Origin of the sequence: Paenibacillus sp. EKM10P, assembly GCF_011800655.1 — a bacterium.
Taxonomy (GTDB): domain Bacteria; phylum Bacillota; class Bacilli; order Paenibacillales; family Paenibacillaceae; genus Paenibacillus; species Paenibacillus polymyxa.
This window is the reverse complement of record NZ_JAALET010000003.1, coordinates 57,672-173,014: the sequence shown is the minus strand read 5'-3', so window position 1 is coordinate 173,014 and position 115,343 is coordinate 57,672. Positions and strand designations below refer to the sequence as shown.

The window sequence follows — 115,343 nt, the reverse complement described above, 5'->3', positions numbered from 1 at the left end:
TAGGAGGCAAAGCATGAGCCGAGATACGGTAGTTGCCAAACGGTATGCGAAAGCTTTGTATGAAGTAGCAGAGCAGGAGCAAACCATTATGGAAACCGAACAGGAGCTACGTGCTTTTGTAGAAGCTGTATCGGGGGATGCTGAAATCCGTAAATTCATTAATTCTCCTAACATTACGGAAGCAGTCAAGCTTCAGGTTCTGGCTAGCAATTTTGAAGGCAAGTTGTCTGCGTCGCTGATTAACACGATTAAGCTGCTGATTCAGCGCAGTAGAGCAGATTTGTTCGAATCTCTCCTGGCCGGATATCTCGATATTCAGGAGTACAAGCTGGGGATTGCCCATGCTAAGGTGTATTCGACTTATGCTTTAAGTGATCAGGAAAAAACAGCGGTAGCCGAGGAATTCGGAACCCGTGAACATAAAACAATCCGTGTGGAAAATATAGTGGACCCGAGTCTGCTGGGCGGATTGAAAGTGGTTATCGGCGATACACTGTACGACGGCAGTCTGGCCGGCAAGCTGGATCGTCTCGAGAAATCCTTTAACAGACGAGTATAGAAGATAGGGGTGAACACACTTGAGTATCAAACCTGAGGAAATCAGTTCATTGATTAAAAGTCAGATTGAACAATATAAAAATGATATCGAGGTCGTTGAAGTCGGCACTGTTGTTGAAGTCGGCGACGGTATTGCCCGCGTCTACGGACTGGAAAAAGTTATGGCCGGTGAATTGGTCGAATTCGACACTGGCGTATTGGGCTTGGCGCTCAATGTGGAAGAGAGCAATGTCGGTGTTGTTATTTTGGGTCAATTCTCCGACATTCGCGAAGGTGGTCAAGTAAAACGTACAGGTCAGATCATGCAAGTCCCTGTAGGCGAAGCAATGATCGGACGTGTAGTTAACCCGCTGGGACAACCGGTAGACGGTAAAGGACCGATTGCTACAACAGAATTCCGTCCGGTTGAAAGTCAGGCTCCAGGCGTTATGGCCCGTAAATCGGTACATGAGCCTATGCAGACAGGGATTAAAGCTATTGATGCGATGGTTCCGATTGGTCGTGGTCAACGTGAGCTGATTATCGGTGACCGTCAAACAGGTAAAACTTCTATCGCAATCGATGCTATTTTGAACCAAAAAGGCAACGGCATGAAATGTATTTATGTTGCTATTGGTCAAAAACAATCCACGGTTGCTCAAGTTGTTGAAACATTGCGTCGTCATGGTGCGCTGGAATACACGATTGTCGTTACGGCATCTGCTTCCGAACCATCACCATTGCTGTACATTGCTCCTTACTCTGGCTGTGCCATGGGTGAGTACTTTATGTACAAAGGCGAGCACGTCCTCGTTGTTTATGATGACTTGACTAAACAAGCGTCTGCTTACCGGGAACTTTCCCTGTTGCTGCGTCGTCCACCGGGTCGTGAAGCATATCCGGGTGACGTTTTCTACCTGCACTCTCGCTTGCTGGAACGTGCAGCGAAGCTGAATGATGAGTTGGGTGGCGGATCACTTACCGCATTGCCGTTCATCGAGACACAGGCTTCCGACGTTTCTGCGTATATTCCAACTAACGTTATTTCCATCACGGATGGACAGATCTTCCTGGAAGCTGACTTGTTCTATGCAGGGCAACGTCCGGCGATCAACGTAGGTATTTCCGTATCTCGTGTAGGTGGCTCCGCTCAGATTAAAGCGATGAAAAAGGTTGCAGGTTCCCTGCGTCTGGATCTCGCTCAATATCGTGAGCTTCAAGCGTTCTCCCAATTCGGGTCCGACTTGGATAAATCCACTAAAGCCCGTCTCGATCGCGGTGCACGCATGATGGAAATTTTGAAACAAGGTGTTAACCAACCGCTTGCTGTAGAGCAACAAGTAGTGAGCTTGTATACTGCTGTAAAAGGCTTCCTCGATGATATTCCTGTAGCGGATGTAAAACGTTTTGAAAAAGACTTCCTGTCTTTCATGGAGTCCGATCATCAGGATGTGCTTCAATCTATCCGCGACACGAAAGACTTGGTTGCTGATAATGAAGCAGCTTTGAAGGCAGCTATCGAGAAATTCAAAAAATCATTCGCCACGTCGGTTTAATACATTGGAATTTGCCTGTTTATGATGAAAGATGTCCTAAGGAAGCGTACCCTCTGGGTTGTGGCTTCCTTGGCATGTTTTACCCTCACTAACAGGCCCTTTAACATATGTCCGGCTGGATTTGAATCTTACGAAGTTAGCTTTGGCTTTGTCAAAGCTTGAAGGTGGTGAAATCATGGCAAAAGGTATGCGCGAGATTAAACGTCAGATTAAAAGTGTGCAGAGTACGAAGCAGATCACGAAAGCAATGGAAATGGTCGCTGCATCCAAGCTGAGAAAAGCTCAGGAAAAAGCGGAATCGGCTCGTCCTTACTCGGAAAAGCTTAAAGAAGTTGTGAGTAGCATTGCTTCTGGAGCGAATAACATCAAGCATCCAATGCTAGAGACGCGTCCAGTTAAAAAGACGGCTTATCTCATCATTACATCTGATCGTGGTCTGGCTGGTGGTTATAACGCCAATATTTTGCGACAGGTTACGCAGACGATTGCTGAACGTCACCGTTCACAGGATGAATTTATGATTTTCATCATTGGGCGAAAAGGACGGGATTATTTCAGACGTCGTGAATTTCCTATCGCTGAATCGGTAACAGATCTGTCAGATACACCTGCATTTGCAGATATCAAAACGATTGCTAGCAAGGCAGTACAAGGCTTTGAACTTAAAGAATTTGATGAGCTTTATCTATGCTATAACCGCTTTGTCAACGCATTGACTCAAATTCCAACAGTTGATCGTTTGTTACCGATGGCAACACCGGATTCTGCTACGACTTCATCCTCAATTAACTATGAGTATGAACCTTCACCAGAAGGTGTGCTTGAAGTATTGCTACCGCGTTACGCGGAAACGCTCATTTACGGCGCTTTGCTGGATGGTAAAGCAAGTGAGCTGGGAGCGAAGATGACGGCAATGGGATCAGCTACGAAGAATGCTACCAAGTTGATTGGAGAGCTTTCCTTAACCTATAACCGTGCTCGTCAAGCGGCTATTACCCAGGAAATTACGGAAATTGTCGCAGGGGCTAACGCTCAGTCTTAATGCGACTTCTTGCGACTGTTTTATAACAGGGTCTACACTATTATGATAAATTGCGGGCGCAAAACAAATCAGAATGGTTCGGATTTGCGGCTGTGCAAGCTTGTAGGAGGGAAACCAAAAGATGAACAAAGGACGCGTAGTGAGCATCATGGGTCCGGTTGTCGACGTTGAGTTTGAACGTGGGCAGCTTCCGGAAATTCTGAATGCCATTCATATTGGGACTGTGCTGGAGAGCGGAGTCAAAATTGATCTGACGCTCGAAGCTTCAAAACATCTAGGTGACAACCGTGTGCGTTGTATTGCCATGTCTTCCACAGATGGTTTGGTTCGTGGAGCTGAAGCAATAGATCTGGGAGCGCCTATCTCGGTACCTGTCGGCGAAGCTACTCTTGGACGTGTATTTAACGTGCTTGGAACGCCAATTGATAATGGTGCTGATATGAGTGAAACGGCTAGAAATCCGATTCACCGTCAAGCGCCTTCTTTCGAAGAACTGACAACTCAAGCAGAGATGCTCGAAACTGGTATTAAGGTTATCGACTTGCTGGCTCCTTATGCCAAAGGTGGTAAAGTCGGATTGTTTGGTGGTGCTGGTGTAGGTAAAACCGTAACCATTCAAGAATTGATTAACAATATCGCTCAGGAGCATGGTGGTATTTCTGTATTCGCAGGTGTAGGTGAACGTACACGTGAAGGAAATGACTTGTACCATGAAATGAGAGATTCCGGCGTTATCAACAAAACAGCGATGGTGTTTGGACAAATGAACGAGCCTCCGGGTGCGCGTTTGCGTGTTGCCCTCACAGGTCTGACGATGGCTGAGTATTTCCGTGATCAAGAAGGCCGTGACGTGTTGCTCTTTATTGATAACATTTTCCGCTTTACCCAAGCAGGTTCTGAGGTTTCTGCCCTGTTGGGACGTATGCCTTCCGCAGTAGGTTACCAGCCTACGCTGGCAACTGAGATGGGTCAATTGCAAGAACGGATTACTTCTACTAAAAAAGGTTCGGTTACTTCCATTCAGGCAATCTACGTGCCTGCGGATGACTACACTGACCCGGCTCCTGCTACGACGTTTGCCCATTTGGATGCTACAACAAACCTGGAACGTAAAATTTCCGAAATGGGTATTTACCCAGCGGTTGATCCACTCGCATCAAGCTCCCGTATTTTGGCTCCAGACGTTGTGGGTGAAGAGCATTATAATGTAGCGCAAGGGGTAAAACAAATTTTGGCCCGCTACAATGAGCTTCAGGATATTATTGCGATCCTGGGTATGGACGAGTTGAGTGAAGAAGATAAAATGCTGGTAGCACGTGCCCGTAAAATCCAGCGTTTCCTTTCACAACCTTTCCATGTTGCCGAAGCATTTAACGGCTTCCCGGGTAAATATGTGCCGGTTAAAGAAACTGTACGAAGCTTCAAAGAAATTTTGGAGGGCAAGTATGACCACCTTCCAGAAGCGGCCTTCCTTTTTGTAGGAGCCATCGAAGAAGCAGTTGAAAAAGCTAAAACGTTGTAAACATACAGGCAGAGAATAGCCGAGCCTTACGAAGTGAGCTGTCTGTGGACAGCTTCCAGGAGGGATTCAAGTGAGCACGTATTTACTAGAGATTGTGACGCCGGAGCGCCTGGTCTATACGGAACAGGTAAACAGCATCAGTGTTCGCGGCTCGGAAGGCGATCTTGGGATTTTACCAGGACACCTTCCCTTGGTCACTCCCTTGAAGATTGCACCGATACGTATTAAAATCGGTGGTCAAACTGAAGTGATCGCTGTCAATGGGGGCTTTGTTGAAGTCCGCAAAGATAAAGTGGTCATTTTGGCTGAGAGTGCGGAACGTTCCGAAGATATTGATGTGGAGCGTGCCCGTGCGGCAAGGGAGCGGGCAGAACTGCGGCTCCAGAGCAAGCAGGAACAGATAGATCATCATCGGGCAGAAGTCGCTCTGCAACGGGCGCTTAACCGATTGAATGCTACAAGTATCAGAACCAATAAGAATTAATATTGGATTTTGAGTGGAATTTTAAAAGGGTTCGGCATAGTATACGGATGGAATGACAAAGAGACCACTTCATAACTTCTGCCCAAGAATGCCTGCAGAAGGTAAGTGACGCCTTTGCTTCCTTCGATCACTGTGATCGAGCCCTTTTTTAGCTGTCTTTTCCAAAAATATAGTCCTATTTCTTGTTTGATGGCTAGGTATTTAGTACCTTTTAAATTCGCGAAACAGAAGTGATTATTCACATTTTGTCGAAATAAATGTACTGGAAACAGAAATAGCACTGGCATATTAGGCGCTCGCCGAGTATTATAAAGAAGTCTGTGACGCAGATGGGAGGAATTACGGATGAACGGGAAGCAGCAGTTGGCTGAACAGTTAAGTCAATCGGCGAGTATGACCGCGCTGATCTCCATGATCGTATCGCTCGTCTGTATAGCGTTAGCTTGGTGGGCTTTGCAAAGCTTAAAGCTGGATTTGTTAATCCGGCAACCCAAAGGACCGCAGGGCAGATTGCTGCACTTGTTTCTTGCTATAATTTTGGGACAGTTGGTTTCTGGTTTCTTGTTGAACTACATCTCTTGGAGCCAGATGCTCTAGAATTTGTTTTAACATGAAGTAGGCGGGTTATATGATTTTATGACTGTGGATGTTGCAGGAATTGTCGAATAACATCGTGCCATATTGTTAACAATGGTAAACAAAAGAACCATACATGTATAACTGGCTCAATCAGTTAGAACGCAATGGTCGTCAAGTACAAAAAAACGCTTGTATACTTGTTTAAATCAGTGGTATGATGGCAGTTAGGGTATTAGTAAAATCTTGTTTTTTTATGTAATGAAAAAGCAAGGCATGAAAATAGCGGAATATGTTCTTTTTTTCAAAAATGGAAAAGAGAAATGACGCGCGGAGGGAACCATAGATGAGCAAATTTATCGTCCGCGGTGGCAACAGATTGACCGGGAGTGTCAAAGTCAGCGGAGCCAAAAACTCAGTTCTGCCGATCATCGCCGCTTCTCTGTTAGGAGAAGAAGGAGAAAGTGTTATTATGGATGCACCTCCTCTAGACGATGTGATGACCATTAACAAAGTGCTGGAGTCCTTAGGAGCAGGCGTTACATACCAAGACGAGGTCATTCGTGTTGACGCGCGGAAGATAATTTCCTGTGAAGCCCCTTACGAGTGGGTTAGGAAAATGCGCGCATCATTTTTGGTTATGGGGCCATTGCTTACACGTTTGGGACGTACAAGAATCTCGCTTCCAGGCGGATGCGCAATTGGAACAAGACCTATTGATCAGCATTTGAAGGGGTTCGAAGCGTTGGGCGCCGAGATAAGCTTGGGCCAGGGCTTTATTGAAGCTAAAAGTAACGGTCGTCTGCGCGGAGCTAAAGTTTATTTGGATGTAGCCAGCGTAGGAGCAACCGAGAATATTATGATGGCCGCTACTCTTGCTGAGGGCGTAACTACCATTGAGAATGCTGCTAAGGAACCTGAGATCGTTGATCTCGCCAACTTCCTGAATGGCATGGGAGCCAAAGTACGCGGTGCAGGCACAGGCGTAATTCGTATAGAAGGCGTCGAGAAGCTGCATGGTGTAAAACATACGGTCATTCCCGACCGGGTAGAAGCAGGTACTTATATGGTTGCTGCTGCGATCACAGGCGGGAACGTATATGTAGAAGGCGCGATATCCGATCATTTGGGACCGGTTATATCCAAGATGGAAGAAATGGGTGTAACGATTCAACCCGATGAAAATGGTATTCGTGTCATTGCGGATAAGCCGCTAAAGGCCGTTGATGTTAAAACGCTGCCTTATCCTGGGTTTCCGACCGATATGCAGTCTCAGATGATGGCACTTCAACTTGCCGCTGAAGGAACGAGCATCATTACGGAAACTGTGTTTGAAAATCGTTTCATGCATGTGGATGAATTTCATCTCATGAATGCGGAAATTAAGGTCGAAGGTCGTTCGGCGATTGTAACTGGCAATGCTAAGCTGACGGGTGCGAAAGTAACCTCGACAGATTTGCGTGCAGGAGCTGCGTTAATTCTGACCGGACTTATTGCAGAAGGTACAACGGAGGTATCTGGCGTTCATCACATCGATCGTGGTTACGTTCATTTGGCTGAGAAACTGACTGGATTGGGAGCGGATATTTACAGAGTGACTGTAGATGAATCCAAACTTGATCATTCGGCCAGCACAGAGCGCGTTGTGGCAGAAGAAACGTCAGGGAATCTGTTCAAGAAGATTCAACCTTCCCTCGCCTAACCTTTAACGTATTGGCATAGGTATTAACTTGAACCATTAGAACCAAGTCCGAAAGGACTTGGTTTTTTTGTGTTTTTGCTGCCTGTCTTTTTCATTCTTTCAGTTCTCTCAAAACGGTTCTATCAAAGTGGACGACCTCATATGATTGAGAATATCTGCTGGAGTATATGTGTACTTTAGCCGGACACTTAACCCTTTGATGGAGGTTTCAGCTTATGAAAGATTCACAGGTTCGCATCCGTATACCAATACATCATCCTAAGGAACATCGCCAGGCCTCACTTGCGAAGGAAAGCTCTGGCTCTATAGCAACTTCGTTGCAGAAAAATAAGCTTATGCAGCAGCAGCCAGGCACAACAGGCGCATTGCCGCCTATCGCCAAGACCCATCGGCGTACCACAGCGTTGACTTCCACTATACACACTGTCGGTGCGATGCTTCCTGACACTGGAACAGCTCCCGGTAACACATACGATGCAAGCAGGCGGCAGGGACCGCAGCCGCATCTGCGGCCTGTAGCCGGGCGAGCCCCACGTTGGGGGAGCCGCCGCCCATGGCTGCCCTTTGCAGCCATGGCAGGGGTGCTGGTGCTTGCCATGGCTGTGCCCGCACTAATGGCATGGCCTCGACAGGCAGTGCAGCCTTTGCCGTCTGGGAGCCGCACAGCCGCACCCGCGCAGCCTAATACGGCGGCAAAGAGCGAGGCGCCCGTTACGCGCCTGCCAGGTTTCCCGCCGATGCCAGCCGTACCGGCTGCTCCAGCGCGCAGCGTGCCGGCTGCGGCAGAGCCGGACGTGCGGGTATACGTCACGTCTACTGGCCGGACGGAGACACTGCCTTTGGAGCAATACATTGTCGGCGTAGTAGCAGCTGAAATGCCGCCCAGCTTTGAGGAAGAGGCATTGAAGGCACAGGCCATTGCCGCGCGTACCTTCATTACCCGGCGTTTGTTGGCTGATGATACCAGTGGTGCCCCGGCGGGCGCAGATGTGACAGATACCGTTAAACACCAGGCTTACATCTCCAAAGCTAAACTTACTAGAGAATGGGAGCATTCTGGCAAATCCGCAGATCTGACTAAAATTCGTCAGGCTGTACGCGACACCAAGGATACAATCATGGTATATGATGGCAAACCCATTACAGCTTCTTTTTTTTCTACCAGCAACGGCTATACCGAAAATTCAGAGGATGTATGGGCGAAGGCCGTGCCCTATTTACGAAGTGTGTCCAGTCCATGGGACAAGCAGTTGGCTCCTCGTTTTACAGAAACCGTTACACTGAGTCGTCAGAGCGTGTTCGATAGATTAGGATTGAGTCGTGCTGCGGTCACTGCTTCTACTGGAGGGGGGAGTATGCCAGAGATTCGTATACTCTCCAAAACAGAAGGGCATCGCATCAAAAAGATTGAAGTGGGAGGTTCGGTCTTTACGGGACCGGAGATTCGTAACAAACTAGGGCTACGATCGGCTGAATTTACGTGGAAGACCGAAGGGGATCGGATTGCTATAACGACCTACGGTTATGGCCATGGCGTCGGTATGAGTCAGTGGGGAGCCAACGGAATGGCCAAGGAAGGCCATACGGCCACTCAGATTCTTCTTCACTATTATACTGGCATTTCTTTTGCGAATGCCTCTCGTATTCTAAGTTAGTAAATTTTTCGTAACTTTGAAGTATAAAAGAGTTGCGCCCGGTAACACTGGTTACTGAGGTGATGAGCAAATGAGTGAACAAAATAAAAACCAGAACCAAAATCATGAAGATACACCCAAAACCTTTCAGGGTGGAAGAGCTTCACGGCCGTCTTCGTGGAAAAAGCTGTTGTCCAAAAGGTGGGCATACCCGGCAGCCTACATTGCCGCAGCAGCCATTATACTAACCTTAGTGTGGGTCTATCAGGATGCTAGCCATAAGTCTTTCAAACCTGACCCAGCTAGTCCATCGGTACAAAGCACAAGCGCAGTGAGTACCGATGTTAACGAACAACAACCAGAAAGTGTGGAGGTTGTTGCTCAGTCGGAAAATATCGCATGGCCGGTGGCAGATGCTAGCGCAGTGCAGGTCGTTAAGCCTTTCTTTGACGAAAACGCGACGGCTGATGAGCAAGCGGCAGCTATGGTAGAGTACGATAAAACATTTACCGCTAACACCGGGATTGACCTTTCTCGGTCCGACGATCAAGCGTTTGAAGTGAGAGCTGCACTGAGTGGGAAAGTATCCCGTGTGGAACAACATCCGCTGGTAGGTAACGTCGTAGAAATCACGCATGATAATAATCTCAAAACAGTGTACCAAAGCTTGAGCGATCTGAAAGTAAAAGAAGGCGATCAAGTGAAACAAAATGATGTGATTGCTTCAGCAGGTCGCAATGAGCTCGAAAAGGATTTGAAAACACATCTGCATTTTGAAGTGTACCAGGATGACAAGCCGGTGAATCCAACAGGTCTGCTTCCTAAAAAATAAATGGGTCATAGCTTTGCATGCAAAGCGGGGAATTCATATTCCCTGCTTTTTTCTTGTGTAGTTTTAGCGCATAAGGTAAACATAAGCTACTTTTGCCAAATAAATAGGCCTTCCGAAGCATGTCTTACCACCAAACCGCGAATATATAGGCACGCTCCTCATATAATGTACCAAACTATCCACAGTAGGGAGGCGGGAGCGTGCACGATTACATCAAGGAACGGACCATCAAAATCGGTCGCTGTATCGTGGAAACAAGGAATACGGTCCGTACGATTGCCAAGGAATTTGGTGTCTCCAAGAGCACGGTGCATAAAGATCTGACCGAACGGCTGCCTGAAATTAACCCGGATCTTGCCGATCAGGTGAAGCACATTCTCGAATACCATAAATCCATCCGCCATCTGCGGGGGGGTGAAGCGACGAAAATTAAATACAAAAAAACGAGTGGGAAAAGAAGGGGAATTCTTGTTTCTGGCAAGTCCTAAAAATATATAGTGAATTGGCTGGCAAAGCCATTGAATCAACCCCCTGAAGTATGATATGTTAAAAGATGGTACAAGACGAAAAATGACATGTAACCGTAGGTTTATACATATATTTGCCGCTTCTTGTCGAATCTTAGCTTTTTAAAATATCACTTTGGGGGCCTTTTTAATATGTTCAGTAATGATATCGGTATCGACCTCGGTACGGCCAACGTGCTTATCCACGTCAAAGGTAAGGGGGTTGTTCTTGACGAACCTTCCGTTGTTGCGATAGAAAGCGATACAAAAAGAGTTCTGGCTGTCGGAGAAGAAGCGCGCCGTATGGTAGGACGTACTCCTGGTAATATCATAGCCATCCGTCCATTGCGTGATGGTGTCATCGCCGATTTTGAAGTAACAGAAGCGATGTTGAAATATTTTATTAATCGGGTAGGGGGAAAAAGCTGGTACAGCCACCCTCGTATTTTGATTTGTGCGCCGACGAACATTACCTCAGTGGAGCAAAAAGCGATTCGTGAAGCGGCGGAGCGTAGCGGGGCGAAAGAAGTATTTTTGGAGGAAGAGCCAAAAGCGGCTGCCATCGGGGCCGGAATGGATATCTTTGAGCCTAGCGGCAACATGGTCGTAGATATTGGTGGCGGAACAACAGACGTTGCAGTCCTCTCTATGGGAGATGTTGTAACAGCTTCTTCTATTAAAATGGCAGGGGACAAATTTGATACAGCCATCATGAAATATGTGAAAACGAAGTACAAGCTTCTCATCGGGGAACGTACGGCTGAGGATATCAAGATTGCTATCGGAACCGTGCATCCGAGCGGACGACGTGCTGAGATGGACATCCGTGGACGGGATATGGTATCCGGATTGCCCAAAACGTTAAGTATTTCCGCGGAAGAAGTGCAGGACGCGCTGAGAGATCCCGTGTCAGCGATTGTAGCTGCAGCTAAGTTTGTACTGGAGCAGACGCCACCGGAGCTATCAGCCGATATTATTGACCGTGGTGTCATTTTGACTGGCGGTGGTGCGTTGCTTAGCGGTTTGGACGAGCTGCTTGCTGAAGAATTGCGTGTTCCAGTGCTGGTTGCTGAAGATCCGATGCATTGTGTCGTTAAAGGTACAGGAATTATGCTGGATAATTTGGATCATGTGGTTAAGAAAAAGTTCTAATCTGCCGATAGTGACTATAAGAGACTCGTGTGCGGTCAGGCAGGTTGCCTAGCATTTTGGCTTTAGTGCCTCCATGCGAGCATATAATTGATGAGCAGAGTATAGGATTGGGGTGCACGATACATGTTGAGAGGTTTATATACTGCGGCTGCCGGAATGATGACACAACAACGACGTCATGACACTGTGACGCAAAATATTGCTAATATGAATACCACGGGATATAAACAGGAGAATAGCGTTCAACGCTCATTCCCCGAAATGCTTATTTCCATGACGGGGGGAAACCCTGATAACCCGGACCGTACGGTCGGCAAGCTCAATACTGGCGTTTTTGCTGAGGAAAGCCTCTCTCCTTACATTCAGGGAGCGTTGAAGGATAGTGGACAAACTACGGATTTTGCGTTACAGTCCAATATTAATGTGAACGACCCGGCTACTGGTCGACCTATGGCTTTTGATCAGGCGGGGAAATTCATCAATGCTAACGGTGAAGTCACCTATCGTCCAGAAGCGTTTTTTACGGTACGGGACAATAATGGTAATGTCCGCTATACACGTGATGGACATTTTCAAGTAAATGGAACGGGAGCATTGCTTTCGTCGACTGGTTCAGCAGTGTTGGATACGAATGGAAACCCAATTCAATTGACGGGGCCTGTCTCAGCGCTTAAAGTAAATGAACGGGGTCAATTGGTGGACAGCCAATCTAACCAGTTGCTCGGAACGACGCTTGGAATTAGTGTTATTGATCGGCCATACCAGCTCGTTCGTGAGGGCAACGGTAATTTCCGTCTGAATGATACGGATGGTGCTACGGCTAGAATGATGACCGCTAACGATACTGTATCTGTTCGCCAGGGCTATCTGGAAGTATCTAATGTAGATGCTGCTCAGTCGATGGTGGATATGATGGCTGCGTTAAGAGCGTATGAAGCAAATCAGAAGGTTATTCAATTTTATGATAAAAGCTTGGACAAGGCCGTTAACGAAGTAGGCCGTGTATAACAGGGGGTAAGTGATGAACAACTCCATGATTGGCGCAATGGTGTCTATGGCCAGTGTGCAGCAGCGTTTGGATTTAATTGCCGATAATATCGCCAATGTCAATACAGTTGGTTATAAGAGTAAACAGGGTTCCTTTGAAGATGTATTGGCTAATGTGCAGCAACAGCCTTCGACGTATCTCCAAAATGGACGGGCGATGCCGCTCGGCTATAATTTGGGCTACGGAGTCAAAACGGCCGCAATTATGAAAAATATGGAGCAAGGTCCGCTCAAGGAGACGGGACTTCCTACCGATCTGGCGATCCAGGGGAATGCTTTGTTTGAAATCCAAGGAAATGGGCAAAAAGCTTGGACGCGTGATGGCAGCTTTCATTTTATTCCTGATCCGAATGATAATGAGACGATGATGTTGACCACTGCCGAAGGTTATTCTGTGCTGGATAATAACGATGTTCCTGTGACTGCACCAGCGGGTTCCAAAGTAGCTATTAACTCCGATGGCGAATTGCTGATTCGTGCTAATGGAACTGGCGCTCCGACAGTTGGTCAGCGAATTAAGCTAATGGATGTACAGCGTCCAGAAGGTTTGCAACAGCGGGATGATAACCTGTTTGTGTTAGCAAATGGCGTGACAGAAGCAGACGTATTCGGTGCAGCAGGGGTGGCAGGTGCTGTTCCAACGGACGTATCTGTGCGTTCCGGTTATCTTGAGGAGTCTAATGTGGATTTAGCGGGCGAAATGACGGATATGATGCAAGTCCAGCGGATGTATCAAATGGCGGCACGGGCATTAACCTCTAGCGATACCATGATGAACCTGGCTAACAATTTGAGGGCTTAAGGATTTGGTGATGAAGGAAGAACAATCTGATTCCCGTCCGATGCCTGAAAAGACTAAATCCCGCTGGCGTACTGTTCGTTATTTCGTAGTTCCGTTGTTGCTTCTGTTCTCGCTGTTAGGCGGCCTAATTGCAGGATATGTAATTGTAGGTAAGCAAGGGCTGGCAGGCGTATTTGAATGGAAAACCTGGCAGCATGTCATTGATCTTATATTTGCGCCTTAGTTTACTTAAAAAAGTGGCTGTGGTGGGAAAAGACCGCTCCGCGAATGATTTGATCTTACGATCGCTGTTGCAACGGAATTTTCATATTATTAAAGCTATTTAGATGTAAAAATCCCGTTGCAAAGGCGAACACTTACGCTTCTCCAGATTCAAATCCTTCGTTCCGCTGCTACCCGCCATTGTCCACTTTTGTAAAGGTAAATCAACCCGCAATTGTGTGGGGAGTATAGAAAGCAAAACCCTGTGCCAGTGGCGCAGGGTTTTGTTATGTCGCCGACGGCAAGAGCCGCCAGCGTAGCACGCATGGATTGCGGCCAATGTAGGCCATTCGCAGAGCCCTCCGATTGTTTCTCTGCCCTTCACGACAAGCGAGTATTATTGAAGCGAGCTTTCTTTATGAGCCAAAAATAACTTGGCGGAGGGGATGGAATCGTTCTGAAGAAGCGATAGCGTTCGCCTTTATCCTCGGATTTTAACCCTTTCGGGTTTTATATAATGGAAAATCTGAGGATAACAGCGATCGGAAGAATGATCCATCCCCCGTAGCCTGCTCACCTTGACTCAATTGAAACTTCGCTTCACTCCATAATAGGAGCAACAAATATGGTACTTCCGCATAATTTTCTTTTTGCACCTGATGAATGTATAATGATGGGGAGTTTATAACACTGCGGGGTAAAACCAAGCACGAGCAAAAGGGCTTCTTCTCGCCTCTGGTTGCGTAATCGGCGGAAAAAGCCCCTTATCTCAACCTTCACTTCTGCAGTAGGTGAAGGATATCTAACATTGTTGCCGTGATGAGCTGTTTTTATACAGCGTTAGCGGGGTAATATTATGCTTGCAGTAACTCTGGCTGAACAGAGTGAAATCTGCAAGCGGGAGGAGTTATTAAGCTAAATGGACAAATTGCAATTGGATGTTAATCAAATTCAGGAGATTATTCCGCATCGACCGCCATTTTTGTTGGTGGACCGTATTATTGAACTGGAGGAAGGGAAGAGAGCAGTAGGCATTAAAAATGTAACGATGACTGAGCCTCATTTCATTGGACATTTTCCGGGTTATCCCGTTATGCCTGGTGTGTTGATCACTGAAGCGTTGGCTCAAGTCGGAGCAGTCGCATTACTGCACCTAGAGAGCAATCGCGGCAAAATCGGCTTTTTGGCAGGGTTGGACGGTTTCCGTTTCCGTGGGCAGGTAGTCCCTGGGGATACGCTGACACTTGAAGTGGAAATTACTCGTTCCAAAGGCGCTTTTGGCAAAGGGAAAGCTACGGCGAAAGTGGGCGACACGGTAGTAGCTGAGGGCGAGATTATGTTTGCTTTATCAGACCCACCACAATAGACAAGCCCTGCCGACATAAGCACGACGTCTGAACCGAGTGCATGTGTACATAGAGATCCTGTTTTGACAACCCAAAAATGGAGAGGGGAAATTCCGTATGACGCAGTTGAGTAAAAAAGCATTAGAAGGCATTGAGAGCTGGCTGCAAGACCCTTATATTGATGAAGAAACCAAACAGGAGTTGCGCGCATTGCAAGGCAACGACCAGGAACTAGAGGATCGTTTTTACAAAGAACTGGAATTCGGTACAGGCGGTCTGCGTGGAGTGATCGGGGCAGGCAGTAACCGGATGAATCGTTATGTGATTGGACGTGCGACTCAAGGACTCGCTCGCTATATTTTAGAGCAGCATGCTGGCAAAGAAGGAAAACCTTCAGTTGTCATTGCACATGATTCGCGTCATTTTTCGCCAGAGTTTGCTTTGGATGCAGCTTTGGTGTTGGCGGGCAATGGTATCGTAGCTAAGTTGTTCCCTTCCTTGCGTCCAACGCCACAGCTTTCGTTTAGTGTACGTCATTTGGGAGCCAGTGGAGGAATCGTTGTAACGGCGAGCCACAATCCTCCCGAGTATAATGGTTACAAGGTATACAATAATGAAGGTGGTCAGCTTGTTCCTGATCAGGCTGAAAAGGTGATTGGCTATATTCGTGAGGTTCCTTCTTTTGCTGACATCAAAAGTCTGACACGTGAAGAAGCAGAGGCGCAGGGATTGTTGGTTTGGCTTGGAGAAGAGGAAGATGAAGCGTTTGTAGATACGGTAGCCAGTGTGAGTGTGAACCGAGAACTGATTGCAGCTGGACCGGGCAAGAACTTCAAAGTTGTGTTTACACCTCTTCATGGCACTGGAAATATACCTGTTCGTCGTGTACTGGAAAAAATTGGTTTTGAACAGGTGCATATTGTGCCTGAACAAGAGCAGCCAGATGCAGAATTTTCGACCGTTAAGTCGCCTAATCCGGAAGAACGTGATGCGTTCAAGCTGGCCATTGCGCTGGGTGAGAAAATTGGTGCAGATCTGTTGATCGGAACAGACCCTGATGCTGACCGTATGGGGGCAGTTGTGAAAAACCGTGATGGCGAATATGTGGTCTTGTCCGGTAATCAGTCCGGCGCCATTATGGTTTACTACTTGCTGAATCAACTGAAAGAAACCGGCAAGCTTCCGAATAATGGTGCAGTTATCAAAACCATCGTAACTAGCGAAATGGGTGCAGTTATTGCTGAGCATTTTGGAGCAACAGTGTTTAACACGCTAACTGGCTTCAAGTATATTGGCGAGAAAATGAACCAGTTTGACCAAACTGGCGAGTATACCTACCTGTTTGGCTATGAAGAGAGCTACGGCTATCTGGCAGGAAATTATGCTCGTGACAAGGATGCTGTTTTGGCGGCCATGCTGATCGCTGAAGCTGCTGCTTATTACAGCACGCAAGGCAAGACGCTCTATGATGTTTTACAAGAGCTGTACGAGCAGTTTGGCTACTTCCTTGAGAAGCTGGAGTCTCGTACACTCAAGGGGAAGAATGGAGTGGAGCAAATTCAGGGCAAAATGACGGATTGGCGCAGCAACGCACCTCAAGAGATTGCAGGTGTGAAGGTAGACAAAGTACTGGACTACTCACAAGGCCTGGACGGACTTCCGCAGGAAAACGTACTCAAGTTTTTATTGGAGGACGGTTCATGGTTCTGCCTGCGTCCTTCGGGCACAGAGCCTAAAATCAAAGTATATTTTGCAGTACGTGGTTCCTCGCTGTCAGACGCGGAGCAAAGAATCGGTCAGCTGGTCGATGCTGTTATGGCTCGCGTAGACGCTTGAGAAAATTCCCTTTATAATAGAATAGGTTAAGGTAATTAGAATATGAAATGGTAATCGGTGACCTCTCACGGCAAAGGGCAGTACGCCGTGGAGGTCATTTCTCTGTATTGCAGAATAACCTGGAAGAGGCTTTGGAAAAATAGGCTTATTCCGGCAACGGAGGATTTTGCAAAATTCAATGAGTGACCTACCTAAAGGGCAGAATGGCAAGTGGGCAGCATTGAATTTTGCAAAATCCCGAATATTAAGGAGGTTCTTTGGTGTATCAGAAATGGCAGTATTGGAATACGGCTTCTCGAAAATGGTTGTGGATTCTGGTCGCTGTTGGCTTGCTGGCTTCCATTCCAGTCATCGCCGATCGTGTAAAGACAGAATCCTCGAGTAAAAAAGTAGAGATTGTATTCGATTATCGGGATTTGACGGAGGCGGCTTCGTATCAGGCTCATCCGCAGGACTATCTGAATGAGCAGCTTGACCGCTTACAACAGGCTGGTGTGAACAGCATGGCGATGTATGAAAGTACGCTGGATGATTTCCGTAAAGCGGGCCGTATTGTAACATATACGACTCAGAATGTTGCGGATCTAGAAAAACGTCTTTCACCTGCAAATGAGAATTATACGTACGTTGTTTTCGCTGACAAAGAAAATGCTGAGGCACTAAAGCCGTTAATTTTACGTACGTTTACAAGTCTGGGCATCAACGTAAAGCCATGGAGTTATCAGGGACAGGAGGGGCTTGTTGTGGAAACATCCCCCGAGGATGCGTATCTCAAGCCTATGCAGCCTGACCCGATTGCTATGAAGCAGCTTCGGAGCAAAGGATTTTTTATTGTTCCACGCATGAGTGACAGCCTTCCCTATAACCAGGAGTTGACGGAAGAGATGCTGGCTTCCTTTCAGCAAAATGGTGTAAAACGCATTTTGTTTGAAGGTGATTCAGTCAAAGGCTTTACTGATAATGAGAAAGAGCATAGCTTAGCGGCATTTGCTAAATTGCTGAACAAATACGATATTGGCCTAGCTGCTATTGAAAACTTAAAAAAACCGCAGGCAGGCTTCAATAAGCTCGCTTACGATATCCATTATAATGTTGTGCGTCTCTACTCATTGAGTGATAAAGATGCAACACTCGATGTGGAAACGTTGGCCGATCGTTTTGCACTGGCCACCAAGGATCGGAATATTCGCATGTTGTATCTGAATACCGCGCCTAGTCGTAGTGTTGCCGAGGCCAAGGTGAAAGACTCGGTTGACAACCTGATTCACAGCTTAGACAAACCGGGCAACGCTGTACAACGAATGGAGAAAAAAGGGTTTGAACTTGGACAAGCTGAACCGTTCCAAGTGGTCGATTCTTCCATTCAGCGCTATCTCAAAATGATCGTCGTACTGGGTGCACTAGCTTTCTTCTCCATAATGGTGTCCTATTTCGTTCCGGCATTGACTCTGCTTGCATTTGCACTGGGGTTGGTAGGCTCTGCTGGGCTTTATGTTTTGAACTCCAGCTTAATGGAACAAGGTTTGGCGCTGCTCGCAGCGATTAGCGGACCTACGGTTGCAATGATCATTGTAGTGCGTACGATCAGAATTAAACGTGAACAGGGGCCTGAACTTTCTGTAGGTCAACGTTTGAGTCAAACGCTTATACTATACGTACAGACATCGATCTTGTCGCTGGCTGCAGTGCCTTTTGTTATTGCACTGTTGAACAGCATTGCCTACAGTCTGGTGTTAAACCAATTTAGAGGTGTAAGCTTGCTTCACATTCTGCCGATCTTCTTGGCTGCGATTTATATTTTCTTTTATCGTGGCGTTTCTATACGGGAGGAAATCTCCAAACTGTTACGTACGCCGATTACTGTATTGTGGGTTATCGCATTGGCTGTTATCGCAGCGGCAGGCTACTACTATTTGACTCGTACTGGAAACGCAGGTACGGTGTCGAACACAGAGCTGGTTTTCCGTAATTTCCTTGAGAATGCGTTTGGTGTACGCCCGCGTAATAAGGAATTTTTAATGGCTCACCCATTGTTTATTGCAGGGATATTCTTGGCTTTGAAATATCGCAAAGCAATCTATTTGCTGATCATAGCTGCTATTGGTCAAGCCTCGATGGTGGATACCTTCGCTCACATTCACTCTCCGGCTGCACTCTCGCTTAGTCGCGGGCTGTTGGGATTGGGATTGGGTCTGGTGCTGGGAATCATCGCAATTGTCGTGTGGCAAGTGCTGGAAGGATGTTGGAAGAAATGGTCACCACAGCTAAAACGATAATAATCTCGGGTTATTACGGGTTTCGCAATAGTGGGGATGAAGCGGTGCTCAAGTCGATTCTGACTGCTTTAGAAGAGGAGAGTCGTCAGGCGGGGATTACGGTCAAGCCTGTTGTTCTATCTTCTGACCCTGCTTGGACACAGAAAATGTACGGAGTAGAAGCTGTTCCGCGTATGAGCCTAGGAGAAGTGCGGAGAGCGATTAAAAACAGCGATGGGCTAATTAGTGGCGGCGGGAGTCTGCTCCAGGATACTACAAGCCCTAAAAGCATTCCTTATTATCTAGCGATTCTGAAACTGGCTCAATGGGCTGGAAAGCCTACGTTTGTATACGCTCAGGGCATGGGCCCGGTACAGCGGAAGATATTTTATCCTATGATCCGATCTGTGTTTCAACGCTGTGAATATGTTTCCGTCAGAGATGAGCAATCTGCTGCTTTGCTGGGTACCATGAAACTGAAACGCCCGGTTGTTCATGTTGTTCCTGACCCTGTAATGGGGCTTCCTTTGCCCTCAGGTTCCGAGCTGCATAATGCAGCAACTGAGACTGATGAGGATAAACTCCCGGTCGTTGGTGTGTCTGTACGCTACTGGGATAAGGAACAACGTGATTTAACGGCTATTGCAGACGGCTTAAAAAGATTAGCCGCGGAACGCCGTGTTCACTTGCGTTTCTTGCCATTCCATTTACCTGACGACGTACAGGCTTCAAGGATGGTAATGGATTTGTTGGGGGATATTAGGGGGACGGGAAGCCTTGTCAGCATGTGTGAACAAGTTACCGATCCGCAACAGATGCTTTTGGAAGTCAGCAGATGTAGTTTGATGATCGGGATGAGGCTGCACAGCTTAATTTATGCAGCGTCCCATCAGGTGCCCCCGTTGGGGATATCTTACGATCCCAAAATTGATCATTTCCTCAGCCGTGTTGGTAGCCAGCCTGTAGGTACTACAGATGCACTGGATGGGCAAAAGTTGGCTAATGAGTCCATACGACTGCTGGATCAGCGCAGTCAATGGATTGAGAGCCAGGGGGCAGCAATTGCTTTGTTAAAAAGTGAGGCTCGCTTACCAGCACAACATATCGTTAATTACTTGTGTCGCAAAGGATGATGGATACAGTGACAGTTGATAAGGTTACGAGTGTGCCTACCGTCCCGATTTTCGGTGTTCAGGTATCAAGGCTTAATATGAAAGATACATTAAATGTATTAATTCAGGCGGTGAAGTCTCGCCGCCCCCATCAAGTGATCACTGCCAATCCGATTATGGTCATGGCTGCATTGGAAGATCCAGTGTATATGAATGTGATGAAACAGGCAGAGTTGATTGTTCCGGATGGAACTGGTGTGGTCTGGGCTGCAAACTATGTTGGGCATCCTGTACCCGAGAGGGTGGCGGGTTTTGACTTGTTACATGAATTGCTCGCAGCTGGAGAAAACTATCATTGGAAAGTTTACTTACTTGGATCGACGCCTGAAGTGATTCAGGCGACCGCTCAGCGGGTACATGAGCTTTATCCTGGAATTACGGTTTGTGGCAAGCGCGATGGTTTTTTTGGTCCTAACGAGGACGAAGCAGTGATTGCGGCTATTCGTGAAGCGAACCCTGATTTGTTGTTTGTAGCACGTGGAGCGGACACACAGGAACCTTGGATTGGTAAATACAAGGATAAACTTGGTGTGCCGGTGATGATGGGGGTCGGCGGTAGTTTTGATGTTATATCAGGCAAAACAAAACGCGCACCTAAACTGTTTCAAAAGCTACGAGCCGAGTGGTTATATAGACTTCTAAAAGAGCCCACTCGTTACAAAAGAATGCTTGCGTTGCCGAAATTCGCAGTGAAAGTGATGCGTGAAAAAGAAAACGTCACAAAAGTGTGATAAATAGCTTGAATCTGCCTTTAAAACCCGCTAATTTGCCAGAATATGAGGCTTGGTATTTATTTTTGATCAGAGTATAATTCAATGCGGTTACATCTGAAAAGGCATTGCTTTAAAATTGGGGGTCGAATGATCAAATGTTATTGATCTATATTATTGGTTTCATCATGGCACTGGGACTTGCGCTGTTACTGACACCGCTCGTCAAGAGATTTGCTGTGAAGGTTGGAGCCGTCGATGTGCCGAATGCCCGAAAAGTACATACCCGAATTATGCCGCGTCTTGGCGGTCTGGGGATTTTCTTGGCATTTCTGTTGTCCTTATTGGCGATGTTACCTTTTGTGCCTGACGGAATGCTGTCCTCGCGGGATATTAACTTTATTGCAGCCTTTCTGATTGGCGGTACGTTGATTACATTGATCGGTGCTCTCGATGATCGTCTTGATCTTAATGCGAAATTGAAATTTTTAGCTCAAATTGCCGTGGCGTGTATGGTCGTGTTTGCTTTTGATATTCGTGTGGATTTTGTAAATGTACCTTTTCAAGATGCATACTCTTCTTTAGAAAGCTGGATTTCCATTCCGCTTACGATTTTTTGGATCGTAGGTGTGACCAATGCCATCAATTTGATTGACGGTCTGGATGGACTGGCTGCAGGTGTCTCAGGAATTGCGATTGGAACGATCGCTGTGATGTCACTACTAATGGGCAATTACATGGTAGCCATGCTTTGCCTTGTACTGTTGGGCAGTATTATCGGATTTTTGTTTTTCAACTTTCATCCTGCAAAAATATTTATGGGTGATACAGGGTCCTTATTTTTAGGTTTCTCTCTGGCTATGCTTTCAATGCTTGGGTTCAAGCAAATTGCTATCGTATCATTTATTACGCCATTGATTATTATCGGTGTGCCTTTGTCAGATACATTCTTTGCTATTATTCGTCGCAAGTTGCAGAAAAAACCGATATTCTCACCGGATAAAGGTCATTTGCATCACTGCTTACGCGAACTAGGCTTCAGCCACAGACAGACGGTGTTGATTATCTACGGTATTGCTGTATTTTTCGGTATATTAGCCGTGATTCAATCGTCGGCTGCGCTTAATGAAGCCAACTGGGTCACCTTTGTCGTGATATGTATCATGATGTTCTTCCTACAGATCGGGGCAGAAGTTATTGGGCTCGTTGGCAAAACCAAACGTCCTGTTCTTAACACACTAATTCGGTTGTTGGCTAAGCCAGATTCCCAGACGCGATCGAAATTATAATTTTAATTTAAATGTAAGCCTTCAAGCTTAGCGGTATACCGCGGGTTTGAAGGCTTTTTTGATGTTTGCTGTAAAAAAACTCCCTCCTTTTTTGAGAATTTACTAATTTTTTGTATGTTTGCTACCGATAAAAAAAGTAATGAATGATTACGTACCCCAAGGTGCGACAGAATCAAAGGAGGACAATGATTTGAAACGATTGCTATCCATGTTGCTGACGGTTGGTCTCATCATTGGCTTGGTGCCGGCGGCCCTGGTAGGTACGGCTCATGCTGCGACAGGAACTTATTTCATTTTTCCAAATGAAAAATATGATGCGGATTCGGCCAGAATGGTAAACACCGACCGTGTTACAGTTAACGGTACGATTAACGGAGTGAATGGAAGTACTATATCTTATAGTGTATTCCAACTCTCCAAAAATGGAACAAACCTTACAGTAGTTAATAAAAATGAGAGTCAAAAGGGCGGAATTACGGTCAATGGCTCTACAATTCAAATTTCAGATATTAAACTGTTCCCTGGTTTGAACCGAATTACATTCCAAAGCAGTCAAAATTCAGCCGAAATGAAGGATTCCATTTACATTGAGTATCAGGATGGACCCAAGCTATATGATCTGTCTGCTACGCTGAATGGTGAAACTCAGCAGTTGCTAGAGAATCAAACTGCGGTGCTGACAGATGCGCGAAATAGCGGTACAGATGACGTGAAAGTAGTCATTCAAGGTACAGCTCCTAATGCTGACAGTGTAACGCTCACTTCTACAAAAAGTAGTAACACGTATAATGTTTCCTCTTATACTAGCTATAAATTAACAGGTAGTGTTGTACTCACACCGGGTAAAAATATAGTGTCGATTAAAGTGAATAACGGAACTCAGGCTCTTACAGTTACGCGTGAAATTACGATATATACCGGTAAACCTGAATTTTCTGATTTGACCTTGAATAAGGACGGCAATGTGTCTGCTGATCTGACGACTTCGCCTGACTTTACCGTATCGTCTACAAGCGGTGTGGTTTTGAAAGGTAATGTTCTGGTTCCTTCCGGGGCAACTGATCCAGTAGTGAGCAAAATTAATGCCAGATTTACGGATGTAAGCAATAACGGTAGCGCCATTGGGGATACCAATGGAATTGATGCTACGATTGATACAGCGAATGTGGTTACATCTAGTGGTTACAAAGTATATCCGTTCCAGGTAACTGTGCCTGATGGTATCGTAACTGACCACTTGATTCGTGCATCCCTGAGTGTAGGGTTTGCAGATGGAACAAGCTCCAATGCATCTGCGGTTCAATTTACATTGCGCAGTAGCACTCAGCCTTATATTGACGACGTGAACTTTCTCCCTGATTTTAATAATCAGCTGTTAAGTAGAATTAATGGTAGCGGGTCTGATCAAGCTGCTGCCATAGATGAAGCTATGAAATTAACAGGAAGTTCTATGAAGAACAAGACTACAGATGCTCCATCTGTACCTGTAGGTATGGAGTTTATCATTGTTAATGGTACACCTAGTTCAATTAGCGAGCTTTCTGGTGTAACCGTCCATACCGTGGGCTCCCAAGATGTGATTCGGACAATCAATGGTAAGTCAACACAAGTGAAGAAAGTTGTTGCTTATGTAGATACTTTGCCTAAAGAAGGACAAAACGTCCTGAATTTCTACCTGAATGGTGACTCAAGCAAATTGATTAAGGCAACTGTAAACTTATTGCAGGGTCCATTCATGAAATACGATACGATTTATGATGGTCAACAAATTCCGTTGAATACATCGAGTGCAAACTTAAATACGTATAAACTGAATCAGTTGGGTTATTTTAAAGGTAAATTGCTGGATGTAAGTAATGCAGCTGATATTCACTACACTGGCAGTAACCGAAACGTATTTTTGTATGTGAACAACGTATTAGTTGACCTTGAAGGCTCAGGAGCGAACTTTAAGCTGGCTGCTTCTTCGTATGATGCGGCTGCCAACGCACTGGCAAACGGAAATAATGAAATCAAGTTTGTGTTCAAGCCAGGTATTGAGTATAGCAATACGGTAAAAGTAAACTTTACACAAACGAATATTCCAGTAATTCCTGTTCCAAACACACAAGGCATTATTCCTTTTACACCTGTTAGCGGCTTGAGCAATACGCCGAAATATAGCGAAATTGCGCCGAAAGCAAAAGATGCAAATTTCACTAAAGTAGATGACACTAACTACAATACATCGCTGAAAAATATCAATATCTTTGGTACTTTCAGTATTGCTGATTTGGGTAAAGCGGACCAGGTGAGTGGTTCTTTAAGTGATATTGCCAATAAAGATCAATACATTTTAGAAATTAAGGGATCAGACGACAGTGAGGTAAACTGGACGCTGAATAACGAGTTCTTCTCAGCAGAAGATGCCAAAACGGCATACAACTCTGGTGCTACTACGGATAAGTTTACAAGCAAAGATTTGAAAGACCTGCTCGTATACTACCATCCGGACAAAAAGTATTTCAGTTTTGTATTGAAAAACCAAACTATTTCGCAAGATGGAACGCCAGTAGCTTATAACATTACCTTGTACAATAGTGGCAAGAGCGGACCGTTTGCTACTTTCCGACTGCAAGTATCTGGTCAATCCACATCTTTTGATATCTTGCGTCCGCTTCCTGAAAAACGGATCGTAAATCAAAACTTTGTGCAAGTTGTTGTAAATGCAGGTAATGCAGATAGTGTTACAGTAGGTAAGGAAACAGCAGTTCAAGAAGGATTCGACTCTGATTATGATGGTACTGTGGATTACCCATCAACTTATAAAGCCATCGTTACAGGTCTAAAAGCCAACAAAGATAATAAAATTGATGTAGTGGTTACAGTGGGGAAGGAAAAATTAAAACAGACCATCACTGTTAAGTATGTGCCTACTAATATTCCTGGTGAGCAGTACATGGAAGCGATGAAAACATCGCACAAAGTGTTTGATGGTAATCTTACACTTGCTTTCGCGAAGGGAACGAGCCTGATCCGTCGGGATTACGATCAACCACAGCAATTCAAAAACCAGGTTTTCTCTGGTCATACTTTGTACTTTGCGATCGCGAATAGCGAAGATGGTGTGGTAGACCGTCATGAATTTGAAACTGAAAAAGCATTGTCCGACATGCAGAGTTTGATTGCTGATGGAAGTAGATACTTCAACAGAGATTTCCCAAGTCGTTTTACCAAGTCCAGTCCAGTATTCTGGATTGACCCAGGTACAGCTGATGATATCAAAACAGATGCTTACGATCCGGTAACATATGGTGCTGATCCATATCAATTGGCTAACAAATCGCAAAATGACAGCAGCAAAATCAAAAACTTCTACTGGCGTGACCCGTCTAACGAGCTAGTGCCTTCCAAGCGTGCTACATTGACGCTGACGTACGATAGCAGTATTGCTCAGGATGCAGGGAAACAAATGACGGTGTTCTTTTTTGATCCTGATTTGAAGGATTGGCAGAACATTGGTGGTGTGGTGGATCCGAAGAAACATACCATTAAAGTACCGTTTGATCGTTTTGGCTATTATGTAGTTGCTAAGGTTGGAGAAACATATAGTGATGTCATTAAGCACAAGTACGCCAGAGATTACATCGAAGCGATCTTGGCTAAAGGTGTTATGAACCCGATGGATCCAATCAATAGCTTTGGACCTGACAGCTACATTAAAAGAGGCGAATTCACGTCGATGATTGTCAAAGGTCTGCAAATTCCGCTTAATTTCAGCGGAGCGAAGCATTTCGACGACGTGTCTATTCCAAATACGATATCCGCAGATGCGCTCTACGATTATCGTTATATTGAAACAGCTGCACGTGCCGGTATTGTCAAAGGTTCGCAACCAAGAATCTTTATGCCGGAAGATGTAATCACACGTCAAGATGCAGCAGTCATTATCGCCAAGGCATTGAATTTGAAGCTGGAAACAGATCATGACAAGATCATGAAAAATCTGTCTAAAACCTTTAAAGATGCGGACAAGATCGATTACTATGCACAAGCATCTGTATTGGCTATCGCCAAGAAAGGCTTTATCACAGGGTCTCCTGTAGATGCAAGTGATCTGAAAAAAGGATATATGTTTAACCCTACATCCTTGACCTTGCGCGGAGATGCAGCGATTATTGTAGCTAAAGTTATGGCTGATAAAAAACTGCTTCCTAAAATTTAATCAATCAAAAACCTGAAATTATTAAACATCCCTCCATGCGAAATGGAAATTCCCTTTCATATACATGAGAGGGATGTTTTTTATAAATCAGCTATTTGACTGGAATTACGGGCCTATGCCATAATATCAAAGAGGTAAAAACTTTGGATAAGCACTAAGGCATTTTTCATTTTAGATTTGCCATAAAAAGCTGTAATTAATTGCTTTTTTTTAAGAATTTATCTCAAAATGTGTTTATTATTTTTCTATATGTTTTTTTTGCGCATTTATCTGAAACTTTACGCCTATTTCATCGTAGTAGAGGATGTGTGTGCTTAAATATTACATAGAGAAGTGAGTGGGGAGTGATGAGATGTCTCAGTTTTCAATACGCCGTCCTGTAACAGTATTTATGTTAATTGTTGCTTTGTTAATCGGGGGCGGTATTTTTGCGTTAAGGCTTCCTGTCGAGTATATGCCGGATATGAAGCTGCCTTACGCTGCAGTGGTGACCAGTATTCCAAATGCAACGCCTACTGAGGTTGAGGAATTGGTTACTAAACCTATTGAAAAGAGTTTGGCTTCTATCGAGAACGTGGATACAATCACGTCCGAGTCTTCAGAAGGATCATCTATGGTCATGATTCAATTTAACTGGGGAGTAGATATGAACCAGGCAACCCTCGATATGAGGGATAAAGTTGATACGATTAGAGGTTCTCTTCCAGATGCGGCCAATTCGCCGCGTGTCCTTAAAGTGGATCTCAATGCAACGCCAGTTATTACTCTCGCTTTTACAGGAGACCAGGATATTAACAAGCTAAAGCCGATTGCTGAAGATATTATCGAGCCACGGCTTGAAAGAATTGCGGGAGTAGCTGCAGCCAACATGTCAGGTGGACAAGAACGGCTTGTGAAGATTACCGTCGATCAGGCCAAGCTTCAAAGCTATGGTATTACGCTGGATCAAATTCGCCAAGCCTTGTCGGCTAATAATGTTGCTGGCTCTGCTGGTTCTGTATATCGTGGTAATACACAAATCCAACTTCGCGTTCAAGGTGAATATAAAGCTGTTTCAGAAATGGGCGAAACACCAATCCCTGTAGGCAAGGGAAGTGTAAAATTAAAGGATATCGCGACGGTTGAAGACTCCGTAGAAGAAGTCACTACTATCTCTACCTTTAATGGAAAGCCGAGTATCAATATATCTGTAACGAAAGCAACAGGAGGAAATACTCTTTCAATCGCCGATTCGGTGAAGGAAAGTTTAGAGGCAATACGGAAGGATCTGCCTCCGGGAACTCAACTGGAGATGGTAACTGATGCATCCAAACCCATTAGCGATTCCGTACACTCACTAATAGAGCATGCTATATTAGGGCTTATTATCGCAGCCATTGTGTTGCTGTTATTTTTGAATAGTGTACGTTCTACTATTATCGCTACGATTGTTATCCCAATTTCTTTCGTAGCAACGTTTATGATGATGTATTTCACCGGACAAACTATTAATATTATATCACTGAGCGGTTTGCTTCTGGGGCTAGGATCCTTTGTCGACTTTGCCGTTGTTATTATTGAAAATATATTTAGGCAACGACATGAAGGGAAAAGTATGCTACAAGGAGCTATTGATGGTTCCAAGCAAGTGGGCAATGCGGTTATGGCATCTGCACTTGCGCAGATTGTAGTATTTTTACCAGTTGTTTTTGTTGACGGAATTGCAGGAGTTATGTTTAAACCGTTGGCATTAACTGTTATCTTTTCTCATATAGCAGCCTTGCTGGTATCCCTTATGATTGTGCCAATGCTCGGCTCACGTTGGATGCCTACCGTACCGGATGAGTCCATATATTCTTCAGGTACTTATAAAGGTATTAACCCTATTGTGTGGTTTAATATCGGATTTGAGAAATTTAAGGGTGGCTATCGACGTATACTGAAGTGGGGAATTAATCATAGAAAATCTGTTCTAATCATTACGTTATTAATGTTTGTGGCAGCTGGGGCTCTGATTCCTATGGTTAAGGCTGAATTTATTCCAGAATCCGATACTGGGGAATTCTCAGTTACAGTGAAACTTCCTAACGGAACAATTCTGGAGGAAACTGAAAGTATTGTTCAAGGTATAGAAAAAGAAATTCTGAAAGTACCTGATCTGGACAAAATGACAGTGACTGTTGGTTCTGGTGGTCTTTCTGGTTATTCAGGGGCTGCTCCATCCAATTCGGCACAACTAAGTGTAACGCTGAAGGATGGGCATCAGCCAACAGATACTGTAGTTGAGGGCCTTCGGAAGAAATTCGATAGTATTCCGGATGCAGAGATTACACTGGCGTCTGCAACGGGTCTTTCGAGTGGATCGGCAGTGAACATTAATCTGAAAGGTGACGATATGGACGTCCTGAGGGAACTCTCAGACAATCTCGTTGCTGACGTAAAGAATATACCGGGAACGGTCAATGTAAAAAGTTCTTTGAATGCGGTTCGCGAAGAATATGAGATTACCGTTAATCGAGAACTTGCTAGTCAATATGGTTTATCTGCAACCCAAATTCTATCTGCTGTGAACACTTCCTTTAATGGATCAGTTGCAACAAGCTATCGCACTGGTGATGACCAAATCGATGTAAAAATATCTTTGCCAGAGCAGGATCGCCATGACTGGTCCTATTTGAATGCATTACGTATCACCACTTCACAAGGGATTGATGTACCTTTATCTTCGGTAGCAAGTATTGATAAACGTGCTGTACCGGATAGTGTTACCCGTGAAGATCAGACGCGTCAAGTACAGATTACTGCGGACATTGATGGATCAGGGGATATTTTAACTGTCAATCAAAAAATTGATGCTCTTTTGAAGAGCACTCACTTCCCGGAAGGTTATAGTGCAGATACGGGGGGCGGGCAAAATGAACAAATGATGGAGTCCTTTATAAACTTGGCCATAGCTATTCTGCTGTCTGTAGTTCTGATTTATATGGTTATGGCAGGACAGTTTGAATCGTTGCTCACACCGTTTGTTATTATGTTTTCGATTCCGCCTACGTTAATTGGTGTACTTATCGGTCTAGTTGTAACGGGAGCAAGCCTCAGTGTTTCGGCTTTTACAGGTTACATCATGCTAGTCGGTTTGGTCGTCAACAATGCGATTGTTATGATTGACTTTATAATTCAGCTTCGAAAAGAAGGTGAAGATCGAGATGAAGCTATTATTCATGGAGCATCTGAGCGGTTGCGTCCGATTTTGATGACAACACTCGCTACCGTACTTGCTTTGATTCCTATGGCATTTGCTACAGGTGATGGTAATGAGACACAAGCCCCAATGGCAGTTGTTGTTGTGTTCGGGTTGTCTTTCGCAGCATTGATTACACTGATTCTCATTCCGGTTGTTTACGTAATACTGGATAATATTATCCAGAAACGCAAAGATCGTAAACTGAAAAGGCAAGCAAAGAGACAACTGAAAAAAGAAGCGAAACTACAAAAAAGTGTTCATATATAAGGTGAGGTGGAGAAACATAATGAATAAAAAAAGTGCTCTGGTTGTCACAACTTTGCTTTTATCAGTTGCATTAGCAGGCTGCGGTGGGGGGGAGGTCCCTGCTGCGCCAGCTTCAGTGCAGAAGGCAATCCCAGTCCAAGTGGCAAAAGTGACGAAAGGTAGTATTAAGGATTCAACAGGTATTATTGGTAGTTTTACTCCGAAAGAGACGGCTCAGGTATCTCCAAAAATTAGTGGTAAGATTCAAAGTATTAATCTTACAGTGGGGCAAAAGGTAAGCAAAGGCGACACATTGTTTACTATAGATCAAAAGGATATACGGGACTCGATTAAGCAATCCCAGGAATCATATCAGGTTGCCTTGGCCAATTTAAAACAGGCTGAGTCAGGCGCAGAGCAATCTGTGCAACAGTCAGAGTCCAGTGTGGATCAAGCCAAAAGTGCGCTTGTACAGCAAGACAATTCCATTACTCAAGCTCAGACCAGCTTGGTTGATGCTCAAAATTCCGTACGTGATGCACAAAATACGCTTAATCGCAACCAACAGTTGTTTAGTGCGGGCGCTCTATCTCAATCCGAGTTAGAGCAGTCCCAAATAACGTATCGAAAGGCTCAAACTGCAGTGGAGAATGCACAGATCGCGCTGCACAATGCTCAAACATCCAAGGAAAGTGCGCAAACAACATATAATAATGCTCAGAAGTCATTACGTCTTGCTCAACAGAAAACGGGCATAGACGTAGCGCGTGCTTCTGTTAATCAAGCCAAAGCGAATTTAGACACAGCGCGTAGTCAACTGGTGGATGCTGTAGTCAAAGCTCCGATTTCCGGCACTATATCGGTAGTAACAGGAGTCCAAGGGCAAATGGTTAGTGCACAATCTGCAGTTGTTACAATTGCGAATACCAATCCTATCATTGCTAAGGTCAACGTTTCTGAATCAGAGCTTCTGAAGATGCAGGTGGGTTCATCTGTAACTGTAGGTGTGGACTCGTTAGACAAGCGCATTGAAGCCAGAGTGTCGGCCGTCAATCCGGTAATGGATAATGACCTCAAGGCATATCCTGTCGAGATTTCGGTTCCTAATGGTTCTGGCGAATTAAAATCAGGGATGGTTGTAACTGTATATATGAAGACAGAGGCTCCTAAAAACATTTTAGTATCGCAGGACGCCATTACGGAGCAGGCAGGAAAGAAGTATGCATATGTAGTGGAGGGTACTGTTGCTAAACGGGTAGAAGTGCAGACAGGCCAGGAAAGTGCCAAACAGGTTGAGATAACCAAGGGGCTTACTGAGGGACAAAATGTTGTCGTTAAGGGCGTAAGTCTGCTTTCTGATGGCGCGAAGATTAATGTAGTAAAATAATTTGTTTCATTATATTTACATTATATTCCTGTTTTCCGTCATTTCTACTATTTAAAGTGTATTAGAGTATTAGATTTCTTAGGAATCTATAGTCTTTATGTACTTTATGTATTCTATGGATTATTCGTTACGAATATACTCCATTAGAGGCCTGATTAATGTACAGAAAATAACCTTGTACATTTAAGGTTGAGAAGGTAAAAGTTGTAGGATGACGGAGGAACAGGTTCAATAGTATAATTATGACTGTGGAAAGCGAAATACATAATCAAAAAAAAATATTTTTTTTTGAAACAGACGCAACTTTTTGGACCCATGCTACGTCTAATTGGGTGAGTATGAAACAAAGGGGTACAAAAGCGTAAAGACAAAATTCGCTAAAAAAAATCTTTACTGCATTGTTATCACATTGTATAATACTGGAGTACGTCATAAATGGACGCTTTCTTTCAACTAGATTCCAAGCTTCTGTGATATTGTCACAGATATCATTTTATAAGGGTTCTCATAAAGCTCGGAAAGGAGGTGTAACGACTGATGAGTGACAAGATCCGACAAAAAGACAAAAATAATATTTCTGTTTATATTCAAGGAGGAGAAAAAAAGGTTATGACAAAGTTTAACAAAAAAATGATCAACGTGCTGGCAACAGCAACATTGGTTGCTGGTGTTGCAGCTCCAATCGCAGCATTGACTGCACCAACTGCAATCCATGCAGCTTCTAGCTATTCTGCTGTTAATACTCCAAGTATTGGTTCAAGTCAAACTTCTAACACTACTCTGGGTAGAGTAAAAGTTAACGTAAGCCAAGCTTCTGTTGGTAAAGGTGAATCTTTCACTGTTACTTTGCCTAAAGGCTTCGAATTCGCTACTGCCCCTGGTATTGTACCTACTGCTATTGATTCTACTTATGGTTTGGGTGTTTACATTGATCCAGGCGATAACAATGATAATGATGCAGCTCGTAAAGAAACTGGATACGTTCCAGGTGAAGGTTTGACTGTAGAGAAGCTCACTAATAACTCTGCAAGAGTGACTTTCAACTTTACTAACTCCAAAGATAGCGTTGATCTTTACATGAACTTTGGTAAAATCAATGTTAACGGACCTAGCAATGGACCTGTAAAAGCTACTTTCGATGCAGCTTCTGCAAGTGGTTTCACTAGCGGTGAAGCAACAATCGCAAACGTAGTTTCTTCCGGTCAAGTATCCTTGTCCGCAGCTGACACTGTTTCCAGCGAAGAAAACTTTACTGCAACTTTGAAAGTTAAAGAAGAAACTGCTGGTTCTTTGGGAACTAACAACATTAAATTGAAATTGCCTAGCGGTTTTAAATGGGATTCAGCTCCTAAATCTGCAGCAACAATTTTGTTTACTTCTAAAACAGACAAAGCAATTGCGCCAGGGGATGTAAATTATTCTGCTGATGGCGACACTCTTACTTTGTCTTTGAAAAAAGTAAGTGATGCTCAAACATCTTTCCAATTGCCTGTAGGATTCTATGTTGATGATGAAAACAGTGCTAAAGAAGGCGATGTAACTGTTAGCATCTCTGGTAATGCAACAACTGACGTTAGCTCCCTTGTAGTCGGTAGCTATGGTCAAATCGGTGGTGGCGTTTCCGTAGCTACTCCAACAACGATCCTTGCTGGTCATGACGAGCAAAAAATTGGTGATGTTGTAATTAAAGAAACTGTTGCTGGTTCTTTCGTAAAAGGACGTACTGTAACTTTGCGTCTGCCTGAAGGTGCTCGTTGGCAGTCAACTTTTGAAAGCAATAACCCAGGAAGCAACTTCTCCGGTTCTATGGAGAACACTAACGGTTTGGGTGGAGCAGAAGTTTCCTACACTGACTCTGACAAACGTACTTTGAAATTGACTTTCAACAATGCTAACAGCACAACTGATGCTGGTACTTTGAAACTGAAAAACGTTGAAGTTGCTACGCAACCAGGTTTCTCTGGCGATCTGAACGTTGATGTTGCTGGTAGCCAAGGTCTGAGCGGTACTGTTAAGGTTGCAACTGTGAAACAAGCAGTTACTCTGGCTGCTGCTTCCAAACCAACCCTGACAATCGGTCTGGGCGATCAACAAGTTGGCGATATCACAATCACTGAAGCTGCTAAAGAAGCTTTCGTTAAGAAAGACGGTAGCCGTGAAGTAATCTTGGAATTGCCAACAGGCGTACGTTTTGCTTCTACTCCAGAAGTAAAAGTTACAGCTGGTGACGTTAAAGTGAAGAGCGTATCTACTGATACTTACGGCGAAAGCAACAAAGGCCGTCTGAGCTTCTACATCGACAGCGAATCTGCTACTCCAAGTACAATCACAATCTCCGCTCCTAAGCTGACTGTTGACCGTACTGTAGCACAAGGCGACATCGTTGCTAAGCTGAAAGGTAGCGCAGTTTCTTACACTGCATACAAAGGCGCAACTGACAACACTCAAAACTGGAAAGACAACAACACTGCAGCTGCTGAAGTAGCAATCGCAACTGTTGGAACTCCAGCTCCAGGTGCTACTAAAACTAAAGCTGTCTTCACACTGGGAAGCACTTCCTACACTGTGAACGGCGAAACTAAAACAGCTGATGTAGCTGCTTATGCTGAAAACGGACGCACTTACTTGCCAGTACGTTATGCAGCTGAAGCTTTGGGTGTATCCCCACAAAACATCCTGTTTGACAAAGCAACTTCCACAGTTACCCTGATTAAAGGTGACCGCGTTGCTCAAATCAAACTGAACACTAACCTGTTGACTGTTAACGGTTCTGTGATTCGTATGGACGTTAAAGCTGTAACTAACAAAAACCGTACTGTACTGCCTATCTTCTGGGTGAGCAGAGCTTTGGATGCATCCATCAACTATGATGCAACTGCTAAAACAGTAACTGTTGAAAACAACAACTAATTTAAGAGCAACTCTTTTGAGTTAACTGAATTAGATGAGAAGAGGGTTCCTTTTGGAGCCCTTTTCTTTTATTAGTCTTATTGACAAAGGAGAGAAATTATGAAACGTTTTGGAGTGGCATTACTATCCACATTGGTTCTTACTTCTGCGTTTGCTAATCTTGCAGGAGCTCAGTCAGGTGATATAAAGGTTATTATTAACGGTGTAACTCAGCAATATACACAGTCTCCGATAGTCAGTCAAAATACAACCTTGGTGCCTCTTCGTGGCGTTTTTGAAAGCTTGGGAGCGCAAGTAGAGTGGGACAGCAAAGCCAAAAAAGTAATAGCATCTAAAAATGATGATACATTAACTTTGAATATTGGTTCTAAACTTGCTTATAAAAACAGTAATCCTGTACAGCTCGATGCAGCAACTCAAATTCAAAAGGGTCAGGTGCTCGTTCCTTTACGTTTTGTGAGCCAATCATTAGGCGCCAAAGTAAATTGGGATCAAGCTACACGAACAGTGACCATTTCGAATCAAGCTAATGGTAGCGCCACTGACACTAATAGCTTGTCCAGTAAGCCACTTACAGCTCCTGTGACCAAAGTTACTTATGATACTTACTATAATGACTCCTTAGCCTATGATGATGCAGTAAAACTGGCTATAGCTGATAGTACTTCAGTTAAAACAGGAGAAGTGAGTATCGATCAAGCAGGGAAAATCATGAAAGAAACTGGCAAAAATATTGATTTTGTTCCTGCTGAAGCGGGAGATGAGGCTCAAGATAAAGCTTTTAAAGGCTATGCCCAAACGAACCTTAATTATGAGGCTGCCAAAAAGAATCTGGAAATGACCAAAGAAAGTATTGAATATAATGTGAAGGATCTTTATAACAAGCTCCTTCAAAAGCAAAATGCCGTCAAACTGGCAGCATTAAATATTGAAGATGCTGAGCGCAAGCTTAAAGTTGCACAAATCAAGAGAGATAATCAAATGTCGAGTGATTATGAGGTTACCCAAGCGACTAATCAGTTGACTCAAAATCAAGCAGCTTTGGATAAAGCTAAAAAAGATTTGGATAGTGCATATGTATCTTTGAATCAATTGATTGGCTACAAACCAGAGCAACGTTATGAATTGAAGGATAAGCCTGTCTATTCTGAATTTAAAGATAATGTAGAGACAAAAGTAAGCCAAGTACTCACTAGCAGTACTGCCATTTGGTTGAGTGAGCAAAAAGTTGATTTGGCTGAATTGAGCTTGAAGCTTTATAACTTTAGTACTCCTGGAAATACCCCATATGAAGCTGAACAACTTAATGTTGAAAAAGCTCAGTATGCTACAGAAGGTACAAAGAGACAGTTGGAAGAAGCTGTGAGAACAATTTATAACAATATCAAGGCATTGGAAAGCCAATACTCACAGATCCAAGCTGGTTTGGTGAGTGCAAGAAGTGCGGCTGATATGGCTAAAAAGCAATTTGATGTTGGACTGGCTACTGAGCTTCAGGTTTACGAGGCTAATTTGAAAGTGACTACTGCTGAACAACAAGCGGAAGATATTGTGTCAAGTATTGATACTTTGAAGCTGGCTTTCAATAAGCCATGGGCTATGCAAGGTTCCGCTGGAGCAAGTGCGCAATAATTTAAGCTTACCTATACTTGTTATAACTGCAGTAGGAGGTTTTCATGAAATCACGCTATAAAGTATCGTTGGCTGCTGTTTTACTTGGAGGAGGAATTGTGGCTGGCTCTTTGATGAACAGTTCAGTTAATGGAGCCTCCAGTTCTGGACAACCTGGAACAGCTGATGATCCAGTCGTAACCAAAAGCTATGTTGACCAAAAAATTGCTCAGGCCATCAAAGGTGGGGGAACTGCAAGCAGCACTAGTAGTAAAACAACTAACTCGACTGCTCCAGCAACAAACACCACTGCTTCTAATACAACGTCTTCAGGAACCTCTAATGCTGCTAAAAGTTCAACGGTGGAGCAGACAGAGGCTTTGAAGGTTGTTGATGTAAAGCCTGGTCAGAAACTGATTGCCAAAGCTGGGGCAGAATTTATTTTACGTAATGGAAATGCTGTTGTGTACAGCATGGATGCCAGTGGTGCTATTGATATTACTTCTGGAACTGAAATCGTTCATAACCAGGCTGTCGAAAAAAATCATTTATTATCGTTTCCTAGAGAAGGAAGAGGTATTCAAGTAAAAGAAGGGCAGAAGTTTGGCCTAGTCGTTATGGTACGAGGCGGTTATACTGTTCAATAACTGGTGTCTATCTCTGTTTAAGGTACTCTTTTTCTTAAATACTGCTTGGGATAGCAAATTGTTCTTGGCTAAGTTGACTTTAAACACTGCACACTAACTTCATGAAAAATAATTCATTGAGTGGAGGGTGCATACGATGGCGTCAAGAAGTCAAAGACGATTAATTCCCGAAAGCCGTGCGAGGTTAGATGATTTGAAGTATGAAATTGCTGCCGAGTTTGGGTTACCTGTTTATAATCCTCAATATGCACATATACATCCGAATGCTGATAGTGAATTTGCTGCAGAATTGGGGGAGTTTACAAGGAATCAAAATGTAGAGTGGCGCGATTTAACTTCAAGACAAAATGGTTCCGTTGGTGGAGAAATTACTAAACGATTGATACAATCCGCTGAACGTAGCTTGTCTGAATTTGGTACATTATAAATTGTAATTATTGATATAGATTTTAAACAAATAGTAGGTATAAACTGGAGCTATTTACTTGTGGATCATAATGGTTCGCATGTAAACTCACTTCATTTTCGAATTTTGTTATTTGGATGACATGAATTGACACCTTGTTTTAAATAGGATATCATGGCATTTGAGGCTTGTACGCAACCTTTTCCTACCGGAAAAGGTTCATTTTTTGTTAATCAGGTGTAAAAGATATCTTCCGTCATTTGTTGAGTTGAAGGTAACTGAATAATGCCATGCCATGTTAGGATTTATTAAAAATCCTCATGTATTTTAATTGTGGGAGGTTGAAATTCATGTCTGTAAAAGGTCGTCATTTGTTCACGTCCGAGTCTGTAACAGAAGGCCATCCGGATAAAATTTGTGATCAGATATCCGATGCTGTATTGGACGCCTTTTTGGCTAATGACCCTAATGCACGTGTAGCATGTGAAGTATCGGTAGCTACCGGTCTCGTTCTCGTCATTGGTGAAATCAGCTCCAAATCGGAATACGTGGATATTCCATCCATTGTTCGTAATACGATTAAGGAAATTGGTTATACACGTGCAAAATACGGTTTTGACTATAATACTTGCGCTGTATTGACTTCTTTGAATGAACAGTCGCCAGACATTGCTCAAGGGGTTAACGCTGCCCTGGAAAGCCGTGATCCTGCTGAAGTAGATAAGGAAACAGAAAACATTGGGGCTGGTGACCAAGGATTAATGTTCGGTTTTGCTACGAACGAAACACCTGAGCTAATGCCTCTTCCTATCGCTATGTCTCACCGTATTGCACGACGCTTGTCTGAAGTGCGTAAGGATGGAACGCTGAATTACCTTCGTCCAGATGGTAAAACTCAAGTAACGGTAGAATATGAAAATGGAAAACCTGTTCGTATTGATGCTATTGTGGTTTCTACGCAGCATGCAGAAGATACCACTTTGGAACAGATTCAAGCAGACATCAAGGAAAAGGTTATTTTGCCAGTTGTTCCTGCCGAATTGCTGGATGAGCACACCAAGTACTACATTAATCCAACAGGGCGTTTCGTTATCGGTGGTCCTCAAGGGGATGCAGGTCTGACAGGCCGTAAAATTATTGTGGATACGTACGGTGGTTATGCACGTCATGGCGGGGGAGCATTCTCGGGTAAAGATCCAACCAAAGTGGACCGTTCTGCTGCTTATGCTGCTCGTTATGTAGCGAAAAACCTCGTGGCAGCTGGATTGGCTGACAAGGTGGAAATTCAGCTTGCTTATGCCATCGGTGTAGCTACGCCTGTTTCGATTAACGTCGATACATACGGCACAGGGAAAGTTAGTGATGAAAAACTCGTTGAACTGATCCGAAATAACTTCGATCTTCGCCCAGCAGGCATCATTCGCATGTTGGATCTGCGTCGTCCAATTTACAAGCAAACAGCTGCTTACGGCCACTTTGGACGTACAGATCTGGATGTACCGTGGGAGAGTGTAGATAAAGCGGAAATTCTGAGAGAGCAAGCGGGGTTATAATTCTCGTAAGTTATCAGAATAACGTATTAACCTAAAAAGACTGTTCATGCTATGCATGAGACAGTCTTTTTTTGATATGCTCTGCTATTAATTATGAACTTGCCATAGTGTACTTAATTTCACACCACTATTCGGATATCGGTGCGAGACCCAATAAATTTCTGAGTAAATGACACACCTTTTGTACTTCCTTATATTGCTCCAAATACGCAAAAAGAGCTTTTAAGAGACCTTTTTGAGGGTTCGATTTCAGAGCCTCTTCCTTTAATTGAGCGTAAATTTGCTGACACTCCTGTTTCTCCTCTGTGCTCCACGAAGAAAGCAGTATACTGTCTTCCAGGGAGTGGAGCAGGCCGTTAATTTGACGACCTTGGTCAAAGGGATTACTTAGTGCGCTCTCGGGTAACCAGCCTTTTTTGCTCCAGAACAAATGTGGAGCGGAATCAGCACTGCTCAGGCTGGTTGCCAAGGAACTGGATAAGAAGATGATAAACTGTGTTAGATGCTCAATCGTTTCATCATTCATCCGATCGGCAAAGAAGCGAATATATTCGAACACAATGCTTTTCAGTACAAAGGTTATATCCCATGCATGATCTTCAATGCCTGGTCCAAAAATATCAATTAGGCAGTCGTGAACCCATTTGTACAATTTGTATTCGTGCTGTTCAAACGCACCATTGAGTTGTTCATTCTGAAAAATAAGCATGGAAGGCTCAGGAAGATCCATCATGAGATACACTTTGTTTTCAACGAGATTTTTCAAATAAAGTACAATAAAACCGTGCAGTTTATCGTGCTTAGAAAGATCAGGTTTACTGTAGAGAGCCCGGATGTCTTGTTCAATGTTATTCTCCAGAATGATACACATTTCCAAAGGCAGTTCTTCTTTCCCTTGAAAGTATTTATAGAAGGATGCCTTTGCCATCCCACTTTCTTTGGCGATTTCCTCAACAGATGTTGAATAATAGCCTTTTCTGGAGAACAGCCGGATGGCTGCTTGTAAAATATCATTTTTTTTATTTTCCATACATACTCCCTTCAGGATCCAACTCGACAGCATGCGGAATTCACCACTTCATATATTACAAAGGTTGGTCACGTGTAATAACTGTGTGCTGCTGTTTCTTGAGTTGCCGGTGCATCTTGTACTTAGCCATGATCATATACAAAGACGGCACCACAAACAAAGTTAACAAGGTCGAAAATAACAAACCGAAAATGACAGTGAACGCCAGTGGCTTAAAGAGCAGGCTTCCCAATAGTGCTAACGGAATCATACCTACAATGGCAGCCAGGGAAGTCAATAAAATCGGTCTGAAACGGGCAGCGGCTGCTTGTATTACGGCTTCCTTTAATTCCATTCCTTCATGTCTTGCATCCTCGATAAATTCAATTAGGACAATCCCATTTCGCACAACAATACCCGCGAGTGCAATAATTCCCATGATGCTCATAAAACCGATAGGCATACCCGTCAGGAAAATACCAATAATCCCGCCGGCTGCTGCTAGGTACACGGTTGCCATAATAATAATAGGAATGGAGAGTGAATAAAACTGCATCGTGATCAAGAGTAGAATGAGTAAGACTACAACGATCGCCAGCTTCCCTAAGTCCGCGAATATGGTGGACTGATCGGATGTTTCACCGCCTACCTCCCATTTATATCCTTCAGGGAACTTCATCTGTGCCAGTTTACTCTCCACATCTACCATGGCTTCGCTCGCGGTTCGTCCGTTCAAATCGGCCTCGACCGTAATCGTCCGCTCCATATTGTAATGCTTGATTTGCTGAATAGCAAATGAAGGCTTAACCTGTACTAATTGGTTTAATGGAATTTGCCTTCCAGCTGCATTCACTACACTTAATTGTTGGAAAAGGTTACTTGGCTCTTCGTTACTATGATTCAAATACATTTTGATATCTACCAGACTGCTTCCAGTATCAAATTGACTTACTTGAGCCCCCTCTTTTAACAAAAGGAGGGTACGAGTCAAATCTGTGTAGCTTACTAGATACTGATCCATGGCTTGTTTGTTCACTTCAAGCTCGAGAGCATACCGTTCAATTCCTATGTCATCTACGATACCCGTTGCCCCCTCTACTGTCGCGATCTGCTCCTTTGCTTTTTGGGCAAGGGTTTGCAGTTCATTCAGATCCTGACCTGAAATACGAATAGAAACGGGTTTACCTACTGGAATCCCGAGACGAGGAACATACATGGTAACCGTAACGCCAGGGTAGGACTTCTTAACATGTTGTTCCCAAGCATCAACTGTTGAGTTAAGATTGAATACATTCTCTTTACCGACGACAGCAATCTGACCTACGGTTTCGTTATAAGTAATATTTCCGCCCATACTGTTAATGTCACTAAACAGTTGAGGAGCAGTCCCCCCAGCGCTGTAAACGACCTTGGAAGTTTCAGGTTGCTTCTTGATCCAATTTGCAAGATCTTTAACGACCTGGTCGGTTTCCGCAATGGAAGTGCCTACAGGCATTTTTACATTTAATGCAACATGAGGGTCTTCTGATTCAGGGAAAAGCTCAACGGATGTAAAGGGAACTAATCCATAAGCAGCTGTTCCAAGCATGAGTCCAACCATAGCCGTCAGCAAGGGACGCTGAATGACTTTAGGCATCAGCTTTTGTGAATAAAGCTTGTTTAAAGAGTGAATCTGCTGACCGAGCAAGCCTACTGGTTTTGATTTCCCCTGAGGATGACGAGTCTGTCTGCGCTTTTCATACCATTCTCGAAAAATAGGGATGATCGTGAGGGACATGATCATAGAGGCTAACATGGTCAGAGAAACAATGGCGGGAATGGGTCTAATAAAGGCACCTACATTTCCGGGAAGAAACAACAGTGGAGCGAAAGCTGAGATGGTGGCCAATGTTGCAACCAAAATAGACAGCATGACCTCTTTGGTACCTTTTATAGCTGCAACGGAGGGTGATTCTCCTAATTCCGTAAGTCTGCGCTCAATATTATCGTTTACCACTACAGCATCATCCACGAGTATGCCGAGTACAATGATCAGACCGACAACGGAAATCTGATTTAAAGTAATGCCGAACATAGGTAGAAAGATAATGGCAATCGAAACCGAAATAGGGATTGCCAGCGCGACAAAAGCAGAGGTGAGCAAATTCAAGCCCAACATACAAACGAGAATAACAGCCGCAATTGCCAGAATCGTTTCACGCTTTAAGTCGTCAAAGATATGGTTTACCTGATCCTTTTGTACAAAGAGAGTCTGTAAGTGAACACCTACGGGGAGTGTTTTCTCCAGCTCTTTGAGCTTGGTATTGACCTTTTCGCTCATAGAGGGGATGTCTGTGCCTGTTTCCGCTCCAATACTTAGCGTAATGGCCGGTTTACCCTCTACATAAGCGAAATATTCTGCCTCAGGATGTGCCAGCTCAGTTGTTCCAATATCTCTTAAATAAACAGGATTACCTTCCTTTGTACGTGTCAAAATGACCTGATTTAATTCGTCAGCTTTTTCGGTCTCACGAACAATGAGTTGATAGGTACGTCCGTTGTATTCAATATTACCGGTAGGAACTCGATCGATCTGAGATTGGATCGCTTGTGCCACTTGTCCCCACGACAACTGATATTGCTGGAGCTTCTGATTGTCGATACGGACACGTACTTCTTGGTCAGGAAGACCATTGAATTTGACACTGGATACGCCGGAAATCGTATTAAGTTGATCTTTCCAGGTGGTGGTCAAATCATTTAGTTTATACAGTGGTGCAGATGAGTCGGCGGTCAGAGCATAAGAGCCGATAAACGAGCTGGTCAGCTTGTCATTTACAACAGGCACCTCAGCACCTTGAGGAAGATCGGCTTGTGCATCTTGCACCTTTTTACGCATATTATCCCAAACTGTCTGAGGATCCACTCCATTTTTGGATTCGATTAGAATAGAGGAGAATCCGTTGCCAGAAGTCGAATTAATCGTTTTAACACCTTCAACCTCCTTGATGCGTTTCTCCAGCTCTTTAGTTACGGTTTGTTCTACCTTTTGTGGCGAAGCACCGGGATAAACGGTTGTGACCATAGCATTCTGTATGGTCACGTCTGGCATTTCCTGCTGTGGTAACTGGAAAAAACCGAAACCTCCAACTACAATCAGCATGACAAAAAACAGCAATGTTATTTTTCGCTTTTTTACGATGTACTCAATCATGGACGTCCGCCTTCCTCCGACTGAATCGCATTTCCATCAAATAGGGATTCTGCCCCTTTAATGACAATACGTTCTCCTTCACGAAGCCCGGATACAATTTGCAATTGATTATCTACAACCTGATTGCCAAGCTCCACAGGGGTTCTAACCGCTTTTCCTTGAATATCTTTGAAAATAAAAGGCTTGCTTCCCGTATTGATGACTGCTTCAGCAGGCACAAGAATACCATTCTTGTCTGTTACCTGATGCGCAGCTCTAATGATCTGGCCGGGTAACCAGTCTCGCTGTGGATTGGCAATGATAATCTCTACGTTAACCCGCCCCGTATCGGTGCTGGTTGAAGGATAGATGTTGGACACCATACCATGACGAGTCTCATCATAGAGTGCCACCTTCACCTGTTGTCCCTTTTTCCAATCCTTAATTTCACTGTCTGGTACGGGAAGGAGTACTTTAAGACGGTCGGTGGAGCCTATGCGATAGACGGCTTGGCCCGACGCGACCAAATCACCTGTATTCACGATTTTGTCTAAGATTACGCCGTTCACGGGAGAAGTTAAACGGGTGCGTGACAATGCCAGCTCCGCCTGGTCCTTGGCGACAAGGGCCTTTTCGTAGTTGGCACGTGCTTGTTTCTGGGAAGCCTCTGCTTGTTCGCTGGCTGCAAGAGCTTTAGTTTTACCTGCAATCGCATCCTGAAAGGAAGCTTGGACAGATTGATGCTCTTCGGCTGTGGCCCCTTCCAGCAAAAGAGATAAGGAAGCTTTTGCTTGCTCCAGATTTTGAAGAGCAGCAGTTGCATTCAGGCGGGCGTTCTCGTTATCCGACGCGGTAGCTGCACCTGCCTCAAACAGCTTTTGTGTCCGCTCGCTATCCGTCCTGGCCTTGTTATAGGCGCTTTGTGCCTTATCGACAGTGATTTGTGCTTGCTGTTTTTCCTGAGCGCGCGCACCCTTGTTGGCCTTGCTGACATTTGCACGAGCACTCGTAATACCTGCATCGGCGGATTGAATGGCAGAGGCAGCTGCCTGTAGGTTAGCCTGTGCGTTATCTATACCGGCTAAAGCTTCTTGGATAGAGGCCGTTGCCTGTGCAACCTGTAGCCTGTAGTCAGCATCATCTAGACGGGCAATGATTGCCCCTTTTTGGACTAGAGTGCCAGTAGTGACCTCTGCGCTGGCGACGGTACCTCCATTTTGAAAGGCCAGTGTACGTTCTTCATAAGCCTGAAGGGTGCCTGACAAGTCATAGGCGGTATGGAGTGGTGTATTCTTGACGATTGTAGTGCGCACAACGGTCGGCTGTGCGGATGAACCTGAAGCAGCATCTTTTTTTCCGGTAGAACATCCGGCAATTGCGAGGCTCATTGATAAGGTGAGCATGATGATGGCCCGTTGTTTATTCATGATTATCCTTCCTTCCGATAGGGTCATAAAATCGAGTTTAAACTAATTGGTTTAAAATGAACTCATTAGTTCATGTGTATTATAGTGCGCCTATATTGCATTCGTCAATTCACTGTTTTGGATTTTATGAATTAGTTGGCGGAATTTCGGAACTTTTGCCTTTATAATAAGTCTATTAACATAAGAGGATTTTTTTGTTTATTGGTAGAGTACATGCGCGGATTAATCCGTTTGAATACAAAGAAGATGGGAGCTATTATCCAAATGTTTTTAAGTAATAGAAAACAGAGCAAAGTGAAAGTAGATGGCAAAGGAATTGCTAAAAGATGGGCTGTTTTAACGCTGGCAGGAGTATTATGGGTCGGTCCGGTTGCCGGAACTGGGGTTCTAGTCCCGTTAAATAATTGGATATCTGCGCCAATCGCGAGTGCTGCCTCCGGTTCAACGGTAAAATTGGGTGAGGAGATCATTACTTCGGGTGCAACATTATTGAAATATCGTTTTAAAGGGTCCAAGGGAACAGCGCTGGCTGATATCGTTCGAGTAGACCTGCAAAATCCGTACGTAAAGCTGGATGTCATGACTGGGAAGAACGGACAGTTTACGACCCGTCAGAGTACAGGCGGTATGGCAAAAGAGACCGGTGCGGTTGCTGGCGTGAACGGGGATTATTTTAATACCTCTAGCGAGGGAGCACCGATCGGTGGACAGGTGTCCAAAGGGGTGTTGATGTCTACTCCCTCTGATTTAACAGGTATGTATGCCTTTGCTGTAACGAAGGATGGCTCACCGATGGTTGAGCAATTTACTTTTGAAGGTACAGTAAAAGCTGGTGATGGGTCTTCCTTCTCTTTGGCAGGGATGAATAAGGCTTCATACTCGCCTGAGACGAGTGGGAGCAGCTATAGTCACTCCAATGCTATGTATATTTATACATCTGCTTGGAAAGCAATTGAGCGACCTAAAAACAGTTCGACAACGCCTACTGAAATATTGGTACAAAATGGCGTGGTTACGCAAGTCTCCGAAAATGCTACATTGAATATGACTGTTCCGCAGGATGGCTATATTTTGCGTACACACGGTAAAGCAGCGGATTATGCCAAAGCGCATCTGACTGTGGGACAGACTGTAGAAACGAACTATCACCTTCGCGTCAAATCGACAGGGAGTGAAGTAGATCCTTCCAACCTACAAATGATGATCGGTGGACATACCATATTAGTAAATGACGGACAGAAGACTTCGTTCTCCCGAAGTACGACAAGTATAGGCGGGACGCGTGCGCGTACGGCTTTGGGATATTCCCGTGACAAGCGATATGCCTATGTCATCGCCGTTGAGAAGAATGGGAACAGCGTTGGTGTATCCTTGAGCGAGCTGCAAACATTGATGAAAGATATTGGTGTCTGGAAGGGGATGAACCTCGATGGTGGCGGCTCTACCACCATGGTAACTCGTGATTTGGGAGATACGACAGCAGGGCTTACATTCAATACAGAATATGGTACAGAGCAACGTAGCATCGTAAATGGAGTGGGAGTATATACCACTGCTCCTAAAGGAACGCTCAAAGGCTTTACCATCAAGGGCAATAAAACGCTGCTGATTGGTCAGAGCGGAAGCTACTCCTTCAAAGGCTACGACAACTACTACAATCCATTTGATACCTCGAAAGTACAAGTGACGTGGAAGTCCAGCAACCCAGCTGTTGTGTCCGTGAGCGGCGGTGTTGTGAAGGGGGCCAAACCGGGAACTGCTACTTTAACTGCATCCAGTGGCTCAGCCAGTGCGACAACCAAGGTCACCGTGCTTGGAGCAGATGAAATTTCATCACTTACTGCTGGAAGTGGGACAGGCTCGCTTACTGCAGGAGCTAAAATCGCAGTACCGATAACGGCCAAGACGAAAGATGGACAGAGTGTCAGCATTACATCAGATGCGCTCAAATGGGAGTTCATCGGCTTTAAGGGAAACGTTAAGGATAATCAGCTTACGGTAAATACAGTGGATGCGGGTGTAAAAACAGGCTATGCCATTGGTCGCTACGATGGTTTCAGTGCGGTTGTCTTCCTGTCCGCTGGCGGGGCAAGTACAAATAACTGGGAAAACTTCGAAAATGTTTCGTATCCGGTTGATTTCACTTCAAATGTGGAAGGTGTTACCGGTACAGCGGCTGTTGTACAAGGGGATGGAGACCATGCCAATTCCAAAGTGCTGGAGCTAAGCTACGACATGACGAACGGCACTGGCAAAATGTATGCTTACGCTCAATTAAATGGCACATCCGGGAAGACGTTGGAGCAGGCAGCTACATCCATCTCGATTGATGTCAAAGGGGATAAGAGTCTGAACTGGCTGCGTGCGGAGCTGGAGGATGCTCAAGGCAAAACGGCATACATTGATCTCGCCAAAGTGATTGACTGGAACGGCTGGAAAACGATTAACGCAGATATGAGCAGTTTGAATATTTCCTATCCGGCGAAGCTGAAACGTCTCTATGTGGTCAATGTAGCCGAGGGTCAGGATGAGCGCGCTAAGACAGGTAAGGTCGCTTTTGATAATATCTCTTTTAATACACCGGGGACGGTCGGCACAGAAGGACTTAAAAAGGGAACAGCTCAGATGACGATCGGTCAAAAATCAATGACGGTAAATGGAACGCCAACAACGATTGATGCAGCTCCGATGACTCGCAATGGTTCGACATATGTTCCAATTAAGTATGTGCTGGACGCATTTGGCGGACAAGCCAAATGGAATGCGGGCGATCAGCGGATCACCATTATGCGCGGTGGTGTGCTGATGGATTTGACTGTAGGAAAAAAAGAAGTGATTCTAAACGGAAAGCGTCAGAGCACTGAAGTTGCACCTATTGTACTGGGAGGCAGGACTTTAGTCCCATTAAGACTGGTGTCTGAACAGTTAGGAATGACTGTAAAATGGGAACAAGAAACGAAGACCATCACCCTCCAGTCATGATATGGTATGATATATACTTGAAATGCTAGGATTGGAGTAGAACATTTGTGGACTTTCAAGCCGATATCATAGACCGAGTCATTAAAAATGCCATCCAGGTGATGGAGAACAGCAAATATCAGATGTTCGAAATATTGGACACGGCCCGGACCGAACTGGTTACGTTAAATCAAGAGCTTCAGAGCGTATTAAAGGAAACGGCAGAAACGATCGAAAAAGTGGACCAGCTGGAAATGAACTATCGGCGGTCCCGAATTCGGTTGACTGAGGTCAGTCGTGATTTCGTCCGTTACTCGGAAGAGGATATCAAACAGGCTTATGAGAAGGCGACACAGCTTCAACTCGATGTGATGATTTTTCGCGAGAAGGAAATGTATCTCAAAGCCAGAAGAGATGATCTTCAAAAGCGGGCCAAAAGTGTCGAGGCTTCTGTCGAGCGGGCCGAAACTATCGGTTCGCAGATGGGGGTCGTGCTGGAATATTTATCGGGTGAATTGGGACAAGTGACGCGGATCATTGAATCGGCCAAGAATCGGCAGTTTATTGGTCTGAAAATTATTTTGGCTCAGGAAGAGGAGCGTAAGCGCATATCCCGTGAAATTCACGATGGACCTGCGCAACTCCTTGCGCATCTAGTGCTTAGGACGGAAATTGTGGAAAGAATGATCGCCAAGCAGGAATTTAAGATGGTTCAGGACGAAATAGTAGACTTGAAGAAACAAGTTCGCTCCAGTCTTGAAGAAATGCGAAAGGTCATTTTCAACTTGCGTCCCATGGCCCTGGATGACCTGGGGCTTATTCCGACGCTCCGGAAATATGTGCAGGATTTTGAAGAAAAAACGAAGATTAGAGCGCTTTTTGAAACAAGGGGCAAGGAACACCGTCTCTCTTCCGCGATGGAAGCAGCCATTTACCGTCTGATCCAGGAAGCTTTGACTAACGCTGCCAAGCATGCTTACCCTACCTATGTGCTTGTGGAGATTACCTACCAGGCACAGCTTGTAAAAATTGTTGTGCAGGATAATGGTCTGGGCTTTAAGCCAGAGCTTTTTCAGCAAAAAAGCAAAGACCATGGGCATTTTGGTCTGATTGGTATGCGGGAAAGGGTTGAACTGCTCGAGGGGAGAATGGAGATCGAATCAGCTGAGAATCAAGGCACCAAGATAGTGATTCATATCCCAACCAACGTGGAAAAGGGAAAGGAGTAACAACATGGAAAATCAGGAAATGAGTAATGCACCCATTAAAGTTCTCTTAGCGGACGACCATCAGTTGTTTCGTGAAGGACTTAAACGTATTTTGAATATGGAGGACGACATTGAGGTCATCGGAGAATGTGGCGATGGCATTCAAGTGTTGGAATTCTGCAACGTAGAGAAACCGGATATTGTTCTGATGGATATTAATATGCCAATTGAAAATGGTGTAGAGGCAACTGAAAAACTACGGGAGATGTTCCCGGATGTCAAAGTGATCATTTTATCCATTCATGATGATGAAAGCTATGTATTCGAGACGTTGCGCAAGGGAGCCAATGGCTATCTGTTAAAAGATATGGAAGCCGAGTCCCTCATTAATGCTATTCGTTCAGTACATGAAGGATATGCATTTATTCATCCGAAGGTAACGGGCAAGCTTATTCAGCAGCTTCGTCGGATGACTTACCTGAATGAAACAGGGGCTATGGCGGAAGGTCATACTAAGGAAGCAGGCGTGAAGTTTGTTGCAGGCGAAAATAATCCGCTGACTCGTCGTGAAGCAGAAGTGTTACGTCTGATGGCCGAAGGCAAGAGCAATAAGATGATTGGTGAATATTTATTCATTAGCGAGAAAACGGTCAAAAACCATGTCAGCAGTATTCTGCAAAAAATGGAAGTGGATGACCGTACACAAGCAGTTATTAACTCCATCAAATATGGATGGGTTACGCTGTAAAGTGTAGTCTTTTCATGTATTAGACGATGCAGCTGCCTAGATATGAATGCTGTACCGCCTCTCTTTTAGAGCGAGATATCCGCTCGTATGGAAGTCCAGTACATAACCGTGACACCTCTTCCTGTTATACGGCATATATTGTCGCTATAGGAGGAGGTGGAACCCTCGTGACGGCTCACTTGGTTTGGATATTGCTTATATACGGTGTGGGAGCTGCAGTCGTGCATCTCATGTATATACGACAGGCGGTTCAGGCTTATCACAATGGCGAAGATGCACACACGACATCGCTGAATCGTCGTGCGACTCGCTACATTGTGATTACATCCAATGATGGAGATCGTGTGGAATGGGTGATGCGTTCATTGAGTATCCTTGCCTGGCTACACCGGAGGCCGCTACATGTAACGGTACTGGATGATGAATCTATAGACGATACGCTACCGATTCTGACCCGGCTGGTGCGCTATAGTCATATGGATGTTTCAGTCATCTCATGTCGTTTTTCACCGGGGAACCCGGTTTTGCCGAAGTCAGGCGGTGAAAAACAGGTTGTTATTGATCTTAGAACAGCAAACCCGTTGGCGGGCGTCCCACTTGTTCCTTAGTGACAGGGATCTGTGGACATCGTGGTTAAAATCAGATATAAATATTTATAGACAGTTGCATATGCAAGACAATAGGGATTTCGTTGAAATCTGTTTGATGTGAAGCACACTTCAGGCTAATAGCCATGGAAGTGTGCTTTTTTGCTGTTCTCCAGGGTGATAAGAACTAGGAACAATGATGAATGAGAGGAGAGAACAAAGATGAAAATTGCAGTATATGCAGTCAGATATAAAGGGAATTGGAATCTTCGATTATCTGTGGATATTCGAGTAGATATGACATGGTGGCGGTGTCAAGATAAGCATCAGGAGAATGATGTCGAAAGGTGGGTGTTATTAGGAGACGAGCTTCCCTTGTCTTGGGGAGTAAGCCTGTGTGGAGGATTTAGGGAGTTAGCAGAGATGGAGCGGTGGGGGGATCGACAATGGTGGGCCTATACTCTTGCACAGCTAAAGAATGAGTTGGTTCTTGAATCTTCTAATGGAGAACGGGTCTTATCTAGAGGAGTAGACAATATTTACATTTGGGACCGGCACCAAGGATGGGTTTCACGCACTCAACATGGGAATGAGGAACAAGAAACAATAGGAACTGTACGTTCTATTCAAAACCGGAAGCTCGCCACGGGAGTAAATGGATTGGATATGGAATGTTTAACACGACAAGCGAACGAGCTGACTCATTTGTTGGCAGGACGCCAGTTGCTTGTTCCTGAAGCTGAAGCATTGCTAGCAGAGGCAGCCCCGGATTTGGAGCATACTTGGCGTTCAGCTGCGCAACTTGCATATCTGCAAGGCCGACTCAGCTTTGCTGCTGGTCTGGCTCCAGCACCACGTGCGCGCTGGTCTGCCGCGCGTAGACAGGAACTCCGCTGCAACCGTTGTGGCAGCGAAAAGATCCACCGCACAAGCTGCGCATCGTGCGGTCGTAAGGCGTGCGCCTACTGCGAGACATGTCTCACGCTTGGGCGCAGCCGTGAGTGCTCGCTGCTGCTGCGCGGTACAGCGAAACCTACCATACCGCGCACGGCAGAGGCAACCCCGGCGACGAATCTCGACCGCTGGGGGCTGAGCCCTGCGCAACGTGCCGCCGCCGAAGCAGCGCTGTGCTTTTTGGCCGCACCACCCGGAGGGGTGCGAAAATACTCTCGCCTGGTAGGCCAATGGCAACGAGCGCGCGAATTATTCCGGCGCAGCATGCGTGCGCGCCAGGAATTAGGTGCTGCCGCTGCGCATGGCAGCACTCTTGCCCTCAACGAGCAGTCATCGCCCAAATCTGGCGAGCGTGCTTGGGAGATTGCTGGCCGGCAAGTACCCGATTCTGTGGCCGAACGATTTCTGCTCTGGGCCGTGACTGGCGCGGGCAAGACGGAAATGATGTTTCCGCTTTTACAGCATGTGTTGGAGCGCGGAGGGACAGCGCTCGTAGCAACACCGCGCCGTGATGTGGTATTGGAATTGGCACCTCGCTTGGCAGTTGCGTTTCCCCAGGTTAGCATGGTGACGCTTTATGGAGGGAGTACAGAACGGTGGCAAAGGGGACAACTGACACTGGCAACAACACATCAGCTGTTGCGTTATCGCCACTCTTTTGATTTGGTTGTAATTGACGAGATTGATGCATTTCCTTATCACAATGATCCAATGCTTGCCTTTGCTGCCCAAGCAGTATGTAAGCGGGAAGGAAAGTTTATTTATTTGTCTGCTACGCCACCGCGCCCCTTGCAGAAAGAGGCTGCACGTGGTCAACTGCCACATGCCAAGGTTCCCGTTCGTTTTCATCGTCATCCCCTACCTGTCCCAATTCGTTTGGGGACTCCTCCAGTGCATCAGTGGCTGCAAAAAGGTCAGCTTCCTGCTTCATTTGTTCAGCGCCTAAACGTATCCATTCAACGAGGGGCGCAGGTCTTTCTATTTGTGACACGAATCTCACATATTCAAGGTCTTGTGGAACTGCTGATTAGACAATTTCCTGATATACCTATCGCCGGTACCTCATCGCAGGATGAAGAACGAACCACTAGAGTGCGTTTATTTCGGGCTACTGAAATACGTGTGCTGGTCACAACCACTATTTTGGAGCGAGGAGTGACTGTTCCGCGGAGTGATGTGTATGTGCTAGACGCGGACAGCAGTCTTTTTGATGAAGCATCCCTTGTCCAAATGGCTGGCCGATCTGGAAGATCTAAGGATGACCCATGTGGTAGTGTTATTTTTATATCCCCTCAATGGACTAGCGGTCAAAAGAGAGCGATTAAACAGATTAAACGTATGAATGCACTGGCTCGGAAAAAAGGATATCTGAAATTGGTGAAGCACTAAATGCATTAAATAAAAAAAGTTTTTTTGGAAATGTGAAACCTGAAACAATGTCGGTACGTAAACTACCAAGAAAGGTGCATTTTGGTATGGGGATGATTCCAAGAACCCGTTTGTTTTTGAATTGGTTATTCCATCGTCAGTCGCAAACATGTGTTGCTTGCGGCACTCTCACAGGTCATTTTTCCGAATTTACTGGGCTTTGTACTCATTGTTCGACCCAAATTCCTTGGGTTTACAACATTCGTTGTGCACATTGTGGACGTCCGACGTCTTGTCCAGATTGCGTCAGGCCCGACCGATTAGTGCGTTATTATGTATGTAATCGGAGTGCAACCAGTTATACGCCGAGGATGAAAGAATGGATTGGACAGTTTAAATACCGCGGCAATGAAAAGTTTGGCCCCCTGCTGGGCGAAATCATGAACCGTGCCTATCAGGCGATGAGACATGAGTTTGCAGGTCATAAATGTAATCGTTTCAAGCAATCTTTGTGGGATGTAGATATAGTGACCTGTGTCCCGGTAAGTGAAAAGAGGCTGACAGAGCGTGGCTTTAATCAGGCTGAAATTTTGGCAGAAGAGATTGCAAAGCGAAATAAGCTCCCCTTTCTACCTTTACTTGTTCGCCCGCAAGATACAGGCAAGCAAAGCTTTAAATCAAAAAATGAACGCATGAATACAATGAATAATGCATTTTTTGTTCACCCCAATATGATGAATTTGATGAAATCCTTTACTTTAAAAGCTGAATCTCAACGTGCAATGGAGCATATGCATTCCGTTACAATTTTGCTTGTAGATGATATTTATACAACGGGGAGTACATTGCAGGCGTGTGCACGTGTTTTGAGAGAAAAGGCATTAGAACGAGGAGTACATTTGGCTATCTTTTGCCTGACTCTAGCGAGATCGTGAGTCTAAATTTCTATTATATTCCATAATTTTATGCTTGAAACTATGAAAAAAAGGTTATAGTTCTTTTGAAAGAAGGATCAAATGATAGGGCCGAAGCCTTTTAATCCGTACAATCAGCAGAATTTGACAACAAGCTAGAGAGAGGTATATAATAAAAATATAGAGACGAACAAAAAGTTAGGAAGTGAGGGATGAAATCAGAATATTTCAATTTAGAGGTTGATTTTTTTGGAAAAGAGGAGTACAATTTCTATCTGTTGATAGCTAACATGATTGGTAATAAGTGATCAGCTAACGACAAAAGAGCGGACATTGGGAGTGTCTCGCTCAGTAGTAAAGCAGTTAATTAAAATTTAAAGCTAAAAAGAGGAGAGAACAAAATCATGAAAAACGTAATGAAAAAAGTAGCAGTTTCTAGCATGTTGGCAGTTAGCTTAGGTGCAGTATCTTTGTTGAGTCCACTTGCTACAGGTCAAGTATTGGCGAGATCCAACTCAGACCAAAATAAAGATCAATTTGAAGAACAACTGATCATTCAACAGCAAGAAGCAGCGCAAAAAGCATTCGAAGCAAAAGTTTACGGAACTGAAACTACTGAAAATACAACTACAGCACCGACTCAAACAACAACTGAGAACAACAACCAAACAACAACTACAAAACCAGCAACAACTACAACTGAAACACCAGCAACAACTGTAAAAACAATTACTGTTAATGTTCAAGATGGCGACACACTGGCTTCTATTGCTGAAAAATACGGTGTAACTGTTGAAGAACTGGTTAAAATCAACAATCTGGTAAAAGTTGGCCAAGAACTGCAAGTACCACAAACAAACACAAATAAATAATAAACATTATAAACTGTTGTATAAAATGTATTTATTAAACCAAGCTTTTGACTATAGTATACGGGAAGGCCTCTATTAAAACAATGCTTTTTTGAATAATTATTTGTAAAGTCGTTTGTTTTTTTGGGCTGCAAATTTCCAATGGTACATCTAGCTTAATTTCAGATAGCTTATAAGTTGAAATGATGTTAGGTGTATGAGATTTATGAATACCCACACTCCATGTGCGGAGCATTCGTATGGACGCCGATCCCCCGGATTTATAGCATTTTCTTGATTGTATTCGGGGCACAGGTGAACATGAATTCTTCTGAGGATTGTTTCGCCCGGTTTTTCCCTCATTTTATTTCTACATTTTAACCATATTCATATATAGCTGTTTAATGATAATGAAGCGCTATTCCCGAGAATAACTGGAATGGCGCTTATTTTATTTTTTTCTCTAAAGTACGGAGTAATGTTTGACGATAAATACTCACATGTAATAGGCTGGATTAGAAGGGCTTATTTGCCTCTGCATTTTATGTTGTTGCATATTAATGTACATAGAAATGGGAGGATTTTTGTCCGTTGAATCTTCCCCTATTATAACTTTTACTATGATAACGTACGAAATGTGGAGTTGTGTTAAATCTAAAAAACTTTTTTTGAAATATTTGATAGACGGGGCTCTTCGCTATAAGGTAATGTAAGGATAAAAGCAATTAAAAGACCGGAAATTGGAAAGGGGCGCTACAGAGGATGAACTTGGATAACTGTCCTCGCTGTGGAAAGCTGTTTATTATGAATGTTAGGGGAATCTGTCAGAACTGTATTAAAGAAATTGAGGTTGAATACGAACAGTGTGTCAAACATATACGTGAGAATAAAGGTATTCATATGCATGAACTTTCGGAAGCTACAGGTGTCTCTGTTAAACAGATCACGACATTTATACGTGAGGGACGTATTTCCATTGCTAATGCGCCCAATATGACGTATCCTTGCGAGGTATGCGGGATACCGATTCGTGAAGGGCATATGTGCGATTCTTGTCGAACACGTCTGACTAAAGACCTGAATCAGGCCATACGCGAAAGTAGTAATCAGGATCAAAGTAATAATATGGGCTCAGGTACCTACAGCGCGATTGATAAACTTCGCGGAAACTAGTACAGGGGAATTAAATACGCATTCAGCTATTCAAAAAGTTTCAAATACCGCCGATAATCTTTATAGAGCTTATCGGTTTTTTTATTTTAGCAACCATGCCCAAAATAAAGAAGTAAGGCATAATACGAACCATGTTCGACGCTATGTCGTCTGATACATTCTGACCATATCAAATAACTAAGGAAGGTGGAAGTTATGAAAATTAACGAGACCAACCGCATCGGAGCTATTAATCCATATCAGCGAAATATTGAAACAGGACGCCAGGAGGAGCTTAAGAAGTCGCGCCGTAAGGACGAGGTTTCCATTTCTCCAGAAGCAATGGAAATGCTGAACCGCAGCAGTGATGCAGACCGCGTTAAGAAAATTCAGGAGCTTAAGCAGCAAGTAGCTTCTGGAACCTATCGTGTGGATGCCGATAAAATTGCAGAGAAGCTATTACCTTTCTTTAAGCAGTCTTCCGAAAGCTAGGTGAAGGATATGCCTTTAGAGCGTTTGATTGACGTGCTGGAACAGCTTAGAGAGGCGCACGAGCAGTTAATTGCATTAGGAACTCAGAAAAAAGAAGCACTGATATCAAATAAGGTTGAGCAGCTCATACAAGTCATGAATCAGGAATCGAAGATGTCCAGACACATTGAACAGCTGGATGATCAACGCCAGCAGGCAGCGTATGAATTTTTGCAGGAACGTGGTATTAAATCCAAGTTGAATCTTAATATTACAGAGTTGTCTCGTCTTGTGTTCGATGTAGAAGATAAGCAGCGCCTCCTTCAAATTCAAAAAAATCTTGCAGATACGCTTGGAGAATTGAAAAAATTAAATGAGTTGAATCAACAGCTCATAAAACAGGCGCTTTCCTATATTGATTTTTCCATTGAGAGTATGTCATATTATGCGGAATCTGAAGCGGTTTATCAGCGTCCAGCTGACAAAAGCACATCAGCTGTACGGGCGGGACTATTTGATACACGCGCCTAATTGAAGGAGGAAAATATGGTCTCAACATTTCATGGTATAGAAACAGCAAAAAGAAGCTTGAATACACAAACGGCGGCATTAAATACAACTGGACACAATATCTCAAATGCCAACACAGCGGGTTACTCCAGACAAGTGGTTAGTATGAAGGCTTCAGAATCTATGGAAGCTTATGGTTTGAACCGTTCTGTTGTACGAGGTCAAATGGGCACAGGGGTAGAATTCACTGCTATTGAGCGTGTTCGTCAGACGTTTTTAGATGACCAATATCGTAATGAAAACTCCTCTTTAGGTGGATGGAGTATCCGCTACGATACTTTGAATAAGCTCGAGACGATTATGAATGAGCCTTCTGACACAGGTATGCGAAAAGTAATGGACAATTTTTGGAATGCTTGGTCGGATTTAAGCCAAGATCCTCAGGACGTAACTAACCGTAAGATTGTTAAAGAAACTACGTTGGCTTTAACGGATGCCTTGAATCAAACAAGTAAGCAGCTTGATGCGCTGGAGACAGATTTAACTAGTAATATTACTTTAAAAACAACAGAAATGAATTCTCTTCTGCAATCTGTAGCAGATTTAAACGGCAATATTACCAAGTTGGAGTCTTTAGGGGATAATCCAAATGATTTAAGAGACCAGCGAGATTATGCGATTGATAAGTTGTCTAAACTAGCTAACGTGCAAGTTACCCAATTAGATAACGGATATCAAGTAACGGTAGCCGGACAAATGGTTGTAACTGGTAGCGAACTTACTCCAGTAACTGCAGACGGCCTTCAGGCTGCTTTTACAGGTGGCACCTTGACTGGCGGCGAAGTTTACGGAATGGTATTGTCACGTGACAGATATGTTGCGGATTACAAAAATCAGATGAATCAATTGGCGAATACACTGGCTAATGGAAATATTGAAGTGACCCTTCCTAAAGGTACTGTGCTTCCTGAAGGAACGGTGTTGAATACAGGACCGAATAATACAGCGGTTACCTACTCTAATGCAAATAATAACCGGACTTTAACAAGCGATTTGAAAGTTACCGTCCAAGGGATCAATGGCCTTCATCAGTTGGGTTATACAATTAGTGGCACAACTCCTACTAAAGGGGATGCCTTTTTCACCTCTAAAGATGGTGCTGCGATTACAGCTGGTAATATTACGTTAAATCCTGACATACAAAATGACCCTAATAAAATTGCAACTTCAATGCGGGTAGACGGAACGGGTACGACCGGTGAGAAGGTGATACTCGGGAACAATGCTTTGGCTATGGCTATGGCTAACTTGAAGAATGTAAAGTTTGATTTTGGAGCGGCTTTATCCAATCCAACGTCAGTGGATGACTACTTTAGCTCTATTGTCGGGCAGCTTGGGGTTCAGACTCAGGAAGCGGAACGTCAATCACAGAATGCGCAGCTCCTGACGGAGCAAGTAGATTTAAGTAGACAATCTGTCAGCGGAGTGTCTCTGGATGAGGAGATGTCCAATCTGATCAAATTTCAGCATGCTTATAGTGCGTCTTCTCGTTTTATGACGACATTCGATCAGCTGTTGGACAAGCTAATTAATAGTACAGGCCGTGTAGGACTCTAATTCTATTTTTGTTAGTAGGAGGTAGCGTATGGCGATTCGAGTAACCTCGGGGATGATGAGCATGCAAACGCTCAATAACCTGAACCGTAACTACAGCAATATGAATAAAATGGAAAACCAAATCACAACCGGACGTAAGCTCAATAAACCTTCAGATGATCCTGTAGGTGTAACTTATGCCCTTCGGTATAGATCTGAGTTAGCTTCTAATGAGCAATACTCCAGCAATGCAGATGCAGCCGTGAGTTGGTTAGATTTTACCGACTCTACTATGCAGCAGGCTGGAGATGTCATGAAACGGTTAAAGGAACTGACGGTTCAAGCCTCGAGTGAAACGGTTCCTCAATCTGGACTCGATGCAATTAAGTTGGAGGTCGATCAGCTTAAGGAACAAATGACCAATATTGGAAACAGCCAAATCCGTGGTAAGTATATTTTTAATGGCCAAAAATATGATCAGGCCCCCTATGAACTCACCAGTACCACGACTAGTTATGACCAAATTGATACAGATCAAGGTGCTGTAAATTATGCAATAGGGGATCAATCCACATTTCAGGTAAATACACCTGGGAGTGAATTTTTTGGAGCTTCAACGGATGCGGATAATGTTTTTAAAGTTATGGACAACTTGAGCGCCGCTTTAACAACTGGTAACTATAGCGCTATTAGTGTCCAGTCTGCTAATATTGAATCGCGTTTTACAAAAATGCAGGCTAGTTTGTCTGAGGTTGGTGCACGGACAAACCGTGTACAACTTGTGCAATCTCGTTTGGATGATAGAAATCTGAATTTAACAACCTTGCAATCTAAAACTGAGGATGCTGATATTGCAAGTTTGATGATTCAGGCAACCTCGGCCCAAACTATTTATGAGGCAGCCTTGAAATCATCTGCTCAGATCGTGCAACCTTCTTTAATGGATTTTATGCGTTAGCCTTTAGAATCTTTGACATTAGTACTGTAGAGCTATGGATGGAAATCCGTAGCTCTTTTGTTGATTTTTAAGGAGGATAAGAAATGACCCGGAAATTGAATGGAATAAGATGTCGTGATGAAGAAGCGGTTTTTGTTTTTCCGAAGGGATTACCCGGTTTTGAGCATTTACATGAATATAAGCTACAAGAGCATAATGAATTATTCAGTATTTTGAGCGCCGTAGAAGAGGCGACAGTCACGTTTATTACAATCAATCCATTTGATTTTGTATCTGATTATGAGTTTGAACTATCCAATGATACACTTGCAGATATCGGTGTGACAGATCGAGAGCAGATTGAAGTTCGCTGTATTGTGACTTGGCATAGTAATAGGGAAAAAGTAACAGTCAACTTGCTTGCACCTTTAATTTTCAATGTAGAGAAGTCTATTGGCAAACAAATTGTTTTACAACATACTGATTATACTACAAGAGATGCATTGTGGCCGAAGCCAACACATGAAGAGCAGGGTGGTGAATCTTAGTGCTTGTTTTATCCCGTAAAAAAGGTGAGTCCGTTGTAATCCATAATGACATTGTTATAACTGTATTATCTGTTGAAGGTGATAACGTAAAGTTAGGTATATCAGCACCAAAAGATATAGATATATATCGCAAAGAAATTTTTGATGCAATTCAGGATAACAATCAAAACGCAGTTATGGACCTTGAAGCTCTTAAGAATGCCATGTTAGAAATGGGAGAGAGAAGCAAAAATTAGTGAAAAAATGAATATGTCCAATTAATATTGGAAGATTACTGAATAAAATTTTGAAATGCTATAAACAATTTTGTGCGAGAGGTCGATATATATTGTAGAACGGTAATTCTTCAGGGCGGCCGACCTGTGAAGACGTTCATACCACAAGGATGTGGGCATTAAACCATTTCAGGGAGGAAATTTACAATGATTATCAACCACAATATTCCGGCATTGAATACACACCGCAACATGGGTCTGAACACAAATGCAGCAAGTAAAAATATGGAGAAACTGTCTTCCGGTCTGCGCATCAACCGTGCTGCTGATGACGCTGCTGGCTTGTCCATCTCCGAATCCATGCGTGGTCAAATCCGTGGTCTGGAGCAAGCTCAACGTAATGCTCAAGACGGCATCTCTTTCGTACAAACTGCTGAGGGCGCAATGAATGAAGTATCCTCCATGCTGACTCGTATGAAAGAATTGAACGTTCAAAAAGCGAGCGGAACTTACAGTACTAACGATAAAGATAATATCGGTCAAGAGTTGGATCAATTGGGTGCCCAAATTGACGAAATCATGACTAAAACTACCTTCAATGGTATCACGATTACCGCTGGTGCAAGCATTACAGTTAATGATAAAGCTTCCAGTACTATTGTTATTGCTTCTATTACAACTACATCTTTCAGTGGTTTGGATTCTACAACAACACTGTCTGAAGTGGAGGATTCGATCAAAGCCGTTTCCACAGAACGTGCTAAACTGGGTGCTGTGCAAAACCGTCTGGAGTACACTTCCAACAACATTGGTACTACAGTAGAAAACCTGACTGCTGCTGAATCCCGTATCCGTGATACAGATATGGCTAAAGAAATGGTTTCCTTGTCCAAAAACAACATCTTGCTGCAAGCTTCCCAATCCATGCTGGCACAAGCAAACTCTGCTCCACAAGGTATTTTGTCTGTACTTCGTTAATCTATACTTTTTCCTTAGAAGAGACCTTGATTTTCAAGGTCTCTTTTTTGTTATTCCCTTCATAATTAGCACTTATTTTCCGATATAAAGAGTATTAAAACTAAAAACGTTCTTGATGATGCTTCAGCACGATAAGGGGGGTAAGTTGTGGATAATAGTATTTCTGGTCTTGGCCCAATACCAGGACAGGCGATATCTATCTCACCTAAGGGTGTCGCAGATGAACCATCAATTATAGCTATAAATCAGCAAAATGTTAATCAATCGGTCGAGAGATTGTCTAGTGAAGAAGAAAAAGCAATTCAGCAATTAGAAAAGGTAATTAGAGCTGTGCAGGGGCCGGAAAAAAAGTTTGAGATTTCCATTCACAAGGAGACCCACGCAATAATGATCAAGGTCTTTGATAAACAGACAGGTGATTTAATTCGGGAAGTCCCCCGAGAAAAGCTTCTTGATGTAGCGGCAAATTTAATGGAAATGAACGGGCTTATTATTGATAAAAAAGCTTAACATTCAGGAGGATTAGTTATGACAATGAGAATTAGTGGTTTGGCATCAGGAATGGATATTGATTCAATGGTCAAAAAGTTAATGACTGCTGAAAGTATTCCATTAAACAAACTGAACCAGCAAAAGCAACTGACAGAATGGAAGCGTGATGGATACCGCCAAGTAAGTACGAAATTAGTCACTTTTAATGAAAAATTAACAAATTTTAGTTTTAGTAGCGCTATCGATTCAAAAAAAGCAACCGTTACTGGAGCTTCTAATGTGCTCACTGCCACAGCAACTGGAGCATCTGTGAACTCTGTATTAAATGTCAAGGTTACTAATCTGGCGACTGCTTCTAATGTTGTATCTTCTGGAGGAACAGTAGTTGCCTCTCCTGGTACTACAAAGCTGTCAGATATATACACGGGTAATGAGAATAGTATTACTGTCGGATCCGATACTATAAATTTCACTTCAGACGATACAATCGATTCATTGATTTCCAAAATTAACGGGAGCACAAAAGCTGGTGTGACCGCTGTATATGATGCCTCATCTGGTAAAATTTCTTTGACTAATAAGAATACAGGAAATAATGATATTACATTAAGTGGAGAACTCCTTGAACAAAGCTTCGGACTCAAAACAGCTAATGTCGTAAAAGGAAAAAATGCAATTGTTGAAATTAATGGTCTAACAACAGAACAGACTTCAAATCGTTTCACAGTTAATGGTGTCGAAATCAGTTTAAATGGAACTACACCGACAGGACAGTCAACACAAATTGAAGTTTCACAGGATGTTGACGCAATGGTTAACACTATAAAATCTTTTGTTGAGGCGTATAATGATACACTTTCGACATTAAACCAAAAAACAAGTGAAGAACGTTATCGTAAATATTTACCGTTGACCAGTGACCAGAGAAAGGACATGAAGGAAGACGAGATTACACTCTGGGAAAGCAAAGCCAAGAGTGGTATGCTCAAAAATGATTCTATTGTAGACAAAACACTTAGTGATATGAGATCAGCGATTATTACAGATGTAGTTCTACCGAGTGGCGAGAAAATAAATTTGACTCAGATCGGAATTACAACCGGTACCTATAGTGAAAAAGGGAAACTATACGTAGACGAGAAGAAGTTACGTGCGGCTTTGGAAACCACTCCTGAAAACGTAACTGCTTTGTTTGGCCAGACGGATACTTCTTCTTCAACAAACTATACTGGTTCGGATGGTATATTCAGCCGGCTGAAGAAGACTAATCAAGGTGCTCTTCAAAGTTTGGCGGATAAGGCTGGAACCTCTAAAGTCAGTTCTGATTTAACAGCAGCTTTCCAGCCAAAGAGTCAAATAGGCGACCAGTTATCAGATTATGATAAGCGGATTGATGCTTTACAAGATAGGCTTACAATGATAGAAACACGTTATTATCAGCAATTCACTGCTATGGAAACGGCTATGAACAAATACAACAGCACGTCATCCAGTCTTTCAAGTATGTTTAGTTAACACCAAATTTTCCAAGGGAGAGATCTAGAATTGATTAATTCACCCTACCAAAAGTATCAACAAGCGCAATTGCAAACAGCTTCACCGGGCCAACTGTTGCTAATGCTGTATGATGGAGCGATTCGCTTTATACGAATGGGAATTAAAGGAATAGAGGAAACGGATCATGAAAAAGCCAATACGAACTTGTGTAAAGCACAGGCCGTTATCAATGAACTTATTGCTGCTTTAAATCATGATTATCCGATTTCCGCCACTCTTTACCAAGTGTACGAGTACATGCTTCACCAGCTCATCAATGCTAACTTGAAAAAGAATGTGATACCTGCGGAAGAAGTCATTTCCCATTTAACAGAATTAAGAGGCGCTTGGGATACAGCTATAAAATCACTAAATCATAATGTAGAGTCGATTGAATGAGTGCTGTTCAGGAATATGTAACCCAACTGGAAAGGGCCACAATAGAGCTGATTGAGCGAATTCACCGAGTCAGTTACATGGAATTAAGCCAGTATGCAGATCAAAGAGAAAAAATTTCCCTTAAAATCATTTCTAATCAACAAAAACTTACTGAGACAGATAAAAAACGAATACAGCAACTTACTGTTTTCGACGAAGCTATTCTTTCCAAGATGGAGAGTTTTAAAGTAGAAGCTAGTGAATGGCTTGCAAAAAAAGGGACAATTCAAGATCAACAGGCAGCATACAATGCCAAATATACACCAGACAGTTTGTTTTTTGACAAGAGGAATTAATTATAGGATCAGAATAGGGTTGGTAAAGATGAAGCGGCTTAGTGTGTGTATGATTGTAAAGGATGAGGAGGCATTGCTTTCGCGGTGCCTTGATAGTGTGCGAAATATCGCTGAGGAGATCATAATTGTAGACACAGGCTCGTCGGATCGGACTAAAGAGATAGCTCGTGAATATACAGATCTTATTTTTGATTACGAATGGTGTAATGATTTTGCAGCCGCTCGTAATGAATCCATTCGTTTTGCTACTGGCAAGTGGGTTTTAGTGCTGGATGCAGATGAATATCTATCTGCTGATGATGAATCCAAGTGGTTGGATTTTATAGCCCAACAAACTCCTAAGTCTAATGTAGGGTATACGATTACTGTAGTAAATTACTCAGGATCTTCTGAAAGTATGGAACAAGTATCTACTGCTCCTGTGACGCGATTGTTCCCTAACTTTATGGGGATACAGTTTTATCGTCCAATACACGAACAATTGTGCATCGGAGAGGAAGATGCAAAAGTATATACACAAATGACAGATCTTTGTATATACCATACAGGTTATCAGGAGCAAACTGTAGTAAAGAAAGATAAGCATACCCGAAATATGAAGATTTTTGAGGAAATGCAACGCCAAAAAGCCATGAGTGCCTATGACTGGTTTACTCTTGGAAATCAATACAGATTTGCAGATGATAGTGTAAATGCAATGCTGGCCTACGAAAAGTCTTTTGAAGAGGCAGATGAAACAAGTGCTTGGTACCCATATTGCTTAATGGCGCTTATCTCCCTATATATCGAAAATGACAAACTAAAAGACTCTTGGTTTTTGACGGAAGAAAAACTATCTAATTTTAGATCTTACCCAGAGTACTTTACTATAAAAGGAGCACATTACGAATCCTTTGGTCTTTATGAAAAAGCGATTGAGTGTTATAAAAAGGCTATTGAAAAAGCTGATTATAAGGCTCGGTTCGAGGCAACTGCTTGGCTTGTAAACCCTTCTTACGGGTATGATGTTCCAGTAAATCAATTAATAAAATTAAGTTTTCGGTTATGTCGTAATGAAGAGGCTGTATATTGGCTTGGAAAAAAGCTTCTTAGGGATAAAAAGAACGTGAATGTACTATTTAGCTTGCTTGAATGGTTAAGCCTAAACGACAATGAACAATCTATAAAAAGGTTTTTAGATGCTAATTATGACACTCAGGAAATGTCACATTGTCTTATTCTTTTTAAAGTGTTCCTTGCTTTAGGAAATCATCGTATGGTGAACCATTATTATGACCTACTCAGTGATGAAGTAACATTAACAGATCGAGATCAGCTTAGGTATGCTCTGATAAATAAAAATAAGAAATTGTGGGCGGAATCTGTTCGAAATTTATCCTCAGAGATAAAAAAAGATTCATTTTTACAACGTCAGTTAATCATTGGTTGTATGATTTTTAAACAAAAAGACAAGTTGGAGTTTTTCAAATCATCTGATTGCAGCGGTGAAAATGAGTTGTTAAATGCATTGTACAACTTCATGGAAAAAAAAGAAATAGTAAGTGATGATGTTGCTGAAAACTATTCGACTGAGTTGTTTTTATTAGCTAAAGACTTATTTTTGCTTGGCTATTATGAGGAGTTTGATAATTTAATAAATTATACGAATCATCCCAAGCTGATTAATGACGTTGGAAACTATTTCTTTAGCGTAAACCAAATGCAAGACGCAATGAATTACTATTCTTTGTTATTGTCACGTCAACAACTAGATGATAGAAGTTATGAAAATCTTGCTTTTTATCATGAGGCACAAGGTTACAGGGAAGATGCTTTAGAATTTTTTGCTGAGAGTTTAAAGCTATCACCAGAAAAAAAACATTTGTATTATCCAATTATTTGTATATCGGAACCAGAGGGGAAGAAGTCTTACTTTAATAAACTAGTTGATAATTACCCTTACGTCTCTGATATATCCTTCCTTATGGAGATGTGCAATAACTAAAAAATAGTATTGGAGTAAACTATGAAAACCAGCATAATCATTTTAACATATAACAAGTTAGAGTACACAAAACAATGTATCGAAAGTATACGGAAATACACCCATGAGAATGCATATGAAATCATTGTAGTTGATAATGCTTCTCAGGATGATACAGCCGAATGGTTAGCACAGCAAACAGATGTTGTAACGATCTTAAATAAGGAAAACCGTGGGTTTCCGGAAGGATGCAATCAAGGAATAGAGGTCGCTACTGGTACTGAAATCCTTCTTCTCAATAACGATACAATCGTGACTCAGCACTGGCTCTCAAATCTTCTAAAAGCATTATATAGCTCGGATGAGATTGGGGCAGTTGGATGTGTTACAAACAATTCTTCCTATTTTCAAGAAATTGATGTTCCATATGGAAATATCGATGACATGCATTCATTTGCTAAAGATTACAATATCTCTAATCCGTTATCTTGGGAAGAACGCTTGAAATTAGTTGGCTTTTGCATGCTTATCAAAAAAAGCGTCATTGAGCAAATAGGTTTGCTTGATGAAAGGTTTTCGCCAGGGAATTATGAAGATGACGATTATTCCATTCGCATGCGAAAAAATGGTTATAAGTTATTGCTATGCAAGGATACATTTATCCATCATTATGGCAGCACTTCATTTAAAGAGGATAAGTCCTATTTTAATTCTCTTTTAGAAAAAAACGCAAAAAAATTTGAAGAAAAATGGGGGTTTGACCCTATTTATTCGCAACATAAGCGAGATATCCTTATTAATCTTATTGAGGCTGATGCGTCTTCTCAAATAACTGTACTTGAGGTTGGATGTGCCTGTGGAGGAACTCTGCTCGGAATTAAGAATAAATTCAAAAATAGCCTACTCTATGGCATAGAGCTAAACGAAAATTCAGCTAGTATAGCTTCTCTAGTTGCTGATGTCATTCCACACAATGTAGAGAACGGAGATCTACCATACCCACCAAAAAGTTTTGATTACATCATTTTTGGGGATGTGTTGGAACATCTATATGATCCTTGGAAGACACTTGGAAATATGCGTCAATTTCTGAAACCTGACGGAAAAATATTAGCAAGTATACCTAACATAATGCACTATAGCGTTATTAATGAACTGTTGGATGGAAAATGGAAGTATGCTGATGCAGGGATTCTAGACCGTACACATGTGAGGTTTTTTACATTAGCATCTATACAAGAAATGTTTATTAATAGTGGGTTTGTTAACCTGGATTTCATGGGAGTTAATTTGCCAAGAGATAGTACTGCAGTCAAAGGACTTGAAAGACTATCTAAAGTTGTCCCAAATGAAATCTTAAATCAATTTGAAGTTTACCAATATATTATTTCTGCTTGTAACAATCAGCTTCTGGATATTATGAATGATATCAAGAATGGTCATATTAATAAGCAAGAAATATTTGAAGTTACTTCTTCCCAGACTAATGATGAAATATTAAGAAATGTCAAGTTCCTATCTTGTGTAGCGGATAAAGTAGAGGTTCTGAATACGATCGGAGTCATTCACTTTGAGCAGGGGGAAATTGCAAAAGTCCTTCCTTTATTTGATGAAGCACTGTCGCTTGATGAGACTCATTTAGAGGTTATATATAATATTGCTTATTTCCTTCATCATATAGGAGAAGAAGAATTATCTGAAGAGTACATGCTCAGACTTAAGAGCCTTGATTTTAACTGGTATCAGAAACTCATGGAAGTATTAGTTTAGCTAAAACTGGCATAAGGATAATTTTATGAAACCTACAATCTCTCTAGTTATGATTGTGAAAAATGAGGAAGCAGTACTCAAGCGTTGTTTGGATAGCGCAGTAGAAAATGTCGATGAAATAGTAATTGTAGATACTGGCTCAACGGATCGTACCAAACTTATTGCAGCTGATTATAAAGCGAAAATATTTGATTATCAATGGAATCATAATTTTGCGGATGCTCGCAATTTTGCATTAGAACAGTCTACAACAGACTGGTGTATGATTTTGGATGCAGATGAGTTCATCATCAATGAATGTAAGGATATTATTAACGCTTTTATAGCGGATGGCCCCCAAATTGGAAGGGTTAAACACACAAGCAAGTTTATTTCTGAAGACGGGCTAAATTATGAACATTGTTATATTTCTAGGATAATTCCATCGTATTGTCGGTATGTTGGGAATGTTCACGAACAAATCCAGTCCGATTTACCCAGAGTAAAATTAAATGTAGAGATTATGCATGATGGATATATGGAAACTCAGAAACATGATAGAAATATTCCATTATTGCAAAAAGCAATTGAAGAGCATCCTGATACTTCTTATTACTATTATCAAATTGCTAAAGAATATCGTGGCTTGGGAGATGCTGAGAAAGAATTCAATAATCTCAAGAAGGCATATAAGTTAATGGATCATAAAGAGACTATTTCGACTAGTATTATAGTCAACTATATGTATGCTATTATCTCTTCTGGGAACCTTAAGGAAGGTTTAGCAGTCTTTGATCATGAGGAAAAATTTATGGGGCATTCTTCTGATTTCTATTTTGTCTCCGCCCTATTTTTTTTGGAATTAATGATTAGCGATCCTCAAAATTACCAGAGTATTCTTCCTAATATTGAACAATTATATAAAAAGGCACTAGATGTAGGTGATACGGGCGAAGAAGGAAATGTAAGAGGGACTGGAAGCTTCGCAGCTCATCATAATCTAGGGGTTTTTTATGAATTAACAGGTAACATTCAGAGAGCTATTGAGCATTACCAAGCAGCAGTGGTCTATAACTATGAACCTTCTTTAATCAGATTATATGAATTAAAAGTTTAAAGGGTACTTGAATAAGAATGGGGAGATAGCGCATTGAATTGGAAACAAATTAAAAACGGTATAGTATTTACAAATCAAAACCCTATATATGCTAATTTTGAAATAGGAGATTGGACCTACGGAAATCCAAGTATTTACTGTCATACAATAAGTGAAAGTCTTAAAATAGGTAAGTTCTGCTCTATTGCTGATAATGTTACTATCATGCTTGGGGGAGAGCATAGGGTGGATTGGTTAACTACTTATCCATTTAGTGATATATTTACGGAAGCTCAGTATAAACTAGGGCACCCTGCAACTAAAGGTAATGTCACCATTGGAGATGATGTGTGGATCGGGAATAATGTGATGATTCTGTCAGGTGTTACTATTGGTGTGGGTGCTGTCATTGGTGCTGGAAGTATAGTTACTAAGGATGTCCCCCCGTATAGTATTGTAGGAGGAAATCCTGCGCGAATAATTCGATATAGATTCAAACCAGAGGAAATCGAGCAGTTGGTGAAAATCGCATGGTGGGAGTGGCCCATTTATAAAATTAAAGCTAATTGGGATCTTCTGTTAAATGATGATATTTCGGTATTTATTGAAAGACATACAACATAGGTAGGTATGAACAGTGAAGCGAAATTACTGATTCAAAATAATAGATTTGTTGTTTAGTGTGAATTGCAAAACAATACATTTAAACGCTAAAACAGGAAGCGCAAAATTAGCTTGTCCAAAGAATCTAACTATACACCTGATAGCGTTCTAATGGATCGTATGAAATAAATTCAAGAAGCTCTCGTCTAACATGCTTTATTGCGTGGACGAGAGCTTCTTGAACATTTAAATAGTTTCTAAATAAAGAAAAGAACCCTCAAAAGCAAAAAAAAGTCTATCAATTTATCGTTTCAGACTCTAAAATGTAGTTTAAAACATGATTAGGAAGTCTGCTTTGGTTCAAGTTCTAATGAACAAGGAACAAAGTTGTTGACTATTTACCCATTGTATTATATATGGAATAACTATACATGAAAACATTATCAATTCCAATTGACAATGGATAACTTTGGGTGGTATAGTCAAAAATGTGGGCGAGAGCTTCACTTCATTTGATGACGAAGGGAATGTTAGTGCATGCAAGGTAAAGTAAAATGGTTTAACGCAGAAAAAGGTTATGGTTTCATCGAAACGGCTGACGGCGGCGACGTATTTGTACATTTTTCCGCAATTCAAACAGAAGGCTTCAAAACACTTGAAGAAGGACAAGACGTGGAGTTCGACATCGTCGAAGGCGCACGTGGACCACAAGCCGCTAACGTAACCAAATTATAATCATCCCCGGCATAGCCGACCTACATAATTGGTAAGATGGTTAGCAATGGATAACGCGCTAGCAACTGCCCTGGAATATATTCCAGGGCTTTTTTATGTTTTCTACATACATAAAAGAGCCCCTTACAAGGTGGTAAGGGGCTCAACATAACAGAACCTTTACTCTAGAGAACCGTCAAAGTCAGCCATTTCCACAAAAATGGTATTGGAGGAGGCAGATTGTTTCTCTATGCGGCCGTCTGGATAACGGAATTGATAGCGCAGGATGGCCTGAGCGATCAGATACGCACGGAGCGCAGATTCGATATCGAAGGAGAAGACGATGACGGCTTTATGGTCAGGATCAAGCTGGCCTAAAGGAATACCTTGGAGCAGATTAGGATGCGGAATTGGCACAGAGTTCACGGTGACGGTTCTCAGTACAAGGAAATCTTCGGCTGAAAACGGTGCAGTGAGCAATAGCTCCTCCAGCGGAGTGTTGCCGATGTTTTCCACCTGGGCGGTGAAGGACAGGGTATCTTCTTGCCCGACACGCAGAGCGCTGGAGCTAAGTGTAAGTTTAGGAATGGCTGCAATGACGGCCACGCCTACAGTGTTGGTTTGAGCGGTTTCCTGCAGGGTCTCTCCACCACTACGACGCGAGGTATATTCGATGGTGGCCTGGTTGCTGAATGTTCCATCTGCAGGTGCTTCACGGATTTGTGCCTGGAGCGTAAGGGTGAGCGTCTCTCCTGGTGCAATATCCGGGAGCGTAATACCAGTGCCAGGATTTGCGCCTGGCTGTGCTTTCTCTTGGACAGTTAGGCTGTTGGGTACATAAACAAGTCCATGCGGCAACGGGTCCGTGAACAACGGATACTGCGCCGAGATTCCCCCTTTATTTGTGATCTGAATGGTGAAGGTCAGTGTGTCTCCTACAGAGGCGTCATGGGTGTTCACCTGTTTCACTAATTCGAGCAGTGGGAATACCACTGGGATCGTCACGGTATTTGTAGTCAATGTGCCCGGTACGATTCTTCCTCCAGGCAATGTAAATGAGTAGGTAAAGGCAGCTTGATTTACGATGTAGCCAGATGGAGGTGCCTCGGATACGGTTACCTGATAAGTCAGGGTCAATGACTGTCCAGGTTCCACAGACCCTAGACTAACTCCAACAGCAGGATCGGCTTCAGCCAACGATTGGCCGTCCAGCTGGATGCTGCCAGGAATGTATAGGGTTCCGGCAGGAATAAAATTCTGCAGAATAACTTCTGAAGTAATGTTGCCAAAGTTATGGAGTAGTACCGTGTAGGTCAGGGTTTCTCCTGCTAGGGCTTCCTTATTTTCTGTGGAGATGTTTGCGGCAAGCTGCGGATCAAAAACAGCTACAGTCACGGTATTGCTGGTGACCTCGCTCGCACCGCCACTATCAGCATACTGAAGTCGCACATTATTATTTAGACGTCCTCCGACCGGCAGAGATTGAACATTTACGGTGAAGGATACGTTAATTGTCTGTCCCGCCTGTAAGCTGCCGATAAAGAGTGGTTCACCCGGCTTGCTAGAGGCAGATGGAGAACCGTTAATTTTCAAGCTGTCCGGATTTATGATGGTGCCACTTGGTACGTAATCGGCTAACACGATGTCGGTAACGACGGAGCCTCCATCATTAACAAGGGTCAGCTGATAAGGCACAGCATCGCCCAATGCGACAGTAGATACCGTCGTGTGCAGCACAGCTGACAAGGCTCCTTGATCGGCAGCGGCTACTTTAACCGAGACGGAAGGCGAAGTGGTTTGCTGATCTAGGCTTCGCCCATCCGGCAGCTGGTAGGAGTAAGTCAGCGAAGCTTGATTCTCTAGTAAGCCCGACTCAGGGACACGAACGACAAGTGCGGAGAAGACAGTAGTCGTTTTTTCTCCTGGTGCAATAGCGCCTAGCGTAATACCTTGTTCTGGACTGGCACCATATTGAGCAATTCCATTAACCGAAACAGAGCCGGGAACAAAGGAGAGATCAGGTGGCAATAAGTCAGCCAACAAGCCGAAGGCCCCAATATTTCCGGTGTTTTCCGCGATGATGGAATAGGTGACGCTTTGACCCGGATGTGCGATCTCTGTATTGGTTAATTTCGTAAGGTTCACTACAGGCTGGAGTATAGCAACCGTCACAGGATTGGACAAAATGGCACTCGATTCTTCACCATTTGTGAGCAACAAGCGGGCCTGGTTGGTACGCGGTCCCGGCTGTTCGGTAGCTGCGATACGGACTTCAAAGGATATAAGGGTCTTGGTATTCGCTTCTAATGAAGGCAACGGTATGCCATCACTAGGATCAATTCCAGCCACGGTAGACCCGTTAATCTGAACTGAGTCTGTAATAAACTCGATATCCTTTGGCAATGTATCCAGCAAACGGGCATTTTGCACGGTGTCCGCATCCTCGTTATGAATCACGAGTTCATACGTCAGGGTATCGCCAGTAGTGGCGAAAGGTGAGCTTACGCTTTTACTTAAGGTGATATCTAGCGGTGACACGGCAACCTCAACGATGTTGGATAAATGGAATCCGCCAGCCTCTCGGCCATCTGGAGCATTAAAGCGATAGCCTACCTCAGCCTGATCTACCAGTAGTACAGCTGTAGGGATGGAGGATACCAGCACTTGGAAAGTAACGGTTGCCGATTGTCCTGGTGCTATAGCTGGAGTCGGGATGCCGGAAACTGGGCTTGCACCAGGAGCAGCGATGCCGTTAATCGTCACTGTATTTGGAAGAAATACGGAGCCGTCTGGAATATTGTCGCTTACCGTAGTCGAGGCAGCAATGTTTCCGGTGTTGGATACGACAATCGTGTAGGTGATGATGTCCCCTATGGTGGCATTGTTGGTACTGCTTGTTTTGACTGCTGTCAGGATCGGCTGGAAGACTGGAATAGTTACCACATTAGATGTTGAGCTGCCAGTTAATGCCCCGCTGGTAAAGCTAACTGATGCCTGATTGGTTAATTGTGCAGGTGCGGGTAAGAAATCAACTCGAACCTGGAATGTAACGGTAGTAACGGCTCCAGGAGTGAGTGTACCGATGGCAATACCGAATCCCGGATTTCCATCAGGGAAGGAGGTTCCGTTTACAGTAACACTGCCATTCACAAAGGAGCTTCCCGCTGCAATGACATCTGAAACCACTATATTATTGGCGGTACTGATTCCATTGTTGGAGACAGCCAAGGTATAGGTGATGATATCGCCGACAATGGCGTCTGTAGCTGCTGTTCCTTTGACAATGCTCACATCTGGCGAAGATACAGAGATACTAACTGTGTTGGATACAACTGATCCTGATACGGTTCTGCCATCCGGCGGTTGGAAAGTGAATGAGCCTGATGCTTGATCGACCAGTACCTGTGGATTAGGCAGAGCATTGATAACGGTTTGGAAAGTTACGGATACCGTTCCGCCCGGCAGCACAGATCCAACCGGGACGCCCGTTTCGATGGACACACCAGGTTGTGGACTGCCAGCGATACTGACACTGTTGGCAAGGAATGATGATCCGGCAGGGATATTATCACTGATCGTAAGGGCAGCTGCAATATTACCGTTATTCACAGCTGTAATCGTATAGGTTAGTGTATCGCCGACGGAGGCGTTAACAGTGCTCGATGCTTTAGTAAGTGTAATTAACGGCTGGAACACAGGGACGATGAGTGGATCGGAAAAGGCAGTGCCGGTGAACGTTCCGCTGGTAAATGTGACGGATGCAATATCGGTGAGCAGTGGTGGTTGCGGCAAGCTTTGGACAGAAGTTTGGAAACTCACGATAAATGTATTTCCAGGTGCGACGTTTCCAATGACAATTCCAGCAATGGGCGAGGCGTTAGGGAAAGGTACCCCGTCGATAAGGACACTACCCGGAACGAATGAAGTACCTGCTGGGATTGTATCGGTTACAACGGTATCTGTGACGGAATCCACACCGCTATTCGTAATACTCAGTGTATATCTGATCGTATCTCCAACTACAGCGGCTGCCAGACTGGATGTTTTAGTCACCTGAATATTAGGTGCAGACACAGCGACATTAACTGTATTGGATGTGACAGTACCGCTCAGCACTCTACCATCCGGTGGTGAGTACGTAAAGTTCACTTGCCCTTGGTCGGTCAGTATAGGCGGAGTTGGCAGAGACGAGACGATGGTTTGGAAACTTACTGTGATACTGCCTGAAGGGGCCAGTGATCCGAGTGTTATGCCTGTAACTGGCGAAGCTCCTGGCACCAGGATGCCGTTAACGACTACGCTGTTAGGTAATAGTTCAGAACCTACAGGAATGTTATCCGACAGAACAGGTAAAACGGCGATATTTCCAGTATTGGTTAACGTCAAGGTGTAGACCAATGTCGATCCGATCTGTGTGTTGATGGTATTAGCGGTTTTGGTCAGGCCGATGATCGGCTGATAAACGGGCAAGGTCACCGGATCGGATTGCGAAGACGAGGTCAACGCGCCTGAAGTAAAGCTGACAGTCGCTTGGTTGGTTATTTGCGGCTGCTGAGGCAGACTGGCAACGGAGACCTGGAATGTAACGGCTGCTGAGCCACCTACTGCAATGGTGCCTACAGGGATACCTGAGATTGGTGACGCAGCAGGCACAGATGTGCTATTCACGGTCACACTGCCGGGGACAAAGCTGGTGCCTGGCGGCAGTGGATCAGATACGACAGCATTCACGACTGGGCTGATTCCGTTATTCGTAGCGACCACGGTATAAGTAATGGTATCTCCGACTACGGCAACTGTGGCAGAGGCTGTCTTGATAACGTCCACATCCGGCGAAGAGACGGAGACGGTCACGGCCGGAGATACTGCACTTCCGGTCAGGACACGGCCATCTGGTGGCTGATAGCTGAAAGCAGCGGTCGCCTGATTGACCAGTGTACCCGACGCGGGCAGTGAGGTAATAACTGCCTGGAAGGTCAGTGCGACGGTCGTAGCGGCGCCTATAATACCTAAGGGAATCCCGACGGTTGGATCTGAGCCAGGTGCGGCCGTGCCGTTGATCACTACACTATTAGGGATAAAGGCAGCCCCGGCTGGAATCGGATCAGTAAGGACGGTATCGGCGCCAATGTTCCCAGAGTTAGTAACAGAGAATGTGTAGGTCACAGTATCTCCAACCGTAGCTCTTCCCGTTCCTGCACTTTTTGATACAGTGACGATGGGTTGGTACACAGGGATGGTAACGGGATTGGATACAGAAAATCCATTAAATGCACCTGAAGTAAAGCTGACGGTCGCTTCATTGGTAATGGACGCTGGTGACGGCAGCGATTGTACGTTAAGCAAGAAGCGAATAGTGGCTCCGCCACCGGCTCCAAGCGTCCCGACAGGAATGCCATTTTGCGGGTTGGCCGTAACAGCAGGAGTACCATTGATTGTAACGCTGCCTGGTACAAAGACGGTTCCGAAAGGAATGGTGTCTGTGACGATTACGCCAGTAACAGGATCGAGTCCGTTATTGAACGCAGTTATGACGTAGGGAACCGAATCACCTACGACAGCGACTGCCACATCAGCAGCCTTCGTGACTGTAACATTCGGTGATGAGATCGGAATGGATACGGGCAAGGCTGCACCGCTGCCGGTCAATGTTCGTCCATCCGGCAGTTGGAACGTGTAGTTCACAGTGGCTTGGTTGGTTAGTATAGAGCCAGGTGGTACCGATATGACCACGGCGCTAAATGAGACGGTTACCGTCGCACCTGGGGCGACCGAGCCGATATTAATACCTGTAATCGGGTCTGCCCCGGGAATAGGCGCACCGTTGACCAACACGCTATTTTGATTCAGGCTAAGCGAGCTGGATAACAGATCAAGCACGACTGTCTCTGCGGGCGCATTGCCTGTATTCGTGACAGTGATGACAAAACCAAGCGTATTCCCTACGGTTGCACGATCTGCGCTCAGAGTATTGGTCACATTCAAAATCGGCTGAAATACAGGCAGGCTGACTTGATTCGAGACGGATTGGCCTGCGAAAGCCCCCGAATTAAAGGAGACCGTTGCCTGATCCGTTGACAAACCTGATGCTGGCAAGGAGGTTACTGTGGCCTGGAAAGTGACCGTTGCCGAGCTGGCAGAAGGGACAGTGCCCACGGACACGCCTGTGGCAATGTTGGCTCCCGGTATAGTGACACCGTTGACTTGTACGGAGTTAGGTACAAAAGTAGTACCGTCAGCAATCGGGTCGATAAAGACCGTTCCTGTCACCGGTGTAATGCCATTGTTTGCTGCGGTAATGGTGTACGTAATTGTATCTCCAAAGGCTACAGATGTCTGATTGACTGTTTTGGTCACGGTGACATCTGGATTGGATACAGGAATAAACACCGGAGTGGATTGGACGCTTCCGTTTAATGTTCGACCGTCTGGAGGCTGGAAAGTGAATGTGGCTGAACCTTGATTTAACAGCCCCAAGCCTGTAGGGACAGCATTAATGACCACTTGAAAGGTTAGAGCGACAGAGGCTCCTGCTGCAATATTTCCGACCACCACACCCGTTTGGGGGTTAGCCCCAGCAACAGGTAAACCATTTACGGTGACGCTGTTGGGTATAAAGGAGGAGCCTGATGGAATGGCATCGGTAAAGGTAGCTGTTGCTGCTAAATTACCTGTATTTTGGGCGGTCAGTGTATAGACTACGGTATCGCCTACGGTTGCTTGACTCATATTAGCAGTTTTAACGAGATTGATAATAGGTTGGTAAACGGGAACGACAACGGTGTTGGAGAGTGATGTGAAATTCAGTGTGCCACTGGTAAAAGAAACCGTTGCCTGGTCACTCAGTTGGGGTGGATCAGGTAGACTGTTAACAGATACGGAAAAGGTGACCGTTGCTGACGCCCCAGCAGCGATAGAACCGATTGGAATCCCGGTCACGGGGCTGGCTGACGGCAGCGTTGTTCCATTTACGATAACGGAGCCAGGAACAAAAGAGGAGCCTGTCGGAATGGTATCGGTCACGCGGACATCTGTTACGATTGCGATCCCACTATTGGTAGCTGTAATAGTATAGGTTATCGTATCACCAGGAACGGCATCAGTTGCCGAGGTGCTTTTACTGACCTGCACATTGGGCGATGAAACAGGAATTGTGACGATATTGGACGAAACATTGCCGTTAACAATCCGGCCATCGGGCGGTTGAAAGGAAAAGCTGATATTCGCCTGGTCGGTGAGTTGGGGAGGTAAAGGCACGGAAGTAATCACCACCTGAAAAGTTGTTTGAGTTGTGGCTCCTGGTGCAATGGAGCCAATAGACAGACCTGTTGCGGGACTGGCACCCGGAGCAGGAGTACCGTTAACGACCACACTGTTCGGCACCAGTGCCGAGCCTGTGGGGATATTGTCTGTTAATGTGGCAGCAGCAGCAATGTTTCCATTGTTGGTCACTGCCACAGAATACGTAACGATATCGCCAACCGTTGCCTGTAGGGGGTCAGCAATTTTACTTACAGTTAGCACTGGAGCATTGACGGCTACTGTCACCGGATTAGATACTGAAACACCTGAAAAAGCGCCGCTGGTATAGCTAACACGCGCTTGATTGGTGAGCTGCGGTGGGCTCGGCAATGGAGAGGATACCGTGACCCTGAACGTGATCGTCGCCCCTCCTCCTGGGGCAATGCTTCCAACCGGGATACCTAATGCCGGATCTCCGTTAGCCACTGCGATGCCATTCAGTGTTACGCTGCCCGCAGTGAATTGGGAGCCAGGCGGGATCGGATCGGAAACGACCATATTGTTCACTGCCTGGATACCGTTGTTGAGTACTGTCAGCGTGTATAACACTGAATCACCTGGAATGGCAGTGGAACGGTCTGTGGTCTTTGAAATGGACACATTTGGCGCAGACACAGGAATGGATAACACGTTGGATGATGAGCTATCTGTTCGCACTCGCCCATCAGGCAGCGTAAAGGAAATGGCGGCGTTGGCCTGGTCTGTCAGCACAGATGGCGTTGGAAGAGAGGTCACTACAGTTTGAAATGTCAGTGTGATCGGGCTTTGCGGTGACACGGTTCCGATAAAAATACCTGCTGCTGGACTGGCTCCCGGCTGACTAACACCATTGATTACCACGCTGTTCTCTATAAAAGTAGACCCGGAAGGAATAGCATCAGTCAGCGTGACAGAAGCATTATAGTTGCCGCTATTTGTGACCGACAAGGTATACAAAATCGTGTCGCCAATCGTAGCTGCTGTTGTGCTTGCAGATTTGGCGACGCTGATACGCGGCTGATAAACGGGCACAGTAACCGTATTCGTCTGGGAGGTTCCGGTAAAGGTGCCACTGGTAAAACTGACACTGGCCGTGTTTTGCAGCGGCTGTACGGACGGGACGGCATTGACCAGCACGGCATAGGACACTAGAACAGATGCGCCTGCGCTGATGTTGCCGACAGGAATACCGCTTCTGGGGTCAGCCGTGCTCACAGGTGAACCGCCAACGGTTACGCTCCCGGGTACAAATGACACACTACTAGGGAGCGGATCGGTAATCACGGCGTTGGTGATGGGATCAATTCCGTTATTAACGGCATTTACACTGTAGGTTAGCGTTTCGCCTACACTAACGGATGTAAATCCGGCAGACTTGGTTACTGCTACGTTGGGGAGCGATATGGATACGGAAACGATATTTGAAAGAAGTGTGCCCGACAGGGTTCTCCCGTCTTGCAATTGATAGGAATACTGGAGCTGTCCCTGATCGTTTAATCCACCTCCGGGTGGGAGAGAGTCTACTGTGGTGCGAAACGAGACTGTAATTTGTGCTCCAGGATTCACTGTGCCTACTGGAATTCCGGTATTGGGGTTGGCCCCCGGAACCGAAGATCCGCCAACAATGACGCTCCCTGGAATAAAGGTGGAGCCTGCCGGTACAGTTTCCGTTAAGGTCGTATTTAACACGGCTGTACCGGTGTTGGCGATGAGAAATGAATAAGTAATCGTTCCACCGACGCTGGCACGGTTGGAGCTTGCGCTTTTAGTAATCGTTGGCGCTGCAATCACGACAGGTATAGCTACAAGATTGGACAACGATGATCCGGTAAAGGCACCGGAGGTAAAGCTGACAGTTGCGCGATTGTTGATTTGCGAGGGAGAAGGCAATGAATTAATGGCTGCTCGAAAAACAACTGTTACCGATGCGCCTGGAGCCAAAGTGCCAATTGGAATCCCGTTTACAGGCGAAGCTGTCGTAGCTGGTGTTCCGTTTACAGTGACACTGCCAGGTACGAAGGCAACTCCGCTAGGTAGCGGATCAGTCACCACGACATTGGTCACATTTGCAATGCCGTTGTTTGTGGCGGTTATCGTAAACTGAATGGTTTCTCCAACAGCAGCAGCCGCTAAGGAAGAGGCTTTGGTCACGGTCACATTCGGTGAGGATACAGGAATGGTGAGCGTGTTGGATGTGCCGTTTCCATTCAATACACGTCCGTCAGGTGGTATAAAGGTGTACGTGTAAGTCGCCTGATCTGTCAAGTTGCCAGAGGCAGGAACAGCATTGACGAGGGTCTGGAAGGTCACCGGTATAGTAGACCCCGTATTAATCGTTCCTACTGAAAAGCCAGCAGCAGGATTGGCAGCAGGCACGGAAGAACCGCCAATGGTCACACTGCCCGGAACAAAGGATGAGCCCGCCGGGATGCTCTCTGTAAAGTTGAGATTCGCAGCAATGCTACCCGTGTTGGATATTTGAAACGTGTACGTAATGGTGTCTCCTACTGTAGCAGCCGATGTATTGGCACTTTTAACAATCCCGATAACGGGTTGATAGATCGGTGTACTCGCAGTATTGGACGGAACGCTACCAGAGATGACAGGCCCGCCAGGCACGGTTTGAAAGGAAAAGGCTGCCGATGCCTGATTGCCTAGCTGCGCATTGGCTGGCAATGAGGTGACTGTTGCTCGGAATGTAATGGTTACCGTGGAAGAAGGAGCTACGCTGCCCACTGTAATACCTGTTGCAGGATTGGCTGTGGGCTGGGCAGTGCCCGCGACAATAACGCTGCCGGGTACAAAGGTAGCTCCGGCTGGGATGATATCGGTAAGTACTGTGTTAGACGCGCTGACAAGCCCCGTATTTGAAATGTTAACCGTGTAAGTAACTGTATCGCCAATAACCAACCCCGTAGAGCTAGCAGTTTTGGTTAGGGTCACCAGCGGAGCATTGATATCAATTTGAATGGCATTGGCATTAACGGTATAAATATCGCCATTAGTGGTTAGTTGAAGGACACCGCTGGTTTGGCTGTTTAGCAGCGTGGAGGAGATATCGACGTTGGTAATGTCCCAGCCTTGCCGTCCACCCGTAACCTGCGTCCCAGGTGTCCCATTCACCGCATTAGTGGTACCGAAGGTCCCCGTCGTGACCAATGTGCCGTCATCCCCGTTAATTTGTGACGCAAAAAAATTAGTCGAAAAATTGTTGGGCCCAGACAGCGCAGTTAAGCTGGATGCGGTAGGTCCAAATAACGCACGATCCCCGGTGATATCCACGTCACCCTCTTGGGCGCTAATTAACGCCCTGCCGCGCAAAGTTCCCTGTACAGGCGTGGCAAACCCGCTCACTACCACGTTGACCGAGCCAGTAGCGCTGCTGACCCCTTCACCGCCAACACGCAGCGATAGGTTACGGAAGGGGAGGGACGGGTTATTGTATACCACTGCCAGTGTCCATCCAGCGTGGTTGGTGTTGGTAGAATCGGGAACCGTGATGGTGCCGGTTACATTCCCGACCGTGTATGCCCCTGGGCCGCCTTGAATGACCAAATTTGTTACATTTGCGGTTCTCACATAGGTACTGAGGCTGGTGACGTTGACCGATGTTGCAGATTCAGGACTGACTGTAGTAGATAAAGCAGGCGTCTGAAATGTGATCGGATTGCTGGCGCTGGACAATACATTGGTACTGCCGTTGGCATAGCTTCCTCCCCAAATAAGTTCAGCATATAGCACGGTACTGCCCGCAGGGAGCACAAGGAATGCCGTCGATGAGTTACTGGCAAAAGCAGAAGTCGTGCCGAATGGATATGTGCCGAAGCGAGAGGCTGTATTGGTTGTGATGAAAGCGCCAATGCTGGTCACTGTACCTGGCACCCCCGCCGAAGCAGAACGTGCCAGCCCGAGTGTATTTCCTATAAAGGTAATAGCCCCGGTCTGGTTCGTTGCATAACGCTGAATAAAAGCCATGGATTAACTTCCTACTTTCCATCTCTCCCCAATTAGCTGTCTTAGGATTTTTGCAGGGGAAGAGCCAGCTGGGCTGGGTGTAATGATCCTTTCGTATAAATTGCCTGCATGATAGTCAGGTCTTGCTTTTAGCATAGGTTCTATACCGGATTCAGTCTGACAAATAACCCCCTCCCCAGTCGATAAAATACATAGCATGAACTCGAAATAGTGGATTTGTCATGACACCAGCAGAGTAACTTTTTAAATTTCTCTTCATTATTCACATATGTATGCGAGCTGAATTTAAACATGACCCTTTTCATAGAATGGCGTTATGGGAAGTGTTTTGTCGAATCATGAGGAAAATTGTAAAAAAATCTTCGAAATGTTGATCTCCTTTTTTACTTGGCGTTAACATATGTGTTATACTGAAGAGGCAAAGGAGGCGTGCCCTATGAACTTAACAGTACGAGGTCAACAGATCGAGGTTACCGACGCTTTGAAGGACTACGTTGAAAAGAAATTCAGCAGACTTGAAAAGTATTTCGATGCACCCCCGACGTCTGATGGAAGTGTAACGTTAAGCACAACCAGAGATTTGCACACTGTAGAAGTAACCATTCCTTTGCCGGGGCTTGTACTCCGTGCCGAAGACGAAAGCGATGACATGTATGCATCCATTGATGCCGTGGTAGACAAGCTAGAACGGCAAATTCGCAAGCACAAGACCAAACTAAACCGAAAATTCCGGCAGGAAGGCAGTTTGAAAACCCTTTTTGTGGAAGATCCGGCTGGTGGTGTGGCTGTTGCTGAAGATGAGGATGCAGAATTGGATGAGCTGGAAGTCGTCCGCACCAAGCGCTTCTTATTGAAACCTATGGATGTGGAAGAAGCTATTCTGCAAATGAACATGATTGGACATAATTTCTTCGTATTTGCTAACATTGATAACGAAGAAGTTAACGTAGTTTACAAACGCAATGATGGTAAATACGGTCTGATCGAACGGGAATAGCCTGTAAAGCAAGAACTTATTGCATTTTAAAATGAATAGAACTTTTTGATTGAAGCATGCTTCATGGATATCAGGAAAATGATAATAACACGAGCCTTATCCTTGCGAACCTGGCGGGATAGGGCTCTTTTATATGTTTATTGTAAACATGATTGAAAATTTCAGCTTGGACAGGTGTAACCAATTGTGTATTTCGTGCGTCAATTGTTTTGGTATCTTTAACCGGATGCAAATCTGGAGGCTGCTTGTGTTGCGGCATGTCCTACAAACTGTTACAATTTATGCAAAGAACATCGCACGATGGGCTGGTATAGCCGGGCCTGTCAAACATATCGGGAATCAATTTCATCATGGACCCTTTCTTATTGTGAAATTGATTCTATTAATTGTTTTGCGCGAAAGGGGTAAACCATGCTAGGAATTGTCAAAAAAATTTTTGGGGATACAAATGAACGTGACGTCAAACGTTTAATGAAGACGGTTGAACTGATCAATAAAATAGAGCCTGATTTTGAGAAGCTCTCGGATGAGGAACTGAAAGCCAAGACGGCGGAGTTTAGAGAGCGGATTGAACAAGGTGCTACGGCTGAAGAAGTGCTGCCGGAAGCTTTTGCAACGGTTCGTGAAGCGTCCAAGCGGGTGCTGGGCAAACGTCACTATGACGTACAGATGCTCGGCGGTATTGCGTTGCACGAAGGAAAAATCGCAGAAATGAAAACCGGTGAAGGTAAAACACTGGTGGGAACATTGCCGGTTTATTTGAACGCTCTGTTGGGCAAAGGTGTGCACGTGGTTACAGTCAATGACTATTTGGCACAACGCGACAGCGGAGAAATGGGACAAATCTACAATTTCTTGGGAATGAGCGTAGGTCTGAACCTGGCCAATATGGATCATGCTGCCAAACAGGAAGCTTATGCTTGTGATATTACGTATGGTACAAACAATGAGTTCGGGTTCGATTATCTGCGCGATAATATGGTGCTTTACAAAGAACAGATGGTACAGCGTCCGTTGTACTTCTGTATCATTGATGAAGTGGATTCCATTCTCGTCGATGAAGCTCGTACACCATTGATCATTTCAGGACAAGCTCAAAAATCGACCGAGCTGTATTTTGCGGCTGATCGTTTTGTGAAGAGCCTGAATGTTGAAGAAGATTACACGCTGGATATTAAGGTGAAGTCAGTTGCTTTGACCGAAAACGGCGTATCCAAGGCTGAAAATTTCTTTGGTCTTGAAAACCTGTACGATCAGGAAAGTGTTACAATCAATCACCACATCGTACAAGCCTTGAAAGCTAACGCTATTATGCGTTTGGATGTGGACTATGTCGTGGCTGATGGTGAGGTCCTGATTGTCGATGAGTTTACAGGTCGTCTGATGGCTGGACGTCGTTACAGTGATGGTTTGCACCAAGCTATTGAAGCGAAGGAAAACATCATTGTACAAAATGAAAGCATGACACTGGCGACAATTACATTCCAAAACTATTTCCGTATGTACCGCAAATTGGCGGGGATGACGGGTACAGCTAAAACAGAAGAAGAAGAATTCAAAAAAATCTACGGTCTGGAAGTGCTCCAAATTCCGACGAACAAGCCTAACCAGCGTGTAGATATGCCTGACGTAGTATACAAGAGCGTGAAGGGCAAATTCCATGCTGTAGTAGACGAAATTCTGGAGCGTAACAAAAAGAACCAGCCGATATTGGTAGGTACGGTTTCTATTGAAAACTCGGAGCTTCTTTCTGAAATGTTGAAACGCAAAGGCGTTCGTCATAAAGTACTTAACGCCAAATATCATGCGGAAGAAGCTGAGATTATTTCCCGTGCAGGTGAAGCTGGCGCGGTTACCATCGCTACTAACATGGCTGGACGTGGTACTGACATCGTACTGGGCGAAGGCGTTGCAGAACTCGGTGGTTTGCACATCATCGGTACAGAACGTCATGAATCCCGTCGTATTGATAATCAGCTTCGCGGACGTGCAGGACGTCAGGGTGATCCGGGCTCCACACAGTTTTACTTATCGCTGGGCGATGAGTTAATGAAGCGTTTTGGTGCAGATAACGTACTGAATATGATGGAGCGCTTGGGCTTCGAGGAAGATCAGCCTATCGAGAGCCGTATGATTTCGCGTGCTATCGAATCAGCTCAAAAACGTGTCGAAGGGAATAACTTTGATCAGCGTAAAGTCGTTCTTCAATATGATGACGTGATGAATCAGCAGCGTGCTATTATCTACAAACAACGCCGTGAGGTGCTGGAATCAGAGAACATCAAGGAAATTGTGTTCGACATGATCAAGCCTGTCATTGAGCGTGTAGTGGAAGCTCACTGTGGTGATGATATCCCTGAAAACTGGGAACTGGAAGAAGTTGCAGAGTATGTGAACAACAACCTGCTTGAGGAAAACACACTTTCACGCGACGATCTGTGGGGTAAGGAAAAAGAAGAGATGGTCGATATGATCTTCGAAAAAGTTACCAACAGATACCACAGCCGTGAAGAGATGATCGGCGAAGAAATGGTACGTGAGTTCGAGAAGGTTATCGTATTGCGTGCAGTTGACAGCAAATGGATGGATCATATTGATGCTATGGATCAATTGCGTCAAGGTATTCACTTGCGTGCTTATGGTGGTACTGATCCTTTGCGTGAATACCAATTTGAAGGCTTCGAAATGTTCCATGCTATGATCGCCAGCATCCAAGAGGAAGTTGCGACCTACATTATGAAAGCACAAATCGAATCCAACCAAGAGCGTCAGGCTGTCGTTGATGAAGATAAAATCTCGACGAGTGGCGAACCTGCGGCTCCCAAAAAGAAATCCGCTCCTTCGCGTCCGCGTAGAAAATAACGGATTAAAATTAAGGGATAGGTCTTGATATACACTATCCCTCTGCAACGCATATAATGGCAGGCGGCAGTTCAACCACTGACCGTCGGCCATTTTGTGCCATCAGGGGACGACACTGATGTCTTCAACTTATAGCTTTTCTGTTGGAGGATCAGTCTGAACATTGGTGAATGGCTAGATTGCTCTCAATTCTTTTTAAACAATTATGACAAATAAGCAAGTCTCTGCTTATTTGTCAGTCAATTCCGCAGTTGATCTGGCTCACATACCAGAGCCAGTTATGTAAAAGCAGTTTGACTTTACGGTGGTCGGTAGGGAAGCGAAGGATTTGAATCTGGAGAAGCATCAGCGATCGTAAGATCAAATCATTCGCGCAGCGCCTACCCACCAGCCGTAACTCAAAACGCTTTTACTCCCCCTAACCCTATATTAAAAGGAGAATGACATCATGATTGATCCAAGTGTAAAACATGATTTACGAGAAATAGGCAAGAAACTAACAAACCTTAGGGGGTCTCTTTGACTTAGATCTCAAACAGGAAATGATCGCGAACTTTGAGGAAAAGATGGCAGCGCCTGATTTTTGGGATGATAACGAAAAGGCCCAAGGCGTAATTGCTGAAATGAATGCTGTGAAATCTTCTGTGGACAGCTATGAACAGCTGCGTCAGGAATATGAAGATGCAGGTATGATGGTTGAGCTGGCTGAAGAGGAAGGCGATGAAGCGCTGGCTGGAGAAGTTGAAAACAGTATCAAATCCCTGCTGAGCAAGCTGGAGGAATTTGAGCTGCAATTGCTTTTAAATCAGCCCTATGACAAGCTTAATGCTATTCTGGAGCTGCACCCGGGGGCAGGCGGTACCGAGTCGCAGGACTGGGGTCAAATGCTGCTGCGCATGTATACACGTTGGGGAGAAAAACGGGGCTTCAAGGTGGAGACTCTGGATTACTTAGCGGGTGATGAAGCAGGGATAAAGAGTGTAACCCTGTTGATCAAAGGCTATAATGCCTACGGTTATCTCAAGGCGGAGAAAGGCGTACATCGGTTGGTTCGCATCTCTCCATTTGATTCCTCCGGTCGTCGACATACATCGTTCGTGTCTTGTGATGTAGTACCGGAAATTGCGGATGATGTAGATATTGAGATCCGCACGGAAGATCTTAAAATTGATACGTACCGGGCCAGCGGTGCAGGTGGTCAGCATATTAATACGACCGACTCGGCTGTTCGAATTACGCATTTGCCTACCGGTATTGTCGTGACTTGCCAAAATGAGCGTTCCCAGATTAAAAACCGTGAACGTGCGATGACGATGCTCCGTTCCAAGCTCTACGAGCGCAAGATCGAAGAACAACAGCAGCAATTGGACGAAATCCGTGGTGAACAGTCCGACATTGCATGGGGCAGCCAAATTCGCTCCTACGTGTTCCATCCATATAGCATGGTTAAGGATCACCGTACCAGCGTGGAAACTGGCAACGTCGGGGCTGTGATGGATGGCGATCTCGATCCGTTCATCGATGGTTACCTGCGCAGCCAAATTAAGCTGGACGCAGAATAATTGTCTGTACGTTTTCCTACAGAACCGCAGTCTACGTGCCTGCGGCCTGTAGGAATTTTTGTGTGACGGTATTTTTATTAAAGGAGAACGTGAATGATGTCTCAATTGAACCCTCCCACTGCCCGCCGAAGAAGGCGTAAGCCTCTGATTGCCGCCAGTGGACCAGCGCGTAACGTGACCGATGTTTTGCTAATTATACTCGGCTCCTTCATTACAGCGTTGACCTTTAACATGTTCTTGCTGCCCAACCGGATTGCATCCGGGGGTGTATCTGGCCTGTCTATCTTGGGCGAGGAACTGTTTGGCCTGGAACCGGCCTATACGCAATGGGGAATGAACATTCCGTTATTTATAGCAGGAGTACTGCTATTAGGGAAAAAGTATGGCTTGCGTTCCCTGCTGGGCAGCATCATGCTGCCACTATTCGTTTATGTGACGAAGGATTGGGCAGTCCCCACAACCAATCCGTTGCTGGCTTCGCTGTATGGTGGAATCGGAGTAGGATTGGGCTTGGGTACTGTGTTTCGGGGCAGAGGCTCGACGGGTGGACTGGCTATTTTGGCGCAGATTATTCAAAAGTATACCGGTTTTAGCCTTTCCCTTTGTGTCATGCTGATGGATGGCACGGTAATCACGCTAGCTGGTTTCGCCCTATCGCCGGAGCGAGCTCTGTATGCATTGATTGGCTTGTTTGTAACCGGCAAGGTTATTGATGCTGTAGAAATGGGATTAGGCTACTCCAAAGTGGCTTACATCATATCCAATCAAAAGGAAAAGATCACGCAAACTATTTTACAGGATTTGGATCGGGGTTTGACAGAGCTTGCAGGACGGGGGGGTTACACGAACGAAGAACGTCCTGTACTTATGGTTGTAGTCGGGCAAAACGAGGTAACCCGCCTCAAAACGCTCGTTCGCTTGGTAGACCCGGAAGCTTTTGTGATTATTAGTAATACACGTGAGGTATTGGGTGAAGGGTTCAAAAGGGAAGGCTAGCATGATATGGTCTTCTGGACGCTTGCTCTTAACTGAATCAATGCAGAAGAGCCCACTGATGTAGTGGGCTTTTCTCTTTTCAGAACAGCTTTATCAAGCCTTTTTTGGTAACAGATCAAGCCAATCTGCTGCTTGTCCTTGATTAAAATATGAGGTCGGTACTCCTTTTACTCCGGTTTTGACCATAAATAAACCGCCTGCTAGTGGTTGATCGGTATTATCGCCATCTTGAGCAGTTGTAATATATAGCTCATCCAGATGTTCACCGCCAAAAGCACATGAAGTCACACAATTGACGGGGAGCGACACCTCAGCAATTACTTCTCCCTGAGCAGGATGGATACGAGAAACACGTTTACCGCCCCAACGCGCGATCCACAACATGCCCTCTGCATCGATGGTCATGCCATCTGGATATCCTTCACTTTCATCCAATCTAGCTACCACTTGCTTATTCTTAATGGTGCCTTGTGTCACATCGTAATCGAAGGAGACCACTTCCAAGGTCGGAGTATCAATATAGTACATGGTACGATGATCTGGGCTCCAGGCTAAGCCATTAGATATGGAAGCTTTATCAACCAGTAAGGAGACGCTTCCTTTTGTGCTCAGACTATACAACGCTCCTTGTGCGCGTTCGCCATTTAAACTCATAGTTCCTGCCAAAAAACGTCCGGCAGGATCACATTTACCATCATTAAATCGATTTCCTGATCTACCTTCCTCAGGATCGTGGATCAATACTTTGGCTCCTGTTTCAATATCCAAACAGTATAGACCGCTGATCATGGCCACGATTACTTTATTTTTAAGATAAGGGACGACTGCACTAATATGTTCGCCTACATCTATAATACGATCTGTGCCAGTAGATGGATCGTAGATGTGTAATTGAAAGCCTTCAATATCGACCCAAAATAAACGTTTCGACTGATGATCCCAACTGGGACCCTCGCCTAACTTGGCTTTAGCATCTATCACTAAATTCGCTGTATATGTTTTGATGTGTAGCACCCCTAACGTATAGGTTTATTTTCGTACATACTCACTCTTTATACCCTATTCAATGTCCAACGAATACATAAGTGCAGCAAATGGATAAACCGGATGAATACCAATATACAAGATAATATATAAAGGGAACGCTCCTTTTCTTATGCAAAATAGAAGACTAGATTCGCAAGGGGGTCTGTCTTTTTTGTTTTCCTTAATTGTAGCCTGTACAGCTTGGCGGCCAAAAGAATGGGCAAGAGTGCATATTTTAAATTTGGAGGAATAACATGACATGAGGTGTTGTATTTATATGAATAGAGTCGTATAATAATACATATTTCATAGGGACGGAATGGAGGAAGGTCTGTGAGCAGCAAGCTAAAGGTAGCAATTGTCGGTTCCACTGGATATGGCGGAGTGGAGCTGATTCGATTTTTGGTTCATCATCCGCAGGTGGAGATTGTATCTGTTATTTCTTCGTCCAGCGCGGGTGTCCCGATTAGTGATGGGTTTCCACATCTGACGGATATTGTGGTGCAGGATTTGGACGGTGTTGATATCCATGAAATTGCTGCCAAGGCTGATCTGGTTTTCACAGCTACGCCATCAGGCGTTAGCACCAAATTAGTGCCACAGCTTCTGGATGCCGGACTGAAGGTGATTGACCTTTCCGGGGACTTTAGGCTCCGAAGCGGGGAAGCGTATGAAGCATGGTACAAAAAGCCTGCGGCTTCACCCGAGTATCTCAAGCAAGCCGTTTACGGACTCAGCGAGGTGTATGCAGAAAAGCTTGCTGGTGTTTCTTTTATTTCGAATCCAGGCTGCTATCCCACGGCAACACTATTGGGAATTATTCCTGCCTTAAAGGCGGATTGGATTGACCATCGGTCACTAATTGTGGATGCCAAATCCGGGGTATCCGGCTCCGGTCGGGGAACAAGTCTTGTTTCACATTATGCGGAGATGAATGAGAATTTTAAGGCTTATAAGGTGAATAAGCACCAACATATCCCTGAGATCGAACAGGTATTGGGTGATGTTGCGGGCGAGGACGTTACAATTACGTTTACGACACAGCTGGTGCCTATGACGCGAGGAATCATGAGTACAATTTATGTCACGTTGAAAGGTGATCATACGGATCAGGATCTTATCGGGTTATACCGGGATTATTATAAAGGCCATCCTTTTGTCCGTGTACGTGGCGAAGGTATATGGCCGGCAACAAAAGAAGTATTTGGTTCGAACTACTGCGACATCGGTTTTGCAGCAGATGCCCGTACTGGGCGTCTTACGATTATTTCTGTCATTGATAATGTTGTGAAGGGTGCCGCTGGGCAGGCGATTCAGAATTTAAATTTAATGATGGGATGGGAGGAGAACCTCGGGCTGGGCTTCATACCGGTATATCCGTAAGTAGCACGTAAACGCAACAGGTACAGGAGAACGACAGCGGGCAGGTTTGAGAACGCAAGCGTCCAGCTGCCATTCATTCCTTATAATGCGGGCGAGGGCACATAATTATGGGCAAATTAGGATTTACAGTCGTACATGGGGGCAACATCGTAACTCCGCGTGGCTTTACAGCCGGGGGATTGCACTGTGGATTGAAAAATACGAACCGCAACGATATCGGCGCGATTCGCTGTGAGGTAGAGGCGACAGCTGCTGCGGTGTATACCACTAATGTGTTTCAGGCTGCACCGCTGAAGGTGACCCGCGAGAGCCTGACAAACGGTCGATTACAGGCGATAGTAGTGAACAGCGGGAACGCCAATGCCTGTACAGGACAGCAAGGGGAGCAGGACGCTTACGCTATGCGTTCGGCCGCTGCTCGTGAACTGGGTGTGGCAGAGAGCAATGTAGCTGTTGCTTCGACGGGTGTAATTGGCGAGCATCTGAAAATGGATCGTGTGCTTGGCGGTATATCGTCACTACCTAAGCGGATGAGCGAGGCAAACGATGGAGCGGAGCAATTTAGCCAAGCCATTCTGACAACGGATTTGGTGAAAAAGGAAGCATGCGTGTCAGTTGAAGTGGACGGTGTGACCGTGCACATCGCCGGGGCGGCAAAAGGATCGGGTATGATTCATCCGAATATGGCAACCATGCTCGCTTTTATAACTTGTGATGCGGTCATCGGGCAGACGGCTCTTCATCAACTATTAAAGCAGGCCACGGATACTAGCTTTAATATGATTACGGTCGATGGGGATACCAGTACGAACGATATGCTAATCGCTATGGCAAGCGGACTGGCAGGCAACAGCGAGTTGAACGCAGAGCATCCTGATTGGGGGGCTTTTGCCGAGGCATTCACTTATATTTGCCGGGAGCTGGCGAAGGCGATTGCCCGTGACGGGGAAGGTGCTACGAAGCTGGTAGAGGTGTCCGTAAGCGGAGCGGTAAGCGATGCTTCTGCCCAGGCGATAGCCAAGACCGTAATTGGGTCCAGTCTGGTGAAGTCAGCCGTTTTTGGCGCAGACGCCAACTGGGGACGGATTATTGCAGCCGTCGGACGTGCTGGAGAGCCGGTGAATCCCGATACGGTAGACATCCGCTTAGGTGACATTATCGTGCTGAACCAATCAAGTCCAGTTGCTTTTGATGAAGCCGAGGCACTTTCCTATTTGCGTGGAGATATGGTGCAAATTATCGTTGACTTGCATCACGGGAACGGAATGGCTACAGCATGGGGCTGTGATCTAACCTACGATTATGTGCGGATTAATGCGGCTTATCGGACATAGATACCAGATTTAAATACAGATGGATATTTAATAGTTAATAGAAGAAGCGAGCGGATATAGTTTTTCGCATCATTTGAAAGTCGCACAAAATTGTGCAGAGGAGAAAAGGAGAGATGATATGCAATCGGCAGTGGGACACGCGGATCAAGCGAAACAAGCGGGACTGGCACGTCGTAATTTTGTGATGAAATGCGGAGGAAGTACGCTGGCTGCGTTGCCTGATTCCTTTTTTGACGACTTGGCCCGTCTGCAGTCGGAAGGCCTTCAACCAGTCATTGTACATGGCGGCGGGCCTGCGATCTCTGACAATTTGGCGAAGCTGGGAATCGAAACGGAGTTCATCCATGGATTGCGTAAAACGACTGAACCCGTGTTGGATGTCGTGGAAATGGTGCTGGCAGGCAGCATTAACAAGCAGATTGTTCGCCGAATAGGGATGCACGGAGGGCGAGCGCTGGGCTTGTCGGGCAGTGATGGCTATTTAATTGAAGCAAAGCCTGTGCCAAATGCTGCCGAGGTCGGCTGGGTCGGAGAGGTAACATCTGTTCAAGCTTCGATTATTACCGGTGTGCTGGACATGAGCTATATGCCAGTTATTGCGCCTATTGGCATTGATCGATCCGGTCAGCGTTATAACATTAATGCCGATACAGCAGCGGGCGCGGTTGCTTCTCATCTTGGCGTCAGTCGAATGATTGTTGTGACGGATGTACCCGGTATTTTGAAAAAGAATGGTGTAGAGAAAAAGGTGCTGGAATCGATCACCATACAGGAAATTGAAGATATGATCAGCACGGGTGAAATCTACGGTGGTATGATCCCGAAAGTGAGAGCGGCTATTGCCTGCATTCACGGAAAAGTGAAGGAAGTCGTCATCGTTGACGGCAGCGAACCGCAGGTACTCAGCCGTGTGCTGAGCGGAGAATCGATTGGAACACGCATTGTGCGTATGCAGTAATTGCAATATATGCTCAACCTATATAACCAAACGATAAAGGGGCGTGAACGACATGAGTAAGGAACCGAATACGCTGGTGAGCGAGGAAATGCCAAGTACGAATGGAAGCGGAGCGCAAAAGGGGACGGCAAAAATGCAGGCAGATAGCTCTCTTTTTCCAAACTACGCGAGATACCCGCTTACACTGGTGAAAGGACAAGGAAGCTGGCTGTGGGATGATCAGGGCAAACGTTATCTGGATTTCATGTCAGGTATTGCCGTTACCAATCTAGGCCATGCGCCTCAAGCTGTAGCGGAGCGTTTGAAAAAGCAGATCGATGAACTGTGGCATGTATCCAATCTGTTTCATATTCCTGGGCAGGAACGGGCTGCGGCCTTGCTGACAGCTAATAGTAGCGCAGATGCGGTGTTCTTCTGCAATAGCGGAGCTGAAGCGAACGAAGCTGCCATTAAGCTGGCTCGTCGTTACCACCAGAAGGTGAAGCAGACCGGTTGCTATGAAATCATTACGTTCACGCAATCCTTCCACGGACGGACGCTGGCAACCTTGACTGCTACGGGTCAGGACAAAGTAAAAGAAGGCTTTTTACCGCTTCCCGCCGGATTCAAAAGCGTTCCGCTTCATGATCAGGCTGCGCTCGAAGCAGCGATCAATGAGAATACAGCGGCAATTATGCTGGAAATGGTGCAGGCCGAAGGTGGCATGTATCCGGTAGACCCTGCTTTCGTAAACGTGATTACCAAGCTGTGCCAGGAGCATGGCTTGCTGCTGATCATTGACGAGGTGCAAACAGGTATGGGACGGACAGGTAAGCTGTTTTCCTTTGAGCATTATGGGATTGAGCCGGATATTTTTACATTGGCGAAAGGACTGGGCAGTGGCTTTTCGGTCGGTGCAATGCTAGGCAAAGAATATTTGCGTGAAGCGTTCACAGCGGGCAGTCATGGTTCTACGTTCGGGGGTACACCGCTTGCTATGGCAGCAGTTCAAGCGACCGTTGAAACGATTATTGATGACAAGCTGCCAGAACGCGCTGCCGAAATGGGAGATTATCTCTTCCAGAGTCTGCAAAAGCAGCTTGCAGATATTCCTTTTGTCCAGGATATCCGCGGAAAAGGTCTGATGGTCGGGATTGAGTGTGCGGAGCCGGTAGCAGAGCTTGTTTTGGCAGGACAGAAGAAGGGCATTCTGTTCATTACAGCAGGACCGAACGTGATTCGCTTGTTGCCTAACCTGTATGTAACGAAAGAAGAAATAGATCAGGCTGTAGCATGGATTGCTGAATTGATTCGGGAGCACGTAGCTTAGTGTAAAGACAGAAGCATCCGAGATTAGAGCGTAAAAGGAGAGGATCGCATGAGCCAGGGCGGCGCACTGCAACAGGTGAATTTGAAAGGACGGGACTTTCTAGAGCTGGACGACTACTCGCCAGAGGAGATCCAGTATTTAATTGATCTCGCCATTGAAATTAAGCGTAAGCACAAAAACGGAGAAGCTTATCAGCCGCTGAAGGGGAAAACACTTGGACTGATTTTCGAAAAATCCTCCACACGCACACGGGTATCCTTTGAAGTCGGTATGTATCAATTGGGCGGGCATGCCCTTTTCCTCAGCAAAAATGACATTCAACTGGGACGCGGAGAGCCGATTAGCGACATGGCCCAAGTGATGTCACGTTATCTGGATGGCATTATGATTCGGACCTTTGGGCACGATAATGTCGTAGAGTTGGCGCGTTATGCATCCGTTCCTGTGATTAATGGTTTGAGCGATTTGGCGCATCCGTGTCAGGTGCTGGCTGATTATCAAACCTTATATGAGCAAAAGGGTAAGCTGAAAGGACTCAAACTGGCTTACGTCGGAGACGGTAACAATATGGCGCATTCCCTCTTAATTGGTGGAGCGAAGCTCGGAGTGCATGTCTCCATTGCAAGTCCAGCTGGATACGAGCCTGACCCGAGTGTGGTCGCGGTTTCCCGTGAGATTGCCAAACAGACAGGTAGTGAAATTGTTATCACGCAAAGTCCGCAGGAAGCAGTAAAAGATGCCGATGCGATCTACACAGACGTGTGGGCAAGCATGGGCTTTGAGGAAGAGCAGAAGGAGCGTGAGCTTGCTTTTGCCGACTTCCAGGTGAATGAGGAGCTGGTTAAGCTCGCCAAGCCAGATTATTTATTCCTGCACTGTCTACCTGCGCATCGTGGGGAAGAAGTGAGTGCAGGAGTAATCGACGGTCCCAATTCGGTCATTTTTGATGAAGCGGAAAACCGCCTACATGCACAAAAAGCGTTGCTAGTTGCTTTAATTGGATAAAGTTGATCGTAAAGAAGATAGAGGTATAAGCATTCGGGGAGGACTTCAACAATGGCAAAAGAAAAAATCGTACTCGCATATTCCGGCGGTCTGGATACGTCGGTCATTCTGAAATGGCTCAAGGAAACCTATGATGCTGAGATTATCGCATTTACCGCAGATATCGGACAAAAGGAAGAACTGGACGGTTTGGAGGAAAAAGCACTCGCTACGGGAGCTTCCAAAGTGTACATCGATGATCTGCGTGATGAATTCGCCAAGGATTTTATTTACCCGATGTTTCAGGCGGGTGCTTTATATGAAGGGCAATATTTGCTCGGAACGAGTATTGCACGTCCATTGATCGCTAAGCGGATGGTCGATATTGCGATTGCTGAGGGAGCAACAGCCATTGCCCACGGCGCAACAGGCAAAGGCAACGATCAGGTGCGCTTCGAGCTGAACGCGGCGGCGCTAACGCCGGACATCCAAGTCATTGCACCTTGGCGGCTGGAAGAGTTCCGCAACCAGTTCCCGGGCCGGGCAGAAATGATTGCCTATGCGGAAAAACACGGTATTCCGGTAACCGCTTCTGCAGCCAAGCCGTACTCCATGGACCGCAACCTGCTGCATATCAGCTATGAAAGCGGCGTGCTGGAGGACCCTTGGTTTGATCCGAGCGCTCCTGAAAATAAAGAAATGTTCTTGCTCAGCAACGCGCCTGAGGACGCCCCTGATGAAGCAGAATATTTGGAGCTGGAATTTAAAGCAGGCAACTGCGTCGCTTTGAACGGTGAACAGCTAACTCCGCTGCAAGTGATGGAAAAGCTGAACGAACTGGGCGGCAAGCATGGAATCGGACGCGTAGATATGGTGGAGAACCGTTTTGTGGGTATGAAGAGCCGCGGAGTCTATGAGACGCCAGGGGGTACAATCTTGTTCGCAGCTCACCGCAAAATGGAGTCCATCACAATGGATCGCGAGGTTATGAATCTGCGTGATAGCCTGATTACCCGTTATGCTACCTTGGTGTACAATGGATTTTGGTTTGCGCCGGAACGTGTCGCTTTACAGGCACTGGTTCATGAGAGTCAGAAAAATGTCAGTGGTACGGTGCGCGTGAAGCTGTACAAGGGCAATATTATCGGTGCAGGCGTTAAAAGTCCGGTTAGCTTGTACAACCCAGACATTGCAACCATGGAAGCTGATCCGACGCAAGCCTACGATCAAGGCGATGCCACAGGCTTTATCCGCTTGAATGCTTTGCGTTTGAAGGTAAATGCGGGCGTAACACAAAATCATAAATAAGATGTAATCAAAAAAATGTACGGAATGCGGGCCGTTCTTGTCCAAACGACGAGGGCGGCTTGTTATTGCAGAGAGGGGATCATGCAATGAGTAAGCTATGGGGCGGACGGTTTACAAAGCAAACGAACAAGCTGGTAGAGGAATATACGGCTTCTATCGGATTTGATCAGGCGTTGGCGGAAGAAGATATTCAAGGCAGTTTAGCTCATGTGGCCATGCTAGGAAAATGCGGTATTATTCCGCAGGAGGATGCGGACACGATCAAGGGAGGACTGCACACCGTTCTGGAGCGTATCCGCCGTGGGGAAATTGAATTTTCCGTTTCGGATGAGGATATTCACATGAATATTGAAAAAAACCTGATCGAGGCCATTGGTCCGGTCGGCGGTAAGCTGCACACTGGACGCAGTCGTAACGATCAGGTAGCAACGGATATGCACTTGTATTTGCGCGGACGTGTGGTATCGCTGGTAGGTATGCTGCATGATGTACAAGTTGCATTAATTGGGCAGGCCAAGGACAATCTGGACACAATAGTGCCTGGATACACACACTTGCAGCGTGCGCAGCCTATTTTGTTCGCGCATCACTTGCTAGCGTATGTGTCTATGCTAGAGCGTGATATTGACCGACTCAAGGACAGCTACAAGCGCATCAATGTGTTGCCGCTCGGGGCTGGCGCTTTGGCTGGAACCACTTTCCCGATTGATCGTCATTTTGTAGCTGAGCAGCTCGGTTTTGATGGCGTCTATGAAAATAGCCTGGACGCTGTTAGTGATCGGGACTTTATCGTAGAGTTTTTGGCCGGGGCCTCGCTGATTATGACACATTTGTCTCGTCTGAGCGAAGAACTGGTGCTATGGAGCAGCACGGAGTTTGGTTTTGTCGAGCTGGATGATGCTTTCTGCACAGGCAGCAGCATTATGCCACAGAAGAAAAACCCGGATGTACCGGAGCTTGTACGTGGCAAAACCGGGCGTGTCTATGGAAACCTCGTCGGTCTGCTGACAGTACTGAAGTCCTTGCCACTGGCATACAACAAGGACATGCAGGAAGATAAGGAAGGGATGTTCGATACGGTTGCTACGCTGGAGGGAGCCCTGCAATTATTCGCCCCAATGATCGCTACAATGAAGGTGAACAAGGATCGCATGCGTCAAGCGGTCAACCAGGATTTCTCCAACGCAACGGATATTGCGGACTTTCTGGTCGGCAAAGGTCTTCCGTTCCGGCAGGCTCATGAGGTCATTGGCAAAACGGTGCTGTATTGCATCCAGCAGGGCAAGTATTTGCTTGATCTGAAACTGGATGAATTCCAGCAGTTTTCGGATCTGTTCGACGAGCGGATTTATGAGGTGCTTCAACCAGAAGCGGTAGTCAATGCTCGAAATGTGTATGGTGGAACCGCCACCGGTCAGGTGCAGGCAGCCATTGAACGCAGTGAACAGCTTCTAGTGAACACGTCAACATGGTTTGAAAATCATAAGCCAAAAAATTAATCTGTGAAGAAATAATTATTCTCTTGCACAGCAACGGGATGCTGTGTAAAATCAGATTTTAAGAATATTTGCCAGCTATGTTCTCAAAGGCACCGTTCGCGGTGTCTTTTGTGTTTTCCGAGAGGGTTGAAAGATTTATGCTCGGAATAACCATGAACTACATAGATGTATTGAAAGAATATCATCCACGAGGCTTAATAACTGGTTCTATATACCTATCCATACATTAGTGTGAAAGTTTCTAGAATTTACATTTTTGTATACTACGCCTACTATGATTATGGTAGAATAGCACTAAGTTTTTCATTGAATTACCAATTTAGTAGAACGAGAAGCATATGCGATAAATCATTGTCAAGTGTTTAATGGCTTTTTCGACCAGGAAAATTGCATAAATGTGTAAAGGAAGGGCCTGAATGAGAAAACAGGTGTGCCCTGGTTTCGAAAGAATAGCCGTTAAAAATATTGAAGTAGCGACATAGCAAAAGGCAGAGTCGGGACGATCCAGGGAGGTATTATGAGAACTAAACGAACGACGCGTCAGCTAAAGAGCGCTTGGATCGGTTATCGCGCTTCTGACGCCGATGGATTGGTATCCTCATTGCATGAGGAGCGAATCCAGGCAGAGAAGTTGCTACGTGAGGAGCGGGAGCTTTTCCACGCGGCGCTGGAGCGGAAAAAGCAGCGGGATACCGAGTTAAAGCAACTGCTTGCGGACGCGCTTGCGGAAGAGCGGCGCTGGATTGAAAGGGCGGGAATTCATGGGTGACAAGCTTAGGTGGCAGGTTGGAGGAGTTTCAATTCGCCAAACCAAGAGAAGAATAAAAGAAGAGCGTCAGCGAATCGAACAACTGCAACAACAGCTAGAGGCTCAGCGTGCAGAGCAGGCTCCGATACTGTACAAGCTTGATTTTCATATCGAAGAGTTGGAACGGCGACTTCAGGATACAGAACTTCGTATTCAGGCTTTACAGAATGCCAATGATACAGCAGCAGCTGTGGAACAATTGCTGGATGAAGGAATACAGGATGGACAGGTGCAGGAGGCGCAAGTCCAATATGCATCTGGGCAGGAACAAGCAGCGGCAGGAGCAGCTATAGGTCTTGCTTCCAGTATCCCTGGTGCAGAAGGCGGAGAGGCGGCAGCAGGAACGCAGACCGGACGAAACGGCAAGGCCCGTCTGGGAGATCAGCTGGTGGAGAACGGGATGATTACCCGGGATCAGCTGACAGATGCTATCCGCAACCAGAAGCGTTACGGTGGCAGACTGGGCGATATTCTTGTAGAGATGGGTTTCATTACAGCTGAGCAGCTACAAGAGCAAATTGATGGTGATGAGTCCAAGGAGAGACTGGGCGATATGCTGGTTCGTTCCGGCTATATTACACCGGAGCAGCTAGAGCGTGCGCTCGAGTTCCAGGCGAAGAGCGGCGGACTGCTCGGCGACATCTTGCTATCATTGCAAATGTTGGAGCCAGCGGATTTGTACCGCGCGATTGCTACACAGAACCGAATCGGGCGTATTGGTGAGGAGTTGGCGCTGGATGCGGCGTACAAGCTACCCGAGCAAGTGGCCATGGCTTATGGCGTGGTCGTCATCCACCAATATATGAACCGCTATATTGTAGCGGTCAGTGATCCACTGCCAGAGGAGCGACGCTTGAAGCTGGAAGAAATTCTGGGTATGCCGGTAGAGCAAGTACTTGCAACGAAGGAAGAGATGGAGCAGCTCTGGGGTAAAATCTACGGTGAGGAAATGATGCAAGAGAGCACGACCGGGCTATTGGAAAAAGAACCGCATAATTCGGCGCGGACCACCTTTACCAAGGGACAGCTCTGGGTGTTTGCAGCTATGGGAATGATCACACTGCTTGGCCTCCTCTGGAACAGTTGGAAAACGGTGCTGATCATTAATATGATGATTCAGCTGTTTTATTTTGCTATGACGCTATTCAAATTTGGTATTATCTATCTCGGTTCCCGGCGTGGGGCGCAGCTTCGCTTCACGAAGGAAGAGGTAGACGCCATGGATGAAAAAAGACTGCCGATCTATACGATTCTTGTTCCGATGTATAAGGAAGCGGGCGTGCTTCCAATGTTGTTGCGGAATTTGGAACAGCTGGATTATCCAAAGTCCAAGCTGGATGTACGGCTGCTGATCGAAGAGGACGACATTGAGACGATTGAGCTGCTACGGGAAATGAAGCTGCCAGCGTATTACACGACACTGGTCGTGCCCGACGGCTTGCCGAAAACTAAGCCGAAGGCATGTAATTATGGACTTATTCGGGCCCGCGGCGAATTTGTCGTCATTTACGATGCTGAGGATCGTCCCGATGCTGACCAACTTAAAAAGGTCATTGCAGCGTTTGATTCACTGCCTGAGAATTATGCGTGTATTCAAGCGAAGCTCAATTATTTTAACAGCACACAAAATTTGCTGACCCGCTGGTTCACACAAGAATACAGTATGTGGTTCGAATTGCTGCTGCCAGGAATTATGCAGTTAGACACCCCCATTCCGTTGGGCGGTACGTCCAATCATTTCCGGGTATCTGTATTGAAAGATATCAATGCGTGGGACCCCTATAATGTAACCGAGGATGCCGATCTGGGCATTCGTCTGTATAAAGGTGGTTATAAAACGGCCATTGTCGATTCCCGCACATGGGAGGAAGCGAACAGCCGCGTGGGCAACTGGATTCGTCAGCGTTCGCGTTGGATCAAGGGATATATGCAGACATGGCTGGTTCATATGCGCAATCCGGTTAAGCTGGTGCGCGAAGTGGGCTGGAAAGGATTTTTCGGTTTTCAGGTGATGATTCTGGCGACTCCGATGTTGCCATTGCTAAACCCGATTTTTTGGGGCTTGCTTATTTTATGGTTTGGCTGGGAGTTGTCCTTTATTCCCAAGCTGTTCCCGGGTTATGTGTACTACTTGGCCAGCGCGGAATTTTATATCGGTAACTTTCTGTTCGTATTCAGTAATGTGGCCGGCATGTATTGGGTCATCGGTGAGCTGGAAGAACGCGGTGAACGAACATTTTCATACGCGATGGTCAAATATGGGCTACTCTCGCCGTTATATTGGGTACTTATGAGTATAGCTGCGATAAAAGCAGCTTGGCAGCTTATAACCAAGCCGTTCTATTGGGAGAAGACGACGCATGGTCTGACCGATATGCATGACTTGGATGATACCCCGGCACAGTCCTCCTGAATATGAAGAAAGAAGGAGCAAGAATGGAGACCAAAAATCCTTTTTTATCCGTCGTCATTCCCATGTACAATGAAGGCTCACATCTTGAGCGTTCACTTAAGGTGATTGATGGGGTGCTGTCTGTTGTCACCTCACGTTATGAGCTTATTATTGTAGATGATGGTTCCAAAGACGATACGTGGCTCAAGTTGTCCGAATTGTCCCGCCGTATGCCCTCTTTGCTCGCACTCCGGCTGAGTCGGAATTTTGGTAAGGAGCTGGCGTTGTGCGCAGGTTTGGAAAATGCATCTGGCGATGCGATCATTGTCATGGACGGTGATCTGCAGCATCCTCCTGAGATGATCGGGGAAATGGTGCGTTTATGGCAGAATGAAGGTTATGATTTAGTTGAATGTGTGAAAGAATTTCGGGGAGAAGAGTCTGTAGGCAAAAAGCTCGGAGCTTCTTTGTTCTATGCAACCTTGAATCGTTTGACGGGCTTTAATCTAAAGGATGCCTCCGATTATAAGCTGCTGGATCGAAGAGTGGTGGATGCCTGGATGGCGATGCCAGAGCGTATGCCGTTTTTTCGCGGGATGACCGCCTGGCTCGGTTTTCGTAAAACCCAGATTACATTCCGGGTGGCTCCACGAGAAGAGGGTCCAAGCCGCTGGAGTCCGTTAGGCCTATTTCGATTGGCTGCGGAAGCGATCGTTTCGTTTTCGACGGTACCTTTGCGGGTAGTGAGTTTAATGGGTCTCATTTTCATGCTGATTTCGGTCGTGTTGGGGATTCAAACCTTAATGCACAAAATAACGGGTGACGCTGTGACCGGGTTTACCACTGTCATTTTACTGCTTTTGATTATCGGTAGTGTACTTATGCTGTCGATTGGAGTGGTAGGAGAATATATTGCCGCCATATATCACGAAGTCAAAGCCAGACCCCGTTATCTAATTGCAGATAAACGGGCGAATGCTGACCGACTGTGGGTGGATAGGGAGTTTAATCAACATGATCAGACGTTCGTATCTAAAGTATCCAATCATTAAATACGGTATTGTCGGACTGCTGGGTACAGGCATTCACGTCGGTGTACTTGTGCTGCTGGTGGAGCTGTTTGCAATACCTGCAGTAACGGCTACTACCATAGGCTTTATCGTTACGTTGCTCGTTTCGTATGTGCTGAATCGTAACTGGACGTTCGAGCCTACCGGCGAAGGGAGCCGCACTCAGTTTCTTAAATATTTATTGGTCTGCACCTGCGGCTTGCTCCTGAATGCCGCTCTGATGTACGTAACCATTCACTGGATTGGTTGGTCGTATCTGATCGGTGAAGTCTTAACTACCATCATCGTGCCAGTTCATAATTATATCTGGAACCGCTATTGGATCTTCTCCGTTCCGCAACAGCGTCAGAAAGAGGTTTCATGATCGTAAGGAAACATGGAAAGTTGTTGTCATTGTTTGCTTGTATTGCTGCTCTAGAATTAGCCGTGGGTGTTTATTTTGCATGGCATCTTGGCTATATGCATACCGATGCGCTCAGTCGAGTAGCAAATGCATTTTATGTACTGTATAGTCGTGACCCGCATTTGGGTGCTATTGGGTTTGTGTGGAATCCACTACCGAGTTTGATGGAACTCATTGTACTGTTGTTCTATCCATTGTTTCCCGCACTCGCTTCCCACGGGCTGGCAGCAGTGATTGTGAGCAGCCTGTTTGCTGGGGCGAGTGCAGCATTATTGTACGGGACGGGAAAAGAACTAGAGCTTCACGGTGTAACTAGTTTGCTAATTGCGCTGTTATTTTCACTGAATCCGTTTATGTTTCTGTTTGGCTTCAACGGCTTGAGTGACTCGCCCTATATCTTTTTTATCCTGTTGACAGTGAGTCGATTCTGTATGTGGCTTAAGGATCGCAAGGCGGCGAATTTGATCGTATCCGGTTTTGCGCTTGCATTGGCATTTTGGGTTCGCTACGAAGCAGTCCCACTGGGGGTTGCGCTGGCTTTGGGCGTATTACTGACGATTTTTTTTCTGCATCGGTGGCGTACAAACAGAGAGAACGTTAAAACGCAATTGTCTTTAAAAGAGCGCCTGTACAAGGTAGAAGCGACATGGCTTCTATTGTTGCTGCCGCTTGTCTTTTCCGGTTTGTTGTGGCTCTTTTTTAACTGGATTATCATGGGCGACCCGCTTTACTTTTTACGCTCGCAATATTCCAATTCCACACAATCAGCGGCTTTGCTGGAGGATCAACGCTTTGTAGAAATGTTTGCTCACCCTATGCTGATGCTAAAGTTTGTCGGGCAACGGACCTTATGGTATGCGGCTCCGTTGATTGCCGTTTTGCTTATACGCCTATTGGACAAACGTCTGTGGAGTTGGAGCACATTAACGCTGCTGGCTATTTTTTTATCAGTACCTGGGCTCCAGCTTTTACTGATGCTTAAGCATTCTTCGTTTGGCTGGTTCCGATATTTTATGTATGTATTCCCGATTACGGTTGCTTGGCTGCCGTATGAGCTTAGTCTGTTGAAGGGGAAAATGCGGGGGATCGGAATCTCACTGGTAACGGCAGGAATGTTGGCAACAGCAGGCTTGTTATCCTACGCACTGACGAATCCCGCGATTGCGGCGGATGAGCATAGCTATCTGACGCATAGTGGCAATGAAAGCTATACTCGACAAATTGTTGAACGGAAAATAGGGTCATGGCTGGATGAACATTATGGTTCATCTCTCATTTTGACAGATTCTTATACGGCCTATCCGATCATTTTGAGCAGTAAAATGCCGAAGAAGTTTATGATAACGAGTGATTATGATTTTGGGAAATCTTTAACGGATCTGCCCGCTTCCAAGGTGGATTATGTTTTGGTTACGCGCTTGGTAGAAGGGGTACCACTGGATCAGGTGAACCGGAACTATCCTAATCTGTTTGAAAAGGGGGCGCCATGGGCCACGTTGGTGCATGATTTTGACGGGGAGTGGCGATTGTACAAGATAGAGCATGAAGAACTGCAATAATTTTATTGTATTTTAGTGCATCGTAGCGGAGGGAAGGATACAGCTGGAGGGCGTAAGCTCCCTACAGCTGCACCACCGCAAGAAGTTTGAGGGGGAACGAGAGGAATGTCCTTTCGCAAATGGTCTGCAAGCAGATGGATGGCTATAGGTCTGTTTGTGTTTATACTTGCATTGGAGCTATCTGCGGGCATCTATTTCAGCTATGTTCTGGGATATATGCACACAGACGCGCTCAGTCGGGTAGCTAACGCATTTTATGTGCTGTACAGCCGCGACCCGCATCTGGGCGCTATCGGATTTATCTGGAATCCACTACCCAGTCTTCTGGAAATGGTGATTCTATTGCTGTATCCAATCTTTCCGGCATTAGCCTCCTATGGATTGGCTGCTGTTATTCTGAGTGCTACCTTTTCTGCTTTGACCGCTATGCTGCTATATCGGGCGGGTGTCAGAACAGGGATTAGCTCTAGGATGAGCTTGCTGCTGGCTTTGTTGTATGCACTGAATCCGTTTATTTTACTATTTGGTGCCAACGGTCTAAGCGATTCGTTATACATATATTTCATTATGATGACGGTGATTGAATTTGCGCTGTGGCTCAAGGACCGCATGACGGCAAGTCTGATTGTTTCTGGGTTAGCACTTGCCATGGCGTTCTGGACTCGTTATGAAGCGGTGCCTCTGGGCGTGGCCATGGCTGTTGGCGTGGTCTTGGCGATTTTATTTCTTCATCGCAACTTGGGTAGACGTGAACTGGCCCTGCGGGAAAAGCTGCATAAAGTCGAGGCAACCTGGTTGCTTCTTCTGCTCCCCGTGGTCTTTTCCGGGCTGTTGTGGATTTTCTTTAACTATCTTATTATGGGGAACGCTTTTTATTTCCTGAATTCAGAGTACTCGAACACGGCCCAATCGGCAGAGCTGCTGAATGATGATAAATTTGTAGAGATTTTCTCCAATCCGCTGGTGGCTTTGAAGTTTATTGCATCCAAAACTATCTGGTATTCTGTACCGTTGTTTGCTATTTTGTTCATTCGTCTGTTGAGTGGACGCTTGTTCCGGTGGGGAACCTTGATTATTTTGTTATTGTTCCTGTCTGTACCAGGCTTGCAGTTTTTACTTATGATGCGGCAATCCTCGTACGGTTGGTTCCGCTACTTTATGTATGTATTCCCAATTACCGTAGCCTGGTTGCCTTATGAGTTGAGCCAGCTTCAGGGACGTTGGCGGAGGGCGGCCTTTGGTCTAGTGTCCGTCAGTCTGCTACTTACCGCTGGATTACTCTCCTATGCGTTGACTCGCCCGGATATTGCACCGGATGAGAATAGCTTTCTCACACGCACGGGGAATGTAAACTATGTGAGACAAGAATCAGATCGTAAGATTGCCGTTTGGCTGGATGAGCATCTGCCGAAGTCTACCATTATGACAGATTCGGCTTCAGCCTACACGATGATCGTCTACAGCCAATATCCCAAACGTTTTCTGATCACCAGTGATTATGCGTTCAATAAAGCATTAAGTTATCCGCAGGACAATCATGTGGACTATATCCTTGTACCTAAGATTATGTCAGGCATGCCGCTGAGTAAGATTAATATGGTATATCCGAATTTATATGAGCATGGTGCCCCATGGGTTCAGCTTGAACGTGAGTTTAACGGCGAGTGGCGTCTGTATAAAGTGTTGCCTAAGGCACTAACTAATGGATCTCCAACGACGGAGACAACGACTAATCCCTGATGATAGGCATAACAACAATCCCTGGAGCCTATTCCCTTCGCATGGTGCGAGGAGGAAGGCTGCGGGGATTTTTTTGCCTGTTTAGTGCCCTTTAAGCGGTAGCCATGCCAGTACATCCTGAATTTTCGCGTCCCAGTATCCCCATTCATGAGTTCCAGGACCTTCTTCGTAGGTCAGCGGAACTCCAAGAGAGGTGCATGTTTCACGAAAAGTCTGATTTCCCTTATATAAGAAATCTTCCGTACCGCAGCATTGGTAGAGTCGGGGGAGTGAGGTCCCCGCGGTGGTATGACGTTGTAGCAGCTCCAGCAAATCGTGATCTGTTCCGCGTATTTCATCTGGCCCGAAAATGTTAAGCCATTCCGCTGGACTCATGGCATTTTGCATAGGATCGGTACGGGATGCGTGTAAATCCATAACCCCCGAAAGACTGGCAGCGGCTGCAAAGCGTTCTGGGTGCTGGAGTGCCAGTTTGAAGGCACCATACCCCCCCATAGAAAGACCAGCTACAAAATTGTCTTCACGTTTGTCCGACAGAGGAAAGAATGAACGTGCCAAAGCCGGCAATTCTTCACTAATAAAGGTCCAATAAGCCGCTCCTTGCTCCATATTCGTATAGAAACTCCGATGTACCTGGGGCATGACGACGGCTAGGCCCATAGAGGCGACGTAGCGTTCAATCGAGGTTCGACGCAGCCAGGTTGAATCATCGTCCGACAGGCCATGCAGTAAATACAGTGTCGGATGTGGCCCTGTTCCTTGCTTGCCCTCCATTCCAATCTGTGAGTGGGTTGCCTGCGGAAGAATAACATTCATGGATGTGCTTAGACCAAGAACTTCCGAATAAAACTGACATTGAATAAGAGCCATAAGAAAACCTCTTTTCCTAGGGGGTTGCAATCTCTTTGACCTGTCCCAGCCTACAACTGATTATTCATTAAGTATACTTTAACCTGTCCAAATATACATATCCAAGTGAATGACTAGGCATTAAGTCCTGTTTCTTATTTATCCTACATTAGGAGGGGGCATGGTTATATGGGACGATTTTTTTAATTTAGGGGTTATTTGGGTTTGATTTCTGGTAAAGTGTTTAAAAAAGATTGATGAATCCAATCTGAGGGAGGAATTTATAGCATGGGGAAAAAGTTAAGAACCACAATTACAGGTGTACTGAGTACAGGTCTTATTCTTAGCGCATTCAGCGCAGCGGCAGCTGCTCCTCAAACTACAAGCGGCCATTGGGCAGGAGATCAGGTGCAACGCTGGTCAGCTACAGGGCAATTGGATGGGGCGGTAAAACCGGATGCGGCGATCACACGCGCAGAATTTATCGTTCTTCTGAACCGCAGCTTGGGAACGTTCACACAGGAACTTCCAGCAGTGACAGACGTAACGTATGCAGGTGGTGTGAAAATCAACGGTAATGGAAGCAGAACGTTCACAGATGTTCCGGCATCCCACTGGGCATACAACGAACTGACTAGTGCCGTAAATGCAGGCTACATAAGCGGCTATGCAGGTAACAAGCTCAAACCAAATGGTAAGGTAACACGTCAGGAAGCAGCTGCGATTATTGGCAAAGCTATTGGGCTGACTGCGGGTAACGCAGCAGATGTTACTAAATTCATTGACTCCGATAAAATTGGATCTTGGGCGAAGAAAAGTGTAGCGGCTGTTGCGGAGCAAAAAATCATCAACGGTTATCCGGATGGTAAATTCCAGCCACTGAAGCCGCTGACTCGTGCAGAGGCGGTTGCTATTCTGGATGCTGCATCCGGTTACAACCTGAGCCCTGTTGATAATCTGACGACGACTCCTGGTGGAACGGTAACGGATTCCACATACAGTAACGTGACAAATTCCACTTATGGTAATACGTCGACTACTTCTGGCAGTGAAACAGAAGATAGCAGCACAAGTACTAGCACAGATAGTACAACTACTACGGACAACTCTACAACAACAGAGACAAGCACAGAGACAACTACAAATACCGATACGACTACAGACACAGCTACTGACGCGGATGCTACTTCGAATGCACTGAAAGTCAACGATGTGTACGATGGTGAAGGTACAATTACAGGAACAGCAAAAGCGGGTTCCACAGTAACTGCCTATTCCAACGATCTGCCTATCGGCAGTGCAGTAGCCAAAGATGACGGCACATTTAGCATCAGTGTGCTTACTCAAAAAGCGACAGTTAGACTGGTGATCAAAGCTAAAGATACAGACGGCCATGAAAGTGAGCCTGTAGAAATCTCGGTTTTGAGTAAACGCAGCGAGTAATTTAGAAACAAAAAAACCCCCTTTCACTCTGTCTGGAACCAATCCAGCCAGTAGTGAAGGGGGATTTTTTCGTTTATTCGCTTATGCCATCTTCCACAATAGGTTTCTCCAGTTCGCGTGTTTGTGGCTCAGACGATGTGCTACCGCCATAACTAGCTATAATGCGCTGCTGCGCCCGGTACGTATCGCGGCTGATTCGGGTGCGCTCGACGGGTTTTCCATCTACCTTTTTTATTCGAAAGGTCTCTACCACATACCCTTCTTTCCCCTGCCGAATGACTTGATAGAAGCCGGAGGGGAGTGAGTCGTTACGTATTCTCTTTACGGGTATGGGGAGTACGCGAACGGTGTGAGATTCAAGCTCATACGCAATATTGGATGGGAATGTACCAAAAATTTTGACGGTAAGCGTTCGATTTTGGACCGCGGCACGTAGGAGCAAATGTTTGCCGGTATTATTTCTAAAACGAAAATTAATGGATCCTGTAGCAAAGGTCGCATCCTGGCCTTTGGGCAGATAGCTGACTGGCAGGGAATGGTTGCGGCGTTCGACAATGTCCAAGCCGACTCGCAGCGCTGCATTATAGACCGTGCTGGATACCTGACAAATCCCACCGCCAATGCCGGACTCCAGCCGTCCGTTCACGATTACTGGAGCCTCACGAAAACCATGGGTGCGCTCAGCCTTGGCAATCACCTGGCTGTAGTCAAATATGTCACCTGGTTTGAGAATTAAACCATCAACGGTGCTTGCCGCCGAATTAACGTTATACACACGTCCTTCCGAACTGCTGCCGAGACTGGTGGAAAATTGGGTGATTTTTCGCTCTATACCTTCGCTGCGCAGACTGTCGACCGTAATTTTCGGCTCCAACTGGTGGAACGGTAATTCCACTAGGATCGGCTCCTCGAAAGCCGTAAAATCCTTGGGGAGTGCCTGCTTCATTACGACGTCCAGTTTGGGCCAATCCAAGCGCCGGGCAGAACGCCCCGGAATATAACGAACCTGATCGTTTGCATCAATCTGACGCACCGCATTGATAGGCATGCCGTATCGTTGTTCCTCCCAATCAGCTCCAAATTGGGATTTTAAGATCTTCTCTTGCTGGAAAGGTGTGATAGACCATTCCTTCTCGAAGCTAAAACGTGTCTGTACGCGAGTCCATAGATGCTTCGCGCTGAGTGCCTTTACCGCATTTCGGAATGCCTCCGCTTTATAACTGAACCCTGCTTCCCCGAGTGTTAGCTTTATATCCTGTGCACTGCTGTCACTGTCCGTGAAGAGCAGAGGGCGCTGCTTCAATGCATCCAGTTTTTTCTCCACCAGTCGAAGAGCGTCCGTTTTATCCATGCCGCCTACGTTGACTCCTCCGATCCGCACTCCCTCTGGTAGTGTTTGTCTATCGGCGTACAGATGAAGTCCTCCCCACAACATAGCGAGCGCCAGAACACCAGACCATATCCAAATGACAGATAAATGAATTTTTTTCATAATGCAGATGTCTCCTGTCTGATAAGCTTGATAGCATTTCGTGTGCCATAATATTCATATATATGTGCCAAAAGCAGAAAACTTTCGGTACTATTTAGGTAACAAATTTGTTACAATGATAAACGGTATGATGAAATACAGAAGTTTTTAAAGGAAATGCATGGAATATGTCGAATGGATACTAGGTTATACGTAACATGATTAAGCAGCGGGAAGTGATCGAGTGATTGAAATGCAGGATGTGTGGAAGACCTATACGAACGGGACCCACGCACTTCAAGGAGTATCGGTCAGAATTGACCGTAATGAATTCGTATACGTAGTCGGCCCGTCTGGAGCGGGGAAATCGACTTTTATGAAGCTTATTTATAGAGAAGAAGTACCGACCAAGGGACAAATTTCAGTCAATGGTTTTAATATTGGGAAGCTCAAGCAGCGCAAAATTCCCTACGTTCGTCGTAACATCGGAGTCATTTTTCAGGATTTCCGGCTTTTGCCGCGTTTGACAGCCTATGAAAATGTGGCTTTTGCTATGGAAGTTATAGAGGCTCCCAAGAAGCTGATCCGCAAGCGGGTTCCAGAAGTGCTCGAATTGGTTGGCTTGAAAGAAAAAATGAATCGTGAGCCTGCCCAGCTTTCTGGTGGGGAGCAACAGCGTGTAGCAATTGCACGGGCCATCGTGAACAATCCCTCGGTCATCATTGCTGATGAACCGACGGGGAATCTGGACCCCGAAACATCGTGGGAGATCATGCAGTTGCTGGATGAAATTAATTTTCGGGGTACGACCATTGTGATGGCGACACACAATAAGGACATCGTGAACTCCATGCGTAAACGCGTCATTGCCATCGAAAATGGCAATATCGTAAGAGACCAGGTAAGAGGGGAGTACGGATATGACTTTTAATACCTTCTTGCGTCATATGCGGGAAGGTTTCAAAAACATATTCCGCAATGGCTGGATGTCCGTAGCATCCGTCACCTCAATTATTGTGTCACTGCTCATACTGGGCGTGTTTATTATGCTGGTGCTTAACGTCAACTCCTTGGCTGATCAAGCAGATAGTCAGGTGGAAGTTAACGTATTTCTGGAGCTCAATGTCGATCAGAGCATGCGTGAAACACTGCAAAAGGAAATCGCGGCAATGCCGGAGATCAGCAAAACGACCTTTGTGACGAAAGCTCAAGGTTTGGAGGAGCTTCGCAAAGATTTGGGAGACAGTGGCAAGGATCTGCTGGAGGGTTTTGACAAGGACAGCAATCCACTGCCGGACAAAATCGTGGTAGAGGTTATTGAACCAACGACGGTTCCATTTGTGGCCGAGAAGATTGAGAAGCTGAATACATTGCATCCCGAAAAACCGATCTTAAAGGTTCGTTACGGCAAAGGCACTGTAGAGACGCTCTTTACCATTACTAAGCTGATCCGCAATGTTGGTTTTATATTCGTCGCCGGACTGGCGATCATGTCTATGTTCTTGATATCGAATACCATTCGAGTAACGATATTGGCACGACGCAGAGAAATCAGCATTATGAAGCTGGTCGGTGCGACCAACTTTTTCATACGATGGCCGTTTTTTATCGAAGGCGCGCTTATTGGTCTTATTGGTTCTCTTATTACTGTAGGAATTTTATTTACAGGCTATCAGCGTTTGCTGACAGCCGTTCAGGGAGATATCGCTCTCAATATGTTGAAGCTTATGCCGCTTGAAGGCATTTGGATTCAGCTGAGTGCATTGCTGGTTATTTTGGGGATGCTGGTCGGAATTATTGGCAGTACCCTGTCCATGCGCAAGTTCTTGAAAGTCTAAGAAGCATTTGGTGGAACGTCGTAGTCATTCAATAGAACGGGGAAGCCCGGTGTTATTTTGCGATAAAGGATGGGGAGTGCAAGTTGAAAAAAATAGGATCTGTGTTGGCTGCTACGTTGGTAGCTGCATTGCTAATCCAGCCTTCTGACGGATATGCCAAAAGCGTGAGTGAGATCAATTCGCAACTGAACCAATTAGAAAAGCAAGCCAAATCTGCCAAGCAACAGCAGCAAAAGGCTGCTCAAGATAAACAGTATGCTCAACATTACAAAAATAAAACCGTACAAAACCTGAAAACGGTACTTGCTCAAATTAACAGCGTCAGTGATCAGCTGACTCGTGTAGCGGTTCAGATCGATCAAACGGAAGATAATCTGCGTGCGACTAAAAAAGATTTGGCCGAAGCAATTGATCGCATTAATTCGCGGGAAAAAATGCTGGAAACTCGTGTGCGTCTCATGTATACGGATGGAACGGTCTCCTATATGGACGTGCTTATGTCTTCGACCAGCTTTAGTGATTTTCTCAGTCGGGTAGATTCCCTGAAAACGATCGTGGAGCAGGACCAAATTCTGTTGGACGAGCATAAAAAGGACAAGGCTCTGGTCGTTAGCAAGAAAAAGCAGCTTGATACGGAATATAAAAATGCCAAGAAGCTGTATGCGCTCAAGCAGGACGCCAAAGCTCAATTGAATTCGAAGGAAAAAGAGAAGCAAAGACTGATTGCCAACTACGATCATGATATTGCTGAATCGGATGAAATTAGTGAAGAGCAAAACGATATGCTGGTAGCCCTCGCGAACAAACGTGTGGCGCTGGTGCAGGAGAAGAACAAGCTCAGAGCGGAGCAGGCTGCCAAAGCAGCACGCGCTAGAGCAGCTGCACGTGCTGCTGCAGCCAAGCGAATTGCGTCTTCATCCTCAGGCGCAGCCTCGAATTCCAGCCATACGGCAGCCAGTACGTATACGGGCGGATCCGGTACTTTGGCTACGCCTGTAGCCCATTACCGACTCTCATCTACTTTTGGCATGCGGGTACATCCGATAACCGGCAAGCTTAAAGGCCATACAGGTATTGATCTGGCGGCTCCGCAGGGAACCGACATTCATGCAGCCGAGGACGGGGTTGTCATTGTTGCTGAATGGTGGAGCGGATATGGGAACACGGTTGTCATTGACCACGGAGACGGACTATGGACCCTATACGGACATATTCGCAACGGCGGTACGGTGGTTCATACGGGGCAAACCGTGAAACGCGGTCAAAAAATTGCGGAAGTGGGTTCGACGGGGAATTCCACAGGACCTCACTGTCATTTCGAAGTGCGCGAGAATAACAAACCTGTAAATCCGATGAACTATTTATAATAGATAAGGTAAGCCCTATTTGTAACCAATCCGGTTGTAGATAGGGTTTTGCTTTAATGGTTCATATCCAATGAAGAACATGTGCATTGAAACACGGAGTAGGATACAATTAACATATTCCGTACAAGCTAGACGTATACTTCGTGAATGGATGCGTTGTGAGGAAATAGGATACAAGATAAAGAGAAGGCGGTGGACGATTAGATGTTGAAGAAAAGTACAGCGGTACTCTTGATGGTGATCGGGCTGCTTGGCGGCAGTCTGCTCACTTTTGCTTATACTGGAACAACCACAGTAGGGAATAGCGCTCTGGGCGAAGGACTGCTGGCGAGTGTAACGGGGAGTAGTTCCTCCTCCAGAAGTGATATCCGCAAAATTGAGACAGCGATGGACCTAATCCAGGGACAATATTATCAGGATGTGGATCGCACCAAGCTGGTGGATGGCGCCATCAATGGAATGATGGAGTCGCTTGGCGATCCGTATTCCTCTTATATGGGTAAAGAAACTGCACAACAGTTCGAGCAATCCATAGAAGGCTCTTTTACCGGGATTGGAGCCGAAGTAGCGGCTGAAAATGGGAAAGTAGTCGTAGTCACACCAATTAAAGGATCTCCGGCTGAAAAAGCGGGTCTACGCGCTAAGGATATTATATTGTCTGTTAACGGTGAAACACTGGACGGATTGGATCTGAACAAGGCCGTTTCCAAAATTCGTGGACCAAAGGGCAGTCAGGCAAAAGTCAAAATTCAGCGTAACGGTTCTCCTGATCCACTCGAATACACGATTACCCGTGACAACATTGATATGGAAACTGTAACGGCTCATATGGAAAGTGATGGAGTAGGCGTCATTACGATCACCCAGTTCTCCTTAAATACGGCAGAACGTTTCAAGGAAGAGTTAGCCAAGCTGGAAAAACAAGGGCTTAAGGGACTCGTCATTGACGTGCGTAATAACCCAGGTGGGGTACTTTCTGTTGTCATTGATATTGCACAGCAATTTGTACCTTCCGGTAAAACGATTGTACAAGTGGAAGACAAAAATCAGAAGCGTGAGGAAGAGAAGTCCAAAGGTTCACGCAAAAATTATCCGGTGACTTTGCTCATGAATAAAGGTAGCGCAAGTGCGTCCGAAATTCTGGCAGGAGCTCTCCAGCAATCCGCTGGCGCAGTGTTGATCGGAGAAAACTCCTTTGGTAAAGGTACTGTACAAACCAGCTATGACAAGCAAATGGGTGACGGTAGCCTGCTCAAAATCACGATTGCCAAATGGCTAACGCCAAATGGAACATGGATTCATAAAAAAGGGATTAAGCCGGACATCGCGGTGGACCAGCCTGAATACTTTACGGCAGCACCGCTGAACAAGGAAAAGTCCTTGAAATACAATATGAATAGCAGCGATGTGAAAAATGCACAAATCATTCTGCAAGGCTTGGGCTACAAACCAGGTCGCGAGGACGGCTATTTTGACAAAGTGACTGAAAGCTCTGTTATGGCTTTCCAAAAAGAGGCGAAGCTGACGGCTAACGGCATCATTGATGCCAAGACAGCATCAGCGATGGAAGCCAAGCTGATTGAAAAAATTCGTGATCCGAAAAATGATAATCAACTCAAGCAGGGGATTGAAGAGATTCGGAAGGAAATGAAGACAGGCGTAGCGAAATAATAGTGAGGCTACAACAAGGGGGCTGGAAACAGCCTCCTTTTTTATTGGGATTTATTTGCAGTCTGTCGGTTTGTCTTCCCTACATTGGCAATTTCATATAAAATAAATGGATATGAAATGTACGTGCTCCGCTATACAGCGGACCAGGGGCATAAGGAGTGTGAATGGACTTGGAATGGGCATTACAATGGGGATGGAGCGTCTTGAATGCTTGCTTGTACCTGCTTTTGCAGCCGTTTTATTATATCTCGATACTCATTGTCGCGCTTGGCTATCGTCGGCAAATGCTACTGGAGCGCAAGCTATTTCATACTAGAATGCATAGCTGGGCTGCAGAGACCTGGCGTGTCGTATGGAGTGGCTTGCTTGCCGGGATGGCACTATCCGTTCTAGGAATGTTCATCAGCGTGCATCTGAACCCGACTTCCATCGTGTGCCTGTGGATAGCCACATTACTGCTCATGCTGGTACGCGTCCGTTACCTGTGTCTTGCTTATTCGGTTGGTCTGCTAGGTGTAGTTCAATTTTTTCTGAACATAGCGAGTGGCTGGCAGCCTGGGGGAGTGCTCGGGACATCGGTAGCAGCTATCCGTGGATTGGATATTCCAGCACTCTTAGTGTTGGTTGCTGTACTGCATGTGGCTGAAGCGCTGTTGGTTCGCTGGCAAGGAGGAAAGGCAGCTACTCCGCTGTTCGTCGAGGGCAAACGGGGGAGATTGGTTGGTGGCTATCGTATGGAAGATCTCTGGCCCATTCCATTACTGTTACTGGTACCCGCTCAGGGAGGATTCATGCTTCCCTGGACACCTTTGTTCGGCGGCGATGCCGGAACAGGGTATATGCTAGCAGCTCTGCCAGTCCTGATGGGCTTTAGCAGTGTGACGCTCGGCCAGCTACCCCGACAGAAGGCAGTACTTACTTCGAACCGATTGCTCCTGTACAGTGTGGCTTTGCTTCTGCTAAGCCTGTTGGCGGCCTGGTGGAGTCCGCTAATCTTGCTGGCAGCGTTATTCTCCTTCTTGGCCCATGAAGCGCTGATTTGGTACGGAAATATAGAGGAAAGCCGTCTTAGTCCGATGTTTGTACATCCCGAGCAAGGGATGCGTGTTCTCGCTGTGCTGCCAGATAGTCCGGCGACAGCTATGGGCATACTGCCGGGTGAGGCCATATACCGTGTGAATGGCATGGTTGTGAACAGCCGTGCCGAGCTGCATCAGGCCTTGCGGATCAACTCTGCTTTTTGTAAGCTGGAGGTACGCAATCTGCAAGGGGAGAGCAAGTTTGTACAGCGAGGCATGTACGATGGCGATCATCATCAGTTAGGGGTCGTGCTTGCACCGGATGCAGACGCAGGCTGGGCCGTATCCATACAGCCGGCCTCCATCTACCGAATTGTGGCCATGCACATAGGTGCACGACGACGCAAAGCGGGACAAGCATCCAAGGCAGAGGGTACGCATTTGGACACCATGGACCAATAGATATTACAACAAGAGGGTGGTCATTATTTGATTAGAATCGAATAAGGCTACCCTCTTTTGTATATGGCGACAGCAGCCTGCTTGAAATGAATATTCTCATCGGTATACAATGAATAATGTAATGGGAAACATTGATGAACCGAATGCCTATCATGTGTGTCAAGCAGGGAGAGGAAAAGATGAACGCGATTCACTTTATTCGAGAGTACATCAGGCACCCACGCAGCGTAGGCGCTGTAATACCCAGTTCAAGACAGCTGGCCAAGCAAATAGCGACACCGATTTACTTTGACAAAGCCTCGTGCATTATTGAATATGGGGCAGGAACCGGTGTGTTTACGCAAGAGCTGATTTTGAACAAGCGTCCAGAAACGTTACTGTTAGTGATTGAGGCAAATGAATCGTTTTATAAAAAATTACAAAGCAAATATGGTCACCTGGAGAGGGTACACATCATTCATGGATCGGCCGAGCATGTAGCGCGGTATATGGAACAGTACCAAGTCTCGAAGGTGGATTATATCGTATCGGGGCTTCCTTTCACCAGCTTACCCGCCGCGTTATCCAGCCTCATTTTGGGACAAACGGCCGAGGTGTTAGGCCAAGAAGGCAAGTTTATTACGTTCCAGTATAGCAAAGTTAAGCACAATTTCTTCCGTACTTTCTTTGCAGATATCCAGATTAAAAAGGTAAATTATAATGTGCCGCCAGCCTATGTGTTTACTTGCAGCCTGTGACCCTTCAGCTATGTAGGAGATTAGAATAAATACGAATATCCATACACGGATGATTATGAGAAGATTGGGTCAGCATCATTAAGATGTTGAAACGGTCTTTTTTGTTGTCCACTTTTATGGAAATATAAGATAAGGGATATGTTAAATGGCAAAATTCAT

The 115,343-nt window shown here is 45.3% G+C and carries 84 protein-coding genes (1 of these 84 only partly in view); 77 read left to right on the top strand and 7 right to left on the bottom strand.

The genetic code is table 11. The features are described from left to right. The 29 genes from atpF to metK form a co-directional block, all read left to right on the top strand. A protein-coding gene (atpF, locus tag HFE01_RS10125) for a F0F1 ATP synthase subunit B (protein ID WP_013373436.1) crosses the window boundary here: on the top strand, window positions 1-17 show its end. It extends 472 nt beyond the left edge of the window; 17 of the gene's 489 nt are visible here — the last part of the coding sequence; the start codon falls outside the window, past its left edge; its stop codon occupies window positions 15-17. Beyond that, window positions 14-559, top strand: a complete 546-nt coding sequence (locus HFE01_RS10120; RefSeq protein WP_016822885.1) for a F0F1 ATP synthase subunit delta — start codon at window positions 14-16, stop codon at window positions 557-559. The genes atpF and HFE01_RS10120 overlap by 4 nt, the downstream gene beginning before the upstream one ends. Before the next feature lie 19 nt (window positions 560-578). Further along, complete coding sequence (gene atpA / locus HFE01_RS10115; protein ID WP_016822886.1) at window positions 579-2,093, top strand: F0F1 ATP synthase subunit alpha; 1,515 nt, start codon at window positions 579-581, stop codon at window positions 2,091-2,093. Between the two features lie 175 nt (window positions 2,094-2,268). Further along, window positions 2,269-3,135: an ATP synthase F1 subunit gamma gene (atpG, locus tag HFE01_RS10110; protein ID WP_025366011.1), complete on the top strand. Its 867-nt coding sequence runs from the start codon at window positions 2,269-2,271 to the stop codon at window positions 3,133-3,135. A 121-nt stretch (window positions 3,136-3,256) separates the two neighbouring features. Next, window positions 3,257-4,657 carry a F0F1 ATP synthase subunit beta gene (atpD, locus tag HFE01_RS10105; RefSeq protein ID WP_016822888.1) on the top strand — a complete coding sequence of 467 codons (1,401 nt, stop codon included), beginning with the start codon at window positions 3,257-3,259 and terminating at the stop codon, window positions 4,655-4,657. Window positions 4,658-4,727: 70 nt separating this feature from the next. Then, on the top strand, window positions 4,728-5,141 hold the full coding sequence (locus HFE01_RS10100) for a F0F1 ATP synthase subunit epsilon (RefSeq protein ID WP_016822889.1): 414 nt from the start codon (window positions 4,728-4,730) through the stop codon (window positions 5,139-5,141). Between the two features lie 345 nt (window positions 5,142-5,486). Then, entirely contained in the window at window positions 5,487-5,738 is a 252-nt protein-coding gene (locus HFE01_RS10090) for a DUF1146 family protein (RefSeq protein WP_016822891.1), read from the top strand. A 325-nt stretch (window positions 5,739-6,063) separates the two neighbouring features. Further along, on the top strand, window positions 6,064-7,419 hold the full coding sequence (murA, locus tag HFE01_RS10085; RefSeq protein WP_017427134.1) for a UDP-N-acetylglucosamine 1-carboxyvinyltransferase: 1,356 nt from the start codon (window positions 6,064-6,066) through the stop codon (window positions 7,417-7,419). 215 nt (window positions 7,420-7,634) lie between these two features. Then, complete coding sequence (gene spoIID, locus HFE01_RS10080) at window positions 7,635-9,074, top strand: stage II sporulation protein D (protein WP_167437855.1); 1,440 nt, start codon at window positions 7,635-7,637, stop codon at window positions 9,072-9,074. A 70-nt stretch (window positions 9,075-9,144) separates the two neighbouring features. Then, on the top strand, window positions 9,145-9,885 hold the full coding sequence (gene spoIIQ / locus HFE01_RS10075; RefSeq protein WP_016822893.1) for a stage II sporulation protein SpoIIQ: 741 nt from the start codon (window positions 9,145-9,147) through the stop codon (window positions 9,883-9,885). Between the two features lie 200 nt (window positions 9,886-10,085). Continuing rightward, window positions 10,086-10,373, top strand: coding sequence for a sporulation transcriptional regulator SpoIIID (gene spoIIID, locus HFE01_RS10070; RefSeq protein ID WP_013373425.1), 288 nt, complete (start codon window positions 10,086-10,088; stop codon window positions 10,371-10,373). A gap of 171 nt (window positions 10,374-10,544) precedes the next feature. Then, window positions 10,545-11,543, top strand: coding sequence for a rod shape-determining protein (mreB, locus tag HFE01_RS10065; RefSeq protein WP_016324820.1), 999 nt, complete (start codon window positions 10,545-10,547; stop codon window positions 11,541-11,543). Window positions 11,544-11,666: 123 nt separating this feature from the next. Next, complete coding sequence (locus HFE01_RS10060; protein ID WP_019688815.1) at window positions 11,667-12,551, top strand: flagellar hook-basal body protein; 885 nt, start codon at window positions 11,667-11,669, stop codon at window positions 12,549-12,551. Window positions 12,552-12,564: 13 nt separating this feature from the next. Further along, window positions 12,565-13,392 (top strand): flagellar hook-basal body protein, encoded by an 828-nt coding sequence (locus HFE01_RS10055; RefSeq protein WP_025366008.1) that lies wholly within the window; start codon window positions 12,565-12,567, stop codon window positions 13,390-13,392. Window positions 13,393-13,402: 10 nt separating this feature from the next. Next, a complete protein-coding gene (locus HFE01_RS10050) occupies window positions 13,403-13,615 on the top strand; it encodes a DNA-directed RNA polymerase subunit beta (protein WP_029514471.1) in 213 nt (70 codons plus the stop codon). Between the two features lie 897 nt (window positions 13,616-14,512). Next, the gene (gene fabZ / locus HFE01_RS10045) at window positions 14,513-14,959 is read left to right on the top strand and encodes a 3-hydroxyacyl-ACP dehydratase FabZ (RefSeq protein WP_013373420.1); all 447 of its coding nucleotides are present in this window, start codon (window positions 14,513-14,515) and stop codon (window positions 14,957-14,959) included. A gap of 97 nt (window positions 14,960-15,056) precedes the next feature. Beyond that, a complete protein-coding gene (locus HFE01_RS10040; protein WP_016822897.1) occupies window positions 15,057-16,775 on the top strand; it encodes a phospho-sugar mutase in 1,719 nt (572 codons plus the stop codon). Between the two features lie 260 nt (window positions 16,776-17,035). Continuing rightward, window positions 17,036-19,051 carry a DUF5693 family protein gene (locus HFE01_RS10035; protein WP_016822898.1) on the top strand — a complete coding sequence of 672 codons (2,016 nt, stop codon included), beginning with the start codon at window positions 17,036-17,038 and terminating at the stop codon, window positions 19,049-19,051. Further along, window positions 19,027-20,163, top strand: coding sequence for a polysaccharide pyruvyl transferase CsaB (gene csaB / locus HFE01_RS10030; protein WP_102997552.1), 1,137 nt, complete (start codon window positions 19,027-19,029; stop codon window positions 20,161-20,163). Before HFE01_RS10035 ends, csaB begins: the two co-directional genes overlap by 25 nt. A gap of 8 nt (window positions 20,164-20,171) precedes the next feature. Then, the gene (locus HFE01_RS10025) at window positions 20,172-20,933 is read left to right on the top strand and encodes a WecB/TagA/CpsF family glycosyltransferase (protein ID WP_016822899.1); all 762 of its coding nucleotides are present in this window, start codon (window positions 20,172-20,174) and stop codon (window positions 20,931-20,933) included. 137 nt (window positions 20,934-21,070) lie between these two features. Then, a complete protein-coding gene (locus HFE01_RS10020) occupies window positions 21,071-22,201 on the top strand; it encodes a glycosyltransferase family 4 protein (RefSeq protein ID WP_016822900.1) in 1,131 nt (376 codons plus the stop codon). Between the two features lie 190 nt (window positions 22,202-22,391). After that, entirely contained in the window at window positions 22,392-26,405 is a 4,014-nt protein-coding gene (locus tag HFE01_RS10015; protein WP_167437854.1) for an S-layer homology domain-containing protein, read from the top strand. Between the two features lie 352 nt (window positions 26,406-26,757). Beyond that, entirely contained in the window at window positions 26,758-29,895 is a 3,138-nt protein-coding gene (locus HFE01_RS10010; RefSeq protein ID WP_117288714.1) for an efflux RND transporter permease subunit, read from the top strand. A 19-nt stretch (window positions 29,896-29,914) separates the two neighbouring features. Beyond that, complete coding sequence (locus tag HFE01_RS10005) at window positions 29,915-31,261, top strand: efflux RND transporter periplasmic adaptor subunit (protein ID WP_117288712.1); 1,347 nt, start codon at window positions 29,915-29,917, stop codon at window positions 31,259-31,261. Window positions 31,262-31,798: 537 nt separating this feature from the next. Next, window positions 31,799-34,171: a copper amine oxidase N-terminal domain-containing protein gene (locus HFE01_RS10000; RefSeq protein ID WP_167437853.1), complete on the top strand. Its 2,373-nt coding sequence runs from the start codon at window positions 31,799-31,801 to the stop codon at window positions 34,169-34,171. A gap of 99 nt (window positions 34,172-34,270) precedes the next feature. Continuing rightward, window positions 34,271-35,803: a stalk domain-containing protein gene (locus HFE01_RS09995; protein ID WP_164964426.1), complete on the top strand. Its 1,533-nt coding sequence runs from the start codon at window positions 34,271-34,273 to the stop codon at window positions 35,801-35,803. A 44-nt stretch (window positions 35,804-35,847) separates the two neighbouring features. Next, entirely contained in the window at window positions 35,848-36,429 is a 582-nt protein-coding gene (locus HFE01_RS09990; RefSeq protein ID WP_016822906.1) for a hypothetical protein, read from the top strand. Window positions 36,430-36,565: 136 nt separating this feature from the next. Further along, window positions 36,566-36,856, top strand: coding sequence for an alpha/beta-type small acid-soluble spore protein (locus tag HFE01_RS09985; protein WP_044786140.1), 291 nt, complete (start codon window positions 36,566-36,568; stop codon window positions 36,854-36,856). 329 nt (window positions 36,857-37,185) lie between these two features. Next, on the top strand, window positions 37,186-38,388 hold the full coding sequence (gene metK, locus HFE01_RS09980; protein ID WP_107733827.1) for a methionine adenosyltransferase: 1,203 nt from the start codon (window positions 37,186-37,188) through the stop codon (window positions 38,386-38,388). Between the two features lie 127 nt (window positions 38,389-38,515). On the opposite strand, the gene HFE01_RS09975 is transcribed toward metK, so the two are convergent. Genes HFE01_RS09975 through HFE01_RS09965 form a run of 3 tightly spaced genes read right to left on the bottom strand, consistent with a single transcriptional unit; the run spans window position 38,516 to window position 43,996 of the window. Continuing rightward, window positions 38,516-39,418, bottom strand: coding sequence for a TetR/AcrR family transcriptional regulator (locus HFE01_RS09975; protein WP_107733828.1), 903 nt, complete (start codon window positions 39,416-39,418; stop codon window positions 38,516-38,518). 55 nt (window positions 39,419-39,473) lie between these two features. Then, window positions 39,474-42,590: an efflux RND transporter permease subunit gene (locus tag HFE01_RS09970; protein ID WP_107733829.1), complete on the bottom strand. Its 3,117-nt coding sequence runs from the start codon at window positions 42,588-42,590 to the stop codon at window positions 39,474-39,476. Then, window positions 42,587-43,996, bottom strand: a complete 1,410-nt coding sequence (locus tag HFE01_RS09965; RefSeq protein WP_107733830.1) for an efflux RND transporter periplasmic adaptor subunit — start codon at window positions 43,994-43,996, stop codon at window positions 42,587-42,589. The genes HFE01_RS09970 and HFE01_RS09965 overlap by 4 nt, the downstream gene beginning before the upstream one ends. Before the next feature lie 264 nt (window positions 43,997-44,260). On the opposite strand from HFE01_RS09965, the gene HFE01_RS09960 reads away from it, so the two are divergent. The 24 genes from HFE01_RS09960 to HFE01_RS09845 all read left to right on the top strand — a co-directional run bounded on the left by HFE01_RS09960 (window position 44,261) and on the right by HFE01_RS09845 (window position 68,902). Beyond that, the gene (locus tag HFE01_RS09960) at window positions 44,261-46,978 is read left to right on the top strand and encodes a stalk domain-containing protein (RefSeq protein WP_025365997.1); all 2,718 of its coding nucleotides are present in this window, start codon (window positions 44,261-44,263) and stop codon (window positions 46,976-46,978) included. A 47-nt stretch (window positions 46,979-47,025) separates the two neighbouring features. Then, window positions 47,026-48,186 (top strand): sensor histidine kinase, encoded by a 1,161-nt coding sequence (locus HFE01_RS09955; RefSeq protein ID WP_013373402.1) that lies wholly within the window; start codon window positions 47,026-47,028, stop codon window positions 48,184-48,186. A gap of 4 nt (window positions 48,187-48,190) precedes the next feature. Continuing rightward, window positions 48,191-48,913: a response regulator gene (locus HFE01_RS09950; protein WP_013373401.1), complete on the top strand. Its 723-nt coding sequence runs from the start codon at window positions 48,191-48,193 to the stop codon at window positions 48,911-48,913. Between the two features lie 167 nt (window positions 48,914-49,080). After that, on the top strand, window positions 49,081-49,521 hold the full coding sequence (locus HFE01_RS09945; RefSeq protein ID WP_017427118.1) for a hypothetical protein: 441 nt from the start codon (window positions 49,081-49,083) through the stop codon (window positions 49,519-49,521). Between the two features lie 201 nt (window positions 49,522-49,722). Next, the gene (locus HFE01_RS09940) at window positions 49,723-51,843 is read left to right on the top strand and encodes an ATP-dependent helicase ComFA (protein ID WP_107733831.1); all 2,121 of its coding nucleotides are present in this window, start codon (window positions 49,723-49,725) and stop codon (window positions 51,841-51,843) included. Window positions 51,844-52,193: 350 nt separating this feature from the next. Then, on the top strand, window positions 52,194-52,757 hold the full coding sequence (locus tag HFE01_RS09935) for a ComF family protein (RefSeq protein WP_107733832.1): 564 nt from the start codon (window positions 52,194-52,196) through the stop codon (window positions 52,755-52,757). A gap of 383 nt (window positions 52,758-53,140) precedes the next feature. Continuing rightward, on the top strand, window positions 53,141-53,608 hold the full coding sequence (locus tag HFE01_RS09930; protein WP_107733833.1) for a LysM peptidoglycan-binding domain-containing protein: 468 nt from the start codon (window positions 53,141-53,143) through the stop codon (window positions 53,606-53,608). A gap of 741 nt (window positions 53,609-54,349) precedes the next feature. Further along, entirely contained in the window at window positions 54,350-54,760 is a 411-nt protein-coding gene (locus HFE01_RS09925) for a TIGR03826 family flagellar region protein (protein WP_019688798.1), read from the top strand. A 195-nt stretch (window positions 54,761-54,955) separates the two neighbouring features. Next, a complete protein-coding gene (gene flgM / locus HFE01_RS09920) occupies window positions 54,956-55,231 on the top strand; it encodes a flagellar biosynthesis anti-sigma factor FlgM (RefSeq protein WP_016822917.1) in 276 nt (91 codons plus the stop codon). Window positions 55,232-55,240: 9 nt separating this feature from the next. Continuing rightward, window positions 55,241-55,741, top strand: coding sequence for a flagellar protein FlgN (locus tag HFE01_RS09915; RefSeq protein WP_107733835.1), 501 nt, complete (start codon window positions 55,241-55,243; stop codon window positions 55,739-55,741). A gap of 15 nt (window positions 55,742-55,756) precedes the next feature. After that, window positions 55,757-57,337 carry a flagellar hook-associated protein FlgK gene (gene flgK / locus HFE01_RS09910; protein WP_107733836.1) on the top strand — a complete coding sequence of 527 codons (1,581 nt, stop codon included), beginning with the start codon at window positions 55,757-55,759 and terminating at the stop codon, window positions 57,335-57,337. A gap of 28 nt (window positions 57,338-57,365) precedes the next feature. Next, the gene (gene flgL, locus HFE01_RS09905; protein WP_167437852.1) at window positions 57,366-58,274 is read left to right on the top strand and encodes a flagellar hook-associated protein FlgL; all 909 of its coding nucleotides are present in this window, start codon (window positions 57,366-57,368) and stop codon (window positions 58,272-58,274) included. Between the two features lie 83 nt (window positions 58,275-58,357). After that, complete coding sequence (locus HFE01_RS09900; RefSeq protein WP_107733838.1) at window positions 58,358-58,801, top strand: flagellar assembly protein FliW; 444 nt, start codon at window positions 58,358-58,360, stop codon at window positions 58,799-58,801. Further along, window positions 58,801-59,037, top strand: coding sequence for a carbon storage regulator CsrA (gene csrA / locus HFE01_RS09895; RefSeq protein WP_058710896.1), 237 nt, complete (start codon window positions 58,801-58,803; stop codon window positions 59,035-59,037). The genes HFE01_RS09900 and csrA overlap by 1 nt, the downstream gene beginning before the upstream one ends. A 186-nt stretch (window positions 59,038-59,223) precedes the next feature. Next, window positions 59,224-59,994 (top strand): flagellin N-terminal helical domain-containing protein, encoded by a 771-nt coding sequence (locus tag HFE01_RS09890; RefSeq protein WP_107733839.1) that lies wholly within the window; start codon window positions 59,224-59,226, stop codon window positions 59,992-59,994. A gap of 147 nt (window positions 59,995-60,141) precedes the next feature. After that, complete coding sequence (locus HFE01_RS09885; protein WP_243208167.1) at window positions 60,142-60,504, top strand: flagellar protein FlaG; 363 nt, start codon at window positions 60,142-60,144, stop codon at window positions 60,502-60,504. Window positions 60,505-60,522: 18 nt separating this feature from the next. Beyond that, window positions 60,523-62,001 carry a flagellar filament capping protein FliD gene (gene fliD, locus HFE01_RS09880; RefSeq protein ID WP_107733840.1) on the top strand — a complete coding sequence of 493 codons (1,479 nt, stop codon included), beginning with the start codon at window positions 60,523-60,525 and terminating at the stop codon, window positions 61,999-62,001. A gap of 30 nt (window positions 62,002-62,031) precedes the next feature. After that, window positions 62,032-62,421, top strand: coding sequence for a flagellar export chaperone FliS (gene fliS, locus HFE01_RS09875; protein ID WP_107733841.1), 390 nt, complete (start codon window positions 62,032-62,034; stop codon window positions 62,419-62,421). Next, complete coding sequence (locus HFE01_RS09870; RefSeq protein WP_167437851.1) at window positions 62,418-62,756, top strand: hypothetical protein; 339 nt, start codon at window positions 62,418-62,420, stop codon at window positions 62,754-62,756. The genes fliS and HFE01_RS09870 overlap by 4 nt, the downstream gene beginning before the upstream one ends. Before the next feature lie 49 nt (window positions 62,757-62,805). Next, window positions 62,806-64,740: a glycosyltransferase family 2 protein gene (locus HFE01_RS09865; RefSeq protein ID WP_167442859.1), complete on the top strand. Its 1,935-nt coding sequence runs from the start codon at window positions 62,806-62,808 to the stop codon at window positions 64,738-64,740. Between the two features lie 21 nt (window positions 64,741-64,761). Beyond that, window positions 64,762-66,489: a glycosyltransferase gene (locus tag HFE01_RS09860; RefSeq protein ID WP_107733843.1), complete on the top strand. Its 1,728-nt coding sequence runs from the start codon at window positions 64,762-64,764 to the stop codon at window positions 66,487-66,489. Window positions 66,490-66,514: 25 nt separating this feature from the next. After that, entirely contained in the window at window positions 66,515-67,585 is a 1,071-nt protein-coding gene (locus HFE01_RS09855) for a tetratricopeptide repeat-containing glycosyltransferase family 2 protein (protein ID WP_107733844.1), read from the top strand. Window positions 67,586-67,645: 60 nt separating this feature from the next. Continuing rightward, a complete protein-coding gene (locus HFE01_RS09850) occupies window positions 67,646-68,188 on the top strand; it encodes a CatB-related O-acetyltransferase (protein ID WP_107733897.1) in 543 nt (180 codons plus the stop codon). 516 nt (window positions 68,189-68,704) lie between these two features. Beyond that, on the top strand, window positions 68,705-68,902 hold the full coding sequence (locus tag HFE01_RS09845) for a cold shock domain-containing protein (protein ID WP_013373372.1): 198 nt from the start codon (window positions 68,705-68,707) through the stop codon (window positions 68,900-68,902). 159 nt (window positions 68,903-69,061) lie between these two features. Here HFE01_RS09845 and HFE01_RS09840 read toward each other — a convergent pair whose 3' ends face one another. Beyond that, a complete protein-coding gene (locus HFE01_RS09840; RefSeq protein ID WP_107733845.1) occupies window positions 69,062-80,137 on the bottom strand; it encodes a DUF7507 domain-containing protein in 11,076 nt (3,691 codons plus the stop codon). Window positions 80,138-80,573: 436 nt separating this feature from the next. On the opposite strand from HFE01_RS09840, the gene hpf reads away from it, so the two are divergent. The 4 genes from hpf to HFE01_RS09820 all read left to right on the top strand — a co-directional run bounded on the left by hpf (window position 80,574) and on the right by HFE01_RS09820 (window position 86,554). Beyond that, a complete protein-coding gene (hpf, locus tag HFE01_RS09835) occupies window positions 80,574-81,134 on the top strand; it encodes a ribosome hibernation-promoting factor, HPF/YfiA family (RefSeq protein ID WP_016324800.1) in 561 nt (186 codons plus the stop codon). Between the two features lie 411 nt (window positions 81,135-81,545). Beyond that, window positions 81,546-83,996 (top strand): preprotein translocase subunit SecA, encoded by a 2,451-nt coding sequence (secA, locus tag HFE01_RS09830; RefSeq protein ID WP_017427086.1) that lies wholly within the window; start codon window positions 81,546-81,548, stop codon window positions 83,994-83,996. A gap of 448 nt (window positions 83,997-84,444) precedes the next feature. Next, window positions 84,445-85,558, top strand: a protein-coding gene (gene prfB / locus HFE01_RS09825) for a peptide chain release factor 2 (protein ID WP_100212693.1) whose coding sequence is annotated in 2 segments (ribosomal slippage) — window positions 84,445-84,516 and window positions 84,518-85,558 — 1,113 coding nt in all. Because the reading frame shifts where the segments join, the coding sequence is not laid out codon by codon here. Window positions 85,559-85,654: 96 nt separating this feature from the next. Further along, window positions 85,655-86,554 carry a YitT family protein gene (locus HFE01_RS09820; protein ID WP_019688777.1) on the top strand — a complete coding sequence of 300 codons (900 nt, stop codon included), beginning with the start codon at window positions 85,655-85,657 and terminating at the stop codon, window positions 86,552-86,554. 93 nt (window positions 86,555-86,647) lie between these two features. On the opposite strand, the gene HFE01_RS09815 is transcribed toward HFE01_RS09820, so the two are convergent. Further along, window positions 86,648-87,535, bottom strand: coding sequence for an SMP-30/gluconolactonase/LRE family protein (locus tag HFE01_RS09815; RefSeq protein ID WP_107733846.1), 888 nt, complete (start codon window positions 87,533-87,535; stop codon window positions 86,648-86,650). A gap of 378 nt (window positions 87,536-87,913) precedes the next feature. On the opposite strand from HFE01_RS09815, the gene argC reads away from it, so the two are divergent. The 13 genes from argC to HFE01_RS09750 all read left to right on the top strand — a co-directional run bounded on the left by argC (window position 87,914) and on the right by HFE01_RS09750 (window position 104,327). After that, the gene (gene argC, locus HFE01_RS09810) at window positions 87,914-88,963 is read left to right on the top strand and encodes an N-acetyl-gamma-glutamyl-phosphate reductase (protein ID WP_107733847.1); all 1,050 of its coding nucleotides are present in this window, start codon (window positions 87,914-87,916) and stop codon (window positions 88,961-88,963) included. Between the two features lie 107 nt (window positions 88,964-89,070). Further along, window positions 89,071-90,297 (top strand): bifunctional glutamate N-acetyltransferase/amino-acid acetyltransferase ArgJ, encoded by a 1,227-nt coding sequence (argJ, locus tag HFE01_RS09805; protein WP_045244626.1) that lies wholly within the window; start codon window positions 89,071-89,073, stop codon window positions 90,295-90,297. Window positions 90,298-90,415: 118 nt separating this feature from the next. After that, window positions 90,416-91,255, top strand: a complete 840-nt coding sequence (gene argB / locus HFE01_RS09800; protein ID WP_016822940.1) for an acetylglutamate kinase — start codon at window positions 90,416-90,418, stop codon at window positions 91,253-91,255. A gap of 52 nt (window positions 91,256-91,307) precedes the next feature. After that, window positions 91,308-92,564 (top strand): acetylornithine transaminase, encoded by a 1,257-nt coding sequence (locus tag HFE01_RS09795; RefSeq protein WP_107733848.1) that lies wholly within the window; start codon window positions 91,308-91,310, stop codon window positions 92,562-92,564. Between the two features lie 48 nt (window positions 92,565-92,612). After that, on the top strand, window positions 92,613-93,569 hold the full coding sequence (gene argF / locus HFE01_RS09790; RefSeq protein ID WP_107733849.1) for an ornithine carbamoyltransferase: 957 nt from the start codon (window positions 92,613-92,615) through the stop codon (window positions 93,567-93,569). Window positions 93,570-93,620: 51 nt separating this feature from the next. Next, complete coding sequence (locus HFE01_RS09785) at window positions 93,621-94,856, top strand: argininosuccinate synthase (protein ID WP_107733850.1); 1,236 nt, start codon at window positions 93,621-93,623, stop codon at window positions 94,854-94,856. An 86-nt stretch (window positions 94,857-94,942) separates the two neighbouring features. Then, complete coding sequence (argH, locus tag HFE01_RS09780; RefSeq protein WP_107733851.1) at window positions 94,943-96,355, top strand: argininosuccinate lyase; 1,413 nt, start codon at window positions 94,943-94,945, stop codon at window positions 96,353-96,355. A gap of 517 nt (window positions 96,356-96,872) precedes the next feature. After that, on the top strand, window positions 96,873-97,124 hold the full coding sequence (locus HFE01_RS09775) for a hypothetical protein (RefSeq protein ID WP_016822944.1): 252 nt from the start codon (window positions 96,873-96,875) through the stop codon (window positions 97,122-97,124). Continuing rightward, window positions 97,117-99,576 (top strand): cyclic di-GMP-binding domain-containing protein, MshE-related, encoded by a 2,460-nt coding sequence (locus tag HFE01_RS09770; RefSeq protein ID WP_016822945.1) that lies wholly within the window; start codon window positions 97,117-97,119, stop codon window positions 99,574-99,576. The genes HFE01_RS09775 and HFE01_RS09770 overlap by 8 nt, the downstream gene beginning before the upstream one ends. A gap of 23 nt (window positions 99,577-99,599) precedes the next feature. Further along, entirely contained in the window at window positions 99,600-100,607 is a 1,008-nt protein-coding gene (locus HFE01_RS09765) for a glycosyltransferase family 2 protein (protein ID WP_017427078.1), read from the top strand. Beyond that, window positions 100,570-100,989 carry a GtrA family protein gene (locus tag HFE01_RS09760; RefSeq protein ID WP_013373353.1) on the top strand — a complete coding sequence of 140 codons (420 nt, stop codon included), beginning with the start codon at window positions 100,570-100,572 and terminating at the stop codon, window positions 100,987-100,989. The genes HFE01_RS09765 and HFE01_RS09760 overlap by 38 nt, the downstream gene beginning before the upstream one ends. Continuing rightward, on the top strand, window positions 100,986-102,587 hold the full coding sequence (locus HFE01_RS09755) for an ArnT family glycosyltransferase (protein WP_107733852.1): 1,602 nt from the start codon (window positions 100,986-100,988) through the stop codon (window positions 102,585-102,587). Before HFE01_RS09760 ends, HFE01_RS09755 begins: the two co-directional genes overlap by 4 nt. A 105-nt stretch (window positions 102,588-102,692) precedes the next feature. Then, the gene (locus HFE01_RS09750) at window positions 102,693-104,327 is read left to right on the top strand and encodes a glycosyltransferase family 39 protein (RefSeq protein ID WP_039276374.1); all 1,635 of its coding nucleotides are present in this window, start codon (window positions 102,693-102,695) and stop codon (window positions 104,325-104,327) included. A gap of 81 nt (window positions 104,328-104,408) precedes the next feature. On the opposite strand, the gene HFE01_RS09745 is transcribed toward HFE01_RS09750, so the two are convergent. Beyond that, the gene (locus HFE01_RS09745) at window positions 104,409-105,197 is read right to left on the bottom strand and encodes an alpha/beta hydrolase (protein WP_107733854.1); all 789 of its coding nucleotides are present in this window, start codon (window positions 105,195-105,197) and stop codon (window positions 104,409-104,411) included. A 267-nt stretch (window positions 105,198-105,464) separates the two neighbouring features. On the opposite strand from HFE01_RS09745, the gene HFE01_RS09740 reads away from it, so the two are divergent. After that, window positions 105,465-106,619, top strand: a complete 1,155-nt coding sequence (locus HFE01_RS09740; protein WP_039276371.1) for an S-layer homology domain-containing protein — start codon at window positions 105,465-105,467, stop codon at window positions 106,617-106,619. Window positions 106,620-106,692: 73 nt separating this feature from the next. On the opposite strand, the gene HFE01_RS09735 is transcribed toward HFE01_RS09740, so the two are convergent. Beyond that, a complete protein-coding gene (locus HFE01_RS09735; protein WP_167437849.1) occupies window positions 106,693-108,111 on the bottom strand; it encodes a VanW family protein in 1,419 nt (472 codons plus the stop codon). A 223-nt stretch (window positions 108,112-108,334) separates the two neighbouring features. On the opposite strand from HFE01_RS09735, the gene ftsE reads away from it, so the two are divergent. The 6 genes from ftsE to HFE01_RS09705 all read left to right on the top strand — a co-directional run bounded on the left by ftsE (window position 108,335) and on the right by HFE01_RS09705 (window position 115,184). Next, window positions 108,335-109,021, top strand: coding sequence for a cell division ATP-binding protein FtsE (ftsE, locus tag HFE01_RS09730; protein WP_007432660.1), 687 nt, complete (start codon window positions 108,335-108,337; stop codon window positions 109,019-109,021). Next, window positions 109,011-109,928, top strand: coding sequence for a permease-like cell division protein FtsX (gene ftsX, locus HFE01_RS09725; protein WP_016822951.1), 918 nt, complete (start codon window positions 109,011-109,013; stop codon window positions 109,926-109,928). Before ftsE ends, ftsX begins: the two co-directional genes overlap by 11 nt. An 83-nt stretch (window positions 109,929-110,011) precedes the next feature. Then, a complete protein-coding gene (locus HFE01_RS09720; protein WP_016822952.1) occupies window positions 110,012-111,295 on the top strand; it encodes a murein hydrolase activator EnvC family protein in 1,284 nt (427 codons plus the stop codon). 204 nt (window positions 111,296-111,499) lie between these two features. After that, on the top strand, window positions 111,500-112,966 hold the full coding sequence (locus HFE01_RS09715; protein ID WP_016822953.1) for a S41 family peptidase: 1,467 nt from the start codon (window positions 111,500-111,502) through the stop codon (window positions 112,964-112,966). A 164-nt stretch (window positions 112,967-113,130) separates the two neighbouring features. Then, window positions 113,131-114,447 carry a PDZ domain-containing protein gene (locus HFE01_RS09710; RefSeq protein ID WP_017427073.1) on the top strand — a complete coding sequence of 439 codons (1,317 nt, stop codon included), beginning with the start codon at window positions 113,131-113,133 and terminating at the stop codon, window positions 114,445-114,447. 179 nt (window positions 114,448-114,626) lie between these two features. Continuing rightward, window positions 114,627-115,184, top strand: coding sequence for a class I SAM-dependent methyltransferase (locus tag HFE01_RS09705; protein WP_019688761.1), 558 nt, complete (start codon window positions 114,627-114,629; stop codon window positions 115,182-115,184). Window positions 115,185-115,343 lie beyond the last annotated feature (159 nt).

Bases quoted from the DNA above. Each gene is read 5' to 3' on its own strand.
- HFE01_RS09900 (WP_107733838.1), top strand. From the start codon at position 58,358: ATGACCCGGAAATTGAATGGAATAAGATGTCGTGATGAAGAAGCGGTT.
- HFE01_RS09840 (WP_107733845.1), bottom strand. From the start codon at position 80,137: ATGGCTTTTATTCAGCGTTATGCAACGAACCAGACCGGGGCTATTACC.
- HFE01_RS10040 (WP_016822897.1), top strand. From the start codon at position 15,057: ATGACGCAGTTGAGTAAAAAAGCATTAGAAGGCATTGAGAGCTGGCTG.
- argJ (WP_045244626.1), top strand. From the start codon at position 89,071: ATGGGCAAATTAGGATTTACAGTCGTACATGGGGGCAACATCGTAACT.
- murA (WP_017427134.1), top strand. From the start codon at position 6,064: ATGAGCAAATTTATCGTCCGCGGTGGCAACAGATTGACCGGGAGTGTC.
- HFE01_RS10000 (WP_167437853.1), top strand. From the start codon at position 31,799: ATGAGTGACAAGATCCGACAAAAAGACAAAAATAATATTTCTGTTTAT.
- HFE01_RS09860 (WP_107733843.1), top strand. From the start codon at position 64,762: ATGAAAACCAGCATAATCATTTTAACATATAACAAGTTAGAGTACACA.
- spoIID (WP_167437855.1), top strand. From the start codon at position 7,635: ATGAAAGATTCACAGGTTCGCATCCGTATACCAATACATCATCCTAAG.
- HFE01_RS10005 (WP_117288712.1), top strand. From the start codon at position 29,915: ATGAATAAAAAAAGTGCTCTGGTTGTCACAACTTTGCTTTTATCAGTT.
- HFE01_RS09770 (WP_016822945.1), top strand. From the start codon at position 97,117: ATGGGTGACAAGCTTAGGTGGCAGGTTGGAGGAGTTTCAATTCGCCAA.
- csaB (WP_102997552.1), top strand. From the start codon at position 19,027: ATGGTCACCACAGCTAAAACGATAATAATCTCGGGTTATTACGGGTTT.
- secA (WP_017427086.1), top strand. From the start codon at position 81,546: ATGCTAGGAATTGTCAAAAAAATTTTTGGGGATACAAATGAACGTGAC.
- HFE01_RS09855 (WP_107733844.1), top strand. From the start codon at position 66,515: ATGAAACCTACAATCTCTCTAGTTATGATTGTGAAAAATGAGGAAGCA.
- hpf (WP_016324800.1), top strand. From the start codon at position 80,574: ATGAACTTAACAGTACGAGGTCAACAGATCGAGGTTACCGACGCTTTG.
- fliD (WP_107733840.1), top strand. From the start codon at position 60,523: ATGACAATGAGAATTAGTGGTTTGGCATCAGGAATGGATATTGATTCA.
- argB (WP_016822940.1), top strand. From the start codon at position 90,416: ATGCAATCGGCAGTGGGACACGCGGATCAAGCGAAACAAGCGGGACTG.
- HFE01_RS10010 (WP_117288714.1), top strand. From the start codon at position 26,758: ATGTCTCAGTTTTCAATACGCCGTCCTGTAACAGTATTTATGTTAATT.
- HFE01_RS09775 (WP_016822944.1), top strand. From the start codon at position 96,873: ATGAGAACTAAACGAACGACGCGTCAGCTAAAGAGCGCTTGGATCGGT.
- HFE01_RS09845 (WP_013373372.1), top strand. From the start codon at position 68,705: ATGCAAGGTAAAGTAAAATGGTTTAACGCAGAAAAAGGTTATGGTTTC.
- HFE01_RS10020 (WP_016822900.1), top strand. From the start codon at position 21,071: ATGTTATTGATCTATATTATTGGTTTCATCATGGCACTGGGACTTGCG.
- HFE01_RS09750 (WP_039276374.1), top strand. From the start codon at position 102,693: ATGTCCTTTCGCAAATGGTCTGCAAGCAGATGGATGGCTATAGGTCTG.
- HFE01_RS09970 (WP_107733829.1), bottom strand. From the start codon at position 42,590: ATGATTGAGTACATCGTAAAAAAGCGAAAAATAACATTGCTGTTTTTT.
- flgM (WP_016822917.1), top strand. From the start codon at position 54,956: ATGAAAATTAACGAGACCAACCGCATCGGAGCTATTAATCCATATCAG.
- atpG (WP_025366011.1), top strand. From the start codon at position 2,269: ATGGCAAAAGGTATGCGCGAGATTAAACGTCAGATTAAAAGTGTGCAG.
- HFE01_RS09740 (WP_039276371.1), top strand. From the start codon at position 105,465: ATGGGGAAAAAGTTAAGAACCACAATTACAGGTGTACTGAGTACAGGT.
- argF (WP_107733849.1), top strand. From the start codon at position 92,613: ATGAGCCAGGGCGGCGCACTGCAACAGGTGAATTTGAAAGGACGGGAC.
- HFE01_RS09705 (WP_019688761.1), top strand. From the start codon at position 114,627: ATGAACGCGATTCACTTTATTCGAGAGTACATCAGGCACCCACGCAGC.
- flgK (WP_107733836.1), top strand. From the start codon at position 55,757: ATGGTCTCAACATTTCATGGTATAGAAACAGCAAAAAGAAGCTTGAAT.
- HFE01_RS09715 (WP_016822953.1), top strand. From the start codon at position 111,500: ATGTTGAAGAAAAGTACAGCGGTACTCTTGATGGTGATCGGGCTGCTT.
- HFE01_RS09745 (WP_107733854.1), bottom strand. From the start codon at position 105,197: ATGGCTCTTATTCAATGTCAGTTTTATTCGGAAGTTCTTGGTCTAAGC.
- argH (WP_107733851.1), top strand. From the start codon at position 94,943: ATGAGTAAGCTATGGGGCGGACGGTTTACAAAGCAAACGAACAAGCTG.
- HFE01_RS09795 (WP_107733848.1), top strand. From the start codon at position 91,308: ATGAGTAAGGAACCGAATACGCTGGTGAGCGAGGAAATGCCAAGTACG.
- ftsX (WP_016822951.1), top strand. From the start codon at position 109,011: ATGACTTTTAATACCTTCTTGCGTCATATGCGGGAAGGTTTCAAAAAC.
- HFE01_RS10055 (WP_025366008.1), top strand. From the start codon at position 12,565: ATGAACAACTCCATGATTGGCGCAATGGTGTCTATGGCCAGTGTGCAG.
- HFE01_RS09915 (WP_107733835.1), top strand. From the start codon at position 55,241: ATGCCTTTAGAGCGTTTGATTGACGTGCTGGAACAGCTTAGAGAGGCG.
- flgL (WP_167437852.1), top strand. From the start codon at position 57,366: ATGGCGATTCGAGTAACCTCGGGGATGATGAGCATGCAAACGCTCAAT.
- fabZ (WP_013373420.1), top strand. From the start codon at position 14,513: ATGGACAAATTGCAATTGGATGTTAATCAAATTCAGGAGATTATTCCG.
- HFE01_RS10120 (WP_016822885.1), top strand. From the start codon at position 14: ATGAGCCGAGATACGGTAGTTGCCAAACGGTATGCGAAAGCTTTGTAT.
- HFE01_RS09760 (WP_013373353.1), top strand. From the start codon at position 100,570: ATGATCAGACGTTCGTATCTAAAGTATCCAATCATTAAATACGGTATT.
- HFE01_RS09965 (WP_107733830.1), bottom strand. From the start codon at position 43,996: ATGAATAAACAACGGGCCATCATCATGCTCACCTTATCAATGAGCCTC.
- HFE01_RS09940 (WP_107733831.1), top strand. From the start codon at position 49,723: ATGAAAATTGCAGTATATGCAGTCAGATATAAAGGGAATTGGAATCTT.
- HFE01_RS10050 (WP_029514471.1), top strand. From the start codon at position 13,403: ATGAAGGAAGAACAATCTGATTCCCGTCCGATGCCTGAAAAGACTAAA.
- HFE01_RS09975 (WP_107733828.1), bottom strand. From the start codon at position 39,418: ATGGAAAATAAAAAAAATGATATTTTACAAGCAGCCATCCGGCTGTTC.
- HFE01_RS09925 (WP_019688798.1), top strand. From the start codon at position 54,350: ATGAACTTGGATAACTGTCCTCGCTGTGGAAAGCTGTTTATTATGAAT.
- HFE01_RS09985 (WP_044786140.1), top strand. From the start codon at position 36,566: ATGGCGTCAAGAAGTCAAAGACGATTAATTCCCGAAAGCCGTGCGAGG.
- HFE01_RS09765 (WP_017427078.1), top strand. From the start codon at position 99,600: ATGGAGACCAAAAATCCTTTTTTATCCGTCGTCATTCCCATGTACAAT.
- HFE01_RS09865 (WP_167442859.1), top strand. From the start codon at position 62,806: ATGATTGTAAAGGATGAGGAGGCATTGCTTTCGCGGTGCCTTGATAGT.
- HFE01_RS09960 (WP_025365997.1), top strand. From the start codon at position 44,261: ATGTTTTTAAGTAATAGAAAACAGAGCAAAGTGAAAGTAGATGGCAAA.
- HFE01_RS09995 (WP_164964426.1), top strand. From the start codon at position 34,271: ATGAAACGTTTTGGAGTGGCATTACTATCCACATTGGTTCTTACTTCT.
- HFE01_RS09870 (WP_167437851.1), top strand. From the start codon at position 62,418: ATGAGTGCTGTTCAGGAATATGTAACCCAACTGGAAAGGGCCACAATA.
- HFE01_RS09930 (WP_107733833.1), top strand. From the start codon at position 53,141: ATGAAAAACGTAATGAAAAAAGTAGCAGTTTCTAGCATGTTGGCAGTT.
- atpD (WP_016822888.1), top strand. From the start codon at position 3,257: ATGAACAAAGGACGCGTAGTGAGCATCATGGGTCCGGTTGTCGACGTT.
- HFE01_RS09710 (WP_017427073.1), top strand. From the start codon at position 113,131: ATGGACTTGGAATGGGCATTACAATGGGGATGGAGCGTCTTGAATGCT.
- HFE01_RS09950 (WP_013373401.1), top strand. From the start codon at position 48,191: ATGGAAAATCAGGAAATGAGTAATGCACCCATTAAAGTTCTCTTAGCG.
- HFE01_RS09935 (WP_107733832.1), top strand. From the start codon at position 52,194: ATGAAAGAATGGATTGGACAGTTTAAATACCGCGGCAATGAAAAGTTT.
- HFE01_RS09785 (WP_107733850.1), top strand. From the start codon at position 93,621: ATGGCAAAAGAAAAAATCGTACTCGCATATTCCGGCGGTCTGGATACG.
- HFE01_RS09735 (WP_167437849.1), bottom strand. From the start codon at position 108,111: ATGAAAAAAATTCATTTATCTGTCATTTGGATATGGTCTGGTGTTCTG.
- HFE01_RS10060 (WP_019688815.1), top strand. From the start codon at position 11,667: ATGTTGAGAGGTTTATATACTGCGGCTGCCGGAATGATGACACAACAA.
- metK (WP_107733827.1), top strand. From the start codon at position 37,186: ATGTCTGTAAAAGGTCGTCATTTGTTCACGTCCGAGTCTGTAACAGAA.
- mreB (WP_016324820.1), top strand. From the start codon at position 10,545: ATGTTCAGTAATGATATCGGTATCGACCTCGGTACGGCCAACGTGCTT.
- spoIIQ (WP_016822893.1), top strand. From the start codon at position 9,145: ATGAGTGAACAAAATAAAAACCAGAACCAAAATCATGAAGATACACCC.
- HFE01_RS09890 (WP_107733839.1), top strand. From the start codon at position 59,224: ATGATTATCAACCACAATATTCCGGCATTGAATACACACCGCAACATG.
- HFE01_RS10090 (WP_016822891.1), top strand. From the start codon at position 5,487: ATGAACGGGAAGCAGCAGTTGGCTGAACAGTTAAGTCAATCGGCGAGT.
- HFE01_RS09820 (WP_019688777.1), top strand. From the start codon at position 85,655: ATGTCTCAATTGAACCCTCCCACTGCCCGCCGAAGAAGGCGTAAGCCT.
- HFE01_RS09755 (WP_107733852.1), top strand. From the start codon at position 100,986: ATGATCGTAAGGAAACATGGAAAGTTGTTGTCATTGTTTGCTTGTATT.
- HFE01_RS09990 (WP_016822906.1), top strand. From the start codon at position 35,848: ATGAAATCACGCTATAAAGTATCGTTGGCTGCTGTTTTACTTGGAGGA.